Raw genomic sequence first — 111,605 nt, 5'->3', positions numbered from 1 at the left:
TCGAATATTTAAAAAAGAAAGAAGGTTGAAGCGGAAGCCCATGACAAATTTCAAAAACGCATTTCTGCGGTTTGACTGTGCGTAAAGGTTCCATCCTGTTTTGATATTTTTTTTCGCCTAAAAAATGAAAACGCATACTATATTATACATATCAGTTTTATCTTTTAGTCTTTGAATTTGAAGTTAAACGGTTCAGCTTATACTCTGAAGAATGTGAGAGCAGGATAAAGCTACATAAAACCAAAAATTTGAGTGAGTGCCACTTATATCATCCTTACAAGAATCAGAATTCGTTTCTATCTTCGAACACCAGCGAGATGCCGAGTTTCACGAAAACGGAGAAACTCGGTGTTCCCAATAAAAAGAAATCGCGTAAACATCGAAAGAATCGTCGAGCGACGGCATTTGGGGAACTCCTGCAAATTTTCTTTGAGCTTTGAAACAAGTTCCTAATCTTTCCGATCAACCAAATGAAATATTTTCCACATAAGGACTTTTGTTTCAGCGATTTCTCAACGTTAGATGTTAAACGGATGAGAAAACGATTTGGATCTATTGTTATATCTCAAAAATTTGAGCATAGGAATGCTCTGCAAAAGTGATTTCAAAAAACTTTCTGTTTCAACCCGTACTGCATAATATTTATTGAATGTGTCGATTCCGTCTTCCCGATCTCCGGATTTACTCGGGCATTCCAACGAATACCTCTTCGTATTTTTTGGGAAAATACGTTGGAATTTTTTAGAACCGGGTCAAATACACCGACGATTCCGTGTGAGTTCCTGCATGTTTTACCGACAAACTAAGGATCCTCGTCGTATACAAGGAAACTGTATGAGTTCCTACATTCCCACTCCTTACAGGAAAAAAGCCCGAATCCAAAGGGAATCCTCCGGTCTGAACATCAAAACGTGCGGGAGTTCCCGCACTTTTCCCCGAACTGAAAGCAAAATCCCAAAAAAACTCCAGTACAAGCGCTCGCCTCTATACCGTTTGTCGTAGCCGCCATAACCTTTCGAGTGAATACGCTCAATTTTAATTTCAAAACAAAACGTTTATTCAAAAATTTGAATATATTAAAATGAATTCGATTAAAATTTTCGCATAACAAGAAAATATGAACTTCAATGACGGTTAACGTTATATCGGCTCCGAGCGCCGCTTACTCATAAACCCGAATCGAAAAACTCAAAATAAGCCCCGAGCGGCATAAACGAAAAATTTTCATTATATTATCCAAAGGAAAACGAACCGCGAAACTACTTCGGTTTAAAATCCGTTAATCGGAATACCGGCGAAAATCTCGTTTTTACGGCCAGTTTCAACGAGGACACATTGAAGACATTAGATAAAAACGCAAAGACTACATTCAAAAAACGGAATTCTCTTATCAAAATCGTCATGAGCACGGCGATGCCTTTCATTTTCGTTTACTCGTGTCACAAACACGAAAAATCGCACATGGACCTGAATCTTCTTTTGGCTTCTTCCGCGATTGCCGAAGCCGTTGCAACGGCGGGAAATCCGAATTGTATTCCCGAAATCGGATGTAACACGGTAAAGGCGGCCAACGATTGGTCCGAAATCCAAGTCGGAGAATTGCCGATCATCATTACGGCTCCGCATGGAGGTTCGCTTTTACCCGCGGAAATGAAAACGCGAACCACGGGAACTCTGGGAAATGATTCGAATACAGCGGACTTGGCGATCAAGATCCGCGACGAACTTCAGAAATTTCTCGGAAAAAGACCGCATTTGATTCTCAATCACTTGGATCGTTCCAAGATCGATATGAATCGTTCCACGAATCAAGCCGTGGACGACGAAAACGATCCGGACTTTCAAACGAATCTTCGAGCCTATACGGACTTTCATCGTTTTATCAATCTTACTCGAACCCATATCGCCGGAAAATTTACGAGAGGAATTCTTGTGGACATTCACGGTCACGCGCAAGACGAGAACATCGTTCAAATCGGCCTGGATCTGACGGAGGCCGAACTGGAATCGAATGAAAATAACTGGGCTACGAACAATCTTCATCGGTCCTCCAGCTTACGTGCGTTAGTTGAAAACGGAAATATGACGTTGAAGGAAGCCATTCTCGGAAACGACGCGGTGGGAACGCTGTTGGAGGAAAAAGGTTTTCCTTCGTTTCCCAATCGTCAGCTGCGGAATTTTGCGACGACCGGCACCAATCATTATTTTACGGGCGGTTATAACACGGCCACTTACGGTTCGGGTAGCGGCGGGAGAATCGACTCGTTTCAAATGGAAACTCCCGGTCCCAATCTACGCAATACCGAAAACACGAGAGCCGATTTCGCGAAAAAGTTCGCAGAATCCTTCGTGCAGTTTTTAAGAAGAGCAAATTATCCGGGAATTCCTCAAAGCTGAAGAAGAAATACGGCGATCGTTAACAAACGCGCACGCACGGTTCGAGTTTTAATGACGTTGCACTTTTTCATATGTTTTTTCGCGTTCCTGCGCTTCCTAAAATACGGAAAGATGATTGGTAGACAATTTACATTTACCGTCGCTTAACAATTTTGCTACTCCGACATAGACGCTGTTTCCGTCCGAAAGAATCAGTTCTATGTCCTGCGGATATTCGGACCGGTCATACGAATGCCGTAACACGAAATGGCTGTCGGAGATTTATCTCCGGTCCAATTGAACCGTTTCGATGCGGATTCGTGTCGAACAAAACCGTGAATCCGGTCGAGAAAGAGATCTATTCTTATGACAAGCGTAAATTCTTAATTGTTCCGACAAACGATTGAGGAAAACAACTTGCATTTGCAGAATACAAGTTGTCGGGCCTGTGGCAAACGAAAGGGTTCTTCTATCGTTCGATTGGATGGCGGTTTATAAAAAAGATCCACAAGAAAGAATGACGGAAAATCGAACGACTATTCTCGATCCTTGCCGATCGATTCGGCCAGAATCAAACCGCAAAATACGATCGCACAACCGATCACCCGGATCGGTCCGGAAGTTTCACCTAACAATAAATAGGCGATGATCGAAGAAAAAACGGGTTCGAGAGAAAAGATGATTCCGACCCTCGTAGGCGACACGCGATGCTGATATTTGGTTTGCAGAAACGTCGTGAGAACCGAAGCCAATAACGCGTTGTAAAGGACTCCCGGGATCAATCTCATACTCGGATTCAATTTCGCTTCTTCGATTCCGCTCACGTCTAAAACTACCACGGATAAGAGAGCGAAAAAACCGGCCACAAACGATTGATAAAAAACCGAAACTCGAATCGGAATATCGGAACCCATCCGGTCCATCTGAATGATGTAAAGCGAAAAGAAAAGCGCTCCGCCGAGCGTGATCCAATCGCCGCTCGCGATCTGCAACGAACCTTCCCGTCCGACTTCTCCCAAAAAAATCAGACTGATTCCGATAAAAACGACCAGCGCTCCCAAAAGATTTCCCTTTGCGGGCATTCTTCGTTTGAAGACCGCCTCCAAAAACGGAGTAATGACGACTAACGTTCCGATTAAAAAAGAGGACTTAGTTGCGGTGGTCGTTTTTAATCCGACCGTCTCACATGCGAATCCGAGATACAAAAACATTCCGAGAAGAAACGCCCCGGGATACCAAATTCTTCCGTTTTTAAATTCTTTCCAAGCGAACGGAAAAAAAATCAAACTCGCAATCCCGAAACGCAAACCTAAGAAGATCGAAGGCGAAGTGTCCCTGAGCCCGAAGATCGTCATCGTAAACGTTCCGCCCCAGATCAAAGTGCATAGAATCAGATACGCTTCGTTTCCGAATTGTTTCAGATTGAACATCAGGCTTTGCTCTTCTTCAATACGATTTTAAGCGGCTCCCAATTCCGATTCGGACGGGAACGGATTTCCACGGATTCATAGCCTTCTTTTGAGACTTTGATTTTGGTTTCTTTCCGATCGGGAAACAACTGAAAGAAGAATCCGTTGTTCGGATTGGAGACGCGGACTTCTTCCTGAAAATATTTCACTCGATCTATTTCCACCTTCGCTTCGAGAGGAATGCCGAATTCGTCCGTGACCTTCAAAAAGATCTTTCTTCCTTCGAGGACTTCGTTTAACAAAATGTTCCAGGATTCTCGCAGGGAAAGATTGACCTTCTCCACTTCCTTATAAACCGGATTGAGATGCGTGGTTTCGAGAAGATACGCGAGAGTTCCGTGCGCGAAATAGAAATAATCCTGATCCACTCCGTCGATCGGATAGATGTTCTTTCTCGCTTCGAATTCCTTTTCCGGATTGAGACTCGCAACCGAAGCTGCGATTTTTTTTCCCAATTCTCCCGCCATATCCGGTTCGGGGTTATTCAACGAATCGATGGAATACGGAACCAACAGACAATTCGCATACGCATGATAGCTGATGGAAGCCGCAAAACGTTCCTTATTGGCGAGTTCCATCATCGCCTTCGTTTCGGGCTCCGAGCCGGGCGACGGTCCCCTGTAAAAATAATTGGAAGGATTCGGAGAGGAATAACCTCCTCCCGTTTTTCCCCAGAAGAACGGATAGTTCCGATTGATGTCCACGCCAGGATTGAGTTTGTCGTTTACCGGTCCGACTCCGGGATAACCGTTCTTTCTTCCCATCAGATTGGAAACGTGCCAGAAATGTCTGGCTCCGTCCGGGTTGACGATCGGAACGACCCAGATCTTCAACTTATTTAGAATTTCATCATATTCCTTCGGTTTGGAAAGAACGGAATACACGATATCGTAGCAGTGTTCGATCGATATGACCTCGTTGGCGTGATGCGCACAGTTGAAAAGAACCGAGATCTTTTCCTTATCGGGAACGTTCGTGTTCGTCAAAATCAGCGCGGGAATCTCCCTTCCTCTCGCGGTTTTTCCGATCACCTGCACGCGCGCCAGTTTGGAATAACGGTTCGCAATCCCGAGTAGATAATGAATATTTAATATATTATCCTTATATCCTTTCTTTAAATCGTCCAGTCCGTTGAACCGTTCGTTGATCAGATCCTGATAGTTCCCCGAGTAATATTTAAACGGAAAGTATTGTTTGACCACGGCGATTCCAGGCGATGAAAATCCGGCCCGATCCACGTCCTCTTTACTCATCACGGAATAATAGGAATCCGATTCCTGATAACTGATGGAATATCTTCCTTTGGTTTTTTCCCGAAACTCTCCCAGACGTCCGGGTTCGATCCGAACGAGAAGCATCTTTCTTGGATCGTTTAGGGGAGAATTCGGAATCTTCTTTCGAAAAAAACCGGAACAGGAAATCGATACGAACACGCCGAGAAAGGCGATCGAGACGGCTCGGAGCGTATAGATAAAACGCGTTTTCATTCGATTCGACGACTGGAGCTACTTTGCTCGGGTCGCTTTAAGAATCCAGAGATTTTTATGTTGATTTGTCCGTTTCCTTTTTCAGTCTATCCTTCAATGAAATCGAAACTTCGGAACATTCTTCTTTTGACCGCCGCGTTTTCGGTCATCTGCATCGGATGTATGTGTAAACTTCTCGCGGATTCTTCCGCTTGCGGAGGCAAGGAAATCGCGGGTATGAAATGTATTCCTGCGGGAGAATTCATCCGCGGAAGCAACACGCACGACGCGGACGAAAGGCCGGAAGAGAAAGTGTATGTCAGCGACTTCTATATGGACACGTACGAAGTCACGAACGAAGAATTCGACAAGTGTAAGAATGCGGGTAAATGCCAGGAATGTTTAAAGACCGGTAAATGCAATTATATCGGTCCGCGTTATGGTAAACCGTATTTAGGTCCCAAACAACCGGCCGCGGGAATCAGCTGGTACACCGCAAAGGAATTCTGCGAATGGGCGGGCAAACGTCTTCCTACCGAAGCGGAATGGGAAAAAGCGGCGAGAGGAACCAACGGAAATTTATATCCTTGGGGAAACGAACCCGCGACCTGCGAACGAGCGATCATAGAAGTCGGCGACGTAAAAGGTTGTGTCGCTAAAAAAACGGACAAGCCGCATCTCATGCCGACCGCCAACGTGGGAACGAGAGCGCCCGGAGTGTACGGACTTTATGACATGGCCGGAAATTCCTGGGAATGGACTCAAGATTGGTATTCTCCCTCCTTCAAAGCGTGTGGAGAAGCCTGCCGCGGAAAGGATCCGAAAGGACCGTGCGACGGAAAAGAAGTCTGCCCCGGTCATACGAAAAAGGTTTTAAAAAGCGGTTCTTGGTGGTGGCCCGCAAGTTACGCAAGAGGTTCCAAAAGAAGATCTCATATCCCCGAAAATTTTCCGGAATACCATCACTTCGGATTCCGCTGCGCAAAGGATGCAAACAAATAACATGTTCAATATTTCTAAATTAAGAATTTATTCTACGGCTTGTTCCAAAATTAGAATTTATAATTTCGAAAAAAGCGAAAGCCGCAAGGTTCCGTCCCAAACATTACGTTTCCCAATATACGATTTAACTAAGAACTCTTTGGGACGGGTTCTTATGCTTACGTTCTTCGTTCTCGGCTTTTCCTTTTGCTCCGGTTCGGAAAAGATCAAGGAAACCCAAAACCGTTCCGCTTTGAGCGAACAGGATCTCGTTTCCAAACTTGAAATTCTCAAAGAAACCCCGCAAGAAACCCTAGTTCCCACCAAATGGGACGTAGGCGATACGACCGTTTCCAACGAAGACCGTCTGGATCTTCTGATTCCTCACGTTCAAAACGTGGGTAACGCGTATATCGGAGTCGGATCGGAACAGAATCTTACGATCGCGGCTTGGGCGAAATCGGATTTCATTTATCTCATGGACTTTACGCAGATCGTAGTTCACGCGAATACGATCACGATTCTCTTTTTGAAAAAGGGAGAAAAGAAAGAGGACTTTATCCGTCTTTGGGGAAAGGAAGGAGAAAAGGAAGCGCTTGAATTGATTCAGACTTCCTTACCCGATCCAGAAGTGTACAAGAAGGTTTACAAACAAGCTTCTCCGTTTATCCGCAAACGTCATAGAACCAACTTGATGCTTTCCAAAAAATACGATTACAAGATGTTTCAAACCGACGACGAACAGTACGCTTACATCCGCAAACTCGCCGTCGAGGGGAGAATTCTCCCGGTTCGCGGAAACCTTCTCGGAAATACCACGTTAACCGGAATCGGAAACACGCTGAAGAAAGTCGGACACAAAGTCGGAATCATTTATTTCAGCAACGCGGAAGAATACTTCGCATATCCGCAGGAATTTAAGAATTCCCTTTTGAATCTTCCGGTCAACGACAACTCCCTTGTGGTTAGAACCATCTCGGTTCGCAGAGATTTGTTTCCTTGGTCGCCCGGTTCCGAGATTTCGACGGACAGGGGATTTCATTATTGCGTTCAGAAAATTTCCAATTTTCAAAAATGGCTGGCGAGCAACAAACCGGGATTGCGATCTCTGCAAGTTATGGTGGAAGGCGGAACCGTGGATAAGAAAAACGGAATCACCGTCGTAGACAAGGAACCGGCCGTAACTCCGGCGCCTACCGCAACGACTCCGGGAAACCAAACGAAACCGACTACGACAACTACTTCCAATCCTACTGCACAATAAAATTCGAATATACCGAAGCGGGCCGCAAACCCGCTTCGGAGTTGAATCTTAAAAAAACACTTTACACTCCGCCGATCGTCGATTCACTCTAAACCGAACTTCGCGTTATGAAGAATTACGTAAAAGAAACGGTACTTTTGCTATTTTCTTTTTTCGTTTTTACGGTTTCGCTGAACGACAACCCGGAAATCCGATCTCTTGCATTCAACGCGGATACGTTGTATCCGATGGTCTTGCAACAGGATTTGATGGAGGACGAAAACTCTCCGCGCGGTTGGAGCCTGACCCCTTCTCCGTATTTCTTTCCGGACGTGGCGTTTGCGTTTTTGATTCGAACGTTCGTGAACGACGGAATCGCCAGCGTTTACCTTGCGTTTTTAGGACAAGCCTTGTTCTTATTATTCGCGCTTTTGTTCGTTTTCGATTCCGAAAACGAATCCTCGGTCGAACGGATAAAAACAAGAAGAATTATCGTTTTAGCATATTCTTCTTTTTTAATTCTCTTTTCCGTCAACGCTTTCTTTTTCCCGATTTTAGGTTTTGCCTCGCACGGGAACGCTCTTTCCTTTACTTTTATCTGTTTCGGTTTTTGGAGAAAGAATCTTCCTTTCCCGAAAAGTCCTCTTTTGCGGGAAGAACGGAAACTCGTTCTGAAGTGGATATTTTTTGGAACATTGCAAATTCTTCTGATCGCATCCGACCCTTTATTCGTGTTTTATTTTTCTTTTCCCTGCATCTTACTCGCAGCGTGGGAATGGAAAACGAAACAAAATCCGGAAACCGTTTCGCGCTTGTCGTTTATCATTTTTTTCACCGGAATCGGTTGGTTTAGTTATCGGGCCTTAACGAAATCGGACTTCGTGTTTATTCCGACCGGTTATTACACGGGAACTCCCTCCCGGAATGTTTGGGAGCCCGTCACAGCCACGATCTCGCACCAGCTCGAAACGAATCCGATTTCATTTTATTTCTGGATCGGCATACTCCCCTTGCTTTTTCTCTGGAGAATGTTTCGGAAACGAAACGAGACAAATCCGAGTCCGCTTGATCCCACAAAGAATACCGGAAATCCTCAAACTGATTCTTCAGTAAACGAACTGAAACGACGCAACACGAAGCGAATTCTTCTCTTTCTGATTATAAGTACGATCGTATCCACGATCGGAATCTTTATTTCCGGGAACCTTTCCGGAATCTTTCAGAAAGACGGTGTTCCGTTACGGTATTTCCTTCCTCTTTTGTTCGTGTGGTTTCCGATCCTGATCGCATTCCTCTCCGAATCACCAATAAATTATAATAAAGGAATATTCAGATTTCTGTATACTTTGATCTTCTGTCTGGTTTTTTTTGCTTTAGCTCGGACGAACTCGGTTCCGAAACCCTACCAAGATTCTTTGGTCGATTGTTTGGATGCGAACCAAGAACGTTTTTCCTTAAAACGAGGGATTTCCGATTTCTGGACTTCCAGAAGAATTCGAATTTTCTCGAAAAAGGAAATCAGAGCCGATAATTATTTACGGGATCTGCATCCGGAATATTGGCAGAATTCCTGGAGTTGGTTTCTAAAAATTCCCGCGCAAGAATACAACTTTGCCGTTTTACCGGGATTGGATTCGGCAAATCTAAGGAAAGAATTCGGAGAGCCGCAATCCGTCATCGCTTGTGAAAATCATGAAATTCTAATCTGGAACCGGGATTCAGAAGAGCGATTTGCCCGTTTTCGCAAAAAGAAGCGGGAAGAAATCGAACTCTGGCATAAATTGACGGGCCGAAAACCGATTTCACCTGAGACACGTTAGGTTATCCCGCGCTAAAATTCTCGCGGATTCCGAAACAAAAACAATCGTTCACAATCCCACACGACGAAATCAAACCGCAAAATTCAAAAACATACCTTCCTTTTTTCCGTTTTTTAAATCGCCTCCCTGATCCCAGAAGCGAAAGAAACATACGCATTTAGTAATTTTATTATTTACAATATTTTACAATTCTAAGAAACCTTGAACCCCGATTGTAACAGGAGCGTGCATGGCAAATTACGTTGTTCGCGGCGGCGAACAGGAACTCCCTCCACCCTATCAGATGAAACAGGTGGAATTTTATTCTTTTTGCATAGAAGGAAATCGGAATGCGATTCAATCGATCGTCGACCGGGATCTGAACGGACCCGCAAACGGAACGGCCCACTATTCGGCGTTCACCGATAAATTATTTTTAGTCTTCGCCAAACAACAATATCTCGTTCCCGGGAACGATTGCGGATGGGTGGAAGAAACCGACGTAGGCTTCTGGATTCCGTTGTTCGCAAAAGATCCGCTCCGAATCCGCTTTTATCAACCGTATCTTTTCGTTGACATTCCGACGGCGATGGCGACGGGAAGAGAGATCTACGGCTTTCACAAAATTCAAGGCGATTTTCAAATGCCTTCTCTTCAGGTTCCTCCCGAATATTTTTCCGTGGACGCGGTCACTCCGAGAGGAAAGGACCGTCAGGCGATTTCGCAAAGAATGTTCACGTTGACTTGTCCTCCCGGAGGTTCGCAAACGAAAGAATCGTACGATGAGTTCTCCAAGATAGGAAGCAAGTTTGCGGAGATTCTTTTCGGAGATCCTTCCAAGATCACGATTCCTGGAATGGGACTCGTGATCAACCTTCTGGACTTTTTATTTTCTCCCGAACTGGGAATGGTTTTTCTAAAACAATTCCGGGATGCGGCCGATCCGACCAAGGCTTGTTATCAGGCGATCGTGGAAGCAAACAGCAACGTAACCCATTTCCGCAAAGGCGGATTGTTGGAAGGGAACTACGTCCTCGATCTTTTGGACAATCCGTATTTTCCTTTTATCTCCGACTTCGGTTTAAAAGGGACTTCGGTTCCGGTTCAGTTCGGAATCTGGTGCGATTTCGATTTCGATTTTTCTCCGGGAAAAATCATTCACCAAAACACATAAACAGTTTAGAATATACGATTTTACTGAATAAGTTAGATAACGGAGATTGCGGGTAGTTTTATGGCGGATAAGAAGGAAAATATTGTAATTTTAGGAGGAGGACTCAGTTCGCTCGTCACGGCTTACGAAATCACTTCCAAGCCGGGTTGGGAAAAGAAATACGACATTACCGTGTATCAGTTGGGCTGGAGACTCGGCGGAAAATGCGCGAGCGGCAGAAATCAATCCGTTTACAATCGTATCGAAGAACACGGGCTTCATATTTGGTTCGGGTTTTACGATCACGCTTTTCAGCTCATCCAGAAATGTTACAACGAATTAGGGAGAACTCTCACGCAGCCGTTGGCGACTTGGGAGGAAGCCTTCAAACCCGCGAACTATTTCGTACTGGAGGAAAACGTAAACGGGTCGTATCAGCCTTGGCCGATTTCCTTTCCGATGAACGATCAGATCCCCGGAGAATCGGTCGAACTTCCCGATCCGAAAACGTATCCTTCCCTCATTCTCGATTACGTGAATCAATACTACAAAAACAATCAGCAATACATATTCCCCGATAACGAACATTCGGAGGATCAAAGCATCTGGAAACAAATACTCGAATGGATCGAAGATACGATCGAAGACGTAGGTCTCGATCTGATCGGAAAAACCATTCTCGTTCTAAAAAACCTTTTGGATAAACTCAGCAACGATTTCCCTCACGATCGTTTTCTCCGCATCCTGGATCTTTTTGCGAAAACGCTTTGGCAAAGAATCGAGAAAAAAATCGAATCGAACACGGAAGCGAGACGTTTCTGGATTCTGATGGATTTCAGTCTTACCAACATCAAAGGGATGATCGTCGATAAGGTTTTTGAAAAAGGTTTTGAAAGCATTGACGACTACGACTACAGGGAATGGTTAAGACATCACGGAGCAAGCGAGATCACGATCAACTCCGCGATCGTTCAAGCGATCTACGGACTCGTATTCGGGGGAGTCGATCAATATACGTTCGCCGCGGGAACGGCTCTCAAAGGCGCGCTTCGTATGGTGTTCACTTACAAAGGCGCTGTCGCGTATAGAATGCAGGCGGGAATGGGAGACACCATTCTTACTCCTATGTATGAGATCCTGAAACGAAGAGGGGTCCATATCAAATTCTTTCATCGTGTGAGGGAACTGATTCCGGGAACGGCAAACGGCAAGGCCTGCATTCAATCGGTACGCGTCGGAAAGCAGGTGAACTTAAAGAATGACGAATATTCTCCCTTGATCGACGTCAAAGGATTGGGTTGTTGGCCGAGCGAACCCCTCTACGATCAGATCGTGGAAGGAGAAATATTAAAAAAAGAGAATGTGGATCTGGAAAACTATTGGTCCGATTGGAAGGATCGAGAGGAGATCGTTCTCGAATACGGAAAGGATTTCGATCGTCTCGTGTTCGGAATTTCCATCGGAGCGATTCCCTTCGTATGTCCGCAGATTCTCGAAGAGAACTCGCAGTGGAAACAGATGACCGAAACGATCACAACTTGTTTGACGGACGCGTTTCAACTCTGGATGTTCCCCGATACGGCCGGACTCGGTTGGAAGTATTGGAAGAACGAACCTCCGATACTCGGATCGTACGTCGAACCGTTCGACACTTGGTGCGACATGAGCCATCTCATCAATCGGGAATCCTGGCCCGACGATATGTTTCCGAATCAGATCGCGTATTTCTGCGGGCCTTCTCCGTCCGGGATCGCGCCTAAAAATCCTTTAGCGAATCCGGACATCCCGGCCGAGATGGAAAAGTTGAAAGCAAGAATCGTAAAGTTTCTCGATCAGGACGCGCGCGGCCTTTGGCCGGCTTCCACTCCGACGGGAAAGACGAGCGGCTTTAATTGGAATTTGCTGATCGATCAGGACAAGACCCTCGGCGCGAAAAGAATCGACTCGCAATATGTCCGATTAAACATTCAACCAACGGAAAGATATGTCTTATCGGTGAAAGGTTCTACGAAATACAGACTTCCCGCGGGTGATAACGGATATTCCAATCTCGTAATCACCGGAGACTGGATTCAGAATTCGGTGTTAAACGCAGGTTGTGTGGAAAGCACCGTTGTGAGCGGGATCGAAGCCGCAAGTTGTTTCCTTTAATTTCAAAAACGAAATTTTTTTCTTTTTGATTTTAATCCTAGGGAGAATATCACAGTTCTTCCTAGATGGAACTTCCCGGCTTTGAAACCTTCGAATCCTTCTCCATAGATCATCAGTTTCTGATATACAGATCTCTGGATCAAAGATCGGGGAAGCACGTTCTTCTCAAAATCCTGCGTCAAAAAAATCCCACGCGCAAAGAGATTCAGAAGATCCACCACGACTTTAGAATTTCAAGTTTTGCGAAAGGACCGCGCATTCAAAATTCCCTCGAACTGATCCGTCACGAAGACGTTCCCATACTCGTCATTGAAGACTGCGGGTCCGTTCCTCTCTCCAGAATGTTTCCAAATGGTGTTAATTCTGTTGAGAAATTCTTTGAGATTGCCATGAGTATTTCTCTCGCACTGAAAGAGATTCACGAAAAGAGAATTCTTCATCAAGCGCTACGGCCCGGAAATATATGGATTCAACCCGAAACCGGAGTCGCGAGAATCACGGACTTTTCATCGGCTACGTTTTCGGGAAAGGACACTTCTCCTTCGATCACGCCCGACTTGTCCGCGGAAATTCTTTCCTATATTCCGCCCGAATTGACCGGAAGACTTTCGCGAGTGCTCGATCTGCGCACCGACTTTTATTCCTTGGGAATCATCTTTTATCAGATGATCACGGGAACCTTGCCTTTTTCCTCCAAGGATCGAAACGAAATTCTACACGCGCATCTCGCGAGAAGACCCGCACCCGTTCACACGATTCGGGAAGAATTGCCGCAGTCAGTTTCGTCCGTCATCGCGAAACTTCTCGAAAAAGATCCCGAACAACGTTATGCGTCCATTAACGGGTTGATCTACGATTTGGAACTTTGTCAACGGGAGCTTCGAAACGCGCGCAACGATTCGACGTTCGTTCCCGGTTCGAGGGACGTTCCTGAATTGACGTTCGATTCCTCTTCATTGTACGGACGCGATCGGGAAAAGGCGGTTTTGGAATCGTCATTGGATAGGGTTTTCCGCGGTGAAACCGGACTCGTTTTTATCACGGGAGAATCGGGTTCCGGAAAATCGGCGCTCGCCCGTTCTTTTTTGAAAAGTATTTCCGAACGGGGCGGAATCGTCGTTCAGGGCAAATTCGACCAATACGAAACCTCGGTCGCTTTCGGCGGTTTGATCCATTCCTTGCGGGATTTGGTTTCGATCTTTCTTTCCAAACCGGAAAAGGAAATCCGCGAATTCAAACGGCTGATCCAGCAATACACGGGCGCGAACGGAAGAATTCTTCTGAATCAAATTCCCGAATTGGAATTCATCATCGGACCTCAGCCCGAACTCGCGGAACTTCCTCCGGATGAAAATCGAAACCGATTCTACTTTACGTTACGCAACTTCATCCGGGCGATCTCCGAACTCAGCCGCCCTCTCGTTCTTTATATGGACGATTTGCAGTGGGCTGATCCCGCGAGTCTAAAACTGATCGAAACGTTTTTGATCTATTCGAAAATTAAGAATTTCTTATGTATTCTTGCGTTTCGTCCCGAAGCGATCGAAGCTTCCAGTCCGTTCTCGAAGGTCTTGGAGTCGATCGAAAGCAACAAGATTTCCAAAAATCAGATTACGATCGATCCTTTGGACGGGGACAGCATCCATCGTCTCCTACAGGATTTAGCGCCCGGACCGGAGGAACAGATTCGGTCCGTCGCATCCACGCTTCATAAAAAGACCTTGGGAAATCCGTTCGCGATCGTCCAACTTCTGCGGGCAGCCGAAAAAACGAACTCCATCGCCTACGAATTCGAATCCAAACTCTGGAAATGGGATTTGGAAAAAGTTTCCCGTCTTCCGGTTGCGGATAACGTGATCGACCTTCTTTGCCAAAGAATCCGAGAACTCTCACCGGGCGTTCAGGAACTTCTCGGAGTCTGCTCCTGTCTCGGAGAAAGATTCACTTCGGGATTTATTAGTAAATTACGTTTTTTTGATACTTCCAAACTCAATCAAATCCTTTGGGAAGCGGTTCGAGAAGGTCTTTTGACGCCTTCGCACAATCAGGATCATTCCTTGTTTGAGGAAAACGTTTCGTCCGAACAAGCCTTCGGATTTTCGCACGACCGGGTGCAACAGGCGGCCTACAGTTTATTGGAGGATTGGAAACGGAAGGATTTCCATAAGAAGGTGGGGATCGCCCTTTTAACGCTGCACGGTCCGAACCCGAAAAACCGCACGCTCTTTCAGATCACCAATCACTTGAACCAAGCAGTGGATACGATCGAAGAAAACGATCTTAAAAAAAATCTTACGATTCTGAACTATAAGGCGGGGCTTCAAGCGAAGAGTTCCGGTTCGTATGAAAGTTCCCTGCAATACCTCAACTTCGCCTTGAATTCCTTGGACGGAGAAGCTCTCATCAAGGATTTGGAACTGTATTCGAACGTGATTTTGGAAACGGCCGAAACCGAATATCTTCTGAACAATTACGAACGAACGATGCAGCTCTTGGAATCCCTGGAAACCTTGCATCTTCCGGATCTACAATACATTCGGGCGGACGCGATCCAAGTCCGGCTTTATTCCAAAATGAACAAGGTGGAGAATGCGGTTCTCGCCGGTTTACGCGCGATGAAACGGTTCAAGATCAACATCCCCTCTTCTCCGCTAAAGGTGACGTTGACTTTGTTCAAGGAACTTTTCCTTTCTCTGATTTTGTCCAAAGGAAAATCGGATTCCGAATTGGTTCACACAAAGGAAAACTCGGAACCTGAATACCAGGCGTTGATGGATCTATTCGCGGATCTCGGCCCTTCCGCGTTTACGTACAATCAGAATTTATTCGCGCTCATCGTATTAAAGATGTTTAATACGTCTTTGACCAAGGGAGTTTCCAGAAGCAGCCCGATCGCTTACAGCGGCTACGGAATGATCGTCAACCAGGCGCTCAAGGATTTAAACCAGGCGATCCGTTATTCGAGGCTTTCCATGGAATTGAACGAAAAAATTCCGTTCGATCTCGTAAAGTGGAAGGTTCAATACGTGTATTCCGCGTATCTCTGTCACTGGAAGCGGCATATCACGCTCGACATAGGATTGTTAGACGACGTTCACAACGGAGCCCTCCAGAACGGGGATATCTTTTACGCGGGCTTCAGCATCCAGGCAAAGATGCAGAAAAAGATCTTCGCTTCTTCCCCGATCGAAGAACTTCTTGCCGACGTGGAAAACGCGGGAAGATATTTCACCGCGACTCGGGACGACTTCGCATTTACGATCGCGAAAAGTTCTCACCAATTGATCAAGGCGCTCGCGGGCAAAACCTCTTCTCCCGATTCGTTAAACGACTCCGAGTTTCAAAGCGAAGAGTTCGAAAAAAGAATCGCGGCAGATAAAAATTATACCGCGCTCTCGTATTACTATCACGATCTTACAAAACTCCATTACTTTGCGGGACGATTCGACAAGGCACTCGCCGCCGGACTGGAAGGCGAAAAACTCATTCAAAACGCGTTCGGATTGATTCCTTTCGCGGAGTTTTGGTTTTTTTACGGGTTAACGATTCTCGCCAATTTTCACGAATTCTCCTTCGGAGATCGGATCAAATATTCAAAAAAACTAAAATTAGCGAAGGCCCATTTCGAAAAATGGAGCAAGGATTGTCCCGAAAACTTCATGGGACTTCTCGAACTTTTACGCGCGGAAGAGGAAAGAATCAAAGGCAAAGTCGCGGAAACGATCGCGGGTTACGAAAAGGCGATCAAACTCTTTCAGGAATCCGGTTTCGTTTCCTTTCAGGCTCTTTCCTGCGAAATCGCGGCAAAGTTTCATTATAAAATCGGAAACTTCTCCCTCGGGAACCATTATATCCAACAAGCGATCGATTTCTACTCGAGATGGGGGGCGTCCGTAAAAACGGAGGAACTGGAAAATCGTTTCGCAAACCGTTTGAATCTTTCTCTTTCGCCCGAAGCGATGGGAAGAAAAGTCCAAAACAACGCACCCGATTTGGATCAAGAAATCATATTAAAAACCTATAATCTTCTCTCCGGAGAAATTTTACTCGATAACCTCCTCAAAAAACTCATTCAGATCGCGATGGAAACCGCGGGCGCGACGCGTGCTATTTATTTTCACTTACATAATAAAAACCTAATGGTCTTTCTCGCGGGTCAAAGCGGGGAAACGGGAATCGTGGTCGAAAATCTTCCCGAGCTGGACGAAACGCAATATCCGGTTTCCTATCTGAATTACGTATTTAGAACGGGAAAAATGATCTCTACGAGCGGATTCGATTCTTCCTCGATCAAGGATTTTACGGATCAGTACATCAAAGAAAAACGTCCGCAATCCGTGATCTGTATTCCTCTCGTTCACGCGGGAAGCCTCAAAGGAGTTCTTTATCTCGAAAACCAATTGGTCAAGGGAGTGTTCACGCCGAACAGGATTCAAACCCTAGAACTCATCGCGGGACAGGCGGCGATTTCGATCGAAAATGCGAATCTCTACGCAGAACTCGAAGAGAAAGTCATAGAAAGAACTTCCGAACTAAATAACACCATCAGCTTGATTCAAAAGGACCTTCTCTACGCGCAAAAAATTCAGGATCGGATTCTTCCGAAACCCGAAGTCACGTTAGGCGGAATCTATATCCTCACGAAATACATTCCGATGAACGAGGTCGGAGGCGACATCTACGACTATGCGGAAATTTCTCCCGGCAAGGTGAGAATCTTTCTGGCGGATGCGACCGGGCACGGAGTGCAGGCGGCGTTAGTCACCATGTTGATAAAATCGGAATACGAAAGTTTAAAGTATCTTGATCTTCCTCCGGGAGAAGTCGTTTCCGAACTCAACAAGGAGATCATCGCGAAATACAGCGCGATCAAATCTTTTTTCAGTTGCCTCATCGCGGACGTCGACACGGGGGAAGGAACCCTTTCCTATTCGGCCGCGGGACATCCGGATCAATTTTTTCTTTCCGGTTCCACGATTACTCGTTTATCGAAAAGCGGACCGATCATCGGAATTTCGGACAAGGTCAAATATCATTCTCAATTTTTGGAAATCTCCCAAGGCGATAAGTTGTTTTTCTTTTCGGACGGAATCGTGGAGGAGTTCAACTCCTTCGAAGAGGAATTCGGCGAGGACCGACTGCTCGAATCGATCCTTAAGGAATCCACCAAACCCGTTCCGGAAATGGTAAAGTCCGTATTTTCGGACGTTCAATCCTTTCTTTCGGGACAACAAGCACAAGACGACATCACTTTTTTATCCGTCGAAGTTCTCTAACCGACTTAACAACTTCTTAACCGTCTTTTCCAAGGTTTAACCTCGAGCGATCTTGACTCGTTCGACGCTTCGTGATTTACTTTGAATACATCAACCGGAAACAAGCGCCGGTATTCGGGAATCACGTATCTATGAATTTTGAAACGACCATCGCCCTCGGTCTGAGCGGCATTTGTATCGCGTATCTGATCTACTCGATCTTCAAACCGGAAAAGTTTTAAGGAGAAGTTATGGCAACGGAATGGATTCAACTTTTCATCTTTCTATTTTCACTTGCGATCCTATCTCCTATGCTGGGGAGTTATCTGCATACGGTTTTTTCCGCTACCGAGACCCTCCGATTCGAGCGCGTATTGTATCGAATCTGCGGCTTTGATTTCAAAGCGGAAATGAATTGGAAAGAATATGCGACCTCTCTTCTTCTTTTCAACCTTTTCGGATTTATCGCGCTTTTTTCGATTCTGCTTTTTCAGAACGTCCTCCCTATGAATCCGCAAAATCTTGCGGGACTCGATCCTTTTCTTGCGTTCAATACGGCGGTCAGCTTTATGACCAACACGAACTGGCAGGCTTATAGCGGAGAATCGGCGCTCAGTTATTTTTCTCAATCCGTCGGACTTACGGTTCAAAACTTCGTAAGCGCGGCGACGGGATTCTGCGTATTGCTGGCCGTCTCTCGGGGATTTGCCACCAACGCAAATCCGGCGATCGGAAATTTTTGGAAGGATTTGATTCGAGGCACGTTATACGTTCTTCTCCCTTTATCGATGATCCTCGCGACGATCCTCGTCGGGACGGGCGTCGTTCAAACGTTTTCGGAATACGTAAACGCGACCACACTCGAAGGAAGCACGCAGGCGATTCCCTTAGGTCCAGCCGCGTCGCAGATCGCAATCAAACAACTCGGAACCAACGGCGGCGGTTTTTTCGGAGTCAACAGCGCACATCCGTTTGAAAATCCGACTCCGATTTCCAATTTTCTCCAAATGTTATCGATCCTGATTCTGCCCGGTGCCTGCGTTTTTTTATACGGGAGAATCGTCGGAAATCTCAAACACGCATGGGTGATTTTCGGAGCGATGTTTACGATTTTTTGCGCCGGCGTTCTCGCCGTATGGTTTTCGGAATCCTCATACAACCCTTTGTTCGGAAATTTCGGATTTTGGGAAGGGAAAGAAGTCCGTTTCGGAATTCTGAACAGCGCGATTTGGGAAACTGCGACCACGGTTGCGTCTAACGGATCCGTCAACTCGATGCACGATAGTTTTTCTCCCATCGGAGGTTTAGTGGCGATGTTGAATATGCAGCTCGGCGAAGTGATCTTCGGCGGAGTCGGAGCCGGAATGTACGGAATGGTTCTGTTTATTCTACTCACGGTTTTTTTAAGCGGGATCATGGTAGGCCGAAGCCCCGAGTATCTCGGCAAAAAAATCGAAAAGCGGGAAATCCAAATGGCGATTCTGGGAATCCTGTTGCCATCGACTGTGATTCTACTTTTTACCGCCGTAACGCTCAACGTGCCGAGCGCGTTATCCTCTTTGACGAATCGGGGACCCCACGGACTTTCCGAAATTCTATACGCCTTTTCATCCGGAGCGGGAAACAACGGGAGCGCCTTTGCCGGTTTGAATGCGAATACGCCGTATTACAATTCCATGATGGGAATCGCGATGTTGATCGGAAGATTCGGAGTCATACTTCCGATTCTCGTTATCGCGGGAACTCTCAGTCTTAAAAAAAGATCCGAAGCCGTTTCGGAAGGTTCGTTTTCGACCGAAGGCGGAACCTTCTACGCACTTCTTTTATCCGTAATCGTGATCGTGGGGGCTTTGACCTTCTTTCCGGCGCTGACGATCGGTCCGATACTTGAGCATTTTATAATGTTTCAAGGCGCTTCGTTTTAAGGAGAATCGAATGAGTCGCAAATCAAAGGTATTTTTCGAGTCCGGAGTCATAAAGGAGGCGTACGTAAATTCCTTTAAAAAATTGAGTCTTCGTTCCCAAATGAAGAATCCGGTGATGTTTATCGTTTTTTTGGGGGCGTTGTTCACTGCCTGGATCTTCTTTAAGGATCTGTTCGCAGGAAACTATTCTTCCTTTAATCTACAGATCGGGCTTTGGCTTTGGTTCACCGTTTTGTTCGCAAATTTCGCGGAAGCGATCGCGGAAGGAAGGGGAAAAGCAAGAACGGATAGCCTTAAAAAAACACGATCCAATATCGTCGCCAAAAAGATGGTAGGCGGAAACCTGCAAACGGTGCCCGGACCTACATTAAAAATCGGTGATATAGTCGTCTGCGAAGCGGGCGATTTGATTCCCGGCGACGGGGAAATCATAGAAGGGATCGCAAGCGTGGACGAATCCGCGATCACGGGAGAATCGGCCCCCGTCGTTCGCGAAAGCGGCGGAGATCGTAGCGCGGTTACCGGCGGAACCCGAGTGTTAAGCGACAGGATCGTGATGCGCGTAACTGCGGAACAGGGAAACACGTTTCTCGATAAGATGATCGCGCTCGTCGAAGGCGCCAAACGTCAAAAGACTCCGAATGAAATCGCTTTGACGATGCTCCTTTCCGGGTTGTCTTTTATTTTTCTCATCGCCGTGATGAGCCTTCCTTTTTTCGCCGAATTCGTGGCAAAGGAAGGAGGAGAAAAAGCGGATCTGTCGATTCCCGTTTTGATTTCCCTTCTTGTTTGTTTGATTCCTACCACCATCGCGGGTCTTCTTTCGGCGATCGGAATATCCGGCATGGAACGTCTCATTCGGTTTAACGTGATTTCCAAAAGCGGAAAAGCGATCGAGGCCGCGGGCGACATCGACATTCTTCTTTTGGATAAAACCGGAACGATCACGCTGGGCAACAGGGAGGCGCGGGCATTCTTCCCTGCAAAGGGAGTGGAAGAAAAATATCTCGCGGATGTGGCGCAACTATCCTCTCTCGCAGACGAAACTCCCGAAGGAAGATCCGTTGTCGTATTAGCAAAAGAGAAGTTTGGCTTTCGGGAAAGAAATCTCGGCGAGATGGAGGGAGAATTTATTCCGTTCAGCGCTTCCACAAAGATGAGCGGAGTCGATTTCAAAAAAGAAGGAGTCGTCGTGCGCAGAATCCGAAAAGGCGCGGGAGATGCGATCCGTGTCTATCTTTACAACTTTAGTCAAAAAATTTCGGAAGAGATGGAGAACGTGATTCGAATGATCGCACAACGAGGAAGCACGCCGATCCTTGTCGCGGAAAACGATAAACTTCTCGGAGTGATCGAGCTCAAGGACATCGTCAAAGGCGGTCTCAAGGAAAGATTCGCGAGCTTAAGAAAGATGGGAATCAGAACCGTGATGATCACGGGAGACAATCAACTCACTGCGGCGGCGATCGCGGCGGAAGCGGGAGTGGACGATTTTCTCGCGGAAGCGACACCCGAAACCAAACTCAAAAAAATTCGAGAACAACAAAGCAAGGGTTTTCTTGTCGCAATGATCGGCGACGGAACCAACGACGCTCCCGCTCTCGCACAATCCGACGTGGGAGTTGCGATGAATACGGGAACACAGACCGCGAGAGAAGCCGGAAACATGATCGATCTCGACAGCAATCCCAGCAAACTCATTGAGATCGTGGAAATCGGAAAACAACTTTTGATGACGAGAGGAGCGTTGACTACGTTCAGCATCGCCAACGACGTCGCAAAATACTTCGCGATCCTACCCGCTTTGTTCGGAAGTTTTTACGCGATTCAGGGAGAAGCCGGTCCCTTGTCCGCTTTAAACTTAATGCAACTCGGTTCGCAGAAGAGCGCCGTTTTAAGTGCGGTGATCTTCAACGCGCTTGTGATTCCCGCGTTAATTCCTCTCGCACTCAAAGGAGTCGCCTATCGTCCATTAGGCGCCGATACGATTTTAAAACGCAATCTTTTGATCTACGGTCTCGGCGGAATCGTAACTCCGTTTTTAGGAATCAAAGGGATCGATTTGATTTTAACGTTCCTGGGACTCGGTTAAGGAGAAACACATGTTACAGACGTCTCTCATCGCACTCAGAACTCTTCTGGTATTGACCTTTATCACCGGAGTATTTTATCCGATCGTCGTGACGGGTTTCGGCGAAAAACTATTTCCGTTTAACGCAAACGGAAGTCTCTTATATCGGGACGACAAACTCGTCGGTTCCGAACTGATCGGTCAAAAGTTTACGAAACAGGAATACTATTGGTCCCGTCCCTCCGCCGTAGATTACGAGACCGTTTCTTCGGGCGCCTCGAACCTAAGCGCGACGAGCGCGTCGCTCAAAAAAAGCGTCGAAGAACGCAGAGCATCGCTTCTTAAGGAGCACCCGGATCAAAAAGTAGTTCCGCCCGATCTGCTATTCTCATCCGGCTCCGGTCTGGATCCGCATATCAGTCCGAAAGCCGCGCGCTTTCAAACAAATCGCGTCGCCAACGCAAGAAAACTAAATGCGCAACAGCTCTCCCGATTGAACGAAATCCTTGCTTCTTCCATTGAGAAACCTTCCTTAAGTTACATCGGAGAAGAACGGATCAACGTGCTTCGATTGAACTTGAAATTGGATCAAGAGTTTGGAAGAATCAAAGAATGAGCGATTGGTCGGAAACGCCTCGACTGGACCCGGACGAAATTCTTCGTAAAATCCACGCGGAAGAACGAAAGTCCATTTCCGGAAAACTAAAGGTATTTTTCGGGATGGTCGCAGGCGTGGGAAAAACCTACGCTATGTTAAATGCCGCTCGTTCTTTGAAAAAAGAAGGAGTGGACGTCGTGGTCGGATATATCGAAACGCACGGACGTAAAGAAACGGAAGAACTTCTGGAAGGATTGGAAATTCTTCCGCGAAAAAAAATCGAACACAGAGGAATCGTTTTCGAAGAGATGGATATCGACTCCATTCTCAAACGAAAACCCGAAGTGGTTTTGGTAGACGAATTCGCACATACGAATATTCCCGGAAGCAGGCACGTCAAACGATATCAGGACGTCATCGAAATCCTGAATCATAGCATCAACGTATTCACGACTTTGAATGTTCAGCATTTGGAAAGTCAGGTGGAAGCGGTCGAAAAAACAACTACGGTAAAAATCAGGGAAACGATTCCGGATTCCGTTTTAGAGATCGCCGATGAAATCGTATTGATCGATCTTTCGCCGGACGATCTGAGAAAACGTCTTCAAGAGGGAAAGGTTTACGTTCCCGAAAAAGCGAACGTGGCGGGAGATCATTTTTTTAAAAAGGAGAACCTCTCCTTTCTCCGCGAGACGGCTCTCAATTATACGGCGAGACACGTTAACACTTCCCCCGAATCCACGCGGTTTCGGGAAAGAATTCTCGTCGCGATCAGCGCAAGTCCGAATTCCTATTCGATCTTACGTTATGCGAAACGTCTCGCATACGAAAGAAACGGTGAATTGTTCGCGCTCTACAATCAAACGAGGGAAAATCTTTCCAAAGAAAGTTTAAACCAGCTCGAAAAGAATCTGAGTTTTGCAAGGGAACTCGGTTCCGAAATTCTTCATTCCGCTGACGAGGACCCCGTGGACGCAATCCTAAGAATCGCGGAACAAAAAAACATCACGCGCGTAGTTTTGGGAAAACCTCCGATGTCTTGGTGGAAGAAATGGAATTCTCCAGCGTCGAAACTGGCGCGAACCACGGCGAACTTCGAGTTGTGTCTTGTTCCTTACGACCACACTTCCTTTTCGGGAGAAGAATCCTTATTCAATCGTTTTCTCAGAACGTCTTCCGGCGGAAAACAATACGTAGCTTCTTTGGCGCTCATCTTTCTGGCCACTTGTCTCAGTCTTTTTTTGGAACCGATTACCGGTTATTGGACCATTTCTTTTTTATATCTCTTTTTCGTTTCGGGTATAGGAGCTTTCTTTTCCAAGGGCCCCACGATTCTCGCGGGTTTGTTATCGGGACTCTTTTGGGATTATCTTTTTATTCCGCCTAAATACACTTTCTTTATAGAAAAACTCGAAGACGTGTTGATGTTCGGTTCTTTCCTTTTTATTTCGATCATCATCGGCAACGTCACTTCGCGTTTGAGACAAAAGGAGAAGGTGCTCGTAAACCGAGAACTTCGCTTAACAACTTTGTATGAACTTTCCAAAGATCTAGGACACGCAAGAGACATACGGCAGATTTCCGAAATCGGAGCGGAATATCTGAAACGGGTTTTTCAAACTCAAGTGACGATCTTTTTGGAAAATCAGGGAAACGTCGATTCCAACTCTTCACGCGCTGGAAATTTTTTTCCGGATGCGAAAGAAACGGCGGTCGCAAACTGGGTTTATAAGAACAGGATTTCGGCCGGAAAATTCACGGACACGCTTTCCCTTTCCATAGGGACGTATTTTCCTATGATAGCGCCGGGTAAAGTAATCGGTGTGTTGGGAATCATTCTTCCTTCAAAACTCAATCTGGACCAGGAAAATCTTTTGCTTACGATGGGAAATCAGATCGCGCTCGCCTTGGAACGGGAATTGTTATCCGAAGAAACGCGGACCCGCTATCTCGCCAATCAATCCGAACGATTGTACACGATCATCTTCAATTCCCTTTCTCACGAATTGAAAACGCCCTTATCGACGATTCGGGGCGCGGTGACGGCGTTATTGGAACCGGAAATCGATTCCTCTTCGGAAGCGCGCAAAGAATTGTTAAACGAAATCAACGAAAGCAGCATGATTCTGAATCTACTGCTCGGAAATCTTTTGGACATGAGCCGATACGAATCGGGCTTTTTAAAATTGAGAATGGATTGGCACGATCCGACGGATCTCGTTCACGTAGTGGTTCGTAGACTCAGACAAACCGTAAAGAACAGTCGTTGTGTGATTCATCTTCCGGAAAATCCGATTCCGATCTGGATGGACTTTACTCTTATGGAGCAGGCTCTCTTCAATATCGTGTTCAACGCGGTTCAAATTTCTCCGCCCGGTTCTCCTGTTTCCATTCGTCTCATTTCCGAAAAGGAAAAAACGATCTATCTGGTGGAAGACGAAGGGCCGGGGATTCCCGAGGAAGAACTTGAAAAAATATTCGAGAAATTTTATAGAAGTAAGAATCAATCGCACGTGGGAAGCGGCCTCGGACTTTCCATCAGCAAGTCCATCGTCGAAACGCACGGAGGAACGTTGATCGCTGAAAATCGGACCGAGGGAGGTGCCAGATTTTGTATCGAGATTCCCGTAAAACCCGCCTAATCTCATGAATCCGAAAATTCTAGTTGCGGACGACGACGATCGAATCCGTAAAATGATCCGGATCAGTCTGAACGCTTCGCATTATGATGTCGTCGAATCCGCGACGATTCAAGAAACGATTCTCAAAGCGGCAAACGAAGCTCCTGACGTGATCCTTCTCGACCTTCAGTTCCCGGACGGAAACGGAATCACCGCACTCAAAGAGATCAGAACCTGGAGCGAAACGCCCGTGATCGTGTTGTCCGTTCTTTCGTCGGATTCGGAAAAGATTTCCCTGCTCGACGAGGGTGCGGACGACTATATTACAAAACCGTTTAGTATGGGAGAATTGCTCGCGAGGATTCGAGTCGCGCTCCGAAACAAAACGCAGGAACCGGGTTCTCCGATTTTTATTTCGGGAAATTTATACGTGGATCTTGCGAATCGAATCGTCCAAGTTTCGCAGAACACGATCCATCTTACTCCGATCGAATATTCGTTTTTATCGTTTTTGATCCAACACGCGGGAAAAGTTCTGACCCAAGAGCAGATCATCCGTCACGTTTGGGGACCGTTTGCTAAGAATGAATCGGGACCGCTTCGTGTTCACGTCGCGAGTTTACGGAAAAAAATCGAAGCCGATCCGTCCAATCCGGAACTTCTTCTGACGGAACCGGGCGTAGGTTATAGACTTTCGGTAAATCCTTGATCGAAACGTATCCATCCGGGTTCAACGGGGATACTTCATTCTTCGCTTAACAAAATGATTAAAGAGAAATCCCGGCGCTTAAAAACAGCTGAACTCCGATTCCCCGCGCACGATCGTGTTCCTGTTCCTTGCCGTCCTTCCAAATTCTTTCCAAAATCGCCGGATCCGGTTTCTGATTGTAAAAGGAAACATCTTCTCGCTGCACATGCGCGGAATTATTCGCAAACAGAAGAACGTTAAAACCTCCGTTTAAAAAAATTCCCGAAGAGACCACATAACGTATACCCGCGCCGGGGGCCGCATACGCCCTCTTATTGGAAATCGAATACGTCCAACTCTTACCGTCCGCACTTCCATCCGTATAAACCCAGAACTCGTTCTTGCGATCCCTTTGGAAATAAAATTCCTGACCGATTCCAAAACTCAGATAATACGGAATGGAAAACGGAAACCATTCGAACGCGATCGTATATTGGTTCAGCGTATATTCCTTATTTTGCAAGGAGAACGCGGCGGCCCCCGGTTGATAACCGGTGCGATCCAAATCGAAGTGATCGGCGCGAAATCTTTGGTGCGCTAAAAACGAAATGGAGAATCGTTCGCCGAGATTGTAACCGACTTGAAACCAAGAGAGTTCTTTGATGCCGAACCCTCCGATGTAAAAACGTTTTTCGTTTCTACGTTCTCTCTGCGATCCGGCGATCGCGGACAATTCGGAATCGTTCGGCTCCGCGTTCAAAGCCTCGGCATGCAAAAAAAGAATCTGGATACAAAGTAAGAACGCAAGATTGCAAAACGGATATTTGAATTTCATAAAGATCTGAGGAAGAATCTTTTTTCCCGAAGAAAGAGTAAATTGGAAAATGAGAGAATTGCATATTTATGATACTGAGTTTCAGTCTCATTTATGTTGACTTTTTCACGGGCTCCCCTATCCTGGGAAAAAAAGAGGTCCCGGATGAAAGAAATTTTGGATTTGTCACCTAACATTGATTTGGTTATTTCGCGATCGATTCCGGTTTTGGACGAACGGATCGCCCGAAATCTTTTTTCTTTGAATGCGAAACACGAAACCGCACGCGAGATCCTTGCGGAGATCGGCACGGAAGAATTCCTTCCCCTTTCTTCCGAAACGGATCGAAACGATCGCCTAACCTCGGGAATGTCGCTTATCAATGCGCTTGCTGCGATTTCGGAAACCGGAAACTTCCACACGGAATATCAGCCGATTCTTTCCTTGGATACGGGGAAGATTTTCGCATACGAGGCGTTGGCCCGTTTTTATATCGAAGGCGAGCGAATCTCTCCCGAATTCGCCTTTCAGGAACTTCACAACTGGCCCGATCTGTTTTTTGAATTTGAAAAGAATCTAAAACGGTTTCAGGTCGCAAACAAACCCCAAGGGAAGAAATTGTTTTTGAATATCGATCCGCACGTTTGCAAGGATCAAACACAGGCTTCTTATTGGACCGAATTTTTAAGCAACCAAAAGAACGTAGTCTGCGAAATCATCGAAAACACGGATTCGACCCGGATCGCGGATACGAGATTCTGCCTAAACGCATTTAAAGAAGCCGATATTCGGATCGCGCTCGACGACGTGGGAGGGAAACAGAATCTTTTCTGTTTTGATTTTTTAGAATATTCCAATTTTATCAAGTTCGACAAACACTGGCTCACGCTTTTTAAAACGAAGGAATCCTATAAGAACATCGCCTGGGGACTTTTGGATTTTGCGAGAGAATCGAACATTCAGTGCATTCTCGAAGGAATCGAAACGCAAGAGGATCTTTTGATCGCTGCGGAAATGAGATTTCCTTTGGTGCAGGGATTTTTATTTCAATCCAGAAACGTTTCGGTTTGAAGCCGGATTAAACCGACTTTTCCATTCTCCAGCAGTAGTGGATCTTTTCGTTTCTGAAATCGTCGGGAACGGTCTTCTTCGTTATGTCTTTGAGATTGTCCCAAAGGATCGAAGCCTCGGATAATTCGAATTTTCTAAAGTTCGTGGAAAAATACAAAACCGCTCCGGGTAAAGCGAAATCCTTATAAAGAATATTTAATATTTCCGCGTGATCCCGTTGTATGTCTAGGACATCGGTCATCTTTTTGCTGTTGGAGAAAGTGGGGGGATCGACCACGATCAGATCGTATCGTTCCCGATCGGGTTCCTTTCTTTCACTGCGGAGCCATTCCATCACGTCCGCCCGAAGAAGTTTGTGTTTGGTCAAGGAAAACCCGTTCAACTTCAAATTTTCCTCCGCCCAAGCGAGATAAGTGTTGGATAAATCCACGCTCAGACTTTTGACCGCTCCGCCTGACGCGGCGTAGACGGTAAACGCTCCCGTATAAGAAAAAAGATTTAGGAACTTTTTTCCTTTCGATTCTTGGCGCACAAGATCCCGAGTGATTCTGTGATCCAGGAAAAGTCCCGTGTCGAGGTAATCGGATAGGTTCACGAAAAAGCGAAGTCCGTTCTCTCCCACTTCGAGCAGTTCCGCTTGTTCGGAATATTTTTCATATTGTTCCTTACCCTTTTTCGGTTCTCTCTTTTTCCAATAAATGGATTCGTTTTCGAGACCGAGAGTTTCCGCGACTACCTTGCCGATCTCGACATTCTCCCTTTCTCTTTCCTCGTCCGAAATTTCGTAGCTGTTTTTATATGCGGAGATTTGGCAATACGGTCCGTAAAGATCTACGCTTACGGGAACCTGCGGTATGTCGCGATCGTAGATACGAAAACATTCTATGTTCCGTTTGCGCGCCCACTTTTTCCAATGTTTGGACATTCTCGAAAGCCGGTTTCGAAACATCACCATCGGAGTTCCGGAATTATTAAACGAATTGGATTCCTCGGTTCGTTTTTCTGACATGAAACCAAGTTACCGGGTCCTGGAGAAAAACCAATCAGAACAAAAATGAAATTCCGTAAAAGACTGGAAAAATTGCAGACGCCGACGATGATTGCAGGACGTTTTTCCGTTTTCCGGATCGCGCACTGGAGTCGAATTCTTGAAATATACTTATCTCGAAAATCAAAAAGTAAAAATTTTTCTCAGCTATTCGGAGACGGATTCGAAAGACGTTATTCTTTTCGTTCACGGCTATCCGGATACCCATAAGACCTGGGAACCTCAAATCGATTCGTTGAAAGACAAATATCGGTTAGGCGCGGTCGATCTGAGAGGTTTCGGACGATCCTCCAAACCTTTGGAACAATCGGAATACAACTATGCGGTCATTCTTCCCGATTTAGTGGAAGCGATCCGCTTTCTTTCCAAGGAAAAGAAAGTTCACTTAGTCGGCCACGATTGGGGCGCGGCTCTCGGATGGTTATTCATTAGTGATCCCGAATATTCAAAATATATTAGATCGTTTACTGCGATCTCCGGCCCCCACCCTTGGCTCGCCGGTAAACGGATGTTGGACGATATTTTCAGCTTTAACCTCTCCAATTGGAAAAAGGTTTTGGATCAGGGTTTTCGTTCCTGGTATATCTGGTTTTTCCAGATCCCGATTCTGCCCGAATTGATCTGGCAAAACTTCGGGGAGCTGATCTACAAACTGGTGATGGATTTAGGCGGAGTTCCCAAAAAGGATTCGCTCCGCAACATCAACCGCAACGATATCTACAGCGCGACGATGGCTCCCATAAATCTTTTCCGCGAATTGTTATTCGGCAAAACGGTGATTGCGGCTCCTTCCAACATCAAGGTTCCCGTGCAGCTCATCGTTCCTCAAAAGGATTTTGTGGTTCTTCCCGAAGTGTATGAAAACGCGTACGATTACGTGGACAAATTAGAAATTCATAAACTGGATTCCAATCACTGGGTCCATCGGGAACAACCGGAAATCGTAACGGAAATGATCCGGAAATTCGTCTCCAAATATTCCGCATAACAAAGAGAAGACGAATCTCCTTGAACTTTGAAATCATTTCTCTTCTTTTAATGCCGTTTACGTACGCTTTCGTGGGTTGGGTCACGAATTGGGTCGCGTTGAAGATGACGTTTTATCCTTTGAAATTTTTCGGAATTCCTCCTTATCTCGGCTGGCAGGGAATCATTCCGAGAAAAGCGGAAAAGATGGCGGGAAGAGCGGTGGACGTCGTCACTCGTTATCTCATCGACGTAGAAGAAATGTTCTGCAAGGTTGATCCCGCATTGATTCAGGAAAATCTTCGTCCCGAAATTCAAAAGACGATTTTGGAGACGATGAAAGAAGTCGCGGACGAATTCAATCCGCTTTTATGGAACCTGATCCCGGATCTAGTGAAGAATTCCATGATGAAGGAAATCGAAAGACAGGCGATGGAAACCATCCCTACCGTCTTTCAGGATCTCCGCAAAGATTCCAAACGGATCTTCGATATACGAGGATTAGTAATTCGTAATATGACCGGGGAAAACGTTCATCTCACCGTTGAAATGTTTCAAAGAGTGGGCGCGAAAGAATTCCGTTTCATCGAGGTTTCCGGTTTTTACTTCGGCTTCGTATTGGGTTTGATTCAAATGGGAATCTGGCTCGTTTATCCTGCGCTTTGGACTCTTCCGGTGCAGGGCATCATCGTGGGTTATCTTACCAATTGGCTTGCGCTTCTTTTGATCTTTAGGCCGCTCGAACCGATTCGTCTCGGTCCTTTCAGTTTTCAAGGCTTGTTTATCAAACGTCAAAGGGAAGTTTCGGAGGAATATTCCAAAATGCTCGCGACTAAAATCCTAAGTTCGGAAAAGATTCTCGAGGAACTGTTTTTCGGAAGGGCTTCGGAAGAAGTGTTCAACCTAGTGGTTCACGCGATCGAACGACAGATGGACACGATGGCCTCCGTGATCCGCCCCACTCTTTCCCTTTCCTTCACTTCGAACAAATACAACGATACGAAAGAACGGGTGATCCGAAAGATCATGAACAACCTCAAAAACTTTACGACCCATATCGAGGATTACGTAGAAAAGGCCATCGACTTGGAAAGTACCCTTTCTCAAAAGATGAAGGCTCTTCCGCCCGTTGATTTCGAAGACGTTTTACGGACCGTTTTCAAGGAAGACGAACTCCTTTTGATTCTTGTAGGAGCCGCGTTAGGCGCAATCGTCGGTCTGGGTCAGGCGTTTTTCATGGCGATTTAAACGTTTCAATCGTCCGAAAGAAGGAAGTTCAAAGCCTGCCGGAAGCCGTATAATATTTTTGATAATACGCTTCCTCTAAAGAATTGATCGTAACTCCTCGTTTAACCGAAGCATGGACGAACTTTTTGTCTTTGAGATAAACTCCCACGTGACTGATCTTATCCCCGTAAATCGTAAAAAAGATCAGATCGCCTTCCTTCAATTCTTCTTTGGAAATCGGATTCGTCTTCGGATACATCGTGTAACTCGGTCCGCTGAGACGGGATCCGTAGACTCTGGAAAGAATCTTGCTCGTAAAACCGGAACAATCGATTCCGTTTTCGTCCGTTCCGAAATCCTTATAAGGGGTTCCGAGCCAGCGATACACTTCTTGATACAACGCAAAATTATTTTCGGAACCGATCGCAATCCCGTGCGTGTGTTTGAAAAACGTTTTGAGTTCGGCTTCGCTTAATTCTTTCTTTTCTCCGTGCAATACGGCGTAAAACACCAAACCGAGACAGAGAGAAAAGAAGGGAATCAAACGGAAAGAAAACATTCTTTCTTTAGACGATTTAAAAATTCACTCCGCCGTAGACGACCAACTCTAAAAATCCGAAATTCTGACTTGCTCTGTCTTTGGAACGTCCAGTGGTCAATATGTTCGGAAGATCGATATAACCGCCCTTGGCTCCGAACTCGAAGAACACGGATTTATAAAGATCCGTTCTTCCCGCGACGTAGCCGGAAACTCCGTACCCGGACGCGTGAAAATGGTTATTCTTCCCTTCGCCGAACAGACGGATATCGCTACGGCAAATGACCGGACCTCCGCCCACGGAAGAAACGAAACTGATCGCATGTTCTCCGTTAGACGAAACCCAAAGAGGCTGAATCATCCCCACATCCATATAAAGAAAGTTTAATCCGTCCGTATGTTCGAACTTTAAAAAATCGGGGGTGATGTTGATCGTTTCTCCGTTGTGATACCCTTCGAGCCTCTTATATGCGTCCGGAAACAGATATAGATAAACGGAAGAATCGGACGAAGTTCCGAGATGCGCCCTTTGAATCGCGAGCGGATCGATGTAACCGTAGATGTTGGACGCTTGTCCGCGACTCATCACGTATTTCATGTGATCCTGACCGAAGGCGATATAAAACTTATCCGTAAAATAATAGGTTAGACGAAAGTTGTATTGGGGAATTTCCCAAAGACTCGGATTCAAATAAACGGAAGGATTGAATTTTTCCGGTTTATCCTTCGCGACAACGTCCTTCAACGTGAAGTTATAGCCCGGACCGTGAAAGGAAATGTCGCTTTGCGTATACGAATCGCGGTTGTAACCCCACTGAAAACTCCAAGTCCCTTTGCGTTGATCGACTCTTCGTTTGGCTTCCGCCTGATTCGCCTCACTCTGAGGATCCACGGGAATCGGTTCCGCTTTCGGAACCGCATTTGTTTGCGCAAAAGGAACGACTTCCTGCATATCGACGTCTTTCGCCTTGGATTCCGCAAACATGGGAAGAGGAGAAATACAAAAGATAAGAATAGAAACTGCGTGTTTGAATGAAATCCGTAGATTTCGAATGGAATTCGGGTTCATGCGATCAGAATTGAAATATATTTCCAAGCTAGTATATCAAAATACTAAGATCGGGACGGGGCGGTTGGTGGCTATTTTTTTTTCGGGAACTTTTTCAAGCTCCATCGATTCGAATCCCTTCGAACCCGAATCGTTAGACGTTCTTGCGAACCGATTTAACCGGAGTGTAAGATTACGAAGTCTCGGATCTTATCGCTTACAAGAATCGGATGTTCCTTTTGAATCCAATGATTGGAATCCACGGAGAACAGCTCCAGAGAATCGCACACGTTCTTGAGAGAATCGTAACATTCCGGACTGATCGCCATATCACGCAGCGGAATCAACACGCGCGCGGGAACCGAGATACGTTTCGGAGTCGGATATTTTTTCCCCCGAATCAATTCCCGGTACAAATTCATCGGATAAACCGCGCTCTTTACGATCTCTTCCTCGGTAAAATTCCGCATCGGATCGTTCTTCGGAATTTCCGCGGCGGCCATAAGATAGTTCCAAATCTGCTTTGCCAAATGTCGCATTAAAAAACCGGGAAGCCAAGGGATTTGAAAGAATACGATATACCAGGATTTGACCGATTGTTTCAGAGACAACCAGACCTTTTTCGGATTGAAACTGAAGAAGTAACGAAACATTAGATTTCTCGCGAGAATCGGATGAGGACCGCCCATCGCCGTATACGAACGGATCGATTTAGAATATTCTAAATCTCCCACGAAAGCCCAAGCAAGAAGCGCTCCCCAATCGTGAGCGACGAGATGAACCGGCTTCCCGTTTCCTAAAAACCGGATGACCGCCTCGAAATCCTTAAAGATCTCCCGGGCATTGTACGCCTTTTGTTGGGAAGGTTTGCTCGAGTTTCCCGCTCCTCTCAAATCGAACGCACCCACGTTGAATTCTTCTCCGAGAGAATTCAACTGCAGATCCCAAGTGGAATGTTCGTCCGGATAACCGTGAACGAAAAGAATCGTCTCGCGATCCGGTCGCTCCTTTGCCGTTGCGTTGTATTTCAAAAAAAGATTAAAATTTCCGTTCGAAACGAATGTCGTTTTAAAACGGAGAGGAGTTTTCGTTTCCTTTGAAGTTTTCTTTTTTTCGGGATACAAAGCGATCATCGGTTTTACTTCCTGATTTTGTTAAGCGACTTTGAGCGCTGAAACAAGGTCAGCGCATTCCATTTTCCTAAAATGCTTTTCGAATCGGCAAATCAGAACCGGTCGCTCAAACTCGTAACCTTGTGTACGATGTTCGGGGTCATCCGGTTGAAAAAGCTGATCGTTTTGGATTTGATTCCCGGAAATACGTGGAGTTTTCTTTTTTCCATTCCTTTTACGATCGCCTTTACGACGTCCACCGGACTATCCACGATCGATTTCGGAACGTCTTGTTGTTTTCCGAATTGTTGCGACTTTAAGATTCCGGTGTCCGCAAAGAACGGATATACGTTCGTAACGGCGACTCCCTTCTTGCGGAGATCCGCGTCCATCGCCTCGCCCATCGCCCTGATTCCGAATTTGGAAATCGAATAGTAGATCAATTCACCCGGCGCGACTTGACCCGCAACGGAGGAAAGGTTTACGATCTGTCCTTGTTTTCTTTCGAGCATCGCGGGAACGAATAAACGGCTCAGATGAATCGGAGCGTATAAATTCACGTCGAGAATCAGATTCCAATTCTTATCGGGAACGTCCAAGAGCCCGCCCTTAAACGCAAGCCCCGCGTTGTTGATCAGAACGTCCACTCCTCTCTGAGACAACTTTAGAGTATTCTGATATACGTCCTTACAACCTTCCTGCGTTTGAAGATCGCCGGAAAAACTTCCGAGAATCTTTCCCGCGCTTTTGGATTGAAATCCGTTCTTTCCGTTTTCAAGCCATCTACGATGCAGATAAAAATCCGCGTCCGTGCCGGGAGCTTTGAGATCGGTAAGAATCACGTTCGCTCCTTTTTCCAAAAGTTGTTTGGTCAATTCCCTTCCGAAACCTCCGTTGGCTCCGGTAATCAGTATCGTTTTATCTTTCAATCGGCTCATATCGCTTCTCTATAATGGTGTTCTGGTGTTGAAAAAATTTCTTTTGCTAAGTAGAGATTGTCCTCTTCATCGGGATGAAAGGAGAATCGGAAGTATTTCAACGCGGCCTTGATCGTCAAAGGCAGGACTCTTTCCTTCGTAAAGAGAAGTTGAAAGAGTTCCTTTTGGGTTTTGAATTTGAAAAGAATCCCGTCCTGCCAAAGAAATAACAGAACAGCAACGAAGGTAAAAGCGAAAAAGATCGAAGAGGCGATTCCCATTCCGATCACTCGGATCCAGTAACTTTGTGTAATCGCTTTCAAAACGTCGAATGCGGCTGATTTGTGTTCCAATTCTTCCGCGGCGTGCCACTCAAACAATCGTCTCATTTCCGGATGAGCGGGTTTCAAAAGTCCTCTGCGCAATCCTAGATCCGCGACGAGAGACGTGTAATGTTCGAGTCCCGCGACCGCCGCCAAATTCATTTTTTTGGAAAAAAGTTTTTCCAAAAGACCGAACGCAAACCAAACCACGAAGTTCATAAAACCTTCGAACTTGTATCCCTGGTTTTTCAGATTCTGCCAGAACTTTTTATGTTCGCCCGCGTGCTGCGCTTCTTGTCCCACGAACGCGATCGCGTTTCGTTTCACTCTACCTTCTTCGAGTTCGGGAACGTATTTTTGAATCGTTCGGATAAAATATTTTTCCCCTTCCGGAAACAGAATGGTCCACGCATTCAACACGTGCGTCAAGGAAGCGTTGTCTCCGCACCAGTGTTTCGGCACCGTATCGGAAAATTGAAATTTCGGTTTTCGAACCGGATAATCCGGTTTTTCAACGTAGTCTTCGTTCGTTTTCTTTTTCTTCATAACTTCTTCAATCCCGTTTCGCACATTCGATATTTTGAATTTTATTTTCCGTTCCGATCCTAAGATCCGCGACTATATCAAATCATTTGAATCTTATTTTCTTCCGACAAAGATCACGGAGCTTACGCCGCCCCCGCCCGAACCTTTTTGGATGAATTCGATGTTTTCGTTTTAGAAGACGAGGTTTTTGTTCGTGCGGCCGATTTCGCTTTTCCGTTTGTGCGTTTTGCCGTCTCGGAGATTTTCAACCGTTTTGCCGCTTTGGTAGATTCGCTCTTTTTGTTTCCTGCGAGCAACGTAACCTCGGACTTTGACTTAAAAGTCTCCTCTTCCCAAAAGCGAACGTGCGGAAGATCCTCGTCGAGCCAACACGCATCGCTGTCGCTCACGACCAAAATTTCTTCCCACTTCACTCCGAAACTTTCTTCCGCGTCGGCGCCGGAATAGATTTTTCCGATATGAGGTTCCACGGCCCAAAGTCCTGCGTCCACGCGAGACTTGGTGAATTCTCCCCAAAGCGGAGAAGCGTTTTCGGAAGGTGCAAGAAATCCTTTTACGATTTGAGGAACGAGATACAAAAACGTCTGCGGAGGAAATCCGAGAACTCTTCCCGCGGGAACGCTCCAACCGGGAACCTTTCCCACCTTATGACCGAGAACTCCGTTGGGATATACGGTATGACAGTTTTGATAACCGAGTTCGGAAATGAGTTCGTTGCAGGCGCGGTAGATTTCACCCATCGACTTTTCCGCGCGGACGGATTCTAAAATCAAGGAACGGAATTCTTTGAGATCGCGTCGTCCCTGTTCGACGGCGGGATTTTTTCCGAAAGAAAAAGAATAACCCACGTCGGCGGTCACACCTTTCACGTTAGGCGCAACATCTAGGATCACCGCCATTCCTTCTTTCAGTTTACGGTTGGAAGGTTGAAAGGAAAAACCCCAGTGAGGAAGAATTCCTTCTCCGCTTCCGATCCGTTGAAACGTGAGAGGTCTGCGAAAACCTCGAAAGCAGGTTCTATCTCCGAACCAAGCGAATCCGTAATGAAAGAAATTTTTCCCGCCCCGTTCTCGGATATAGGAATCGATGAGAGATGCCGCGGTCTTTTCGGTCATACCGACCACGAGTCTACCACGCACCCACTCGACTGCATCGTATGCAAGTTTTTGCACGTGTTTGAAATCTTCCAGATCCGATGAAGAATAATATTCCCGAGACATTCTCCCTTTCCCCCAACTTCTTGCGCTTTGTTGGAAGGAATTGTAACGCATGTTACACAAGGCATCGTCCGATCTTATGATTTCCGACCGATTTTTAGATTTTTTTTCTCCATTCGGCGGGAGTCATCCCCGCGATTTTCAAAAATTGCGCGTTGAAGGTGGACTTCGTATTAAATCCGACCTCGAATCCGATGGAAAGAATCGTCTTTTCCGGTTCTTCCAATAGGATCTTTTTGGCCTCTTCGACTCGATAACCGTTGATGAATTCGTTGAAATTCTTTCCATACGTTTCGTTGAGAATTCGGGAAAGCTGATGCGGCGTGATGAGAAGTTTTTCCGCGAGATCCTGCATCCGAATTTCCTCGTCCCGATACGATCGTTCCTCTTCCATGAGTTCGGCAAGCCGAGATTTGATCGCATCGAGATTGATTCCTCCCAACTGCGTTTTTTCATACCGCTTTTGCTGAAACTCGGACTTTAAGGATACGAAGAAGTTCGGATAACGCGCGGTGAACACGAACACGAGCCCGTTCCCTAAAGTCATCAATACGGAAGCGAACGCGAAAAGACTCGGAACGTTCAGATAAAATCCGATTCCCGAAAGCTGGATCGCCGCAATCGTCACGAGAAGAATGGAAGAAGCGAGTCTGGAAAGATGAATGTCGATTTCGCGGAACGCCTTCCAAAACAAATACACCGAATAGACGCAATATACCGTTAGGTGAAGATATCCGATTCCGATGATAAGAGAAATCGGATTGCTTCCCCGGTTGACGAACGCGTCCTGAATGAGCTGCGATTTGGATTCGAACGGAACGCCGAAAAAAACCGCTTCTCCCGCGAGGGCGATGTATGCGGGGAAAAAATGTCGCTTGAGTGGAACTCTTTTTTCCAAAGCGAACTGCAACATTCTCCGCACGACAAGAAGAAGAGCGGGGCCCATCGCGAGCAGGGAGGAAAAAAAGAAAATCCAAAGATAGGTGTGCGAAGCAGTTCCCGGAATCTGCACCAATCCGATCCGGGATTCGGAGGAAGCCATGATGAGCGCGAGAAGAAACATCCCCGTAAAGTCTTCTCCCTTTTTCCGTTTTGCGAGTTCGGTGAAAAAGAGAAGAATACAATACCCCGGTCCAAGCTGAATGAGAATGTGGAGGCCGAGCCAGAATAGATCCGGTGTGTTCGAGGCATTCATGGAAACTGGGAGAAGGAAAGCCGACCCGGAAGTTTTGTCCAGAAGAAACGGGAAAAATCGACGCGGGCAAAATTAGAAGTATTGACGCATACCATTCTCCGAGGTTCCTTATCGGTATGAGTGAATTCATTGAAATCAAAGTTGGCGAGAAATCCTACCAGTTTCCGTTGATCTCCGGAACCGACGGAAAAAAGGGAATCGATATCCGTGAGCTTCATCAAAAGACCGGACTCATTTCCTACGATCCCGGCTTTTTTAATACCGCATACGCCGTCAGCCGCATCTCGAGAAGAGACCCGGATTCGGGAGAACTTCACTACCGAGGGTACGACGTCGCCGATCTAGTGCAGCATTCCACGTTCGTCGAAACCAGTTATCTTTTGATCTACGGGAAACTTCCCACGGAACAACAGCTCAAAGATTTTTCTCTGAAACTTTCCAAACATTCTTTGATTCACGAAGACATGATCAATCTCTTCGACGGGTTTCCGGGTAAAGGACATCCTCTCGCGGTTCTTTCGGTGATGGTCACTTCCCTTTCCAGTTATTATCCGGAAGAATACGAAGAATCTCTGGACAAAGGGATCGATCATTCGGCGAGACTTCTCGCGAAGATCAGAACGATCGCCGCGTTCAGTTACAAAAAGATCGTGGGTCAACCCTTCGTTTATCCGCTCGATAAACATCCGTATTGCACAAACTTTCTGTATATGCTGTTTTCGATTCCTTCCAAGGATTACGTTCCTTCAGAGGACATCGATCGTATTCTGAATCAGCTTTGGATCCTTTACGCGGATCACGAACAAAACGTTTCCAACACCACCGTTCAGGTCATCGGTTCCACTCAGGCGAACCTGTTCGCTTCCATCTCCTCCGCGATCAACGCGCTCTGGGGTTCGAGAGAAGGCGGTCGTCAGGTTGCAGCCGTCGGTCTGATCGAAGATATCATCAAGTCCAGAAAAACCGTTCCCGAGTATTTCGAAAAATTCAAGGGAGATTCGGAAAGACTCTTTTCCAACGGTTTCGGTCACAAAGCGTACGACTCAAAGAGCAGAAGAGCGATCATCGCCGGCAAACTCTTCCACGATTTCTATAAGAAACATCCGGTGAATCCGATCGCGGAAGTGGCGCTCAAGATCGACGAGTATATGCAAAATGATGAATATTACATCAACCAGAAGTTATATCCGAACCTGGAGTTCTACAGCGCGGTGATTTTCAATTCTTTGGGAATTCCGAAAGAACTCTTTACCGCGATGCAGGTCATCGGAAAACTTCCGGGCTGGCTCGCGCATTGGAGAGAACAGAGAGTTTCCGGCAACTACAGCAAGGCTCGTCCGAAACAAGTCTACACCGGAGAAATCGGAAGAAAATACATTCCTCTTTCGGAAAGATAATCATGCAGAACCCGAGATGGAAAGGCCGGCTCGCCCAAGCGGAAGAAGCGGTCGAATTTGCGGAAACATTGATCCGCATCGTTCACGGAAAAATTTCATGAGCGTTCTCGTATTTCCCAAGCGCGATCCCCTTGGAGGAATGAATCGGGAAGAACTGATCGATACGATTCGCTAATACCGTTTATCAACAGACCTGAATCGTATCCGGAGCTTCTTGCCTTGCCGATCGAACTCAATCTGTTTGTATATACTCCGCAGGAATGGGAAAAGGCACGGGAACAAAGTCGTTATCCAGGTTTTTGGAAATCGGTCTTTTCGGAAATGATTCAGATTTTTTGATCGTTTCATCACGACGCTGCTACGGATCGAGGTTCATAGAATGTCATAAGAAAAGGAACTCGCCATGTTTAAAAACATTCTTTTGAATTTCGTCCTATCGTCTCTTTCGATGTTCTTCTTCCGATGCGACACGCCTAAAGAAATCAGTGAAACGGAATTCAAGAATTTAATCCGTGAAGCGTCGAAATCACGAAGCTCCGACGAATTGCGTTTTGTCGAGTATCTCGGAGTTGCAGATGAAAAAGCGATTCTCAAGGTGTCCGCTTCGGCCGGTTCGAAACGGAACAAGGAGGAATTCTTTTTTACAAAGGCGACTCCTAACTTAATTTCTTGGATCGATGAAAATCTATTCGGAATCACGTCTTCCAATTTTACGAAACTTTATAAATACCTTTTTTACCAAACGGACAAACAATTCAAATTCGAACAATGGACGATTCTGACGAGAGATGATTCCGGAAAAAAAAAGGAAGACGCGGCCGGTGAAAAAACAATTCGAATCACCGTAGACGGACTGACGGTTTTTATTTTCTATCTGCGTTCGGATGAAATTACTTCTTTCTCTCTAAACATAAAACATGCTCCGAACGATAAAGAAGCGCTAAAATACAAAAAATTGTGGTCACAACTTTTGAATCACATTCAAAAAGAAGAAATCCGGTAAATCTAAATTCGCACAGTCCGTAGCCCTTTCGTTCAAGACGATCACCTCGATTTCATTTATCATCGATTCATTCTTTTGAATACGAGGATAGAATGAATTTCAAAATGCCTTCTTCATTTAAAACCGCATACTTCAAAGAGATCGAAAATTATCGAACTCATCTCAAGGCCGGACGTTTTCAAGAAGCCTGGAAATTTTTAGAACGGGCCCATCTGATCGGGCAGTATCATCCCGTTCCGCACACGGGTTCTCACGGGAGAATGTTGCTGTTTGCGGTTCGTCAAAAAGATTGGAAGGAAGTATTCGGTCAGCTTCCGCGACTTTCCTTCGGTTGGCTCGGTTCCTTGCTCAATCGGATTCCGGTCGGAAATCCGGGCGGCTCCGACGTTCCGATCTTCGCATCCTTTCCGATTCCGGAAGATTTGCGGGAACTCCTTGCGGACGCGGATTCTTCCGGGCAAGGTTTGTCGGGTTTAAAGAAAAGAATGTAGGAACTCATACGAATTGAGCAGAAATCCGATGGGAGGAGTTCCCACAACGGCGCTGAAAACGGAAGATTTTCCGAGTAGAACGAAGGAGTTCCCACATTCTCTTAAAACATCTAAGATTTTCCGGTTAGGGCCGCAGGTGCGGATTTCCCGCACTTTCAGAAATTTTTTTTTGAACCGTGGGAGTTCCCACATTCTACCCAAAAACGGCCCTTTCCCGCGAGTACAAAAAAAGACCGGCTAATCGCGTGAGCAACCGCCGGCTGAATAGGTTTCAATTCTGTAAGTCCAGTTAATTAGACCGGTTCTTATCGGTCAACGCCTTCAAGAAAGTTACGATCGACTTTGTATCGGAATCCGAAAGATCCTTTCCGAGCTGGAGACGCGCCATTTTTTTAACGGCTTCTTCCAGGGTAGCGACCTTACCGTCGTGGAAATACGGCCCGGTAATCGCTACGTTCCGCAAAGATTGAACCTTGAAAACGAAAGTGTCCGCGACGTTCTTCGTAACGCCCTGACGGCCTTTATCCGCGGTATTTTCATACGGATTGACCTGACCGAGTTTACGGAAGGAGTTCCCACCCAAAAGCGGACCGATATGACAAGCGGTGCAGCCGGTAGCTAAGAATTTTTCCAGACCTTCCTGTTCTTCCGCGGAAAGCGCCTTGTGATCCCCGTTTTGGAAATCGTCGAAACGATCGTTTGTTTTGAGAGTTCTTTCAAACGCGGCAATCGCACCCGCGAGATTGTCGTAAGTAATCGGATTTGCGTCCTTAGGATACGCCTTTGAAAAAAGCTCTTTGTATTCCGCGATCGCGGAGATTTTCTTTTCCACTTCCGCAGCAGACGGCATCGCCATTTCGACGGGATTTAAGATCGGACCTTTTGCCTGTTCTTTCAGATTGGCCGCTCTTCCGTCCCAGAATTGCGCGATATGGAAACCCGCGTTCAAAACGGTGGGAGAATTGCGATCGCCATTCTTCCCAAACGCCCCGGGAGAAGTGGGAAGATTGTCCACTCCACCCGCTTTCCCGACAACATTGTGACAGGAATTACAAGCCTGCGTGTCGTTGGCCGAGAGTCTTTTTTCAAAGTATAACTTTTCACCGAGCTGAACCAATTCGGGAGTATCGGCTTCTCCCCCGGGCATTTTGTCGGGAATGGTTCCAAAGATCTTCTTGGAATCATCGATCAACTTTTTTGTCTTTTCGGAAGGCCCGCAAGACACCATAACGATCCCCAAGAGCGCTACGAATAGAACTCCGGCTGTAGATTGTTTCATACCAGTTCCTCTCTCTATTGTATTTACGATTCTAAATTTAGAATCATTCTAAAAGTGAATTTATTTTAGAATGATTCTAAAAAACAATTCTTTTTCAAACCTTCTTTCGTTTTTTCCGTTCGATTTGAAAGACCAAACCTTGCGCGTTGATCCTGGAATCGAAGCCGAGCAACATCTCCTCCTTTTCTCCCAACGCGATTCCTTGCGTGGAAATTTCCCGTTCCAAATAAGCCCGAACCCTTCCGGTACAAAATTCCAAAAGCGGCTCCCCTTCCAAACCCGAGCGTTCTCCGGAGGAAAGAATATTCTGCATCGCGTGCAAACCCTGCTTCATCTGACGTGCGCCCAATTCGAGATCCTTCCAAACGCCGAAATGCGTCAAATACGCCTTGTCCGCGCCGGTCGCAAGAATCGTATCCACCGTATTCATCGCTTCTTCCGAATCGAAATCGGTGGGCGTCGTCGAAGGATAAAGAACCGGATTTTTTCCGAAAGCAAAATCCCGATAACCGAGTCCGAAAGAATCTCCTGTGAAGATTCCGTTACTCAGGGAATCGTATATGCAAAAATGATGATTTGCATGTCCTCTTGTATAATAAAATTTGAATATTCTTCGTCCCCACCGGATCTCCTCTCCGTCCGCCGGGCTTTTGACCCGCGCTTCGGGCACGGGAAGAATTTCTCCGTATAACTTCTTAAAGTTCTCTTCTCCGTATACTTGGATCGAACTTTGAACGAGCCTCGTCGGATTGATGAGATGAACCGCGGCTTTCGGGTGCGCGAGTATCGTGGCGTTCGGACAATGTTTTGCGAGCAATCCGGTTCCGCCCGCGTGATCGAGATGAACGTGCGTTACGATGATGTATTTCACGTCCTCGGGTTTCAAACCGGCTTGTTTCAATTCTTCCAAGAGAATGGGAACGGCCTTGTTCGTGTTGTTTTCGACGAAAGCGGCTTCCTTGCCTTCCACGACTAAATACGCGCAAGCGACTCCCGGAGAAATATAATCGCAGTCGATCGTAAATAAACCGGGAAAGACTTCCTTCTCAAAAGGCGGCATAAGAATTCTCCTCTTTCCAAAGTCGAATGGAAGCGAAATCGTCCAAGAAATCGCGCGGGGCAAAATCAGGCAAAGTTTAAACTACAAATCCCTTCCCTACATTCCGCAATAAACCTAACTTCTTCTTTCCAACGAGTCTTTCTAAACCATAGACTCGAATTCCTTTCAATGCGGAATATTCATTCAAATAAAGAATACTATTCTCTGGTCGGATGTAACTGTAAGAAGCGAGGAAAGAATACTTAATACTTCTTTGAGTTCCTTCAGCTACTTGAGTATGAATTCCATTCTCTGACCAACGATTCCGCGCCCAGACATTCCTCTTTGTATCCTTAGCTCTCTTAGAATGATTGATACTTCGAAAGTTCTTGTTGTATCTTTCCATCCAAGGAATTCCCTCATCAGCAAATAAAGGAACATCTTCCGGTAAGAAATCAAAGAGAGGTTGAAGTGTTTTTTGTTTTTGATCAGGAACAGAGGAAAGAATTACCGGACCGCCCTTAATCGCAAGAGTATGAACTAAAGTTCCGATCTGATACTTACCCTTCTCTTCAGCAACGGAATCAGTTAAATAGATACTCGCTGTTTGACCTTTGTGCTTAAACCTTTTTCGATATCCATTTGCTCTCTGAGAAGCTGAGAATAGAGCTAAAGTATCGGTATGAACAACAGGCTTACCTGCAACAGAATCCTTCAAATCGCCTGATTCAGCGAGTTTCTTACCCTTCCAAGCCTTCTTCAGATCCTTAACCATCTCATCTTTAATCAATGGAATCAAATCACTACAGAAGATCTGAAGTCTTCTTTTTAACAATGTTCCGGTGTTCTTAGAGACGGATAACTTTCTACAGATCGCTGAAGCTGAAAGACCTAATGGAAAGAGTTCAATCGATTCAATGAGTAAATAGGAGAACACCCACAGCGGTAGTTTCAAATGCTCTAATGGAGTTCCAGAAGTTCGTGAATCCAAGTGATTGCATTGAGGACAACGGATTACATTCTCTCGCGTGGAAACTTCTTTGCTAAGTGGAATCTTACAGTCAGGACATTTCTTCGGATAGAGAGTAGAAAGAAGATTCTTAGTAATCTGAGTATAATAGTCAGTGTTTAAGTGAGGAAACTTTTGGTTAAAACGATCTTTGGCTGAAAGTGATTTAGATGATTTGAGTGCTGAAGCTGAAGGACTGTGGATATATTTTAGTTTTCCGCTTCTTACATGAGCTGTGGAAATCTCGGCTCCGAGGACGTTTCGCAGAAACGGGTTGGAGCTGGGATTTGGCTTTGTGCGAAATGTAAGAAAGGAATATGCACCTGACATAGCCAAAATACTTAACAGATGTAGGACAAAACGTCAATCAGAATAATCGAAAGAAGTTTATATTTGTAAAACTAAACTTTCCTTTGGAACACAGGTCAGATTTGTGAAAGATGATTTGGTTTCTTACTTAAGTCTAAATTTTTTAAGAGCCAATCTGTTTTTGATCGTGGCATTTGGATCATCCTCTTCAATGATCTCGCCTCGTAAAACCATGGGCCCAATCGCTTGAATCAGCTTACCTCGATTGATAAACGAATCCTTCAATCCGACTCGTTTAACAAGGTCCGGTAACAGTAAAAAACCTCCAGCCTCCTCAAGTTCTTTGCGGATAAGCGGCTCCAATTTCTTTCCACGGCGCGCAACTAACATCAGCGACAAAGAAACTCCAATCCCAACTACAATATACATCATCATACTATCATCCATAACGAATCCCTTTAAGACAGATTTTATACGAAGTCAAATTCGCGCAGTTTTTCAGACAAGTCAAGAAATACTGATCTAAAACCGAACACGTAGTATAAGATAGGAACAAAAGCATTCCTGTAGGGAATATCATGCAAACTAGGGAATATCATGCAAACAAGGAGAAAGAAGCGTTCAGAATTCACGCTCAAAAAAAGATTTGATACTGATGAATTTGCCGCCTTTCTTAAGGGAGCAGAGGATATCTCAGCTCCAAGGACGTTTCGAAGAAGCGGATTGGAGAGGGATTTTACGTTGTGCGAAATGGTTGAAAGGAATATGCATCTGACAAAGTGAAAATACTGAACAGATGTAGAATACAACATCAATTAGAATAATTGAAAGAAGTTTATATTTTGTAAAATCAAATGAATCTAAAGAATGGCGTCATTTTAGATTTTTTAAGAGGGTCGCGTCGTAAGGTATTTTTACCAAGTCCTATAATATACTTATAGAGGTTGGTAGAATACATGGACTTTTACGACGCCGATTACTTACAAAAAATTTCTAAATTAAAAGTAATGAATTACTCCGTAGAGCCGCAATTTTGAAGTGGTTTCATTATTCTGAATACTAAAGAAATCACACATTAACCTAAATCTCAAGCACTCCCCTCTCTAAAATCTAAAGCATAGATCATTTTTAAAACCTAATTAGCGAATTCTTCGATATCCTCAAATACGAACGAATAGCCATTTTCTAAATCTTCCATCTTCGTCTTATATCGACCGATCAACCTTAGATAATTCTCTTTTCGACTCTTCAGTTCGTCAGCTGAAAGTGTACAAGCAATCGGAGTAGAACATTCGTATTTCGAATTCGAATGTTGATCCATCAGACAAAATCTCCCCTTCCTTCTTCCGCTTTACAAGAACAACCAACGGAACAACTTGAACTCATTTTTCGTTTCAGAAATCCGATCGACAAAAGAATAGCCGCAAAGGCGAGACTCACGATTCCAATCCATTCGAATGCGGACAACATCCAAGAAATTGCCGAAATTCCTAATAACGCGAATAGCAGAGGGGACAAACAACAAATACCGCATACGGTGATCCCAAAAAACCCGAGCCGTTTAGACCATGCAACAAGCCGATTCTCCGTTTTCATAAAATTCTATTCTCCTTCCTTTCAGTTTTGAACCCAGTCTAAACCGTGGACTATACTCCAATGTCAATAGGGTGTGATTCAAAAAAGGAGAAAAATGTTAATCGGAAAATTAACTGAGAGAACGGGGATTTCCAAAGACACGATTCGCTTTTACGAGAAGAAAGGTTTAATTGAGGGTAATATTGTGACCCGAAGAGAAAATCGTTATAAAGAGTATTCTGAAGACGTCCTTGATCAGCTAATCTTGATCAAACTCCTTCGCCGACTTTCCTTTACTTTAGAAGAAATCAAAACGATGACCGTCAATACTCCGAATTTTAAAATGAATTGCTTTTCCTTAGCGGATACGGTGAATAAAAAGTTAAATAGGATCGAAACGGAATTAAAGAATCTAAATATGATAAAGTCGAAACTTATTTCCGTAAAGAAAGAGTGTGACGGAGATTGTAGTTTCGAAAAAAAGATTCCGTCCTGTTTAAACTGTTAAGGAGAGTTCGATGATTTTAAAAACGGCGCTTATATTCGTCCTTGCCGGTCTATGCGAAATCGGTGGCGGTTATTTGGTCTGGCTTTGGTTGAAAGAAGGAAAATCGCTTTGGGTAGGAATCTTGGGATTTCTAATCTTAGGTCTTTATGGGATAGTAGCCACATTGCAACCCGCAAATTTTGCGAGAACCTACGCAACGTACGGAGGAGTTTTTATAGCCATGTCTCTTTTATGGGCTTGGAAGTTCGACGGTTATATCCCGGATAAAATAGATCTGATAGGTGCCGGGGTCGCGCTTCTGGGAGTAGCGATCATTTACTATACTCCACGTTAGGCGATCCGAAGGAAATTAGAAGTTGGTTTATTTGATTATAAAATATGGAATCACCGCAGCGTTGGTGGTATTGGTTTCCGAAATTGCAAAACGTTCGGATAAAATCGGAGCTCTCATCGCATCTCTTCCATTGGTAACGGTATTAACTTTAATCTGGTTATATTTCGAAAAACAATCTACGGAAAAAATCGGCAATCATGCCTACTATACGTTCTGGTATGTCATACCGACTTTGCCGATGTTTTTAATCTTTCCGTATCTCCTGAAAAGATTCGGATTCTGGCCTTCCATCTCCGTTTCGGTGGTGATCACGATCATCTCTTTCGGAATATTCGCTTTACTCCTGGAAAAGTTCGGAATCAATCTGTTCTAAACAATACTCGGCTCATCTTTCAACAGATGACAATCGAATCTTATGTTGCAAACTATGAATCTAAGTTATATTCTAAAAGCGATCACGATCGCACAGCTCTGTTTTTTGATTTTCAATTTTCTACTTCGAGTTCGATTCTCGGCGAGGAATCTTCTTGGAAGTCTATTCTGTGCGTCTCTAATCTTCTACTTTATCTGTCCGATGTTTGCCAGAAATCACGCCGATTTTCATCCATTGTTGATCATCGTCGTTCATATGGGTTGTTACTCGGTTTCGATTTTTTTCTATTTGTTCGTTCGGAGTTTATTCGAAGACGATTTTCATTTGAGAATTTGGCACGGCCTCTTATTCCTCTTTATCAACTGTTATAGTTTTTTCATCTTCTTTCTTTCGAGTCTACAGGATGAAACGGACGCATTCTCCAGGATTCTTTTCAGCACCCCACAACTTTTGTATTTAACTCTGATTCTTTTGACATTAGGTAAAATCTTAAAAGACAGAAGCATTGACCTTATGGAATCGAGGAGAGAATTCAGAACTCTGTTTACTTGGGTTACGGGATTATATGCGATCGGTGTGGTGTTGGTAGAAGTGATTATCAAAAATTCGGCTGCTTCGAGTCAGTTGGATCTTTTCAATTCCCTATCGATTCTGGTTCTCGTATATTTCTTCTCTTTCAAACTGTTCGAGTTCAAGGGTAATATTTTTCCCGATCCAGAGAAGAAGGTCGAAGAAGAACCGTTAGATGAAGAGCTTCTTAAAAAATTAAACCGACTTCTCGATTCAGAAAAAATCTTTTTAACCGAGAATCTTACGATTTTGATTCTTGCCCAAAAGCTGAACGTTCCCGAAAAGAAAATTCGAAAGCTCATCAATCAGGGACTCGGATACAGAAATTTTAACGAATTCCTAAATCATTTCAGAATTCAAGAAGCCCAAACAATCCTCGCCGATCCTACAAAGAACGAAATCCCCGTGTTGCGAATCGCAATGGACTTGGGCTATGGATCACTCGCACCGTTCAATCGGGCATTCAAAGAGATTGCGGGAAATACTCCCACCGAGTTTAGAAAGCAAAACATTCTCTAAAAACCTGATCGAATCCGGAATCGATTCGAATTTGGCCGGAATCGATCGGAATACAAAAGCGATTTGTGTTCTAATAGGCGCATCAACCCCGACTCGGGGAAAAAGGATCGAATATGTGCGCTCAACAACAACTCTTCCAATACATTTCGGATTTGGCTCCGATGACCCCGACCATTTTCCTAATCGATTTCCTGCGGTATCTTCTTTTCGCAAGCGTCGGATTTCTCATCTTCTACGTTTGGAAACATCCGTTCCAATCCAGAAAAATCCAAAAACGAACCGCCGACAAGTCTCAGTATAGAAGAGAATTTCTATACTCGGTTTCATCCGTTACGGTATATACGGGAGTCACCTTGATCGTGTTCTTATTGAGAAAATACGGTTACTTCCAATTTTACGATCGTATCGAAGAACACGGTTGGACGTATCTGATTTTAAGTGCGGTCGCAATCTTAGTGATCCAGGACTTTTACTTCTACTGGACTCACCGACTCATGCACACTCGTTTGTTTTACAAAACCGTTCACAAAGTTCATCACGAATCCGTTACCCCTACCCCTTGGGCCGCGTATTCTTTCAGTCCTTGGGAAGCGTTGGTTCACGCGATGATTATGCCGATCGTGGCGTTTTTGTTCCCGATCCATCCTTTGGCTCTGATGATCTTTATGACGTTTCAAATCGTAAGAAACGTATTGGGTCACAGCGGTTACGAAATTTTTCCAAGTTGGATGGGAACGAATCGGATTCTGAAATACGTGAATACGAACACCAACCACGATATGCATCACAGCACATTCCGTTACAACTTCGGACTCTATTCCACTGTATGGGATTATCTATTTGGAACGGTTCATCCAGAATACGAAAAGACGTTCCTTGAGTTAACGACCAAAAAGAACGAAGAAACAAATTTAATATCGAAGAAAGATCAAGCTGATTCCGCGACAAAAGAACCGGAGATCATCGCGAGCTAAGGTTGAACTTAACTTTTTGAATGAGACCGCATTCTATAGAATCTTCTTCTTAAGAATGCGGGTCACAAGGCTCTCATTTTTGAGCAAGAAACCCGTAGTGATACGGAGGCAAGTCGATCGGATTTGTCGATTCGATTTGAAACCCTGCTTCTTTCGCCCAAGTATAAATGCTTTCAGGCTTAGGTCGGATCTCCATTTTAGGCCCTCGGGGGGTAGAAGAATCGTAATTCCAATGTACAAGTCCCGCGTTTCCTCCGGGTTTTAAAATTCGATAAGCTTCTTTTAAAATCGAAACCGGATCATCATGGTGTAATAAATTGAAGATCATTACGTAACCTACCGAATTCTCCTCTAAACCCGTTCCCGATGCGATGATGTCTCGTTCAACGGGAAGGATATTTGCAAAATCAAATAAACTCGCCTTTTCGTGAAGATCCAACACCAATTCACCTTCGATCTCAAAAGCGAAGATTCGATTATGCGTTTTTCCGGCGAGAAAAAGCGTAAAGGTTCCATAACCGGAACCGAATTCTACGATTTCCCCTTCCGTTTCGACAACCTTCATCCGATCCAGGATCAAAGGAACGTTAAAAAGTGTATCCCAATAAGCCGCTTCTGGCATTCCGCTATCTCTGACTTTCATGCCCCCATTTTAATAAAAAGTGTTGACATTGTCAATCAAATATTCAAATATATATTTGAATATTTGAGGGAATATGAAACCAGAAAAAACCGGCCGTGAATTCAAGAACTTCATCTACTCCAATCTGGCAAAGTATGGAAAGGCGCTTTCCGATCCAAAACGGATCGAGCTACTGGATCTTTTGATCCAAGCGGAAAAAAACGTAGAACTTCTATCCAAAGAAATCGGCATGAGCGTGGCGGCAACCTCGCATCACCTTCAAATTTTAAAGGAAACCAGACTTGTGCGGGATCGAAAAGAAGGCAGGAATATCTATTACCGAATCGAACAAGCGGGGCTTGAAATCTTCAATACGATTTCATTGGCAGGAGCCGAATTCAACGCGGAAATCAAGATGGAAATGGATTCTTTCTTTGACGGAGAGAGAGAATTAAACGAACTCGATTATAAAGATTTTCTAAAACAAGTTCTCTCCAAAGACGTCATTCTCGTCGATGTGCGCCCAGAAAACGAATATAACGCAGGACATGTGCCCGGTTCGCTCTCCATTCCACTTGGCGATCTCAAATCCAAACTCGACCAACTTCCCAAACGCAAAAAGATCATTGCCTATTGCCGAGGAAAATACTGCGTTTTATCGAAAGAAGCCGTGGAAATCCTTCGAAAAAAAGGCTTGGATGCATATCGGATCGGAGACGGTCCTCTGGAATTTTTGAATCAAGGAATTCGTTTAACAAAACAAGGAGACAACTGATATGAAACGCATAGTAATTGTCGGCGCCGGAGTCGGAGGCATTGTAGTTGCAAGAGAGTTGCGAAAAAAGAACCGCAATGCAGAGATCGTAATGATCGATCGTTCCGACGTGCATACGTTCGCCCCGTCCCTAATTTGGGCCTTAGTGGGGAAACGATCCCCCGAGAACTTTCAAAAAAAGATCCGCCCTAAGGGAGTAAATCTCATTTCCGAATCGGTGCAATCTATCAACTGGGAACGAAAAATCGTAAAAACGGATTCGAAGGAAATTCATTATGATTTTCTGATACTATCACCGGGTTCTGAGTTAAATCCAGATAAAATTCCAGGCTTTCAGGAGAACGCTTTCAACCTTTATTCCTTGGAAGGTGTGATGAAGGCAAAAGAGCAACTGCTTTCTTCTCAATTCAATAAGGTAACGGTGATGATTTCCTCAACTCCGTTTAAATGTCCGGCGGCTCCTTATGAAATAGCCCTACTCGTTCGATCCATGTTCCTGAAACAAAAAAGAAAGATCACTGTGGAAATCGTAACGCCCGAAGAAATGCCGATGTCTGCAGGCGGACCGGAAGCAGGTATTCAACTGGTTGAAATGTTAAAACGAAATGGAATTGAATACCATAATCGTAAAACGGTAGGAAGGATAGATTCGCAAAGTAAAGAACTGATCTTTACCGATGGAGAATCCTTAAAGTTTGAGTTGCTTCTCGGAGTTCCTGCTCACACACCTCCTTCTTTCTTGAAGAACTCGCCGATTGTTTCCGAAATCGGTTGGGTAAAGGTAAATGCAAATACCTTACTAACGTCACTTCCGAACGTTTACGCAATTGGAGACGTTACGTCAATTCCTTTACCATCCGGGAAACCTCTCCCTAAGGCCGGAGTCTTCGCACATGCTCAAGCCGAAGTCGTTGCATCCAGAATTTCTGATGAACTGAATCATCGAACTCCGCAGAGCATTTTTCAAGGTGAAGGAAGTTGTTTTTTGGAAGTGGGAGACGGAAAAGCGGGTTTTGCTCAGGGAAAATTTTATTCCGAGACTGGGCCAGGCGTACAACTCCGCGCACCTTCTTTTCTCTGGCACTGGGGAAAGGTTCTCTTCGAGAAGTGGTGGTTGTGGCATTGGGTTTAAACAAAATATGAAGGAGAATCTTCTATGAAACTCGGCATCGTCATTTATTCCGTGGAACCGGAAACGGTATATAACGCATTTCGAATCGGCAATCACGCGTTGAAAAAGGGAGACTCCGTAAGAATCTTTCTTTTAGGCGCAGGAGTCGAAGTTGTTAAACTGAAGTCCGAAAAATTTAAAGTCGAAGAACAGATAGATTCCTTTCGAGTCGGAAACGGAGAAATTTTAGCATGCGGAACCTGTTTAGATCTCAGAGAAACAAACGGCGGAGAATCTTGTCGTTATTCCAACTTGGCGGATCTATACGAGATCATAGAATCCAGCGATAAGATACTCAGCTTTTAATACGAAGCAATTGGTTAAGCTAGGTATCCAATTCCATTCGGGTTTAAGAAAATTTTTTTCTTTGAATCCGAATGGAGTTTAAAATCGCCAAGAAAGAAACTCCTACGTCTGCAAAAACGGCCTCCCACATAGTGGCAATTCCTCCGGCTCCTAAAATCAGAACTAATAATTTTACTGAGAATGTAAGAGAAATGTTCTGCCAAACAATCTTTTGAGTCTCTTTCCCGATTTTTATAATCATCGGGATTTTGGTCGGCTTATCGTCTTGAATTACGATATCTGCAACTTCAATAGTGGCATCGCTTCCAAGACCGCCCATCGCAATTCCCGCGTCGCTCACGGCCGCAACCGGAGCATCGTTGACTCCGTCTCCGACAAAGGCCACCGATTCGTTTTTAGATTTAAACTCTTTCACCTTTTCAACCTTATCTTCGGGTAAAAGATCTCCGAAATATTCCCTTACTCCTATGGATTCGGCGACGGACCTCACTACTGAAAGTTTATCTCCGCTTAATATTATAGTTCGTATATTCAAAAAATTCAATTCTTCAATGGCTTTCCTGGAATCTTCCTTAATTTTATCGGAAATAACTACATAACCTGCAAACTTTCCATCAACGGATACGGCAATCGTGGTATTTACGAATTCCGCCGGATCGATATCATATTCGATTCCGTTTCGATTCAGAAATTTGAAATTTCCGATCAAAACTTCCTTTCCATCCACGCGCGCTTTCATTCCGAAACCGGGAACCTCCTCCACATTTTCCAGAATCAAATCCCGATCGATGTTTCCCGCGTAATTATGGATGGCGGTAGCTACTGGATGTGTGGACTTACTTTCGATTAGATTGAGATAATCCAGAATTTTCTTTCTTTCAAATTGAGGTTGAAAGCGCGCTTCCTGAACTTCGAAGATTCCTTCCGTTAAGGTTCCCGTTTTATCCATGACTACGTTCTGAACGGTCGCCATCACATCCAAGTAATTGGAACCCTTGACCAGAATCCCGTTTTTGGATGCGGCTCCGATTCCTCCGAAATATCCTAAGGGAATCGAAATTACGAGCGCGCACGGACAAGAAATCACCAAAAAAATCAAGGCTCTATAAAACCAAACATTGAACACATAATGATTCGTTACGAAATACGGAAGGATGCAGATCCCGATCGCAAGAAACACCACGATCGGAGTGTAAATTTTTGCAAACTTTCGAATGAACGTTTCGGTAGGCGCTTTCTGAGTCGTTGCCTCTTCCATAAGAGCTAAAATTTTTGAGAGCTTGCTGTTCTGATACGCGGTCGTTATCTTGACTTCGATAACTGAAGTAAGATTGATCATTCCCGCAAGTACGATCTGACCTTTACGTTTCATATCCGGTTTACTTTCACCAGTTAGAGCCGCTGTATTAAAGTTTGCGGAATCCGATAAAAGTTCTCCGTCCAAGGCCAATTTTTCACCTGGCTTCAGCTGAATGATTTCTCCGATCAAGGCGTCCGAGGCTTTTTTTTCAAAGGTTTCGTTTCGTTGTACGACGAATACCCGATCGGGCCTTTGATCCAATAAATTCTTAATATTCAATTTTGCTCTTTGAACGGATAGGTTCTGAAAAACCTCTCCGATCGAATAGAACAACATAACCGCGACACCTTCTGGATATTCCTCCAAATAGAACGCTCCAATCGTAGCGATGCTCATTAGAAAGAATTCCGTGAAAACTTCTCCTCGAATCAAATTTTCAAAAGCTTCTTTGATCACCGGAAATCCAACGGGCAAATACGCTAAAAAATAAAAACCGAGTCGAACCCATCCGCGAAAGAAGCTCTCAGAAAAATAAGCGTCAAATGTAATTCCGAGGATCAAAAGAACAAACGACACCGTTACAGGTAGAAACATCCGGAATGAACTTTCGGAGGACTTCTCCGATTCGGAAGGATTCCGGTCGTTTTTTATTTCCGATTGCAATCCCGGAGAACAACAGGAATCCGATCCACCACCACCTTGATTGTTTCTTTTATGATTCATTTTATGATCCTTACGTAGTTCTTTTTTTTGAGTGCAATACCGTTTATAACGTTCATCTTATTCTTTTTCCAACCAATAGTAAAAGACCGGCAATATCACCAATGTTAGAATCGTGGACGATATGATTCCTCCGATCACCACCGTCGCCAATGGTTTTTGAACTTCGGAACCTAGGCCTGAACCGAAGGCCATTGGCAAAAATCCGAACGATGCGACTAACGCAGTCATAATAACAGGCCGGATTCGACTCGTCGCTCCTTCCATGACCGCGTCGATCGGAACTTCCTTTAACGTAAAAAACGAATAGATAAAAAGAAATAATACGATTCCGATAGATAGAATCGAATTATTTAGAACCGTATTCAAAAGTCTGTTCAGCATTTTTTAATACTCCTATAATTTCTTTTTCGTTGGTCATGTAGAGAAGATTCAGAAAGGATTCCATGTGAGTCAGTTGCGCCTCCAAAATGGAGTGATACGTATCGTGGAGCTGATTTTCCAATTCTAAATAACTTAAAATCTGGATTTTCGATCTGGAGAATTCCGTATCCGCGAAGTTTAAATCTCTTTCGATCTCTTTTTAGTTTAGATAAGTCGAATAATCTAATATTCGTTACTGATTTTTCGTATTCCAAAACGGCCTGTTTAAGATTCATCCGTATGATGTTTTCCTGCTGAAGCAAAGCGCCGGACTTAGCGTTCAGATTTTTTTCGGCGGCCCCGACTTTATTTTGATACTGATCCCAAAGCGGAACGCGAAATTTTAAACCGACATCGAAATAGCGGTTGGCAACGCCCGATTTATCCTCTCCTACCTGACCGACGACGGAATAATCCGGATACTTTTCCAAATTTGCGATTCGTAACTCCGTCTTTGCTCTTTCCAATTCGCCGCGAGCGGCCAATATCATCGGATTTTGATCGATCGCTTTCTTTTCCAAAACGGCGGGATCGATCCGAATTCCCTCTTTGAAAAACTGTAGGGAAAGATCGGGCGGAGAATCCATTCTAAGAAAAAAATTCATGGACTCAAAATTTTTAGAAGCTCCCAACTCCAAATCGTTGAGATGTTTCTTTAATGCGAGAATCCTTCTTTCCAGAATAAAAACGTCCGCCTTGGATTGAGGCGTTATAAAGGGTCTGGATCGGATGTAGTTTTCGATCTTAGCAAGTCGGCGAAGTCTTTCTTTTACATGGCTTCTATTTATGTCGGAGACAAGATAACGATATGCGAACTTAACGGCGTTGAGGCGGACCGAATTTGTCGCTTCGGCAACCTGCACTTCCTTAATGCGCGAGTCGTTATCGACTAAAAGTCTTTTTAATTCCTTTCTTCCCGGATAATAAACGGGTTGTTCCATTTGAAGAGAATATTCGGAGCCCGATTCGTTTGCGGCCTTTCTCTGACCGTAATCGACGGTAACGAACGGATTCTGCGTCATCTCTTCCTGTTTTTTTCGGAAGTACAAAGATTCCAAATCGGAATTTAAGGAAAGAAGCATCGGAGAATTTTTCTCCGCAAGTTCGACAATACGATTGATCGTAATCTTAGAAGAATTCTCCTGTTCCGCTCCGAATGCTGGATAAGGAATCATCAAAGAAAAGCAAGTCGATATCGATAATAAATATTCGTTTAGAAAGACGATCTGGAAAGGATTAAAAAATCCTTCTTTTAAAAATGAGTACACGATAAACCTCCACGTTTTAAAGCAATGACGACTTTAAACGTGGACTAAATCAAAATACGGATTGTATTGATGATAAAAATTGAATCGGAATCAAAAGCGAACGCAAGTTGCCTTCTTCCTGTGAGGAAAGCAGTTCGAACGTTTGAATTTAATACGAAATCGATGAAGGATTGATAATAGCTTAGAATAAAAAGTGTCGCAAAGGAATGCGAAAACTTCTCTTTATAGGAAAGATTCAGACTGCCGGAATCCCACTCACAATCCGTTTCACTTTTAGGTGTGGATGTTTCGTGACATGGCGTTACGTCGAACCGATATGCAAAACCGGAAGAATCCGTTACGTCAAATTCGCAAATCGAGTTACAACTGATGGACAAAACAATGATCGAAACAAGCAAAAAGCTCATCGAAATTTTTTGTATGAATGCCATCATAAGTTAAAAGTTAGATTACCTTTTTGTTTGTAAAGATAAAAATTGTAAGTATGTTCATTCTGATTCTCGCATATTAATAGCGCTACTTTGCCGAGAAATAAAAGGATATTGATAATTCAAAATCATATTATGAAAGAATTACATATTCCTCTTCAAATCGTTTTAAAAAGAAAGATAAGCGCGATACTTACGGATATCATAAATCCCGAAATGAGAAGTCCCGCGTAAATCGGCTTAAACCCCAAACGAACAATTCGGATTAAATTGGAATTGAATCCGACTCCGATCATTCCACATAACAATAAAAATGTACCGAGTCCCGATAACTTAGTTCTCGCATCGTGAGATACGATTTCGGTCGCACTGGAAAGAACGACGAGCAAAAACAAAATCACGAATCCCGGTATTTTGATCGATTTGTAACCTTGATTCGTCGAATTTCCGTCCTTCAAAAAATAATAATTCAATAGAATCAGTACGGGAGCCAACAATAAGATTCTCGCTAATTTCGTAATCACCGCCTTATCACCTGCGTTTACGGATATCGAATATCCCGCCGTTACGACTTGACCCGTTTCTTGAATCGATGCACCGAGCAGAACGCCAATATCGTCATGATTCAACGCTCCGAATATATCGTAGTTCGCAAATACGAGCGTCAAAATCATACTGATCGTTCCGCAAACGGTAACGACACTGATCGCCGTCGAACTTTTAAAAGATTCGGTTTTTAATAGAGGTGAAGCCGCGACGATGGCCGACGCTCCGCAGATCGAAGAACCGATCGCAAGCAGACACGAAAAGTCCTTATCGAATTTAAAATATTTTATGGAAATCCAATATGAAAAACCCAACGAGAAAAAAACTACAAGAACATCCAGCAAAAAGGTAGCAAAGCCTAAGGAGATCAATTCCTCTATGCTAATGCGAAAGCCAATCAGAACTACGGACATTCGCATCAAAGAAGTCACCGAAAAGTCCACTCCTGCCTTAAACTTTTTTGAAATGCCGACGTAATTGCCAATCAATACACCGATCGACAATCCGATCAACATTGAAGAGAATCCCAAATTCAAGGTGGAGGTAATACTTTCCGAAATCAAACCGAGGAACGCGATCAAAGCGAGTCCCGGAAACGTGTCCCTTGCTTTCTTTAAATAGGAATCAATCACTTTAGTCCCGCTAAACCTCTGCTTTCCATATCCGCGTCTTTCAACAGCAAACGTAAATCCGCAGGAATCGGCATAGGCGAAAAGATCGGAACGGAAGAACTTCCGGTATTTCCGACCGGAATTCTATTTAAAAGACTTCCGATCCAACCCACACTCATTCGGATCGACTGACCTAAAATCTCTTTTGCGTTCCCCGTTTTGAAACCGAAGAGTAACATGCGAAAGTGAATCCCCGTGTGCGACACCGGGTGATACTGCCCGATGATATGCGCTCTCTCCAGATAATGCCAGGCTTGTTGAAAGTCATTCTCCAATAAAGACTCTTCGTATTTTTCAAGTTCTCGTTTATACGCCGTTTTGAATTCTTGAGGCATTTTGAAATTCATAGTTTATTCTTATCCCTTCGTTTATTTTGCGACTTCGATTATACTTCCGATCATAACTCGCTTATACTTTTCTCCGAATATTTTTTCCATCCTAGAAATCACCGCGTCACTTGAATCGTGACCGCCTAAAGCGAATAACTTTATGTTTTCTTTTTTCAAAAGTTCGATATCCGAGTTAAGATCCTCTTCCGTGATCTGATCCAGAGGACCGTTTCCGGAAGCGAATATACTCTGAAGATTCAATCCCATAAAAATCATCCGGCCGTCGGGAATAGGATAGTGTAAATCTCCGATGATCCCGTAGATGGGAGTATCAAACGACTCTTTCGTTCGTGAAATGATCTTAGACAATGTTTGATGTCCACATCCTGAAAAAATTACCAACCCCTTTCCTTTTACGTTCACGATCAACGCCTGTTCTTCTATATTGCCGATGAACAAGGCTCGCGAGATAGGTCCGAGACTTGCAATCCCCGTTCCGATTTCTTGCGGGCCATGGATTGTGGTAACGACTGCATCAGGATATTTCAAATCCACGGGAGAATAGATTTTTTTGTCCTTTAGCGAAACTTGCGTATTGCCTAAAGAAAAACTTCCTAAACGTTCGAAAGTTCTCCCTCCTACGTGATCGAAATGAGAATGCGAAAGAAAAATCGTATCGATTTTTTCAAGCGTAACCCGTAAAAGTTTCATATTCCATTCCAAAGGTGAAGGAGATTCCTGATCTTTGTTTTGTCCAAGATCGAAAAGAATCGTTTCTTGATCCGTTTGAATCAGATATGAAACACCCATTTCCGACTTGAGAGCCGAGTCGCTTTTATGCCAATTCACGAGCGGTAATACGGTTAACGTTTCCGTAAAACTGATCCGTTTCTGTTTAATGATTTCGCGTTTTTCCCATTTATTCTCGAACGCCAGAACCGATTGTTTGAGTTTATAAAGTTTGACAGCTAAAAAAGCGCCAAAAAGCAATACGGCAGATAACAAGCCGATGAATAAATATTTAATTTTCATTTAACGATTCCCAATCCCCTTCCAAAACTGAAAGAAATTTACCCGAAATCGTTAAAGAACTCTTGTATATAGGGGCTATTAGGAAAAAATTTTTAATTCGAAATGCGGATTTTTTTTCATTTCCAGAGGACTCAGTCCAAAGGACCTTTTTAAAATCCTGCTGAAATGCGGCTGATCGAAAAAACCTCCCGCATGTGCGGCATTTATGATATCTTTATTCGTAATCAGCAATCGAACCGCTTTTTGAGTTTTCAACCAGAGTTTATAACTCGAAAAGGAAATTCCCGTTTCTTCCTTGAAAAGATGTCGAAATCGGCTTGGAGATAACTGTGCGAAATTTGCCACTTCCGATAACGAAAGTTCGTCCATTTCTGTGCGCAAAGAAGGCAGGATTTTTTCGATTCTGGAATCGATCGTTTTCGCGTTATCGGTCCCTACTTTAGATCGCAATAGACCGATAATATTTTCCCTCGCATCGTTTTGCTGTGATTTCAAATTATTCTCAATCAACGTTATATCTTCCGAAGAAAATAATTCGCTTAAATCAATTGCGGGGAATCCGGAATTCAATGCATGGAGAATCGTATTAGAAATTTCGAAAACAAGCGGGTCCACTAACAATATCGTAAACTTTTTATTACCGAATGTCGTCTCGTGACTTATACCCGATGGGATAAGGGCCGCGTTTGATTCAAAATTTTCTCCGCTCTTTCCTTTTAGCAGAAAAGACTTCTCGGATGTAAAACAGAATTGATGATAAAAATGATTGTGCCTCTTGGTAGAAAAGGATATGCCGACATACGCGGCGAAATCGCTCCAAATAAAAAAACTGACTTTTTCTTCCATCGTATCCTTATCCGAATTCAAAAAATCGAATCGAACTATTGATGACTCGAAAACCCAAACTCCGTTTCTTTTGAGTCATATATCCGAATAGAATAAAAGTCTGATTCCTCTCTTCAACTCATTCTATTTGACTACGACCAAATTTTCTTTTTTTAGGAAATTCGAGATCTCCTAATATATCATACTTCTGCCCGGTTTCTCAAAAGAGGAGTGATCTGCTTGTCACAGAATTACGAATTTTGCTCGGACTTTCGTTTATTGAAACTTTCTAAACTAATCTGATTCGACCCAAGGATCAAGCTGGGAATGAATCAACTGCACCTTTCTGGTAATTTCGTGCAGTTGAAAATAACTTAGAATCCACGTCGACCGACTTCGGCATGAGCCACGCGCGGGTTTATTTCTAAAAAAGATTCAACAATAGATCCAATTTGAACAGAAACGTTTCGTGAATCTATTTCCTGTAAATTTACCGCTTTACCGTTCGCGTTAACTGAAAGATAAATTTCTTTTTTATTAGAATCAGAAAGATTAGCAAGATCCTTATAATAATTGCCAACCTTTCCTGATCTTTGAACCGCACCCAATCCATTCTCATACTTCTCAATAACTAAGCCGAAGATTTTACTCGGGAAATTGAAAGTCTCATAAGACTTTTCTTGAGATAAATCTGGAAAATTTGAAACAATAGCAATAGATGCAGAACCATTTACGTCGCCGATTATCCAATCTCCTACTCTTAAATCGACTCCGACTCTCATTATTTCAACGTCACCAGTTATTTTAAGCCTTTGTTTTAATCCAATTATTGTATCGTTATGAATCATATTATACTTTTCACTCAGAGTATGCATTTTTGATCTCCATTCATTTTCAATCTCTTCAAGTGTGAAAGAGCCATGTTTTATTTTCAGCTTAGCTCGATTAATTTTATTGATACCTTCAACTTTTAGCCATTCCAAATAATAATAGATCCAATTCTTTATATAAGGAAACGCAAAAAGCCAAGCTAAAGAAATGACAAGAGGTGGAACGTAATAACTGAAAAAACCCTTCCCCCAGCATGGAATATAGTTTAAATGATTTTTAAAGTATAGCAAATTTTCTACTGGTTCGTAATGGTTAGTTATTAAAAAGTAAAACGCTTCTTTATGAAAAAAGATGAATGAAATGATATACCGTATCGCGATTGGATCGAAGAATCGTTCTAAAAAATTCCCTAAAGAGTCAATAAGCTTATCCATATAAAGTCCCAATAATAATTTATTGAATATTCGTTTTATATTGTATTGTGTAAAGAATAAATATCCCAGGTAATCGCATTCTCACTTTTGCTTCTAAGAATACCACAATTGTAAAATCACTCTGAAAATTAGATCTGCATTTCATCCCGCTCGCTCGACTTTAATTCAGCAATTGAAAGGCATAAGAACTTAGCAAACTTACGATAAGGATTGAAAAAATAATGCTTTACGAACATTTTGAGTACTATACAAATGTATAGTACTCAAAATGAACTCAAATACAGCAAAAATCCTCAATTTCGAATCTTTAAAAAAGAAGGTTCGGAAAGATTCATCTGGATCGCCGCCATCTTCCTCTTCCGGATTCGCCAAAGGCTTATCCAATCAAACTATGAAAGCCCTACTTCAACGATTCGCAGATCCATCGAACGAAGAATCTTTCCGGAACCGCGCTATCTTCCACTTCATGTCGCAAACTGGCTTAAGAGCTAAAGAAGTGGTTAATAGTCGCTTTTCCAACCTCTTAGAAGGTCCGTCAGGCGAAATACTCCTCAAGTATATCAAGAAAGGCGGGAGCCTCGGTTACTCCGTTTTGTCGAGTGAACTCATTGCAGAAATTCGCGGCTATCACTCCCGATTCGAAATCAAATCTGATTTCTTCTTTCAATCCTTGCCTAAGAGACACCAAGTTCATCGATCTCCCCTCTCAAAGCGAGGACTCCAATACGTTGTTTCATCTTGGGGTGTTAAGACGTGTCAAGGAAGGAATATTCATTGTCATGCGCTAAGACACACAGTTGGAATTAAATTACTTGCTGAGGCTGGCTCGATCGCGGCTCAGAAGGTTCTCGGTCATTCTTCTCCAGTCACTACGAGTAAATTCTATACCCAACCCTTCTACGACGGCTCACGACACTTGAAATCTTGGGAGTAATTCTTTTTGAACTCACAAAATATATTTAAACAATGAACGAAAATGATAACATATCAAATACTGAATTCTACTCTCTTGATGAAGCCTTCGATGATGAGATCTTATACGACCTAAATGACTCTATCTATCATGAGATGTCAAAAATCATTTATAAATATCCAGTTATGATTACCGGAGAGGTTCTGGACTTCATCATTTCAATCAATCATACAAAAGATCCGAAGTTTAGTTACCACGAAATCGTCGGCGAGATTTTGACTAAGAGCTTATTCGGAAAATTAGAATTCATGGAGCCTGCAACGCAAACTTTCCTAATCCGATATGATTATAAGGGTGAGACGTTAACTAAGAAGTTAAAAATTAAGAGTCATTTTGGAACTTCAAGGGAGCCGATTATCATCATTTCACTTCCGAAGGAAGAGTTCGGGTATTAATTCAGCTCTCAAAGTATAATTCTTCTACCAAACTCTAAAAATAATTCTTTTTTGCAAAATGGTTGTCACAAGCTCTAACCTATAATGCGTAATGATTTTAAGCCTTTATAAAATCAAATTTAGACTTAAGTAACTACTGCGCGATCCTTTCCAAAACATTTAGTCTAAAAAATAAGCATCCATCGTAATAACATAATATACTGATGGATCCTTTTTTATTTTTTTACTTGACTGGTCAGGTCAATTTCCAACAATGGCAAACTCGAATATAGCACTTTAAACGCGAGAGTGCTAAATATAATTTTGGAGAGAAGCTAATGCAGACGTTCACAAGCACAAAAGACCTTGATGAGTATGTAGAAAAATTGGAAAAAGAAAATTATTCTTTAGATCAAATCAATTCAATGATTTTAGATATAGGATTTGATGATATAAAATTTACGTGGGCTGAAGCCCTTGAGGTAGAAGATGTCATTGAAATTTCAGATATCAATCCTGTGTATTCATACACTTTTATTTACTCATTTGATTTTCCGGTTTATATAACAAGCCACTTATATGAAGTCGTTAAAAATTTATCTTCTTCTAAATCAAGAGAAAATGAAATGAATAAAATATTTCATGAAATCCTTGAGAAAGGAATTAACGATAAAATTAAAGACTTGGACGGAACTCCGTATTTCTTTGAAATTAATTTTTTCAATGATGGAAACATTACTTCAAAGACTCTCAAAATAATTTCCAGATTGGATGAATCTAAGAATCCCTTTATTTTATTTTCAATCGATTTCGAAGAATACCTTTAATCTATCTCTGAAAGCCTATTTCCACTTTTCAAATGGAAGTAGGCCTTTTAAAAATTAAGCCGCTTTCTTCAGCTTAACCCCTTCCGGAAACTCATTATATTCAACTCCATTCAACAACCGTCCAGTCTCCCACTTATTCACCCCGCCCCATTGCTTAAAAAAGAAAGGTATCAACTTCTCTCGACACGCAGATAAAATTTCTTCCACCCATTCCTTCTTCATTGGTCTTGCCTTCCGTCCCGACTCACCACCGACTACAACCCAATCAATGTCTTCCAAATCGATATCTTTTACGCTTCCTAATAACGGCTCGATCGATAGCCATTTATTAAAAGAACTACATTGTCTCAATAAATCAATTCGGTCATAAACTTTATCATTCTCTACTGAAACACCCATCCAAATATTCGGTGCCCATATAAGCTCATTATCCAATTCAACGAGTCGCTCAGGCCTCTTCGTCAAAATCAAATAAGTATGCCAGGGAGTTTCCCGCATAACTCGAAAAACTTTTAGGATAAACTCCGTGGGAACGTCTTCATGGAATAAATCGCTCATAGAGTTCACAAAGTAAACCGTTGGCTCTTTTTCTTTATAAGGATAGTTTAAAGCAGAAGGTTTCGTTATAACATTCGAGAAATCTCCTAAACTCTTTTCCTTAGTCCAAGTCTCCGCGTAACAATGCGCGCATCCTGCACTCACCTTCGTGCATCCAAAAGTCGGATTCCAAGTTGCATCCGCCCATTCTATATTAGTCTTCTTATTCATTCAAGTCCTCCAATTAAGACTGAAGTTACTTTTTTATAGTATCCGTGCTAATTGGTGGATTGTGTGAATTTTTTTTGAGAGGAAGGAGAAAAAACCGGGCGAAGAATTCTACCCGGCTACGGAAAAGGAATCAGCAAGCTTCTTTAAGCGAATCGTCAGTGTTTCCCATTGACCTTATTTGATTTAGAATCAACTCAAAGTTCTTCTCAGGATTTTGCTCGAATTCGTAGAGTGGGAAATTCGAAAACAAAACTACGTTGCAATCATTCTCAAGATACCGTGCTCGTCCTACAACTTGCAATAAATGTTTCTGAGTGTGGTGGAGTTGAAGTTCCAGTATGTTTGGATCTTTCGAAAGAGGCTTTATTGGAAATTCAAAACCGTCGAATTCAATTTTTTCACTACCCACTTCGTGATAATCGGCGATGCTTTCATAATCATAACCAAGAGCGGCACTTTTCAACATTAAATGGATAACGTTCATATTCGGTGTTCCAACAACGAGTAGGTTTTGACCAGAGAGCGAGTTCTTACCCTCAGAAGAATAGAAATTACTATCTAATTTATATTCTTCTTCAAATTTCTTATATGAAATGACCTTCCAGCCTTTCTTTTTTAGAACCTCGACTATCGAATCCGCCTTCTTCTTACATTTCTCATCTGCCATCGCTGTTCTCGAAAAACTCCTACTATTAAATTGAGTTAATTTCGCTTTCGTCTTTATCTCACCAACGGAATGAAAATTAACGCGCTCCCCGAATTTCTTTTTATAAGAGTTTATCTCCGGAGTTGCCGATAAAATAATTATTTTCGCATTAGATGGAAGAGTTCTTTCTCTCACAAAATGAACTTTCTGCCGTTTATCACATACATAGAAATAATCCATGTTAAGAAAATTATAAATATTGAAATTAGGCAAATTTACCTGATTCCTTTTTCTAAATTGAATACTATTTAGAATTTTTCCGTTCAATGATCTAACTTCATCTTCTCCGAGAAAGAATCCTTCTGTCGGGATCACTTTTCCTCTTTCAGAAGAAATAATATTCATTAAATGATCCTTTAATTGAGAGAATCCGTTGCTTTTTTCGATTATACCAATAAATCGCAAAACAGAATCAATAGATACGCTCTCAATTTTATTCAGAGAATCCATAATGTCTTCATCTATGAAAATTACTGAATCATCCAACAACGCATGGATATTTGGGTCTATCAAAAGTCTTTCATGAGTTATTCGAAGAGGATTCGAATTCAAAGCCTCTTTCCTATCTTTAAAGAAATCTTTATACTTTTCCACTTCTGATTCCGTAAAAATCTCCTTCATTAATTCCGGCCGTGCTACTATCGAGGAATGGCTTATTCCGTGATCCGTATAAATTTTCACTTTCTTTTCAAGGATCGGATCAAGAACCGGATACTTAGTACCAGACTCGATTCCGTCTAAGAGTTCATTCCGAGGGCAAACAATGACTTGTCTTCGTCCAGTCTCTTGAATAGAATTAAGTAAGGTCGATTTTCCGGTCCCAGTCGGGGCTTTTATTATATGAATAGCATTAGAGAATCCAGACTGAACCGTCGTCTCGAATATTTCTTTGAGCTTCGTCCGGGCTTCTTCAAGCGTAATCAATTTTCTTTCTAATTTTAATTTCTTAATTTGAAGCCTTTCTTCATTCTCAAGAGTAATCAGATTTCCTTGATTGGTGCATTCGCCACTTTTATGAAATCTACAAAAAGAAGAACAGTTCGAGGGTTTATATTCTCTTTTTACTATATCTGAAAACATGTTCGAGCTTTTCGTAACATCTTTTTTCATAGATTCAGCTCTCTCTTTACTGATCATTGTAAATTCCGTCTTACCTCCTTCGACATGAGCTAAGTTCGTCGCAATATGAAATAATTCATCATGACTTGAATTATGAGCTATCGGTAGCAATCGACAGTTTTTATAAACAAATTCAAAGTTAAAGTTTCGAATTTTATGATACCTTTTCTTCGCCGCGTCAGAAGGTAATGGTGTTTCCTTTACTTCCTTAAGGAAATTAAGACCTTTTTTACCAACCTCTATATTAATACTATAGGAGTTGGTAGAAAGGACACTATTTCTTACGACGCCACTATAGAAGCGGTAATAAGACGGCCAGAACTTTGTTTGCTTATAAAGTTCTTTATAGAAATCAAGTTCACTCTTGAATTCTTTCCGGAGTTTAATTTCCTTTTTAATCGTTTCTCGAAAATTCCTTTGAATTTCTTTTGATTTTAGAAGTTGGCATACATCAAGCCTATTATTCGTATCGAACTTAATAATCTCCGAGTTCTCATACGTTAAATAGCCTCGCGCCAAGTCTTTACAGCTTTGGTCACACGGATATAATTCATGCAGAAGTTTTAGAATTAATCCATACACTGTTCTCGTTGCAATAAATGGTAAAACCAAAAGGACTCGATAGCGATCGCAAGCAGGAGAAATGCCTTTAGGTTTACGATGACTCTTGGTCGTATAGATCGCAATCGCATTGTTTTGGAAAGCACTGATTGCTCTTTCTAAACTCCAGCCATTATCGAAATCCAAACAGATTAAGTTTCCGCTTTCGAACGCTTCGCTTTTTTTTCGATCTTCTTTTAATTTTCCAGGAACAAAGGAATGACCTTCTTTTAAAAAGCTTAGGAAATCGCTAATGGATAATTCCTCGACGTAGGTAAGGTTTTCGGTAAAATACTTTTCCTTTGGTTCAGAAACCGGTTTGGAGGAAAAAGTTGCTTGGAGGTAGGGGGTAAATGCTTGCTCAGAAGAGCTTTCGTTATACGGCATTTTCTATTGTATCCTCGGGTTTTGCCCGGCTGTGGGAAAAAAACTTGAGGAGGGGGATTTTTTTTAATTTTTAGAAAGAATAGAAAATCCTTTCTTTGAGCGAATAATTTTCAGTAGGAATACCTGTTCCGAACCGGAATTCAGTATAGGAACAAATTTGGGAGCGCGAATCGGTAGGACAAGATCCGGACTTATTAGAATAGCGTATTAAAAACTAATCCAATGAGTCCGGATCTTAAAAAGAATAGTTTAGCGAAGAAAATTAATCACATCTTATTTGCGATCTGGATAGAAAGCTGAACCGACGTTGCCTGTTCATTCCAAACAGAATTCGCAAACTTCATCCACTTTCTTTTTCCAGGCTCCAACTTGTCGTAAACAACTTCAGAGCCAAAATCGACTTTTGTTCCACTCGGAGCAAAATACTCGATGTGGAACCGAAAATCTTTTAGAGGGATCGGACAAGGATTATAGACCAATGCTTTGAAGTAGGTTTGATTGATTTCATCCTTAATCCAGTTGAAGTTTTCAATCTTAACCATTTTCTCGGGATTCTTTTCACAACCCTCTGCAAGTTCCGCCGCATTAGCTTCTTTCAGTCCTTCTTTCGCATCCTCTTCAGCTTTCTTCTTTGAAGCCAACTGATTTGCTTTTTCTTCTGCCTTACGTCGTGCTAATTCCTCCTTAGTCACTCGTTCAACTTTAAACTCTTCCGAGAACCTGTCGAATCCACTTGGACGTTTCAGGACGACCTTGATTGCATTCTCCCCGAGGTTAAGAGGATAATTGATACTCCACTTCTTGTCCAAGCGTTCAACAGACTTTCCATTGACCAAGACCTCTCCTTCAGTATATATCTCTCCGGAAATCTTTAAAGAATCTTCAGTCGTTACAGGTGATTCATCATACCAAATGCTGTAAAAGTTTGAGTCGTTCATCTGTGGAAACATACTGAAAAGAAGAATGAAAATAAGAACTAAGTAAATTGAAATCGGACCTCTCTTCAAGGCGGCTGAAACAATCAGGAGAACTATAGCCACCGTTGAAATCAGGAATCCAAAAGCGAATGTGAACGAAGAACTACTCTCTGCAAAGGAGGTTCTGGAAGTGATATTTGCGATCAATAGGAGTAAGATTCCAATGAAAGCTGTAAAGACAGTGTTTCTGTAAAGCTTAGTTCCTGTATTAAATTGAGTGATGTATTTAATGAGCATAGATGATTCCTTTGATTGAACTAATTAAGAGAACTCAGTAAGACCTTACTTCACTTGGATCGAATTTGGAATAATCCACTTGTTGACCGGAGCCGTTAGACTTACCAGAAAAAACATCCCAGCATTCTCGACACTGACGATTGCATTCCGGAAGGATTCGGTATGTTTCGCGAGGAAATTGAATACGTGCGTATTTATTACAGGTTAAAGAACACGTTGCATCTCTGTTCAGGTCCAAGTCTGGTGAATAAGGATTGAGAGCCGCTACAATTGCCGAACACTGAGTGACTTTTCGTTCTCTTTCAGCTTTGTTCGCAATCTGAGCTTTTCGATTCTCTTCAGCGGATATTTTAGCAAGAAGTCTATCAGCATTCTTTCTTATTGCTAAAAATCGAGGACTTTCTATGACTCCGAACGGGCCGCCATCGGAAGAGTATCTTATAGAGCCTTTATCACGAAGATCATCATTTACCGATAAGCTATAAGAAATATCATAAGCCGAATTGAATTCATTACTGAGTGGAATTGATGCAACACAATTTGCAACTGAAGCCTTGTGCGTTTTACCTTCACCAATTTGATATTCGAACACTGCTTCACCACTCTTAAGCTTACATTGGTTGATCGATTTTAACTCACTAATTTCTTCTTCGGTAACGGATTCGCCGGTTTTAAATATTGCTGGAATCCATTCAAATACTAAAGCAAAGGGAATCCATATCCCAACCGTTGCAATCGTACCCATTGCTAAAGATTCATAATAGCTCCCGCATTTACCCTGAGAATCTACTGCGCAAAGTCTTCCGTCCTTGTCGCGTTTTAGTGAAACTGTTTTCTTTACTTTTGCCTTATACTTGACTTCACCCTTCTGATAAATCGTGAATTCCAATGCATTTGCACTGACATCAGGAGCCGATACTTCGAAATCCTGAATCTCTTTGATTTCACCGATTTGATTCTTTTCAATGACCTCTCTCTTCTCTTGATAAGCAAGGCAGCTCATTAAAGCGGATACCAGAGTGAGAAAAATAATTCTTCCGCCGATCCTTAGAAAATTTAAGTTAATTGTTTTCATTTTTGTTTCCTCGTAATGATGCCAGGGCATTGAATAAAGTTGCGGTTCGGATCTGATTTAGTGCGTTATTTGCATTCACGGCATCGACTTGGTCAGCAAGGGTGAAAAAGTCCAGGAAGGCTCCTACGAAGAAGAACCCTCCTGTAAAGAGCCAGAGAAGTCCAGTAATGAATTTTCCGAGATAAAAGCGGTGTAAGCCGAACATCCCGAAGCCTAAAAACCAGAAAAAGTAAGCTATTAGTTTTGATTTCATAGAAGCGCAGAAAATAAGGGTTAATTTCTCACAGCCTTGCTCTAATTAGAGTTAGTCGACCCTCTGTCCTTTTAAATCGGGATTGATGACAATCTCACGATCACATGCGGAGAATTTAGCTAAATTGGTTGGTGGGTTCGTATCACCGAATACGATAAACTGATCGCAAGCACTCAAGGTTACGCGTTCGCCTGGATTCAATTGAGTTCGAGTGACCAATTGCTCGCGACCGTTGTAAATAGAGATGTAAATGATTCGACCTGATAAATTTCCGATTTTGGGGTAAGAAAAGGTGGGCGAATTAAAGACCAAAAAGCCAATAAATATAAAAAAGCTTAAAGATTTACCAATCAATTTCATTATTTTTCTCCAAAGGCAAAATAGATTATACACATTACAATGTGCCTTTTCTTTGTCAAACAATTCCCACATCATAATGTGGGCATAAATTAACTCAAATTGAACAGGTTAGAAATGAATTATATTTTTAACTGGAAATATCTCTGTTTTTATGAATTCTCCGTATCCACATTTTAGACTGTAGGTGTAAAATCTCGAAGCCCACATAATAATGTGGGTGAACAAAAAAGACTTTTTAAATGAAGCCCAAGAGTTTAGGAAAAAGTTAGGAAATAAAATTCAACATTTTCGTAAAGAAAGAGAAATTACCCAGGAAGACATGGATGATGGAAGCGATGTTTCTATCCATTTTCGGACAATTCAGGAAATCGAATCCGGTAGAGCAAACACGACAATTAATACAATCTTGAAAATTTGCAAAAGACTAAAAATCAAACCTACAGATCTCCTTGATCTTTAAATTGGCATCAAAGATACTAAGAACAACCTCTACTTAGTTATTCTTATTTTTCATAATTAATCTCAATTTTTTGGTTTGAATATTTATTACTTCGAATATACGAAATCCGTAGATCGTAGTTTGACGAAATGCACGCTCTAAGTGAGCGAAGGAAAAACAATTGAGTCATCCATTTTATTCTGAATTATTTGAGGAGGATATGCGCCGTCTTATCGCTGATGCGCAAATCGCAAGTAACATCCCCCATCAAGGTGAAAAAGGTAGTGCACGCGAATCGGGTATCGGTCGGTTTCTCTCATTATATTTGCCCGACGGCTGGGATATTTGCTCCGGATTCATAGCTGATTCTTTCGGGAATACTTCTCAACAGACGGATTTGATTATTTATAATAAACGGATCTTACCTGCTCGTTTTTACGATGGCGCTAAGGCATACGTTCCTATTGAAGCAGTTCTTTATGCTGGGGAAGTAAAATCTGTTTCCTCGCGTACTGAACTTAACAATGCCGTTCAGAAGATGCGTCGTGTGCGCGGCCTGAAAGATCGTCAACATATTTCCAGAGTTATTCCATTCTATTTTGCTTATTCAACGGACCTTAAAGGAAAATCCGAATTAGATCGGTTGTATGAGCTGGCTCCTCAATCTGATCGTGATCCGCCAATTTACACCATGTGTATCATCAATCATGGGTATTGGGCATATCATTGGGAGAAATTACCTGGAGGAGAGAAAATAAAGACAGGTTGGATTCACTTTCCAAGTTTTTCAGGTAATGATTATCTTGCAGGTTTTGTACTGGGTTTGTTGAATACAATTGCAAGAGAAAATAGTACGTTTCGTTCTGCTCCATCTTTGGGAAACTATGTGATTGCAAAAGAAAATCCTGGCTCTCTTGAGCGTGAGATAACGCACGAAAAATAGCAAATGCGGAGTACCCAACACATAAATTCGTATTGCTACTATGCACTTTATTTAGATCTGTCTGTTCGCGAGGCAAATGTAAGCCTAAGTCATTTTGCAAAATATCTGAGGTAAATTATGAAATACGTTGGTTTTGAAATAAAGAACTTTAAGGGAATTAAATCAGTGAAAATTGATTTAACAAGACATCCACAGATAAATATTTTTACTTTAGTTGGATTAAACGAAAGTGGTAAAACGACCATACTTGAAGCAATACATTTCTTTTCTCGAACTGAACAAGATAACACTCACGAATTTATACCTAAATCGAAAAAGCATAATTTTAATGAATCGATAGAAATTACCGCTTCTTTAGTTTTTTCAGAAGAAGACAAAGTCGCATTTTCAGATTATATAGAAAAACAATATAAGTGCACTCTTAATGAAGAAGTAAAACAGTTTAGTGCGACTAAAAAACATAAATTTATAAATTCTATTCCAAGTAGTAGTACTGTTGATTGGAATTTGAAATTTGATGTTACAACGAAAACAGGGAAAATTAAAACAATCGACTTATCGAATGTTGAAGAAGAAGGTATAAAAAATTATCTTACTTCGCAAATGCCAGTTATAATATATTATCCGAACTTTCTTTTCGATATTCCGCAAAAAATATACTTGGATGATGCCCTCGACATAGGAAAAGAAAATTTACAGCAAGTTAATAAACCGCAAACAAAGGAAGAGAAGAGTCAGCCATTTTATCTTCAGGTTATACAAGACGTTTTAGATTATATGGGTGGCGATCTTCATATTGGTACGCACATAGTTGAACGGTTCAAAAAAAGAGAAACATCAATAGAAGCAAAAGAAGCCTTAGAGTCACAGATTTTAAAAATGTCTTCAAAAATGAATCAGGTAATTTTTTCGGCCTGGAAGCAAATTTTTCCTAATTCTAAATCAAAAGACATTGAACTACAAATTGGTGAGGATGCCGGGCGTAGCTACTTTGAAATAAAAATCAGAGAAGGTTCAAATAAATTTCAGATAAGAGAACGAAGTTTAGGCTTTCGATGGTTTTTTACATTCCTTTTATTTACTGAATTCAGAAAGGTCCGTAACGAAGACCCAGGTGAAACTATTTTCTTATTAGATGAACCCGCTTATAATCTTCATTCGACTGCCCAAAAAATACTTCTGAAGGTATTTGGAGATTTGGCAAATAATTGCAAATTGATTTATACTACTCATAGTCATTATCTAATTGATCCTACTTGGCTATCCGGAGCTTATATAATTAAAAACGAAGCTTTAGATTATGAAAATGAAATAGATTTTGACGAAAGTAGCACCGACGTAGCGGTTATTTCGTATAGGCAATTTGTTGCAAACAATCCGAATCAATCTACATATTTTCAACCTATTCTTGATGCATTAGATTATCAGCCAAGTAAATTGGATATCGTGCCCAGTTTAACTGTATTCGAAGGGAAATATGATTATTATTGCATGCGATATATTAATGAGATAATTTTCAATAAAAAATATTCTCTAAATCCTTATCCCGGAAATGGAGATGATATTCTCAAGATAATAAAATTATATTTGGCTTGGGGAACGAAATTTATAGTTATTCTCGATGGAGATCGAGCTGGTGGAAAAGCTAAGAAAAGATATGAATCTGAGATCGGATTACTCAGTTCGGAAGTAGTTTTCAATCTAATAGATATCAATAGCAAATGGGATGGATTTGCGACTGAAAATTTATTCACAGACGCGGAAAAGCTTAAAATAATTAATCATCTTTATCCTGAAGAAAAGGAATATTCCAAAAGGAATTTCTTCACTTCGATAGAGGATCTACTAATTTCAAAAAAAGAAATTAAATTGTCCAAAACCACAATTACTAATTTCGAAAAGATATTCTCTTTTGTAGAAAAGAAATTGAATTAGAACAATGTAATGAGGTTACAAATTTCGCTCAATTGCCGTTCAATTTCACAGCTTGAACTACCTAAGACCTCTTTTGAAATTTAATTTTGCGAAATTTTATGGAAGCAATCAAATTCTATGAAAAAGAATATCAGTACGGCTTTGATTTACACAATTAATCATTTTTCACCTTTCGTACAACAATCCAAATATTTTAAGAGTCGCGTCAAGTAAAGAAACACGCGTCGTAAAGTCTTGGTGTCCCTTCTACACCCTTAAAGCAATTAAGGCCTTTTTTTACCAAGTCCTATAATATACTTATAGGTGTTGGTAGAAAACACTGGATTTTATGACGCCAAATCTGTTCTCAGGTGATCCTTTTAAAGAATCCTTTCTATCCTCCTATTCAACTTCCTTACCAAAACATCGCAAGCCTCATCCAAGGATTTCTGATATCGTTCCGGAAATTTAAGTCTGGCTATTATCATTACTTTGTTCCAATCCAACTCACTTTGGTTCCTTGGCTTCCTTCGATAACGTTTTCTAAGTCTGTCTATTTGCTTCGTAATTTTATACTTTTCAATTTTAAGTTTCGTCCTTTGAATTTGCCTTCCATTCAACCTCTGCGCTTGCATCTGAGCCGCGTGAAGCCATAATCCATCTTTGATCTTAACAAAAATACCTTGATTCATCTTTTTCAAAATACGAGATTCAGCTTCTTGCCAAGCCGTATATAAATCGTAGCTGAATTTAAGTTTTATTTTCTGTAATCGAAGGTATCCCTTCCAAGGATCAACAGCTCGCGGACTTTTCTCTTTTAAGGATAATTGGAACAATTTGATTTTGTTACGACAATGACATTGATACCAAGTTCGCTCTTTCTCATTTTTTCGATTTCTATACCAAGACCACTTGATCCTCTGATAATGTCTGATTCGAAGACCATCGACAATATTCCGAATCCAATGCTTAGGAAATTGAATTTCAATATCCGGATGTTTCAATTCTTTACCTTCTTCGTTTTATTTTCAGAGATAGAATATCCTTTTTCAGAACCCCTAAAACGAATGATTTCCGCCGCTACTTCAATGATTTCTTCCTCGGAAATGTGTCGTGCAAGATAAGAAACAGTTTTATCTACGAGGTAGTGGTTTTCCTTTTCTGCAATTCCAACTTTCTTATAGGGTTCTCTAAGTTCGATTTCAGCAGTCAGTGGTGTTAGAATTCGACCGGTCAATGCACATTTACGATCGTATTTATCGAGAAGTTCATAAAAATCATTCGTTGTAAATTTAAACATAGCTTTTGGCTTCTTACTTTTTTCTGTCTTTGCCATTCAAATCTCCTAATAGTTCCATTCTTCTTTTCTTATTGATTCCGTATTTATTCCTTCCACCGAAGATAGGATTCTCAAAAACAATCTCCATGTTTTCTTCGACATTCTCGTTATTCTCATATTGGTTTCGATCGAACGTATACAGAACATCCGGCAGTTCCGGTATGAGTTTCTTAAGTATGAACTGTTTTCTTTCGTATTTGTTTTTTCCAACGAGTTTGATATCGGCGATTCCAAGTTTAGCCCACCTTTGAATAATTCGAAACACTGGCATGTGCGTTGTTAATTCTTTAAAGTCGTGTTGCAATAGATTATAGTCGGTTTCAAAACTCAGCTGATTCCAAATCGAATAAGCGATTGAGTTGTAGAACTTTTCTTTTTGTTTTCGAAGAATTGGACCCGATTCCATGAAATCTAAATAGTCAATATGAGCCTGTTTGAGCGAGAAGAGATGATTTTCATCGAACAAGAATCGGTATTTCTTATTGATACTCTTACGACTTCTACTGTGATCCGAATGAATTCTTGTGAATGTTGTAGGTGAGGAATAAAGAAGACTTTGACGGTTTTTAAGTAGATTTATCGGTTCCTTGGCAGTTTTACGGGTCTTGTTAGAAATCCTATATCCCTTCCCTACATTCCGCAATAAACCTAACTTCTTCTTTCCAACGAGTCTTTCTAAACCATAGACTCGAATTCCTTTCAATGCGGAATATTCATTCAAATAAAGAATACTATTCTCTGGTCGGATGTAACTGTAAGAAGCGAGGAAAGAATACTTAATACTTCTTTGAGTTCCTTCAGCTACTTGAGTATGAATTCCATTCTCTGACCAACGATTCCGCGCCCAGACATTCCTCTTTGTATCCTTAGCTCTCTTAGAATGATTGATACTTCGAAAGTTCTTGTTGTATCTTTCCATCCAAGGAATTCCCTCATCAGCAAATAAAGGAACATCTTCCGGTAAGAAATCAAAGAGAGGTTGAAGTGTTTTTTGTTTTTGATCAGGAACAGAGGAAAGAATTACCGGACCGCCCTTAATCGCAAGAGTATGAACTAAAGTTCCGATCTGATACTTACCCTTCTCTTCAGCAACGGAATCAGTTAAATAGATACTCGCTGTTTGACCTTTGTGCTTAAACCTTTTTCGATATCCATTTGCTCTCTGAGAAGCTGAGAATAGAGCTAAAGTATCGGTATGAACAACAGGCTTACCTGCAACAGAATCCTTCAAATCGCCTGATTCAGCGAGTTTCTTACCCTTCCAAGCCTTCTTCAGATCCTTAACCATCTCATCTTTAATCAATGGAATCAAATCACTACAGAAGATCTGAAGTCTTCTTTTTAACAATGTTCCGGTGTTCTTAGAGACGGATAACTTTCTACAGATCGCTGAAGCTGAAAGACCTAATGGAAAGAGTTCAATCGATTCAATGAGTAAATAGGAGAACACCCACAGCGGTAGTTTCAAATGCTCTAATGGAGTTCCAGAAGTTCGTGAATCCAAGTGATTGCATTGAGGACAACGGATTACATTCTCTCGCGTGGAAACTTCTTTGCTAAGTGGAATCTTACAGTCAGGACATTTCTTCGGATAGAGAGTAGAAAGAAGATTCTTAGTAATCTGAGTATAATAGTCAGTGTTTAAGTGAGGAAACTTTTGGTTAAAACGATCTTTGGCTGAAAGTGATTTAGATGATTTGAGTGCTGAAGCTGAAGGACTGTGGATATATTTTAGTTTTCCGCTTCTTACATGAGCTGTGGAAATCTCGGCTCCGAGGACGTTTCGCAGAAACGGGTTGGAGCTGGGATTTGGCTTTGTGCGAAATGTAAGAAAGGAATAACTACAAACTTACTCCCTACATTCCGCAATATTCCTAACTTCTTCTTACCAACGAGCCTTTCTAAACCATAGACTCGAATCCCTTTCAAAGCCGAATATTCATTCAGATAAAGAATACTATTCTCTGGTCGTATATAACTGTAAGACGCTAAAAAAGAATACTTAATCGATCGCTGAGTTCCTTCAGCCACTTGAGTATGAATTCCATTCTCAGACCAGCGATTCTTTCCCCAGACATTTCTCTTTGTATCCTTAGCTCTTTTAGAATGATTGATACTTCTAAAGTTCTTGTTGTATCGTTCCATCCAAGGAATACCTTCATCCGCGAACAAAGGAACATCTTCAGGTAAGAAATCAAACAAAGGTTGAAGTGTTTTCTGCTTTTGATCAGGGACAGAGGATAGTATTACTGGACCACCTTTAATCGCAATCGTATGACAAAGAGTTCCGATCTGATATTTACCTCTCTCTTCAGCTACTGAATCTGTTAAATAGATAGAAGCTGTCTGACCTTTATGCTTAAATCTCTTCCGATATCCATTGGCTCTTTGAGAAGCTGAGAATAAGGCAAGCGTATCTGTATGAACAACTGGCTTGCCTTCAATAAAAGGCTTTAAATCCCCTGTTTCTGGCAGTTTTTTACCCTTCCAAGCTTTCTTTAGATCCTTGACCATTTCTTCCTTAATCAAAGGAATCAAATCGCTACAGAAGATCTGAAGCCTTCTTTTCAACAACGTTCCGGTATTCTTTGAAACTGATAACCTTCTACAGATTGCTGAAGCTGATAGACCTAATGGAAAGAGTTCAATTGACTCAATCAGTAAATAGCTAAATACCCATAATGGAAGTTTCAAATGTTCTAAAGGAGTTCCAGAAGTCCTTGATTCTAAATAATTACACTTAGGACAACGAATCACATTCTCTCTGGTAGAAACTTCTTTGCTAAGTGGAATTTTACACTGTGGGCAACTTTTAGGATAGAGAGTGGATAATAGATTCTTAGTGATTTGAGTATAATAGTCAGTATTTAAGTGAGGGAACTTTTGAGAAAAGCGATCTTTGGCCGACAGTGATTTAGATGGTTTAAAAGCGGAATGCGAAGGAGACTGGATATATTGTAGTGATTCTTTTCTTACAAAAGCTGTGGAAATCTCGGCTCCGAGGACGTTTCGCAGAAACGGGTTGGAGGTGGGATTTGGTGTTGTGCGAAATGTAAGAAAAGAATATGCACCTGACATAGCCAAAATACTATACATATGTAGGATAAAACGTCAATCAGAATATTCGAAGGTAATTTCTATTTTGTAAGATCGAAATGAATTCTTTGGATTGGAGTTATTTTTGATTTCTTGATCTGTTCACGTCGCGTCGTAAGGTCTTGGTGTCCTCTTCTATCCCCTTAAAACAATTAAGACCTTTTTTACCAAGTCCTATAATATACTTATAGACAGATTTTTCATTTTGCTCATCAATTCAATGCCTGACGATTTCACTTTTACATTATTCAAACCCCAGGTCATCCCATATGAACTCATCTTCCTCCGTTCTTTCAAGAATATACATCAAAGATTGTTCAACAGAATCACAAACAAGATCATTTAATCTCTTTTGGAATTCCCTTTCTTCTAATTCCACAGGTCTATACTGAAATTCTTCCATATCTTGCTTCATTCAATCTTTTCCCTTTTTAGAAGATCCTTATAGTTGTTCGTCAATAATTTATCAATTTCATTACTCATAAAGACTCAGATCTTTAGTTATTAAATCTACCAGTCTCATTGGAAGAAAGTAATGATAACCCTGAACAAAATCCCCCCCAACTTCAATAGCAATCTTTTCGTAATCTTCATTTTCGATTCCTTCTAAGATTACCTTTTTATTCAAAGTATGCATAATTTCTATTAGTGAAGAAAGTACTTTCCGTTTCGATTTAGCATTCACGGCTCCCTCTAACATGCTCTTATCGATCTTCACGAAATCCGAATACATTTGTTCCAATCGAGAAAAATTGGAATGCCCTTTTCCGAAATCGTCAATGGCGACCCTAAATCCGTTTCGTTGGATCGCTTGAACTTGCTCAATCAACTTAATTGTATCGTAATGACACACCGATGTTTCGGTAACTTCGATCAATACTTGGTCCGGCTTAATAAAGTATTCGGACGTAATTTCCGAGATCTTTTTTGCTACATCCTGTTGACCCAACTGTATTGGCGAAATGTTGATCGACAAAATACAGTTTTTAAATGCCGCAACATTTCTTTTTAGAATTGAAAATTCCTTAACGGCTTGGCGAATAACCCAATCTCCAATGAACAAAATGCGACCTGAAACTTCCGCCATGGGTATAAAAACATCAGGACCAATCGTACCCATTTGTGGATGCGTCCATCGGACTAAGGTTTCAATAAATTCTATTTTCTTAGTGGACGTATTTAAGATCGGCTGAAATCGAAGATGAAGTTCTTCGTTGGCGATTGCATCTTTTAAGGCTTTATTGATTTGATCCTTCTTAGTGGCGACCATATTACCCGATTCACATAAAACATAATTACTAAATGGATATTGAGAGGCAATCTCCAATGAATCTGAAAGACGTGATTTCAGGTTTTCGAAGGATTCGTCGCGTCCTTCTACCCAAAGAGCGGCGATTGAAATTTTAAAATAGACTTCTTTACCGAGATAACTTATCGGATAATTCATAATTGCGATGATTTGATTCGCAAAAGTGCCGAGATCAAACTCCTTTTTATCATTGGGTACGATTACCAGAATAGAATCGATTGATTGTCGGATTATTTCCGCTCTCCCATGCGTCAACAAAAACATTTCTGAAGAAACATTGTTGAAAAGGTATCCGAAACAATGATAACCGAGTTCACGGGACAAATTTTCTGATGAGATATGAGCTCGAATTAGGAAAAGCGCTGATTTTTCGAGAAGAATATTCGGATTTATTTCCAAATCCAAAGACATTGATAGAAAATTACTAAGTTCGAATTCTGTTTGGTTCATCGATGCAGGAATATCCTTCTCAAATTCGATCGATATAATATTTCTATTTTGCAACGTATTCGTCAGAAAATGATATCGTTGTCCCTTATCTCGTAAAAAACCCGTTAGGTGGATATTCGCATCAGTCGATCGTGAGATTATATTATTATTTATTAAACTAAGCACTTCTTCCAATTCACTTCTCAAATCAGCACAGCAAGGAAATCCTTTCTGAATGAAATCGTCAGAGTTGGTATCATCTTCATTTAAACGTGACTTAATTACTTGAGGATAATCCGTATTATGTTTACTGTTCCCATTTGTTTTAATATTCATCTTTATAATCTTTGCATTCCTTGTAAATATGTTGTATCTTGCTTAAATTCCTTACGACGAGGATCTTATGAGTTATTTAGGATTTCTAAATACATGAAGACCTTTTCAATTTACAATTTCCATATAAGAGCTACTCCAAAAAAAGAGAGCGTACGGCGAGAGGGATTTACTTGCCGCACGCTCAAAATGGAAGTTCTGAATAGGAATGTTATGGCCCGGTCACACAGCGAACATAGGCTTTCGTTGTATTGTTTTTTGGAAACTCGATGACACCACCCATTCTAAAATCGACTATATAAGCCATTGATCGGTATGGTGTATTGATAGGAATTCGATATGGATTATCATTACTAGCCGTCTCATTGTATCCTTTGGGATCGGCAGTACCTACGCTTGGACTTGTTCCAGTTGACATGGCTGTAGTTGACGTCCAATAATAAGCTCCCACCGTATCCGGAAATGCAATAACATCGATGATGGGAAATGAAGTTCGACCGTAATTTACGAGACTTTGTAGCTCTTTGACATTGGGTAATCTCCAGGTTTCGCCATCTAAGTTTAACGAATTGCAATAAGCAAGCGCTCCGGCCCAATCGGTAGTTATAGCCGCAGATGAATTACAGGTTGTTATACCCTGTCCCATCGAACATTTTTGCCACCTTCGTAAGCTTCCAGTCCGAATCTTTCCGTTGCCAAGATCCGTAAAAGGACCATCTAAAGAAAAGATCGGATTGGCAAAAATAGCGATGAATACAATCAACATCGAAAGAGACCCTATTTTTTTTAAAGAAAGTGATTTCATAAAAACTCCTTATTTAATCCGAAATACATAAAGTTGTAAAATAGTAAGCAGGAGAATCCCAAGCGCTTGATTTCTGCTTGTTGTTCGGTAAGGCAACACCTCCAAAAACCGATACAGTCCATGCTGCCCAGGTTTGTAAGGAAGAAGGAGCAGCGTAATTGACGGGACCATTGGATAATGGATCGATAGCTGGCGTTAATGCATATCGATTGGTCGTATTGATTGTAATCGCGTTCGTACTGGTCCAATAGCGTTGGTAATCGTTACGCGTAATACCTGGAAAAAAGCGATTCGGAATTGTATCCGTTCCGTTACCACCGTAGTCGGCATACTCAAGAATCGTATAATACTCTGCAATCGTAGGTACTCTCCAGCCCTTTCTACCAGCATAACCGGCGCCTGCATTTCGAACATTCAGTTCAGAACAATCTTCCACTGCACGTTCGAACGTTTTTTTCGGATTTCCGGAATCGGAAACGCAAGCAGTACCATTCCATTTATTGGCCCCGGGACAAATTTTTAGGCAAGGATTCATCCCGTCTGTTTCGTAATCGGGCTCACAGGATTTCCAATATCGATTATTTTTAGTATCTTTTGTTACGAAATCACTTGGAAAACCTGCTGCTAACATCGGAAAGGTAAAGAAAGTATTCGAATTTTGGTAACCTCCTCTGGTTGTTTGTTCGGCATCTTGACCAGTTGATGTGCAGACGACATTAGCTCCATTTGAATCGGTGCAGAAATTCTGAAGTGTATCAAACTGATGCAGATATGCCGTATCATGCGTGGTTCCGTAATTTAATTTGATTTCGCCCGCAACCACAGCAACAAGAGGACTTGTTACGACATTGTTGCCTGCTAGATCTTTAAAGGATACATCCGAATAACGCCAAAAGAATTTATGCCATTCCGGTAAATTGCTCTGCGTATTTAAGGTATAGGTTCTCTTATCAGAGCTCCAGGAACCGATCGCTCCTGGCCATTTGATTTCCCTATTACCTTGAGTTTGATCATAATGCTTTAGATCAATCGAGACCGTAGTATCCATATCTTCGTCAAACGTTAGGCTAAAGGTTTTCTGGGTTACACTCAATGCAAAGGCGGTCGCATTTGGAGTCAATAGTGGCGCGACCGCAATCACCTTCGGAGCGATATCGTCTCTTGCAACGGAAGTCGAAACTGAGCCTTGATTGGTGCCCGGTGTCGTTAAACAGATTCGAATGTTATTTACTCCGGCATTCAGAGCTGAACCAGCGATTACGCTATTGACGTTGGTGCCGGCTGTGGCTGATCCGGTTAAGAGGACGGTTCCATCGCTACAATTTGTTCCGCTACTACGGATAGAATAATTTCCTCCAATGTCGGAATTCCATACCAGAGTGGAAGAACCCGAACCATTGATAATCGATTTGCTTAGAGAAACAATCGTAATCGTAGGATTCCCGAAGGAAACAGTGTATGTCGCGTTACCCGCCACACCAATATTTCCTGCATAATCGACCGCTATGGCACTCATATTGGTTGTAGTATTGTTGGCTAAAGGCAAAGCCGATGAAAACAAAGTATTTCCCGGCGCTGCAGTTCCGTTATTTGCAATCGCAGCGGTTGTTCCGTCCGTTCGATAGGCGATCTGATTACAACCGGAATTTCCCGTATCGGAGCAGGAAATTGTAATTGTCGGCGCTGAAGTACCGAATACCCCTCCAACTGGAGAATACGAAACAGTCGGAGCAGTATCATCCCTCATTGCGGTCACATTATACGAATCCCAATACGTTGAGCCTCCAGGATTAAAAATACAAATTTTGATTTGATTGGCTCCGACGATCAATGGAGCACTACCTATTAGCGCATGAATTCTTGAGGTTGTAGCAACGGAAGCTTGAACTGAACCGGAACTATCCAAGGTTCCATCCGTGCAATTCGTAGCACCTAAACGGATTTGGTAGGATGCGTCCAAAGAGCTACTCCACTGAACGTCCGCATACTCAAATGCTCCTGACTGACCGCTAACATAAACCATATTAGCCGAATAATATGTTAAACTTCCCTTCTGATTAGATGGAGGATCAGAACTCGGGAGGGAATTATCCGAATTAAAGCCAATGTTTAAAGGAAAAATTTTAAAGGGTGATTTTCCCCTTTCTCCTTGTAAGCAGCTCAGGGCCGTAAATCCTAAAATAAAAATAAAAGCTGTTCGCTTAAACCAACAACAAACATGCATATGCTGCAAAAATCTATTTTGTTTTTCCATAGTCCTCTACCAAAGAAAAGATAACTTATGATAGAGGACACTCTTGGGTTATGCTCCCAATCCTATAGGATACATGTTTCTATAATAATTCAGGAACGAAAAAACTTCCAAATAAACCAAAGTGAAGAATATAATAATACGAAATGACTAATAGAAAACATTCAATTTCTTGAATTCTTTTTTCTAAATTCCGAAGGAGTTTCTCCGGTTTCCTTCTTAAACATCGTATTAAAGACTGAAAGAGAATTAAATCCACACCCAAAGGCAATCTTAATAATTGCTGTATCTTTTTCTGCCAAAAGCTGAACCTTTGCAGCCTGAATTCTATAATGATTAATATAAGCGAAAAAACTTTTGTTTAAGTTGTTATTCAGAAGTTCGGAAAGTTGATGAGATTTAATATTCAATTTTTCAGCAAGAGCATTTAACGAAATATCTCCGTCGAGATAAACTTTATCCTGGTTCATTAGTTTCTCTAATCGATACGAAAGTTCCTCAAAATTTATATTTTGAAGTGTACTTTTCTTATAACTCATCTTTTTAAATGTATCAGAAACTAAGTTAAAGGTAATCGGATAAATTTGGCTAACTACAAAGGCGTAAAGGACGGCGATCGTAAGAACGCATAAGCTAAAAACGTATAACTCGATAAAATAATCAAATAAGCCGAACAAGAAACGGAAATCAATAACAAGATTAACCAATATCCCAAACACACCTACACTTAATATCCCAAAAATATGTTTAGCCCAAGGAATGTCGGAAACACCTCCGCGAAAAAGACGAAAGCATTTAATTAGAATGATAATCATATATGCTAAAGTTATAAGAGTCGAGATTCCGTAGAAAAGATCGTACCTACCCTGAAATTTAGAGTTTAAATCCTTAAACGAATGTTTTTCCACCAAGAACAACAAAGTATCCAATACAAATAAAAAAAGAAATAGAACTGAAGGTACGAAATGGAGGAAAATTTTACGTATCCCAAGCCCTTCGTTAAGAAGAAGTAAATTAAAATATATGTATAAAGAAGGGCCAATGAGAAAAATGAAAAGTATTTCGATTGAAAAAAAATGGGAATACTCCATCCCGAGCCCAATCAATAAAACGATTCCTTTGACAAGAAAAAACCCCATGGATATAAATATAGTGAATATAATTGAATTTTTTAAACTCTTCCCCTTCGATATATGAATGAATGCGAAAAAAATGGAAAGGACGCCAGCAAATCCAACCATGTGGTTAAAAATAAATCTAAGAACTTCGTACATATTTAGAGGGAGATATATTAATAGAAATTGTAATGAAACGAAAGAAGTTTTCTGAATCTAAAATATAAAAAATGAGCGTTTCTATGTAATTTCATTACATAGAAACATTAAGTTACTTGGGATTTATTCTAGGTCAAGATATTTTGACACTTAAAATGTAGTAAAGCCGGGAAAGGATCAATAAATGGAATATCCGCTTTTTTGTCTCTCATGATTTCTTCGCGAAAAGCACTAGGAGTCATCCCAGTTACATAGTGAAAACATCTTAAAAACGTAGAGTTTGAGTTAAAACCAACTGCGTAACCAATGGACAACGCAGTTCTCCTTGGCTCATCCCTAAGCAAAATTATTGCTTCTTTAATTCGATATGAGTTTATGAGATGATTAAAATTTGTCCCTAAGTAATGATTAATAAATGCTGAAAGAAGGTGTGGAGATATTCCGATTGCTTCAGCAACATCCGGCATTCGCACATCCTCGTCATAATATATCCTTTCAATCTCCATCAATTCAAGCAGTTTAGACCCGATCATCTTAATGGTCTCTGAAGTGACGCCTTTTAGCGCCTTGGGTGCAATAATCTCCTGAACTTTATGAGCAGTTTTTTGCAAATCGACGGATTCAATATTTTTAATCTCATGTAATGTTGCAGGTAAATAAATAAGATTCCCGAATAATAGTATGGGTGAAACGAGATAAAAAATACCACCCACAAGGACTGATAAATCCTTGTAATCATTGAAAAACAAATCGTCTATTCTATGAAATGTCATTAAAATCACGAGCAAGTATATCAATCTAATCCCTTTAATGTTCCGGGCAAATCCTTTCGGAGCAGGAAATTGAATAAGCAAGCAATACAAAATCAAAATCAGAATTGAGACTTCATTTACATTTGAAAATAAATTTGGTAAAGATATCATCCTTCCTGTATCCCAAAAAAGAAATATCAAAAGTCCCGAAAAAAAGGCTGAACTCGCGAACATTACAATCAAATTATTATCAAATATCGTTTTCTGAAGATTTGAAGATTTTTTTCTTAAAAAAGTATTAAACATTGAGCCATAAAGGATTACCGAGGAAATATTTAAAAAGAAATAAACAAACGGACCCATAAAACGAAAGAAGATATTTTCGTAAGTAAAACTTCCCTGGGAATAGTAATAAATAAATAGATTTAAACCAATAAACATCAATATCAAAGCCTGTTTCTTATGCAGCACCTCCTTTCTGTTTAAAAAATAAATTATACCGAATGAGACATACTCAATCGAACTTGCAAAATAAATATCAAAGCACATTGAAAACTAAATTTCTCCCTTACCTATGAAACATAGTATAACGGTTTTTTAATAGCGGCTATCGATCTTATAAACTCGATAGGATTTTTGTGAATAATTGTTAAAAATAATCGCTGTCGAAGGCGGAGACTTTTGCCGATCTACAACCATATAATTCATTAATAACTACTTTCGCAGTGTACATATCTTAAAATATAAGTCAAATATACAAAACCAACATTCACAAATAATGCTTTATATAATATTTACAAATAACTTCTTAACGTCTTATTGTAGGTGCTGTATAGAATGTATATTATATGAAAACCTTAGTTTTTTATATGTGGGAATGATCAGATATTTGGAGGAGTTCGCGCTTGAACAAAATGAATAGTCTAAATATAATCAAAAAGGAAAACGCGACGCTTTTTTTCATCCTAGTTTTAGTGCTCAGCTTCGCGACTCTAACTTATGAAATTCATAGGACTCTATTTTATGTACAACAATTACTAAAACTTCGAGCAAATCATATTAGTAGCTACTTCTTCGGGATCGAAAGTCAGCTCCAAACATTCGAAGATAAATTATCCAATAATACTTTCTTGAAAGAAACTAAATTAAGAAATCACGATTTTTCATTAGAAAAAGAGCAAAACACGGATACATTTTCATTGTATCAACTTCGTAACAACAAACACAATTCTATTCAAAACGGAAGCCTAATTGCAAATTCAAAAATCGGTCTCATAGGTAATTTCGAACAGGAATTCGCGTTAGCTCTCCTTTTCAGTGAACAAATTTATACGTTAGCAAAAAGGAAGGCGGAAAATAGAGTTGTAATTTATTCATCCAAAAAAGGATTCACTTTTATATTTCCTAAAATTTCACAATTAAATTCAAATCTATTAGATTCATTAAATGAGCATCGCTTGTCACTGGAACCTTCAAAATTTAAAGATTCATCCAATATTTTAATCATATCTAACCGACCTTCAGGAGAAATCAGTGGAAAACCAATGATCAATTTTTCCAGATCGGTTTTTAAAGAAAATAGATACGTAGGGATTCTTTCTATCCAGGTAGATTTAGACGAAATTCAAAATATGCTAAATTTAGGGAGGAGCATCGGGGAAAGCTATTTGATTGACGCCGATGGAAACATACTCGTTAAAGGCCCCGAGTCTCATGTATCAAAAATACCATTGCAACTGAACCCCAATTCGTTCGATTCTTTAAACCGAACGACTCAATATTTTTGGACTGCCTATGAAATAAAGGAAGGAAGCATTGCACTAATACATAGAATTACCATCTTGGACTTTGCACTATTTACTCTCAAAAGCCTACTTCCGTATTGGCTTTTAATTTTATCACTTTTCGCAATAGCGATTATGTATCAAAAGTTAAAATCTTCAATGAATCTAATTTTAAAACTTACCAATTCCGATCATTTGACGGGAATTGCAAATCGAAGAGCCTTTTTAACTTGGACAAAAACAGATATTGAAATATGTAAAAAACAAAACATTCCATGGTCGCTTATGATAATAGATATCGATCATTTCAAAAAAATAAATGACCGATTTGGTCATGATGTAGGAGATACAGTTCTCACGAATGTCGCTAAAGTATTAGATTCAATCGTTTCAAAACCACACCACCTCTGCAGATGGGGAGGAGAAGAATTTGCCGTTTTTGTAATTAATTCAAATGCGAAATCTTCGGTTAACTTTGCCGATAAGATTCGATCTACTGTGGAAAACAACGTTCTATTGGAAGACAACTCTCCAGTGACCCTTAGCATAGGAATTGCAAAGGAAAGAATAGCAGACACGATCGAAGATGTTTATCGATCAGCTGATCAAGCACTCTACCGTGCCAAGGCGATGGGGAGGAATCGCGTTTGCCGCGAGGATGAGCTAAATGATATTTAAACAAAAAGTCATTATCGAAAAGTTTAAGGAGACCAACCCTAAATTATAGAAGCGCAAAAAACATCTTTTCATTCTTCTGCCTCCTTCTCGAATTTTTCACAATTATCCTTTGTAACGACTATAGTCAGCAAAATCTTTAAGTCTCGGAAAGATTTTAAAGTTAGTCACCTACTGGCACAAAACATCATCAATCCGCACTGCCCGCACGCAACAGAAAATTGGACACCTCATTTCAGAGACACCAAGCAAGTCATTTCGTAATTTCCGATCTATCCTATAGCTAAAATAACAAACCGAACAAACCACATATACAATAGGAGTCTTTCAATACTATAAAATAGAAATAGCGACGATCGAACCGAACCTCTCAAATTAAAATGATTATTCTGCATTCTATATTAAAGAAACATATCTTACTAAATAGAATATGCAAAATAACGAATAAAGATTGACAATCGTTAATAAGTTAAAACCAAATTACCCGCAACCATATAAGCCAGACAGATCAAATCTTAAAACACCCATGGTTAAAATGGTTATATAATATTATAGAGGAGTCTATACAATGTTGTTAATTGCTTTAATTTTAAATAAGGGAATCCTTCCCATATTTAAAAGATTCACGTTCCTTCCGCTTTTAATCCTATTTTCTTTATCATGTAATGAAAAACAAAGCGAAGAAGATATTCATAGCCTGTTGCCTGCGTTAAGCGGTAGCACAAAGGCAATAGATCCGACTTCTGAAATTACTGGACAGGGAATCCCACCGATCCTAAATACACCAACAATCGAGACTGCCCTTATAACCGTTAATAGTGTAAATAAGCAAAGGATTTACGCCAACTTTACATACCAAAATAATCCGACCGGAACTGTCTCTACTCGAGCTTATTTAGGAAGACCGTCCGTCATATCTCTCGATGCGGATGGCGAAACGGTTCACAATTCTATTCAAGAAATGACTCTATCTGCAAATCCATTTACACCAAATCAATTCCAAGCTCATTCCCCTGAATTAACTCAGTCCTACAAAATTATCATCGTAGCTAAGAACTCATTCGGGAAATCATCAAAGAATATTTTAACTACGCCACCAGCTTCACAGGCGGGACCTTGCGACGATGCGGTTTCCGCTCCTGTCACAATCGGCAATTGCAATACTCATTGCATTCAGGTTACCAAAAACGGATCATTTATAGAGTTAGCCGCAAGCGCAACTCTTACAACAGTTCAAGACTATTTGTATCTGGATATAAGTACTTCTTCGCCATATGGAGGGCCTGGACCAACTCAATTTACATACATAGAACGCGGCATTGAAGAGCCCCCTGTACCGGTAGCTGTAGGGACTTATACCCCCCCTATGCAACAAACTATAAATACGACTACATACGGACATGCTTGTGTCGGAGTAAGCTCCTATCACGCATTGGATGGAGTTGGTGGTTTTACAGATGCGAATCTATACAAGAAGATCCGCGTTCCATAAAATTTTCATTACCGATATCAGTTAAGGCATCGCTTCAATTATTGACCTTGAGGATCAAATGATAAACTTCAGTCAATTTATATCTAACGTAGAAACCGTATTCTTCCAATACGTCATCTACGTTAGCGTCCTCATAATCGTTTTACTCGGTATACTTTTTTATTTTGTTAAAACAATTAAACAAGATATTCAAGCACCTACCGAGAAAACTCCCAAAGAGATACGAATGCCTTTATGCGAAAATTTTGAAATGCTTCCAAAACGACACAACGAAGAAATTTAACTAATGCCTGCAATGATGTACAACTTATATAAATCTATATTTATACGGTCTCTTCTTATCGCAATATCGCTTATTTTTTCTTCCTGTGTACCAAAGCCTGTTGGGTTGTCTTCCATAGAAAACGCTTTATTCTCAAAATATTTTGTTTCAAACTTTAATCTCCCTTTAAAGATTCGAGTTAAGGGACTGGCAAATGCGGGATCTTTCGTAATCTCAAATCAAAGTTCTGAAATACTGCGGATTTCAACCAATGGTGATTTCGAATTTACCAATAAACTTCAAATTTTTTCCAATTTTACGGTCTCAATTCTATCGCAACCTACTGTGTCTCCAAATCAAACTTGCATAATTACGAATCCTTCGGGAATTGTCTCTGCAACTTCGAACCTTGTTGAAATTAATTGTGGAACAAGTTTTTTTAACGTTAACCTCAATGTCTATGGAATTGCCACTTCCGCAACAGGAAGTTTGTTAGTCCGAAACGGAAATGTGGATAGTCTAAGTATAGTCGGAGATGGAAATTATACTTTTAGCAGCAAGGTGCCCGACACCGGTATATATTCGGTCACACTTCTTTCCAGCCCCAATCAACATAACTGCGTCATCGAGACGGTACCTCCTGCTACGGGAACAATTAATAATGCTTCTGTAACACTAAATGTGAATTGTTTAAGTTTAACAAACGCCATGCCTGTAAATCAAACCGCAGTAAATGACGGAAGTTCAATTCAGTTTACGTTTTCGAAACCGGTTACACCTTTAAGTTGTAGCTTTACCGCTCCCACTCCGACGCCTACATCTGGTATTTGTTCCTCTAATCTTGGACCTTCAGCTGCTCCACTAAATGCACTTAGTTATTCCGGTAATACGGTCACGATTAATCCGAATCCAGCTTGGCCAGGAGGACTCAATCGTTGTATTCAATTTTCAGGATGTACGGAATTGGGAACCAATCGTCCATTTCAAATAGCCTCTCCAATTCGTTACGGAGTGGCAGCTGTAAATCAAATAAAGTATGTGCACCCTGGAGGAATGAGTGGCGTAGGAACTTGTAGCACAATTGCGACTGCCTGTAGCGATATTCAATACGCAATAACTCAGTGTAGCACTGCAACCCCTTGCTTCGTATTAGTTTCGCAAGGCACCTATTCGATTACAACAGTGGGACAAACAATCCGCTTAATCGATAAACTCCAACTTATAGGTGGATTCAAAAGCGATTTTTTAGATAGGAACCCGGCAGCCTTTCCGTCAATTATTCGTGATGATGTGCCTTCTACAAATTGCGGCGCTAGCGACGCCGGGACTTGTACGCCGATTATGGGAAGCATGTTTGCAATGACTTCAGATATTCTTGTACAAGGTCTTACTGTTATCACGAATGCGAATAACCGCTGGTCTACAGGAATTTGGTTAAATAATTTAAATACTGGCGGATTTTCTCTCACACTTAGCGGAAACTCTATCTTGGGTTCAACAGAGTTAGCTAGTAACTACGGCTTAGGAATCAATCGATCCGCAATTTATGCATCAAATGTAAGTCCTAACTTTGTCGTAGTGGGAAATTATATTCTTGGAGGAAGCGGAAATTCTCTTTCATCCGGTATGAGGATTTTGGAGGGAACTCAAGGCGTAATTAACAGTAACTTCATTAGCGGCGGTTCTCACATAAACATTAACGATGGTTTGGATTTTTCTATCGGTGTGATGATTAACAATACAGTCTCGAATACGACCCAATCACTACAATTTGTGAATAATATCTTCAACTCTTACCATATTACCGCTCCCACACCTGTTACAGTCACCTCTACGTCGGCCGTACAAGCATTGCGAATTAATTCACCAAACCTCATATTCATAAACAATACTATCTACGGAGGTAGCGGAAGCACCCGTTCTTACGGAATTCATCAACAAAGTCCTGTAGACCCGTTGAACTTAATTATTATCAACAATCAAATTTTTACAAATCTTAACGCAACGACAAGTACTTGCCTCAATTTCGATACTAATAATGTGAACGTCATGACATCGAAAATCACCCGAAATAATTTTAATGGTTGCAGTGTTCTCGTCCAAGCTACTTTAAATCAATATCGTCTTTGCTGGCCTGAGCCAGACCCGCTATTCAACTCAGTAAATTGTGCAACACCTTTGACATCGATACTTCAAAAAAATTATTCTCACGACCCGATTTTCGACAACCCTACGAGTCTCATAGACGTCTACAAACTAAATACGGCTTCTCGATGTAAATCCGTGTACGGAGGAAACGATCCTGCTGGCTATGGATTTCCACAGCAGCTCTATCTATCTGATCTCTTTGGATTTGCAAGAACAAACAACGTACCACCAACGCCTGTTCCTCCTGCTGCTTTCGGTTATTCTATCGGAGCAATAGAATTTAATGGGGATTGTGTACCATAAAACGATGAATCGGCCAAAATCGTTTAGAATCGGAGATCGGTTTATTTTTCCAAACACGAATTGATTTTTTCTCTAACGGCATTATTGATTTTGTTAAGAATCATCGCCCAATTTCATGATCGAGTTTGTAAAGATGTATTAGTTGAAACAAATTCAAAATTCGCTATATAACGGTATAATTGCCCAATAATCCAAGTAAACATGCATCTTTTTTCAATGTTCCTTGGCTGTAACATTAATTGATGATAACGCTCTTAGGAGTTTCTTTTCTTATTAATGATACTTACTGCTTACTTCGATTCCGTGCCTCCTGAAAATAAAACTGAAATTTCATTTAAGCTGCCTTCGTTGTCAATAAATTATAGCTATTGTTTATTTGGTCATAGTAGATCTTAAATTAATTTCTTGATTAAACATCTTAAATGTTGTTCACTATTTACTAATGAGGTTTTGAGAATGGAACACAAACATATGCACCATCATTCAGCAACGTCGGTTAAAAATAATCCCTCGGATTTTTCGAAAGTAAGTACGAATATTTACACCTGCACTATGCATCCGGAAATAAAGCAGAATGCACCCGGCGATTGTCCCATCTGTGGGATGACGTTAGTATTGCAGAAAGGAAATCACACTGAAGAAGATGAGATCTTTGTTCGCTCCATAGGCAGGAAACTATATATTTCCATAATTTTTTCCATTCCAGTTTTCATATTGGCAATGGGTGAAATGTTTTTAACATCCGCAATTTTTACGCATTATAGTGGATGGATACAATTGATTCTAGGATCGATTATTTTCTTCGGTCCTGGCTTTTTCTTAATTAAGAAAGGTTTTTCTTCCTTTATATCATTGAATCTTAATATGTATACTTTGATAGCTTTGGGTGTCAGCGCCGCTTATAGCTATTCACTGATTGCATTTTTATTCCCGAATTTATTTCCAGAGGCAGCCAAGACACATGGGAAAATTGGCCTGTATTTTGAAGCTTCTTCGGTAATTCTCACGTTAGTGATATTGGGTGAGTATCTGCAAGCACTTGCGCAACGTAGAACAGGAGATGCTATTCAAGCTTTGTTAGGTTTAGTGCCCAAAAGGGCTCATAAATTGATAGGTGAAATGGAAGTCGATATTGAGGTAGGCGAAGTTAAGGTTGGAGATCGATTGAGAATTAAACCGGGAGAAAAGATACCGACTGATGGAGTTATTTTGGAAGGCGTTAGCTTTATTGATGAATCTATGATTACGGGAGAACCTATTCCAGTTGAAAAACATACGAAGGATAAAGTATTTGGAGCAAGTACGAATCAGACTGGCAGCTTTATTATTCAAGCGGAACGCGTAGGAGAGGAAACTGTCCTTGCTCAAATCATTCATATGGTAGAGGAGGCTCAAAGATCGAAGGCTCCGGTTCAAGCGGTAGCGGATAGAGTTGCAGGTTTCTTCGTTCCAATCGTACTTCTCATTTCCGTAATTACTTTTTTCCTTTGGTACTTTTTCGGACCGGAACCGACCATTGCAAATGGTATTGTGAATTCTCTATCCGTTTTAGTAATTGCATGTCCATGCGCTTTGGGACTGGCTACTCCAATTTCCATCATGGTCGGCGTTGGTATTGGTGCTCAAAATGGAATTCTTATAAGAAACGCAGAAGCTTTAGAAAAAATGGGAAAGGCTACAATGCTTTTTACGGATAAGACCGGAACTCTGACTGAGGGTAAACCTAGAGTTACCGATTTGATTCCTGTAAATGGTGTCAGTGAAGAATACCTCTTACAATTGGCGTATTCTTTGGAACAAATGAGTGAACATCCGATTGCAAGAGCAATTGTTCGTAAAGCGGAAGAATTAAATTTAAAGACTATTCCAAGCCAAAAATTTTCCTCTTTAACTGGTAGAGGCGTGAGTGCGGAAATAAAAGATCTCTTAGTATTTGCAGGTAAAAAAACAGGTTGGGACATTAAAGTTGAATCGATCCCTAATCAGTTACAAGATAAAGAAGCGGAATTTCTTTCTAAAGGAAAGACAGTTGTCTGGATCGCGGATCAGGAGCGTTGGTTAGGAATTATAGCCGTTACTGATCCGATTAAATCGACTTCCAATGATGCTGTATCTCGGTTGATATCCTTTGGAATTCGGATTTTAATGTTAACGGGGGACTCAATTTCTACGGGAAAAATAGTCGGAGATCAAATTGGTATATCAGAAATTTATGCAGGTCTTAGCCCCCAAGATAAGAAGGAAATTATAAAGAAATTTAAATCTTCGAATGAAATATTACTTGTCGCTGGAGATGGGATCAACGATGCACCGGCACTCACGGAGGCCGATGTTGGGATTGCAATGGGCTCAGGAACGGAAATCGCGATTCAGAGCGCTGGAGTTACTTTAGTGAAAGGCGATTTATTAGGTATTTCTAAAGCAATCCACTTAAGCCGGGCTACTATGCGAAATATTAAACAAAATCTTTTTTTTGCCTTTGTGTTTAATTTCTTGGGAATCCCGATAGCCGCCGGTCTCTTTTATCCATTCTTTCATATTCTGTTATCCCCAATGATTGCAGGTGCAGCTATGAGTTTAAGCTCGGTTTCTGTCGTGATCAACGCCTTGCGACTTTATAAAGAAAAAATTTAAAGTATAGGATTAGGCTTAGTTGTTCGTGGGAAATAAATATTTGCTATAGAGTCTGATTTCTATGAAGTTTCCGAATTCATGAATATACTTTCTCTGATTCCTAAAAATATACGGTTCTACATCAACTGGAATTTTGAATCCAAGTTGATGTAGAAAATTTTAAAAAGCCATTTACAAATGAGTAACGTATTACTTTTTTACAATTGGTAAGTCGTAAATCGCATCGATTCCTTCCATCTTTTCACGCGTGGCTTTTATAATAATCTTACCGGATGAAGGAATATTAGAAACCGGACAGAAAAAATGATCCGGATGGGCTTGACATTCCAGCTTTTGATCTGATTTACCGTGGACAATTTTTGCCTGCAGATTGCCGTTCTTGGTGGAAGGATTCTTAAAATTGATATCTAAAAGATAAATCTTTAAGCCTTCTTTTAAAAGAACTAACTCGGTATGAAAACCACCTGGCATCCGAATTATCCCTCCATTTGGGCCCGCTTCGTGTTCTCCGTGCGCGAGCATACCGTAACTTGCGAATATAAGAATAATGGATATCGCCACCTTTGCAATTTCAGTTTTTAAAAAGAATGTCTTTGCAAAGACAGATTTGATTTCAGAATTTGGATTTGATTGTTGCATTAGATTGTTTTTCCTATTTTTATTCAACGATCGTACTTGTAGAAACGGGGTAACCACATTTTTCGATTAGGCTCGCGAGTTCATATTCAGGGAGTCTGCTCTTAACCAGAACCGTTTGCTTCGCAATATCCACGCTAACTTGAACATCCTGGTCAATTGTCTTGATCGCTTTGCCGATTACATTTGCGCAACTTCCACAAGTCATATTCTCTACTTGAAATTCTAACATAATATTCTCCTTGGACGACTTCTTAAGTCAATCTTGAAATAGAGCTTAAACCTTCCCACAAGGGAAAGGTCAATAGTCGATTTCGAGTTTTTTACGTATTTTAAATTTTTTTTAAGACCAGGGCCTTGACCTTCCTATAATGGGAAGGTGTAAGATTGGAGCATGAAACATCAGATTTATTTTCCCAATTGGAATCGCAGCATAGAGGCTTTGGAAGAGGAAAACATTTTGGATTCTTCTCTAAGGTCAGGGGTCGATTTATCGTATTCTTGCCGTGCCGGACGCTGTGGTGCGTGTAAGATCATACTTTTAGAGGGACAAGTAGAACATTTATCTCACAATCAGTTTGCTCTTACTGAGGAGGAAAAGGAAAAGGGATACATTTTGGCATGCAGATCCATTCCAAAATCGGATCTTTCTTTGCGCAGAATCGATACGCAGTCGAACTAAAAATAAAAGAGGATGGTGAAGAATTATGAATATCGGAAACCTTTCAAAGGAATCGGGAGTTAGTACGAAACAGATTCGTCATTACGAATCCATTGGCTTAATTCCCAAGGCGAAAAGAAAAGAATCAGGTTATAGAACGTATTCGTCCGATGACATTCATATTTTAAGATTTGTAAAGCGGACTCGGAGTATGGGTTTTAATTTATCAGAAACTCAAAAGTTAGTTAGTCTTTGGAGAAATAAGAGCCGCGCAAGCGCTGATGTCAAAAAACTTGCACTAGTTCATTTGAAAGAGGTAGAAACCAAAATTAGTGAATTGCAAGAAATGGTAGCTGCGCTTAAACATCTTGCTCATAATTGCCAAGGGGATCATCGACCAAATTGTCCAATTCTAAGGTCACTTTCAAATGAAAATGATACAGAATAACAATGAACTTTTTGCTTCATTCGGATTGCGGTATTATGTTAAACTCGATAAAGACTTACTTTGATACAGGGATCACAGAAAATTACTGTAATGTTTTCCAAGCTTATCTGATATCGGAACAACTAAATAATCTACAATAGTTAGAACTTGATCTTACACTCCTTGAAATTAACAAGGAGAAAAAGATGACAACAGCACAAAAGATAATCAAAAACAAGATGGGTCTCTTGAAGTTAGCAGAGACTCTGGGAAACGTATCCAAAGCTTGTAACGTGATGGGCTATTCACGCGATAGCTTCTATCGTTTTCAAGAGTTATACGAGAAGGGAGGAGAACTCGCACTCCAGGATCTGAGTAGACGCAAACCGAATCCTAAAAATCGTATCGAGCCAGAAAAAGAAGAAGCGGTAAAGAAGATGGCGATCGACTTTCCTGCCTATGGACAGCAGAGAGCATCCAATGAATTGAAAAAGCAAGTGATCATAGTTGCTCCTGCGACTGTTCGAAGTGTGTGGGTTCGTCACGATTTGGAAACTTTTCAAAAAAGACTGAAGGCTTTAGAGGCTGCAATGGCTCAAGGCAATTCCCCCGTATCAACCGAATCACAAGTTCAGGCCTTAGAAAGGAGGAAATTAGAAAAACAAGTTGAAGGTGAAATAGAAACAGAACATCCCGGATACTTGGGATGCCAAGATACGTATTACGTTGGCACAATCAAGGGTGTAGGAAGGATTGATCAACAAACCTTTATCGATTCCTATTCTAAAGTAGCGATGGTAAAACTTTACGACCGAAAGAACACATTAGTCGCCTCTGATATGTTAAACGACAAAGCGACCCCTGGTTTGAGGAAGAAGGCGTTCGCTTGTTGAGGATTCTAACTGATAGAGGAACCGAGTATTGTGGAAATAGGGAACATCATGAATTCCAATTATTCCTTGCTGTGGAAAATATAGACCATTCGAAAACAAAAGCAAGACATCCTCAATCGAACGGCATTTGTGAAAGATTTCATAGAACCATTCAAGATGAATTCTATGCAGTTGCTTTCAGAAAGAAGGTATACAATTCGATTGAGGATTTGCAAAAGGATTTGGATCAGTGGATCGAGTCGTATAACTATGAACGAACACATCAAGGCAAGTATTGTTTTGGCAAAACTCCGATACAGACTTTCCTTGACGCAAAAGAATTAGCTAAGAAAAAGTATCTCGACAACTTACAGTTTCCGTTATAAACAGGAACGGAGTGTAAGATCTTATCTTGGCTATTACATCTTATTATTTATTAAATACTCACGTGTTTCCTTAGAACAATAATTTGATCCACGATCTGGATGAAAGATCAACCCTTCAGTGGATTTCAATTTTCAATCGCCTTGAAGGTGTTCTGCAAACTAATTTAGAGTCATTCGAAATCGAAAAAGACCAGCCAACGGCTTTCCGTGAATACAAATCCAAAATCACGCAAAAGTAAATTCAGCCAGAGAGTGATTTTATATACCTGACATCCGAAACTCAAACTTCATTTTTACGAGTAACTTGAAACTTGCGTTGGACTAAGTCGCGAGAAATCCGATCTGCATGCCTGGAATTAGTTGTAGATATCTTAAAATGTTTCTCTTATTTTCCGCGAATTTCACAAAGTTTCATTACTTTCCGAACCGTTCCGCCTGTAGTTACCCCACTTAAAACCGTACAGCTGAGTTAGCTCCTAAATAATAGGAGTAATGCTATGAATAATACTATTATTAATGACCCGGTTACTGTAATCACATCGGTTCAACGAAGAAGAAGATGGTCTTCAAAGGACAAAGAACAGATAGTAAAAGAGACCTTTGAACCAGGAAATTCAGTTTCTTTAGTGGCGAGAAAGTATAATATAGCCGCCAGTCAGCTTTTTCAGTGGAGGCGGTTTATGGAAAACGGCGCAAGCAAAGGAATCGAGAATGAAGAGAACTTGGTCCCAGAATCAGAGTATAAAAAGCTCGAACAGAGAATTAAGAATTTGGAACGCCTTCTCGGAAGAAAGACCGAAGAGAACGAGATTCTCAAAGAAGCTGTCATTCTTGCTCGTAAAAAAAAACTGATCTCGCAAAAGCCATTGGAAGGAATCGAAGGTTTCCAATGAGTAGAATTGCTACCGCACTAGGCGTTTCTCGGTCGATTTTTAACTACAAGAATCGCGTGCGCGAGAAAAAACATTCGATCAGCGAATTCAAAGAACATATCTTGCAAACGATTAAAGATGTCTGCCATGATAGACCTACCTACGGATATCCAAGAATTACAGCGATCGTCAATCGGATCAATAGAAACAAGGATTTACCACGAGTGAATCACAAGCGGATTTACCGAATCATGAAGGAACAAAATCTACTTTTACAAAGGAATGTTCCAAGGTTAAAACGGACCCATGAAGGGAAAATCATCACATTAAAAAGCAATGTAAGATGGTGTTCCGATATTTTAGGAATACGCTGTTGGGACGGTAGGCTTATTTGGTTGGCCTTTGTTATGGATTGCCATGACAGAGAAATTATAAGTTATATTTCCTCAACGATTGGCATTGACGGTCAGATGATTCGAGATATGCTTCTTGAGGCAAAGGAGCAACGATTCGGCGATTCCAAAGTTTCTTCGACGCAGTTCCTATCCGACAACGGTCCTCAATATACTTCTTTTGCCACTATGGCTTTTATTGAAACCTTGGGATTTGAAGTCTGTCATACCCCTGCTTATTCTCCAGAGAGCAACGGAATGGCCGAAGCCTTTGTGAAAACATTCAAAAGAGATTATGCTTATGTGAATCGCCTAAACTATGCTGAAGAAGTTATGCTGAAAATACACAATTGGATTGACGACTACAATTCCTTTGCACCACATAAAGGATTGAAAATGATGTCGCCAAAAGAATTTATCGAAAAAGAGCTAACATTGGCTGTATGATTTTTGGGGGTAACTCCAAATACACCCTTTAATCAATTCTTTAAAAACTTCCATTGAGGAATATATTTTAATTACTTTAAGTTTTTCTTCGCTATTAAGATTAAAATAGGAAAATCTAGACTGAAAGCGACTCTCTAGTTTAAGAAGTGATTTCAAAACTGTCTCATTAACTTTCCTTTTGCGTTCAAAATTATCAATCCCAAGATTTCGGATAAAAGTATTGAAACTATCATGAAACAATGAAGTTCTGTTAAGCATTCTCTCAAATAAATAAGGAAAATCCTCAATGAATTCAGTAACAATGGCAGCCAATTCGTTATCTAAAAACATTGTTATCTCAGAGTTCATAAAGAACGATCGGGATGAGATAAATAGGGAGAGCGCATTTTTAACTTTTACATTGACTAAAAGACTTTCATAGTAAGACTCAATACTTTCAATTTGGTGTGTAGTGATAGTATTCACCTGACAGTCGGGTAAAAATCAGTGGTCCCGGCTTCTTCTGAAAGAAAAAATGATTTTACCACAAATTATTTAAACTCAGGAGAAACCGATGACCACCAACACCAATGCAGTAGAAAAAGCAAAAAGAAGGAAGCTAAATTTATTAGAGCTTGCTAACGAATTAGAAAATGTAAGCAAAGCTTGTAAGATCATAGGATATTCCCGTCAGCAGTTCTATGAGATTAGAAGAAACTTCCAAACATACGGAGCAGAAGGACTCTTAGATAGAATCCCAGGAGCAACTGGCCCTCACCCTAACCGAGTCAGTGAAGAAATCGAAAAAGAAGTCTTAGAATATTCTCTACTTCGTCCTACCCATGGGTGTTTAAAAGTCGCACAACAACTCAGTCTCAAGGGAATCAAAGTGAGCTCCGGAGGCGTTAGAGGAGTCTGGGCGAGAAATAAACTCGTAACCAAACATCAAAGACTTCTAAGACTCGAAGAACATCATAAAGATCAAATCATACCTCTCAGCGAGGAGCAGATCAAGCTCCTCGAAAGATTCGATCCAGAATACAGAGAAAGGCACATACAAGCCGATTCTACCGGAGAATTAGTTTCCATGGATACATTCATGGTGGGTTCCTTAAAAGGTGTTGGGAGAGTCTATTTACAAACCGTTATCGATTGCCACAGTCGATTTGCTTGGGGAAGACTTTTCAACACAAAGATTCCTGTCACTGCCGTCCAAACTCTCAATAACGATGTTCTTCCATTCTTTGAAAAACATAATATTAAAGTTCAAACCGTTCTTACCGATAATGGTCGTGAGTATTGTGGAAGAGAAGATCAACATCCTTTCGAATTATTTCTTCAATTAGAAGACATCGAACATCGAACTACAAAGGTCCGAAGACCTCAAAGCAATGGATACGTCGAGCGTCTTCACAGAACATTACTCGATGAGCATTTTAGAATAGCAGGAAGAACTAAATTCTACGAGTCCATTGACGAAATGCAAATCGATTTGGAAATCTTCTTTGAGGAATACAATTACAAACGAGCTCATCAGGGAAGAAACATGAACGGAAGAACTCCTTCTCAAGTTTTCATCGAAGGAATCAAATTCAAGCAGGAGGAGGATACAATTTTAGAAAATTAGGAAATTTCTTTCAGAAGAAGTGTAAGGGGAATACTGTCATTGTACAAATTTGGCCTATATCCGGAAGTGAACCGAATTTTTTAAAGTGTTCTGAAATATATCGTACTAATATTGGATATCCATTCGTTATAGTAAAGACCTTCTTTCGAACAGTATAATCGGAAATATGATACAGTTCTTCCAGAACTCTAAAAGTATCTACTTCAGACCAATTATTTAAGTTTACAGTATGCCAAGGAAGCTTGTTTTGTAGAGGTCGTGTAAGTACGATAACCTTACACATGCTACCTACTTTTTGAATAAACTCTTTGTATTTATTAATTTCAGTAACATTATAGTTCTCTACATGATCAAAACCGTCAACGATGAATATCTTATTCTCTTTAAGAAGTCTATCAATGATATCACTTTCTGAACGGTAAGCATAATCGCGAAATATTTCCTTTGAAATATTAAAAATAAAATTGTCATACTTTAATCTTTCGCTATAAGACTTGTCTTGATTAGAAATCCAAAATCTATACAAAATATTATTTTTGTAATCATCAACAATTGAATTAACAAAATGACTTTTCCCAATACCCGGCCGACCTTCTACAACAAGAATATTATCAAAATTTAGCTGGACTCTACTAATTGTTATCGTTTCTTCGATTAACTTTGTTTCGAATATTTCAATTAGAGGTAAATCTTTTTGCTCAATTTTATTAATTCTGCTGTCAAGACACCTTTCATAAAAACTAATTATTTGATATATTCTTGCTTTATCTCGCTTATACGCATTTTCAATTCTTTCAAATATTTGTTCTCGTGAAAGAGAAAGGATATATAGGCCTTTCTCTTGAAAGGAAGGGAATCCAAGAATTTCAGAATTACAATTCAAATGTATTTTTTTAAAAGAAAGAATGCTTACGCCTTCAGGAAGTGAATGAATATTCCCATTAATTGCAACTTTTCCATCTTCTATTTTTAGATTACTCAATGTAATATTATCCAAATCTTTCATTTGGAAAAAGAAAAATGAATCATTAATCTGAACTTTAAGATCATCAAAATTTCCAGCATCATTAGGTTCAATTTCAATAGATTTAATTTTTCGTTCGATATCCATTAAAACCAACAACATTAAAGACATTTGTTGTTGATACGAATAACCATAAATAGCATTTAGCGAAGGTTTCATTCTCTACCCTATCCAATTAGCTCTATTAAGTTAAAATAAAAATTGAGGCAATCCGAATCTCTAAATTCCGTTATCCGCAATCAAGTATCTCTTCGAGTAGCAAAAACAACGCTTTTAGTATTAAACTCGTTCTTTTCCGATTCATCGACTACATCAACAATTCTTCTTTTTGAAATATATGCCAATTTTCTGCAATAATATAAGCCCGCTTCGACACCCTCTTATCAGGGAACACACGCCAATTGTGACTTAATCGATGCAGGATAAAATACAAATCCCAATACAAACAAAAACTATATTTCATAAATTAATCTTCTTCAAAGAACTTTTTTCAGATAAAAATCATGAACTCAAACCCTTAAACGGGATAAGAGCTATTGTTATCATCTTCATTCCTTAAAGCTATTTCAAAAGTTAAGAAAAAATATGGATCTTATCCGAGAAAATACTCTTACCGTTTTAAAGATTCCAAAGGAATCCAACATCAATACTCAAAACTCATACGAACTTCAGATAAATCAATTCAACACTTGGAATCAAGGTGAAATGATTACTCCTGACCGGATTCAATCTTATCTGGGGTATTTAAAATCTAAGGGAGTTCGTTCGGCGACAATTCGTATAGCAAAGTCAGCTTTAAAGAAAGGTATCAAGGAGTCGCTTCCGGGAAAAGCCAATAATGTAGCTTTCTTAAGTATGTTGGATACTGCTTTCAAAAAACTGAAAGTTACCTCTACAAAATATTCATTAAAAGAATCTTCAGTTTTATCAAGAAAGGAAGTAAATCTCTTATGCAAAAAAACACCGAAGAAACTTTCTTTAATAATTAAAGCTTTTTACAATTCTGGGTTCCGAGTTTCAGAGCTTACCCAAATACGAATCAAAGATTGTTCGGTGACTAACGGTTCACTATCAATAACGATCATTAGGAAACGAGGAAAGGAAGTCACTATATCGAACTCATTTCCAATAAAGTTATTTCAAGATATTCTAAAGACTTTTCATGATAAATCCGGGAGACCCCAAGAATATTTATTCTTTAATAAGCGTTCGTCCTCGGGGAGATACTCAAGACAGTATATTTGGCAAGAAATCAACAAGTACTCTCAAAGAGTCTTGAATCGAAGATTTAATGTTCACGGTCTTCGTCATTCCCATTCTACTAGCCTCCTTTTAGCCGGAGCAACAATTCCAGCCATTGCAGAACGTCTCTCCCATGAAGATTTCAGTACCACAGCTAAGTATTATTTACATGGAAAACTTAACCCAAACACTTTAAAAAAGATTTTTATCAATTAGATGAATATTCGCCTCATTTACTCATTTAATATGCTTATTCTTCCTTTCCCGTGCTCGTTCATTCTTAATTCTATTAGCTAATTTATTCCTCTCGAAAATCTCAGCAGTTATAATTCTGCGAGCTGCGTCTCTTCTCCTACCGCTTTCGAATATTTCATCAATAGTTCTGGAGTCTGATATAGAAGCATAATAATCTTTACCATCTCCAAAAAGAGTAAATGAATTATCTATATATTTAATATCAAGACTAAACTCGCTTTCGCTTTGTTCCGACTCTAAATTAGCCTTCCTTTGTATCTCTCGTAATTTTTTATAGAACTTAAAGCCAAAATAAAGAAGTATAAGATTCAATAAAACGGAACAGAAAAGAATCAGAGTTATATAGCTCATTATTAAACATTTTCCTTAAATTAAATATTTTGGCAATTACTTGTTCCCGTTTCTAACAATATCATTTTCCAATAAAGATCAACCTAAACCATTTATAATAAAATTCTGTACTCATATTTATTTAACATTTCCCTTTTTACTTTTTACATTCTTCACGCTAATAGATTTTACCTTACTTCGATTTCCTTTCTCACTTCGTTGATTCCTTTTCGTTTTCTTTTGCGATCCATATTTTACAAAAGCGGTTACATCTGACCAGGCTTCCAAGACATATATCTCACAACTTTTTACCCAACGTCTAAATTTAGGATTCTGTTTGTCTAATTCTTCTATTAAAGATTCCTTAAGAATCTCTGGATTACTAAATAAACCCGTTCGATAAACGCTACCTTGCATATGTTTTTCGAAGCCAAGTTCCGACAAAAATGCTGGAATTTCATACATATACATTTTTGATCGTTCCGAGTCCGTAACTCCGGAATCTGTCATCCTAACAGTATCTAAATCAAAGCTAAATCCAAAAACCTTATTCATATCCAATTCCTACCGTAAAATTAATTTAATTAATTAGTAGGTGAAATTGTTACTAAATTTCTTTGATTGGACCATGAGTAATTTAATGCTTACGAGTAAAGGAATCATACTTGATAAAGAAGAAATGGTTTGATTACCAGTTCTTGAAAGGATTTTTAATCAAACTGGAGTTAAAGTATTTAGGGTCATATGATACCTCATCTCCAATCCATTCTGGCTTATTAAAAAGCGCTTCAGGAGATTCCAACTCGATTTCGGCTACTATCAATCCTGTATTCTCACCTAAAAATTCATCAACTTCCCAGATCGATCCTTGATAGTTTATCGTATAACGATTCTTCTCTATAATAGGCTTTTCACATAAATCATAGAGCATTATTTTAGCGTCATCAAATGGAATGTCATACTCGAACTCTTCACGTGAAATACCGACGGTTGCAGATTTAATTGTTATCTTTGCGCGAGAACCCTGGATTCTCACCCTTACAGTTCTATTCTTGTCGGAATTTAGATATCCTTGAACAATTGCTTCTGGCGAACCTAACTTCTTATATTCTTGATTTAAAACTAGAAACTTTCTTTCTATTTCCATAAATACAATATACCAAAGAAGCAACTTCGATGTAATAACTTCATCCAAACTTAAAAAAACAACACATCAAAAAAAATATCAGGTTCCGTTTCCTTGAATATCAATAAGGACCTAATATTTTTTCTAACCAATATTCAGAATAAACCGGTTTCATTATACATTTCGACTTAGGTTTCATAAGCTCGATCTTCTCTATATCATTTTGATCAAACCTTTCCAAATCGGGAATATATTTAGATCGTAATGTCATAATAAAATCTAAGATAATTAGAAAATCATCAAATCTATAAAAGATCTTTTTTAACTTAAATAAAAAAGCTCCTAAATCTCGAAATTGCTTTAATAAGGAATTAACATCTAAATATTGAGTTTCCTTAGAGGCCCACATCAATCCTTTTTCCATAGTGAGAAAGGCTTGAGATGGACCTGCAAGTGTTAAAGAACCATGAACTTCTACAAAAGCATTATTAATTAATTCAAAAAAGGATGCGGAAACGGATTCTTTCAATCTAAATACAGCAACCGTGGAATATTCATTTATCTTCCCTAATTTTGGACTGAGAAAAACTGCTGTTAATTGATCTCCAAAGCGACTTATAATTTCATCAATTTCCAAATCAAAGCTAACAAATATCAACTCTGCCTTTTTGAAATGATCGCCTTTACGTTTCCACTTACCTTTTTTCTTTTTAACTGCCCAGATCGCTCCTTCTTGATTTAAACAATTTAAAAGCTCTGATATAGGTACGAATCTTAATTCTTTAAAAATATTAAAAGATCGCTCAGTGTATTCATTTATCTTTCCGGCATTCCAGCAAAAATGAACTTTTTCCTCTTTAACCGTCTTAGCTTTTACTTGTTTTTGAGGTTTAATAAAATTCGTAATTGGTGATATCACCTCTTGATCTCTCAATTCATCTATTTTATATTCGAAACTATTTTCAATTTTATAATTCTCTTTCGCCATATGCTGCAGTCCTTTATTGCGCTTCTAAATGTCTAAAATCTCTATAAGACAACGCCCAACCCGCTTCTACCAATGCTCGAATTAAGTCCCTATTTTCTTTAGTCGGATCATTAAAATATTCATAGGCTTGAAATGTGGCTTTCTGTAATTTTCTAAAGCTCTTTGTCATATCGAATTGTCCACGCAAAACTTGATAATTATCCCCTACCCCTTGAAGCCCGGCCTTTTTCCATGTATAAAGAGCTTTCGATAATAAGACACTTCGAAGAATCCAAGGATCTATATTCCTATACAATAAATCGTTCGCCAATTTATCAGATAGTTTTTTTAGAATACGATTGGCTCTTTTCGGATCTAAAGCATCCGCCCTACCAATATATTTACTGAATTCAGATACTAACAACGAAACATCATCGGTAATATCTTTAACATTCGAAATTCCAGCATTCGCAAGACTCGCACAAATCCCTTGTGTATAGCCTGCATAAGTAATTGATAACGAATCCCATACGTAACTATAAAGAGACAAAACTGCATTTATTGCACTTCGTTGATTAATTGAATTCTGAAAAAGAATATCGATTGATGGAAGTTTCTTTAGAAATCTGGGTTTAACCCTTGGTTGAGGATTGGATTTACCGAATCCTTTTTTTGATTGTTTGACTTGTGTTTTTAAAAATCTGTTTTTCATGTTTACATCCTTATAATACTTCATTATCCGACCTTGAAATGAGATTGGTAAAATCTCAAAAGTTATCCTTGATTCGGAGCAAAGATACTTTCTATTTTTGTAAATGGTTTTATTTTATTTAGTCTACTGGAGGATAAATCTTCTTGCGCAGAAAAGAAATACCCTTACAGTCACATTTTATTATTTTTCTAAATTTTTTACTTTTATTATTCTTAATATATTCTATTTAATCTTAAAATTTATTGGTCTTCCCAATCTGTTATGTTAATTTTTATTATTCATTAATTTATGAGATTTTCTGTTAGTTTAACGAGGGTCCTCATATCCCATGTTGCTACAAATTCTGAAATTTTTGTTTCTTTTACTTAGACTACTTCGAGCAAATTTTATCGTAGCTACCAATAAAATTCGAAGCTATCTCGAAGTTAAAATCATGATATTTAAAACCCTATATTCTTCCCTGAATACTTCTGTTTTAAAATATTATAATCTCAATTAAACCTTGTAATTGCTGAATGAATTAGTGTATTTATACTCCCAAGACATTCTATTTTTCAGATTTTCCAATCTATTCTGTTATCTGTTTCTATACCTTATCCAGTTAGTCTATTCTCAGCATATCGTAGTACAGATCGTATTTTACTTCTATCTGATATATAGTTAAATAGATGTGCCTTTAATTCTCCTATAACTAGTTTAATCTCTGTTATGATGTTAGACTGTTCTACAGTACTACTTCGATATTTCTGTATAGATAATTTAAACTTATCTATCTGTTTAAAGATTGATACTTTTAATATCTTCTTAGGTATTTCTTGACCTTTATATTCTCTTAGATCTATTACTGATAGATCTCCATACTTCGATAAAGTTTCGTACAATATATTAGAGAACTTCTGACATTTATCTATGATTCTCCTTTCATTTGGAATTACCCTATAGGTATTATTTTCTTTTTTAATAGTAAATCCGAGGAAATGAACTTCTTCTTTATCTAAATCAAATAAGTATTGATGGATCTTATTAGATATATCCAGTTTATACTCATTCAATCGCGAAATTATGAATCTATGCAGCTTCAGTGCATCTTCTTTAGTTTTAGTGAAGAACACTATATCATCAGCGAACCGAACAAAGTCGACCTCTGGATATTCTTCTGAAATTGGCTTATCTAATACGTAGTGTAAGTATATATTGGATAATTCAGGACCTAATACCGAACCCTGAGGAGTTCCTCTTGAATTTTCTATATACTCATCTCTATCAAGCTTAGAGGACTTTAAATACTCTTCTATATACCGGATAATTTCTGGACTTTTAACTTTCTCAGAGAGGATTCTAACAATGTTATCATGATCAATAGAATCAAAATATTTCTTTATATCTATCTTTACACAGAATCGAAACTTATCTAAAGAAAGACTCTTTGAAATATACTCTGTCGCAAGAAATGTTGATTTCGCAGGTCGATAAGCAAAACTGTTAGATAGGAATAATGGCTCGTAGATAGGAGTTAGAATGTCTTTTAATAGTCTTTGTATAACCTTCTCAGTCGTTGAAAATATGCCTATTCTACGCAGATTAGAGGGTTCTGAAGGGTCTTTTACGAATTCGACCACCTTATACGCCCCAGGGTGATAAAACCCCTTCTCTATTCGTTTGGAGATTGCTTTACACACCCTTACGCCTTGTTTTAATCGATTGTATATATCGACTCCATCTAAACCTCGAACTGATTTTCGGTTCAGTTTTAGTAAAGCCTGTCCTATTACATAAGGTGAAACATGATCTGAAATGTTAAAATCAATAAAACCTTGGTTTTGTATCTGAGATACTACTAATTCTTGAATGCTCTCTAAGCATTTTTCGGTATCTTTAATCTCTTCAAGTTTTTCCCGAAACTTTTTTACTATTTCAGTTTTTTCTTTAAGTGTATATTCTTTACATCTTTTTATTTTGTTTTCCATTCACTCTCAACGATTAGCTTTACGACAAATTTTTCGCTTATTTATTTCCTGAGAATTTTATCATGAATAAATGTGTCAAGTACTTTAAGTCTTTATCAACGGATTTTTTGCTTTTGATTCTACTCGCAAAAAGATTAACTTTTACAAAATTAATCTTCGTGTTGGCACGTTTTAGAATATTACCGAATTATTATATCACAACTTATCCTTAAAATCTGCTTGACTGTTTTTTTATCAGTCTTGATCCGTTGAATTTTTACTATTCAATGAATGCATCTTTCAACTCGAAATACTCTTTAAAATTCATATTTAAATTAGTATCGAATTTCAATTGATTCTTTACTTAAATTTCCATTTAAAGCAGTAATGAGAAAACTTTTAATTGGAGTATTTTAATGAAACTAAGCAAATATCTAAAAGAAAAATATTGGGAAACTCTCTATTTTAATTTGCGCGCAATTAGGAAAAGACATAAAGAAATTATACAACTTTCTTCATTTATTCGAATCAAGAGAGGGAATTCTCTATTTACTGCAAATTTCTTTAGTGAGTCGTTAATTAAGAACTATATTGAACTAGAAATGTTAAAAGATCACCATAATAGATTCTTAAACTATCTTCGGGCTGAATATTCTTATATGGAAAAAGTTCATAACAAAAATTATTTTCCTCTATCCTTAAGAGATCATATTTTTGAGAGGGATAACTATTGTTGCCAATTTTGTGGAATTTCTAAAGAGGTAGCAATAACGAATGGTCATTACTTAGAAGTCGTACATGTAAAAGAACTAAGTGAAGGCGGTAAGACCTGTTTTTCCAATGGTCAAACTATTTGTTCGAAATGTAACAAAGGAAGAGTCTCGGCGAAGAAACAGAAATCGAATTTGAAAAATAAAAGAAATTTAGTAAGAACCTAATTCAAGATCAATAGGCTGTTACGGTTCAAAAGGAAACGACGTTACAGCCTATCAAGTAAAAACTCTTTCATATTCCGCCAACCAAGCATCCCAAGAATATATTTTGAGCTTATAATCTTTCAATTCTTCCTCGCTGATTTTGAAATAATCTTCTGGATGATCCATCCAGCGACCGGCGATTATGATTTTATTAAATTTTGTAAGATCAATATTCCCCTCTGAGGAATTCTTAATTTCAGCTTCCCAGTAGCCAAAAACTTGAAGTATTGCCTTATATAATTTTTTTGGGATTCGAAATTTATCTCTTTTCAATGCTAATGTAAATTTAGCGTTCTTTAATTCGAAGATTGTCCCCTCTTCGTTAGAATATTTAAAGTAAGATAAATTATCAATTCTTCCTTTTAAACCATTCTTCTTTTTAACATAAACTTCTTGACGTATCTCATATTTATCACTGACAGCTAATAGCATTTCTCTAAATTTATTTTGTAGATCCTTCTCCAGACTTTTTCTATTTAATAAAACTCGCATTTCAAAAATTAATGTTCGTATCTTAAAAATTTTAGTTAACTCCGTAATCGGTTTAGCATCCTTTTCTCCAGATACGTTTTCTCCTAAAAATTTATCCAAGACATAATTACGAATTTCATTAGAATTTCTAAAGGAAACTCGATTGATAATAAGACCTAATTTATTTTTAAGCCAAAGATATATTCCAGTATGTGCTTTTTTCACACTATGCTCGGAAACGTGGTCTCGAACATTTTCTTCAAATGCTGCTTTTTTAGAGGTCATCTTTTCATAAATTTGGTCGTTAATATTTTTCATTGCTATACGCCTGTTTTTATTCAATGCTACTAAACCTTAATCAACTGATTGGAGAAACAATTTTGAAACTAAATAAATTTCTAAAAGAAAAATATAAAGAAGCAATTCTTTTTAATATCAACCAAATTAGAAAAAAGAACGCATCTATATTAGACGAAGCATCAATGATTTGCAGAGAAGTAAACGATCCGGGTTCTAAAAATATTTTTATGCTGAATTTTTATAGTGAATACATAACAAAATTCTACATAGAAAGGGAAGTATTAAAGAAGCATCACTATAAATTTCTGAAGTCCTTACGCGAAGAATACTCCTATATGGAGAAAGTGTATAAACAAAGAAACTTTCCGCCTTCGTTAAGAGATCATATTTTTCTTAGAGACCGATTTTGCTGTCAGCAATGCGGCATCTCTAAAGAAGGTGCGATTGCAAATGGCTTCCATTTAGAAGTAGATCACATAAAAGAATGGGCAGATGGAGGTCTAACTTGTTTTTCAAATGGACAAACCATTTGCTCTAAGTGTAACATAGGGAAACATCATGCTAAGAACCAGAGGAACGCAAAAAAGAAACGAAATTTAGCGAGAGTCTAAATCTAATGCTGTTACGATTTTAAAGAGTCGTAACAGCATTCTCAGATAGAGTAATCATCAAACTGTCTAATTGTAAAATAAACCTATAAATAGTATCACTATACTTTTCACTTTCCTTAGAATGTAATTCTTTTCCTTTTGCAGAATGGATACGATCAAAACAAAATTCTTTTTCGAAGCTTCGCAGCGGTAATAGAAACCCGATAGGTTTATTTCCTTGATGCTGGATTGCCAATCCCATTTTGTATTTATCGCCATCGGTAAATCTTAAGCTATTGAATGATACTCTAAGATGATTATGGTCTTCATGATTTTCAGAGGGAAGTGACTCATAATACCCTTTTAGAAGTTCCCCATTCTTTAATGACAATAACAAGAAAATGGCTTCCGAATCATCGTCTAAATCTAAACCTATCCAATTTTGACTTTTTACAAAAATGCCATTGTGTTCATGATAACCATAAATTTTCATTTTTTATACCGATACCCGATTTACCTTTAGGTATTCTTTATAATTCTGAAAGTTCTCCTCAGAAATTCGTTCAAAAACATCATCCATTTTCTGAAATAATAGCTCATCTTTTTGATTTAATAGAACGGCGATTTTGTGGTAAAAGCATAGCTCCTTAGAAAGATCACGACTTCCTTTCCATAAATTATCAGCGATTCCAACCAACAACTCTTCTAAATACAACGTCTCCATCGTTAAAGAATGTATCATACAAAACCTCGCAATTTTATGAGATACCCCTAAGGATAGCAGGAGCTTTTTACCCGACAACTCATGAGCCTTTCCGGATTTAACTTCCTCCAATGGTTTGGTAATCTTTCCACAATCATGAAGACTTGAGCCAATCAAAACTATATTCCTATCAATTAAACGTTTAACTACTGTCGGCAATTGATCTAAGAGCTTTTCAGCTGTTTCAACGACTGTTTCATGATGATCGATAATGGATTTGGAAGCTTTAAGACTTTTAAGAAGCTCGATTCCGTCTTTCCAAGAATCTATGATTACTTTATTCATAGTCTAAAAGTTCGCACTTCGTTTTGTAAAAATTTTTTTATATGCTTATCCAATTATTCAAAAGATTCTTAATCTAAACTGCTTTCAGAAATTAAAGTAACATTATGATATCTATTACCATATTCTTGTTTAATAGTGTTCACGACCTCCATCCAAGAACCTGCGATCACTTCTTTCTTTATTGTCTTGATTAACTGACGATCCCTCTCGTCTCTTAATCCAACACTAACAAGATATCTTTTATCATTAAAAAATCCCAATTTATTTACTCCTTGTTATCAATAAATCTGCATCACCTAAATTTTTTCTAAAAACGAATATAGTGAAATTTAAGACTAAAACCATACTTTACATTTTGGTAATAATCTTCGTATTTTTTCCTTTTCCTTTGTCGAGACAGAGATTATTGAATGATCAAGATGAAGATTTTTCAAATTTTGAAGATGTCTAATTTCTTCTGGAAAATGCGTAATATTATTACCGCCTAAACTCAAAGATTTTAGATTTCTTAAATGAATGATTTCTACTGGAAAGACATCAAGATTGTTGCGCATAAACTTTAGTTCTTGTAAGTTTTTCAGATGCGCTATTTCTTTTGGGA

97 protein-coding genes and 5 pseudogenes (2 of these 102 only partly in view) are annotated in these 111,605 nt (G+C 40.6%); 45 read left to right on the top strand and 57 right to left on the bottom strand.

Going from position 1 to position 111,605, the window contains the following annotated elements:
* Positions 1-42, bottom strand: a pseudogene (locus LFX25_RS03970) (Lcl C-terminal domain-containing protein) (it extends 1,187 nt beyond the left edge of the window).
* Between the two features lie 1,293 nt (positions 43-1,335).
* Between LFX25_RS03970 and LFX25_RS03965 the strand changes: the two are divergent.
* A complete protein-coding gene (locus LFX25_RS03965) occupies positions 1,336-2,397 on the top strand; it encodes a hypothetical protein (protein WP_238729043.1) in 1,062 nt (353 codons plus the stop codon).
* 96 nt (positions 2,398-2,493) lie between these two features.
* Here LFX25_RS03965 and LFX25_RS03960 read toward each other — a convergent pair whose 3' ends face one another.
* From LFX25_RS03960 to LFX25_RS03950, 3 genes are all read right to left on the bottom strand, one after another.
* Positions 2,494-2,640, bottom strand: a complete 147-nt coding sequence (locus tag LFX25_RS03960; RefSeq protein ID WP_238729041.1) for a hypothetical protein — start codon at positions 2,638-2,640, stop codon at positions 2,494-2,496.
* A 272-nt stretch (positions 2,641-2,912) separates the two neighbouring features.
* Entirely contained in the window at positions 2,913-3,806 is an 894-nt protein-coding gene (locus tag LFX25_RS03955; protein ID WP_238729040.1) for a DMT family transporter, read from the bottom strand.
* Positions 3,806-5,332: a M14 family zinc carboxypeptidase gene (locus LFX25_RS03950; protein ID WP_238729038.1), complete on the bottom strand. Its 1,527-nt coding sequence runs from the start codon at positions 5,330-5,332 to the stop codon at positions 3,806-3,808. The genes LFX25_RS03955 and LFX25_RS03950 overlap by 1 nt, the downstream gene beginning before the upstream one ends.
* A gap of 96 nt (positions 5,333-5,428) precedes the next feature.
* Here LFX25_RS03950 and LFX25_RS03945 point away from each other — a divergent pair, with 96 nt between their 5' ends.
* The 12 genes from LFX25_RS03945 (at position 5,429) to LFX25_RS03890 (ending at position 25,817) form a co-directional block, all read left to right on the top strand.
* Positions 5,429-6,313 (top strand): formylglycine-generating enzyme family protein, encoded by an 885-nt coding sequence (locus LFX25_RS03945; protein ID WP_238729036.1) that lies wholly within the window; start codon positions 5,429-5,431, stop codon positions 6,311-6,313.
* Between the two features lie 154 nt (positions 6,314-6,467).
* The gene (locus LFX25_RS03940; protein ID WP_240009032.1) at positions 6,468-7,556 is read left to right on the top strand and encodes an LIC_10091 family lipoprotein; all 1,089 of its coding nucleotides are present in this window, start codon (positions 6,468-6,470) and stop codon (positions 7,554-7,556) included.
* 107 nt (positions 7,557-7,663) lie between these two features.
* Positions 7,664-9,355 (top strand): hypothetical protein, encoded by a 1,692-nt coding sequence (locus LFX25_RS03935; protein WP_238729033.1) that lies wholly within the window; start codon positions 7,664-7,666, stop codon positions 9,353-9,355.
* A gap of 229 nt (positions 9,356-9,584) precedes the next feature.
* Positions 9,585-10,508 (top strand): acetoacetate decarboxylase family protein, encoded by a 924-nt coding sequence (locus LFX25_RS03930; RefSeq protein ID WP_238729030.1) that lies wholly within the window; start codon positions 9,585-9,587, stop codon positions 10,506-10,508.
* Between the two features lie 60 nt (positions 10,509-10,568).
* On the top strand, positions 10,569-12,638 hold the full coding sequence (locus tag LFX25_RS03925; protein WP_238729027.1) for an NAD(P)-binding protein: 2,070 nt from the start codon (positions 10,569-10,571) through the stop codon (positions 12,636-12,638).
* Between the two features lie 65 nt (positions 12,639-12,703).
* Positions 12,704-17,914, top strand: a complete 5,211-nt coding sequence (locus tag LFX25_RS03920) for a trifunctional serine/threonine-protein kinase/ATP-binding protein/SpoIIE family protein phosphatase (protein ID WP_238729026.1) — start codon at positions 12,704-12,706, stop codon at positions 17,912-17,914.
* A 131-nt stretch (positions 17,915-18,045) separates the two neighbouring features.
* Positions 18,046-18,135, top strand: coding sequence for a potassium-transporting ATPase subunit F (locus LFX25_RS03915; protein WP_238729025.1), 90 nt, complete (start codon positions 18,046-18,048; stop codon positions 18,133-18,135).
* A 9-nt stretch (positions 18,136-18,144) separates the two neighbouring features.
* Positions 18,145-19,818 (top strand): potassium-transporting ATPase subunit KdpA, encoded by a 1,674-nt coding sequence (gene kdpA / locus LFX25_RS03910; RefSeq protein WP_238729023.1) that lies wholly within the window; start codon positions 18,145-18,147, stop codon positions 19,816-19,818.
* Between the two features lie 10 nt (positions 19,819-19,828).
* Positions 19,829-21,910 carry a potassium-transporting ATPase subunit KdpB gene (kdpB, locus tag LFX25_RS03905; protein WP_238729021.1) on the top strand — a complete coding sequence of 694 codons (2,082 nt, stop codon included), beginning with the start codon at positions 19,829-19,831 and terminating at the stop codon, positions 21,908-21,910.
* Positions 21,911-21,920: 10 nt separating this feature from the next.
* A complete protein-coding gene (kdpC, locus tag LFX25_RS03900; protein WP_238729020.1) occupies positions 21,921-22,505 on the top strand; it encodes a potassium-transporting ATPase subunit KdpC in 585 nt (194 codons plus the stop codon).
* Positions 22,502-25,129 carry a sensor histidine kinase gene (locus LFX25_RS03895; protein WP_238729018.1) on the top strand — a complete coding sequence of 876 codons (2,628 nt, stop codon included), beginning with the start codon at positions 22,502-22,504 and terminating at the stop codon, positions 25,127-25,129. Before kdpC ends, LFX25_RS03895 begins: the two co-directional genes overlap by 4 nt.
* Before the next feature lie 4 nt (positions 25,130-25,133).
* Positions 25,134-25,817 carry a response regulator gene (locus tag LFX25_RS03890; RefSeq protein WP_238729015.1) on the top strand — a complete coding sequence of 228 codons (684 nt, stop codon included), beginning with the start codon at positions 25,134-25,136 and terminating at the stop codon, positions 25,815-25,817.
* Between the two features lie 58 nt (positions 25,818-25,875).
* Here the strand turns inward: LFX25_RS03890 and LFX25_RS03885 are convergent, their stop codons facing one another.
* Entirely contained in the window at positions 25,876-26,631 is a 756-nt protein-coding gene (locus LFX25_RS03885; protein ID WP_238729013.1) for a hypothetical protein, read from the bottom strand.
* Positions 26,632-26,775: 144 nt separating this feature from the next.
* Between LFX25_RS03885 and LFX25_RS03880 the strand changes: the two genes are divergently transcribed.
* A complete protein-coding gene (locus tag LFX25_RS03880) occupies positions 26,776-27,681 on the top strand; it encodes an EAL domain-containing protein (RefSeq protein WP_238729012.1) in 906 nt (301 codons plus the stop codon).
* Positions 27,682-27,688: 7 nt separating this feature from the next.
* On the opposite strand, the gene LFX25_RS03875 is transcribed toward LFX25_RS03880, so the two are convergent.
* Positions 27,689-28,690, bottom strand: coding sequence for a class I SAM-dependent methyltransferase (locus tag LFX25_RS03875; RefSeq protein WP_238729011.1), 1,002 nt, complete (start codon positions 28,688-28,690; stop codon positions 27,689-27,691).
* A gap of 139 nt (positions 28,691-28,829) precedes the next feature.
* Here LFX25_RS03875 and LFX25_RS03870 point away from each other — a divergent pair, with 139 nt between their 5' ends.
* A complete protein-coding gene (locus tag LFX25_RS03870; protein ID WP_238729009.1) occupies positions 28,830-29,717 on the top strand; it encodes an alpha/beta fold hydrolase in 888 nt (295 codons plus the stop codon).
* A gap of 20 nt (positions 29,718-29,737) precedes the next feature.
* On the top strand, positions 29,738-30,943 hold the full coding sequence (locus tag LFX25_RS03865; RefSeq protein ID WP_238729008.1) for a DUF445 domain-containing protein: 1,206 nt from the start codon (positions 29,738-29,740) through the stop codon (positions 30,941-30,943).
* A gap of 28 nt (positions 30,944-30,971) precedes the next feature.
* On the opposite strand, the gene LFX25_RS03860 is transcribed toward LFX25_RS03865, so the two are convergent.
* The 7 genes from LFX25_RS03860 to LFX25_RS03830 all read right to left on the bottom strand — a co-directional run bounded on the left by LFX25_RS03860 (position 30,972) and on the right by LFX25_RS03830 (position 37,818).
* Positions 30,972-31,481: a C40 family peptidase gene (locus LFX25_RS03860; RefSeq protein WP_238729006.1), complete on the bottom strand. Its 510-nt coding sequence runs from the start codon at positions 31,479-31,481 to the stop codon at positions 30,972-30,974.
* A gap of 16 nt (positions 31,482-31,497) precedes the next feature.
* Positions 31,498-32,529, bottom strand: a complete 1,032-nt coding sequence (locus tag LFX25_RS03855; protein WP_238729004.1) for a hypothetical protein — start codon at positions 32,527-32,529, stop codon at positions 31,498-31,500.
* A gap of 155 nt (positions 32,530-32,684) precedes the next feature.
* Positions 32,685-33,641: an alpha/beta fold hydrolase gene (locus LFX25_RS03850; RefSeq protein WP_238729003.1), complete on the bottom strand. Its 957-nt coding sequence runs from the start codon at positions 33,639-33,641 to the stop codon at positions 32,685-32,687.
* 92 nt (positions 33,642-33,733) lie between these two features.
* On the bottom strand, positions 33,734-34,558 hold the full coding sequence (locus LFX25_RS03845) for an SDR family NAD(P)-dependent oxidoreductase (protein ID WP_238729002.1): 825 nt from the start codon (positions 34,556-34,558) through the stop codon (positions 33,734-33,736).
* Positions 34,555-35,406, bottom strand: a complete 852-nt coding sequence (locus LFX25_RS03840) for a metal-dependent hydrolase (protein WP_238729001.1) — start codon at positions 35,404-35,406, stop codon at positions 34,555-34,557. Before LFX25_RS03840 ends, LFX25_RS03845 begins: the two co-directional genes overlap by 4 nt.
* A gap of 122 nt (positions 35,407-35,528) precedes the next feature.
* Positions 35,529-36,626: a M24 family metallopeptidase gene (locus LFX25_RS03835; protein WP_238729000.1), complete on the bottom strand. Its 1,098-nt coding sequence runs from the start codon at positions 36,624-36,626 to the stop codon at positions 35,529-35,531.
* Between the two features lie 94 nt (positions 36,627-36,720).
* A complete protein-coding gene (locus tag LFX25_RS03830; RefSeq protein ID WP_238728999.1) occupies positions 36,721-37,818 on the bottom strand; it encodes an AraC family transcriptional regulator in 1,098 nt (365 codons plus the stop codon).
* A 116-nt stretch (positions 37,819-37,934) separates the two neighbouring features.
* Between LFX25_RS03830 and LFX25_RS03825 the strand changes: the two genes are divergently transcribed.
* The 4 genes and pseudogenes from LFX25_RS03825 to LFX25_RS03810 all read left to right on the top strand — a co-directional run bounded on the left by LFX25_RS03825 (position 37,935) and on the right by LFX25_RS03810 (position 40,709).
* Positions 37,935-39,215, top strand: a complete 1,281-nt coding sequence (locus LFX25_RS03825; RefSeq protein ID WP_238728998.1) for a citrate/2-methylcitrate synthase — start codon at positions 37,935-37,937, stop codon at positions 39,213-39,215.
* A gap of 97 nt (positions 39,216-39,312) precedes the next feature.
* A pseudogene (locus LFX25_RS20905) lies at positions 39,313-39,387 on the top strand (nucleotidyltransferase domain-containing protein); the annotation flags it as partial.
* Positions 39,388-39,618: 231 nt separating this feature from the next.
* Complete coding sequence (locus tag LFX25_RS03815) at positions 39,619-40,218, top strand: hypothetical protein (RefSeq protein ID WP_238728997.1); 600 nt, start codon at positions 39,619-39,621, stop codon at positions 40,216-40,218.
* Between the two features lie 92 nt (positions 40,219-40,310).
* Positions 40,311-40,709 carry a DUF3703 domain-containing protein gene (locus LFX25_RS03810; protein WP_238728996.1) on the top strand — a complete coding sequence of 133 codons (399 nt, stop codon included), beginning with the start codon at positions 40,311-40,313 and terminating at the stop codon, positions 40,707-40,709.
* A gap of 289 nt (positions 40,710-40,998) precedes the next feature.
* On the opposite strand, the gene LFX25_RS03805 is transcribed toward LFX25_RS03810, so the two are convergent.
* The 4 genes from LFX25_RS03805 to LFX25_RS03790 form a co-directional block, all read right to left on the bottom strand.
* Positions 40,999-41,988 (bottom strand): cytochrome-c peroxidase, encoded by a 990-nt coding sequence (locus tag LFX25_RS03805; RefSeq protein WP_238728994.1) that lies wholly within the window; start codon positions 41,986-41,988, stop codon positions 40,999-41,001.
* 94 nt (positions 41,989-42,082) lie between these two features.
* The gene (locus LFX25_RS03800) at positions 42,083-43,048 is read right to left on the bottom strand and encodes an MBL fold metallo-hydrolase (protein WP_238728992.1); all 966 of its coding nucleotides are present in this window, start codon (positions 43,046-43,048) and stop codon (positions 42,083-42,085) included.
* Between the two features lie 76 nt (positions 43,049-43,124).
* A complete protein-coding gene (locus LFX25_RS03795; protein WP_238728991.1) occupies positions 43,125-43,982 on the bottom strand; it encodes a hypothetical protein in 858 nt (285 codons plus the stop codon).
* A 507-nt stretch (positions 43,983-44,489) separates the two neighbouring features.
* Positions 44,490-44,780 (bottom strand): hypothetical protein, encoded by a 291-nt coding sequence (locus LFX25_RS03790; protein ID WP_238731495.1) that lies wholly within the window; start codon positions 44,778-44,780, stop codon positions 44,490-44,492.
* Positions 44,781-46,035: 1,255 nt separating this feature from the next.
* Here LFX25_RS03790 and LFX25_RS03785 point away from each other — a divergent pair.
* The 5 genes from LFX25_RS03785 (at position 46,036) to LFX25_RS03765 (ending at position 49,198) form a co-directional block, all read left to right on the top strand.
* On the top strand, positions 46,036-46,428 hold the full coding sequence (locus LFX25_RS03785; RefSeq protein WP_238728990.1) for a MerR family transcriptional regulator: 393 nt from the start codon (positions 46,036-46,038) through the stop codon (positions 46,426-46,428).
* A 10-nt stretch (positions 46,429-46,438) separates the two neighbouring features.
* A complete protein-coding gene (locus tag LFX25_RS03780) occupies positions 46,439-46,762 on the top strand; it encodes a YnfA family protein (protein WP_238728989.1) in 324 nt (107 codons plus the stop codon).
* A 22-nt stretch (positions 46,763-46,784) separates the two neighbouring features.
* Positions 46,785-47,135: a DUF3147 family protein gene (locus LFX25_RS03775; RefSeq protein WP_238728988.1), complete on the top strand. Its 351-nt coding sequence runs from the start codon at positions 46,785-46,787 to the stop codon at positions 47,133-47,135.
* A 54-nt stretch (positions 47,136-47,189) separates the two neighbouring features.
* Positions 47,190-48,224, top strand: coding sequence for a helix-turn-helix domain-containing protein (locus LFX25_RS03770; protein WP_238728986.1), 1,035 nt, complete (start codon positions 47,190-47,192; stop codon positions 48,222-48,224).
* A gap of 113 nt (positions 48,225-48,337) precedes the next feature.
* On the top strand, positions 48,338-49,198 hold the full coding sequence (locus tag LFX25_RS03765) for a sterol desaturase family protein (RefSeq protein WP_238728985.1): 861 nt from the start codon (positions 48,338-48,340) through the stop codon (positions 49,196-49,198).
* A gap of 73 nt (positions 49,199-49,271) precedes the next feature.
* Here LFX25_RS03765 and LFX25_RS03760 read toward each other — a convergent pair whose 3' ends face one another.
* Positions 49,272-49,841: a class I SAM-dependent methyltransferase gene (locus tag LFX25_RS03760; RefSeq protein ID WP_238728983.1), complete on the bottom strand. Its 570-nt coding sequence runs from the start codon at positions 49,839-49,841 to the stop codon at positions 49,272-49,274.
* Positions 49,842-49,914: 73 nt separating this feature from the next.
* On the opposite strand from LFX25_RS03760, the gene LFX25_RS03755 reads away from it, so the two are divergent.
* Genes LFX25_RS03755 through LFX25_RS03745 form a run of 3 tightly spaced genes read left to right on the top strand, consistent with a single transcriptional unit; the run spans position 49,915 to position 52,072 of the window.
* Positions 49,915-50,595, top strand: coding sequence for a metalloregulator ArsR/SmtB family transcription factor (locus tag LFX25_RS03755; protein ID WP_238728982.1), 681 nt, complete (start codon positions 49,915-49,917; stop codon positions 50,593-50,595).
* Between the two features lies 1 nt (position 50,596).
* Entirely contained in the window at positions 50,597-51,727 is a 1,131-nt protein-coding gene (locus tag LFX25_RS03750; RefSeq protein ID WP_238728981.1) for an NAD(P)/FAD-dependent oxidoreductase, read from the top strand.
* Between the two features lie 24 nt (positions 51,728-51,751).
* On the top strand, positions 51,752-52,072 hold the full coding sequence (locus LFX25_RS03745) for a DsrE family protein (protein WP_238728980.1): 321 nt from the start codon (positions 51,752-51,754) through the stop codon (positions 52,070-52,072).
* Between the two features lie 43 nt (positions 52,073-52,115).
* Here the strand turns inward: LFX25_RS03745 and LFX25_RS03740 are convergent, their stop codons facing one another.
* From LFX25_RS03740 to LFX25_RS03705, 8 genes and pseudogenes are all read right to left on the bottom strand, one after another.
* Positions 52,116-54,095, bottom strand: coding sequence for a heavy metal translocating P-type ATPase (locus tag LFX25_RS03740; protein ID WP_238728979.1), 1,980 nt, complete (start codon positions 54,093-54,095; stop codon positions 52,116-52,118).
* A gap of 57 nt (positions 54,096-54,152) precedes the next feature.
* Positions 54,153-54,476 (bottom strand): efflux RND transporter permease subunit, encoded by a 324-nt coding sequence (locus LFX25_RS03735; protein WP_255717750.1) that lies wholly within the window; start codon positions 54,474-54,476, stop codon positions 54,153-54,155.
* A pseudogene (locus LFX25_RS03730) lies at positions 54,442-55,690 on the bottom strand (TolC family protein). The gene LFX25_RS03735 and the pseudogene LFX25_RS03730 overlap by 35 nt, the downstream one beginning before the upstream one ends.
* Positions 55,691-56,369: 679 nt before the next feature.
* Entirely contained in the window at positions 56,370-57,389 is a 1,020-nt protein-coding gene (locus LFX25_RS03725) for a YeiH family protein (RefSeq protein ID WP_238728978.1), read from the bottom strand.
* A complete protein-coding gene (locus tag LFX25_RS03720; RefSeq protein ID WP_238728977.1) occupies positions 57,386-57,775 on the bottom strand; it encodes a DUF3703 domain-containing protein in 390 nt (129 codons plus the stop codon). The genes LFX25_RS03725 and LFX25_RS03720 overlap by 4 nt, the downstream gene beginning before the upstream one ends.
* 21 nt (positions 57,776-57,796) lie before the next feature.
* Positions 57,797-58,789 (bottom strand): MBL fold metallo-hydrolase, encoded by a 993-nt coding sequence (locus LFX25_RS03715; RefSeq protein WP_238728976.1) that lies wholly within the window; start codon positions 58,787-58,789, stop codon positions 57,797-57,799.
* A gap of 78 nt (positions 58,790-58,867) precedes the next feature.
* Positions 58,868-59,299, bottom strand: coding sequence for a helix-turn-helix transcriptional regulator (locus LFX25_RS03710; RefSeq protein WP_238728975.1), 432 nt, complete (start codon positions 59,297-59,299; stop codon positions 58,868-58,870).
* A 689-nt stretch (positions 59,300-59,988) separates the two neighbouring features.
* The gene (locus tag LFX25_RS03705; protein ID WP_238728974.1) at positions 59,989-60,879 is read right to left on the bottom strand and encodes a hypothetical protein; all 891 of its coding nucleotides are present in this window, start codon (positions 60,877-60,879) and stop codon (positions 59,989-59,991) included.
* Positions 60,880-61,147: 268 nt separating this feature from the next.
* On the opposite strand from LFX25_RS03705, the gene LFX25_RS03700 reads away from it, so the two are divergent.
* Positions 61,148-61,813: a tyrosine-type recombinase/integrase gene (locus tag LFX25_RS03700; RefSeq protein WP_238728973.1), complete on the top strand. Its 666-nt coding sequence runs from the start codon at positions 61,148-61,150 to the stop codon at positions 61,811-61,813.
* Between the two features lie 751 nt (positions 61,814-62,564).
* Entirely contained in the window at positions 62,565-63,053 is a 489-nt protein-coding gene (locus LFX25_RS03695; protein WP_238728972.1) for a hypothetical protein, read from the top strand.
* A 54-nt stretch (positions 63,054-63,107) separates the two neighbouring features.
* Here the strand turns inward: LFX25_RS03695 and LFX25_RS03690 are convergent, their stop codons facing one another.
* The 6 genes from LFX25_RS03690 to LFX25_RS03665 form a co-directional block, all read right to left on the bottom strand.
* Complete coding sequence (locus LFX25_RS03690; protein WP_238728971.1) at positions 63,108-63,821, bottom strand: DUF5131 family protein; 714 nt, start codon at positions 63,819-63,821, stop codon at positions 63,108-63,110.
* Positions 63,822-63,951: 130 nt separating this feature from the next.
* Positions 63,952-66,633, bottom strand: a complete 2,682-nt coding sequence (locus LFX25_RS03685) for a hypothetical protein (protein ID WP_238728970.1) — start codon at positions 66,631-66,633, stop codon at positions 63,952-63,954.
* Between the two features lie 266 nt (positions 66,634-66,899).
* Positions 66,900-67,847: a cell envelope integrity protein TolA gene (locus LFX25_RS03680; RefSeq protein ID WP_238728969.1), complete on the bottom strand. Its 948-nt coding sequence runs from the start codon at positions 67,845-67,847 to the stop codon at positions 66,900-66,902.
* A gap of 34 nt (positions 67,848-67,881) precedes the next feature.
* On the bottom strand, positions 67,882-68,922 hold the full coding sequence (locus LFX25_RS03675) for a hypothetical protein (protein WP_238728968.1): 1,041 nt from the start codon (positions 68,920-68,922) through the stop codon (positions 67,882-67,884).
* Positions 68,909-69,175, bottom strand: coding sequence for an NINE protein (locus LFX25_RS03670; RefSeq protein ID WP_238728967.1), 267 nt, complete (start codon positions 69,173-69,175; stop codon positions 68,909-68,911). The genes LFX25_RS03675 and LFX25_RS03670 overlap by 14 nt, the downstream gene beginning before the upstream one ends.
* A 51-nt stretch (positions 69,176-69,226) precedes the next feature.
* Positions 69,227-69,535 carry a hypothetical protein gene (locus LFX25_RS03665; protein ID WP_238728966.1) on the bottom strand — a complete coding sequence of 103 codons (309 nt, stop codon included), beginning with the start codon at positions 69,533-69,535 and terminating at the stop codon, positions 69,227-69,229.
* 211 nt (positions 69,536-69,746) lie between these two features.
* Here LFX25_RS03665 and LFX25_RS03660 point away from each other — a divergent pair, with 211 nt between their 5' ends.
* The 3 genes from LFX25_RS03660 (at position 69,747) to LFX25_RS03650 (ending at position 72,852) form a co-directional block, all read left to right on the top strand.
* The gene (locus LFX25_RS03660; RefSeq protein WP_238728965.1) at positions 69,747-69,995 is read left to right on the top strand and encodes a helix-turn-helix domain-containing protein; all 249 of its coding nucleotides are present in this window, start codon (positions 69,747-69,749) and stop codon (positions 69,993-69,995) included.
* Positions 69,996-70,155: 160 nt separating this feature from the next.
* Positions 70,156-70,917, top strand: coding sequence for a DUF6602 domain-containing protein (locus LFX25_RS03655; RefSeq protein WP_238728964.1), 762 nt, complete (start codon positions 70,156-70,158; stop codon positions 70,915-70,917).
* Between the two features lie 117 nt (positions 70,918-71,034).
* Complete coding sequence (locus LFX25_RS03650; RefSeq protein ID WP_238728963.1) at positions 71,035-72,852, top strand: ATP-dependent nuclease; 1,818 nt, start codon at positions 71,035-71,037, stop codon at positions 72,850-72,852.
* A 359-nt stretch (positions 72,853-73,211) separates the two neighbouring features.
* On the opposite strand, the gene LFX25_RS03645 is transcribed toward LFX25_RS03650, so the two are convergent.
* The 10 genes from LFX25_RS03645 to LFX25_RS03600 form a co-directional block, all read right to left on the bottom strand.
* Positions 73,212-73,835: a hypothetical protein gene (locus tag LFX25_RS03645; protein WP_238728962.1), complete on the bottom strand. Its 624-nt coding sequence runs from the start codon at positions 73,833-73,835 to the stop codon at positions 73,212-73,214.
* On the bottom strand, positions 73,832-74,167 hold the full coding sequence (locus LFX25_RS03640; RefSeq protein ID WP_238728961.1) for a hypothetical protein: 336 nt from the start codon (positions 74,165-74,167) through the stop codon (positions 73,832-73,834). Before LFX25_RS03640 ends, LFX25_RS03645 begins: the two co-directional genes overlap by 4 nt.
* The gene (locus LFX25_RS03635) at positions 74,145-75,638 is read right to left on the bottom strand and encodes a hypothetical protein (RefSeq protein WP_238728960.1); all 1,494 of its coding nucleotides are present in this window, start codon (positions 75,636-75,638) and stop codon (positions 74,145-74,147) included. Before LFX25_RS03635 ends, LFX25_RS03640 begins: the two co-directional genes overlap by 23 nt.
* 278 nt (positions 75,639-75,916) lie before the next feature.
* Positions 75,917-77,248 (bottom strand): transposase, encoded by a 1,332-nt coding sequence (locus LFX25_RS03630; RefSeq protein WP_238728959.1) that lies wholly within the window; start codon positions 77,246-77,248, stop codon positions 75,917-75,919.
* A gap of 262 nt (positions 77,249-77,510) precedes the next feature.
* Positions 77,511-77,681, bottom strand: coding sequence for a hypothetical protein (locus LFX25_RS03625; RefSeq protein WP_238728958.1), 171 nt, complete (start codon positions 77,679-77,681; stop codon positions 77,511-77,513).
* A gap of 60 nt (positions 77,682-77,741) precedes the next feature.
* Positions 77,742-79,340 (bottom strand): EAL domain-containing protein, encoded by a 1,599-nt coding sequence (locus LFX25_RS03620; protein ID WP_238728957.1) that lies wholly within the window; start codon positions 79,338-79,340, stop codon positions 77,742-77,744.
* Positions 79,341-79,548: 208 nt separating this feature from the next.
* Positions 79,549-80,142, bottom strand: coding sequence for an Lcl C-terminal domain-containing protein (locus LFX25_RS03615; protein WP_238728956.1), 594 nt, complete (start codon positions 80,140-80,142; stop codon positions 79,549-79,551).
* A gap of 13 nt (positions 80,143-80,155) precedes the next feature.
* On the bottom strand, positions 80,156-82,396 hold the full coding sequence (locus LFX25_RS03610) for an Lcl domain-containing protein (protein ID WP_238728955.1): 2,241 nt from the start codon (positions 82,394-82,396) through the stop codon (positions 80,156-80,158).
* 161 nt (positions 82,397-82,557) lie between these two features.
* A complete protein-coding gene (locus LFX25_RS03605; RefSeq protein WP_238728954.1) occupies positions 82,558-83,208 on the bottom strand; it encodes a helix-turn-helix domain-containing protein in 651 nt (216 codons plus the stop codon).
* A 587-nt stretch (positions 83,209-83,795) separates the two neighbouring features.
* Positions 83,796-84,890 (bottom strand): AraC family transcriptional regulator, encoded by a 1,095-nt coding sequence (locus LFX25_RS03600; RefSeq protein ID WP_238728953.1) that lies wholly within the window; start codon positions 84,888-84,890, stop codon positions 83,796-83,798.
* Between the two features lie 659 nt (positions 84,891-85,549).
* Here LFX25_RS03600 and LFX25_RS03595 point away from each other — a divergent pair.
* The 4 genes from LFX25_RS03595 to LFX25_RS03580 all read left to right on the top strand — a co-directional run bounded on the left by LFX25_RS03595 (position 85,550) and on the right by LFX25_RS03580 (position 93,717).
* Positions 85,550-86,881, top strand: coding sequence for a sensor domain-containing diguanylate cyclase (locus LFX25_RS03595; RefSeq protein ID WP_238728952.1), 1,332 nt, complete (start codon positions 85,550-85,552; stop codon positions 86,879-86,881).
* A gap of 565 nt (positions 86,882-87,446) precedes the next feature.
* On the top strand, positions 87,447-88,370 hold the full coding sequence (locus tag LFX25_RS03590; RefSeq protein WP_238728951.1) for a hypothetical protein: 924 nt from the start codon (positions 87,447-87,449) through the stop codon (positions 88,368-88,370).
* Positions 88,371-88,656: 286 nt separating this feature from the next.
* Positions 88,657-91,083, top strand: coding sequence for a hypothetical protein (locus LFX25_RS03585; protein WP_238728950.1), 2,427 nt, complete (start codon positions 88,657-88,659; stop codon positions 91,081-91,083).
* 456 nt (positions 91,084-91,539) lie between these two features.
* Positions 91,540-93,717: a copper-transporting P-type ATPase gene (locus LFX25_RS03580; protein WP_238728949.1), complete on the top strand. Its 2,178-nt coding sequence runs from the start codon at positions 91,540-91,542 to the stop codon at positions 93,715-93,717.
* A 189-nt stretch (positions 93,718-93,906) separates the two neighbouring features.
* Here the strand turns inward: LFX25_RS03580 and LFX25_RS03575 are convergent, their stop codons facing one another.
* Both LFX25_RS03575 and LFX25_RS03570 read right to left on the bottom strand, forming a co-directional pair.
* On the bottom strand, positions 93,907-94,356 hold the full coding sequence (locus LFX25_RS03575) for a hypothetical protein (RefSeq protein ID WP_238728948.1): 450 nt from the start codon (positions 94,354-94,356) through the stop codon (positions 93,907-93,909).
* Between the two features lie 19 nt (positions 94,357-94,375).
* Positions 94,376-94,585 carry a heavy-metal-associated domain-containing protein gene (locus LFX25_RS03570; RefSeq protein WP_238728947.1) on the bottom strand — a complete coding sequence of 70 codons (210 nt, stop codon included), beginning with the start codon at positions 94,583-94,585 and terminating at the stop codon, positions 94,376-94,378.
* A 162-nt stretch (positions 94,586-94,747) separates the two neighbouring features.
* On the opposite strand from LFX25_RS03570, the gene LFX25_RS03565 reads away from it, so the two are divergent.
* The 3 genes and pseudogenes from LFX25_RS03565 (at position 94,748) to LFX25_RS03555 (ending at position 96,699) form a co-directional block, all read left to right on the top strand.
* Positions 94,748-95,035 carry a 2Fe-2S iron-sulfur cluster-binding protein gene (locus LFX25_RS03565; RefSeq protein ID WP_238728946.1) on the top strand — a complete coding sequence of 96 codons (288 nt, stop codon included), beginning with the start codon at positions 94,748-94,750 and terminating at the stop codon, positions 95,033-95,035.
* Between the two features lie 25 nt (positions 95,036-95,060).
* Entirely contained in the window at positions 95,061-95,462 is a 402-nt protein-coding gene (gene cueR, locus LFX25_RS03560) for a Cu(I)-responsive transcriptional regulator (protein ID WP_238728945.1), read from the top strand.
* 185 nt (positions 95,463-95,647) lie between these two features.
* Positions 95,648-96,699 (top strand): annotated as a pseudogene (locus LFX25_RS03555) (IS481 family transposase).
* Between the two features lie 36 nt (positions 96,700-96,735).
* On the opposite strand, the pseudogene LFX25_RS03550 reads toward LFX25_RS03555, so the two are convergent.
* Positions 96,736-97,129 (bottom strand): annotated as a pseudogene (locus LFX25_RS03550) (DDE-type integrase/transposase/recombinase); the annotation flags it as partial.
* A 67-nt stretch (positions 97,130-97,196) separates the two neighbouring features.
* On the opposite strand from LFX25_RS03550, the gene LFX25_RS03545 reads away from it, so the two are divergent.
* A protein-coding gene (locus LFX25_RS03545; RefSeq protein ID WP_238728944.1) for an IS3 family transposase occupies positions 97,197-98,410 on the top strand; the annotation gives its coding sequence in 2 pieces (ribosomal slippage) (positions 97,197-97,539 and positions 97,539-98,410; 1,215 coding nt in all).
* On the opposite strand, the gene LFX25_RS03540 is transcribed toward LFX25_RS03545, so the two are convergent.
* Positions 98,393-98,875 carry a hypothetical protein gene (locus LFX25_RS03540; protein WP_238728943.1) on the bottom strand — a complete coding sequence of 161 codons (483 nt, stop codon included), beginning with the start codon at positions 98,873-98,875 and terminating at the stop codon, positions 98,393-98,395. The two genes, LFX25_RS03545 and LFX25_RS03540, sit on opposite strands and share 18 nt — an antisense overlap.
* An 88-nt stretch (positions 98,876-98,963) precedes the next feature.
* Between LFX25_RS03540 and LFX25_RS03535 the strand changes: the two genes are divergently transcribed.
* On the top strand, positions 98,964-100,016 hold the full coding sequence (locus tag LFX25_RS03535; RefSeq protein WP_238728942.1) for an IS481 family transposase: 1,053 nt from the start codon (positions 98,964-98,966) through the stop codon (positions 100,014-100,016).
* Positions 100,017-100,026: 10 nt separating this feature from the next.
* On the opposite strand, the gene LFX25_RS03530 is transcribed toward LFX25_RS03535, so the two are convergent.
* Positions 100,027-101,199: an NACHT domain-containing protein gene (locus LFX25_RS03530; RefSeq protein ID WP_238728941.1), complete on the bottom strand. Its 1,173-nt coding sequence runs from the start codon at positions 101,197-101,199 to the stop codon at positions 100,027-100,029.
* A 426-nt stretch (positions 101,200-101,625) separates the two neighbouring features.
* Between LFX25_RS03530 and LFX25_RS03525 the strand changes: the two genes are divergently transcribed.
* A complete protein-coding gene (locus LFX25_RS03525; protein ID WP_238728940.1) occupies positions 101,626-102,498 on the top strand; it encodes a tyrosine-type recombinase/integrase in 873 nt (290 codons plus the stop codon).
* A 21-nt stretch (positions 102,499-102,519) separates the two neighbouring features.
* Here LFX25_RS03525 and LFX25_RS03520 read toward each other — a convergent pair whose 3' ends face one another.
* From LFX25_RS03520 to LFX25_RS03495, 6 genes are all read right to left on the bottom strand, one after another.
* Positions 102,520-102,888, bottom strand: coding sequence for a hypothetical protein (locus LFX25_RS03520; protein WP_238728939.1), 369 nt, complete (start codon positions 102,886-102,888; stop codon positions 102,520-102,522).
* A gap of 117 nt (positions 102,889-103,005) precedes the next feature.
* Positions 103,006-103,422 (bottom strand): hypothetical protein, encoded by a 417-nt coding sequence (locus tag LFX25_RS03515; protein WP_238728938.1) that lies wholly within the window; start codon positions 103,420-103,422, stop codon positions 103,006-103,008.
* Between the two features lie 133 nt (positions 103,423-103,555).
* Complete coding sequence (locus tag LFX25_RS03510) at positions 103,556-104,014, bottom strand: CYTH domain-containing protein (protein ID WP_238728937.1); 459 nt, start codon at positions 104,012-104,014, stop codon at positions 103,556-103,558.
* 100 nt (positions 104,015-104,114) lie between these two features.
* Complete coding sequence (locus LFX25_RS03505) at positions 104,115-104,981, bottom strand: hypothetical protein (protein ID WP_238728936.1); 867 nt, start codon at positions 104,979-104,981, stop codon at positions 104,115-104,117.
* A 13-nt stretch (positions 104,982-104,994) separates the two neighbouring features.
* Positions 104,995-105,672, bottom strand: coding sequence for a hypothetical protein (locus tag LFX25_RS03500; protein WP_238728935.1), 678 nt, complete (start codon positions 105,670-105,672; stop codon positions 104,995-104,997).
* 593 nt (positions 105,673-106,265) lie between these two features.
* Entirely contained in the window at positions 106,266-107,639 is a 1,374-nt protein-coding gene (locus LFX25_RS03495; protein WP_238728934.1) for a reverse transcriptase domain-containing protein, read from the bottom strand.
* A gap of 395 nt (positions 107,640-108,034) precedes the next feature.
* Here LFX25_RS03495 and LFX25_RS03490 point away from each other — a divergent pair, with 395 nt between their 5' ends.
* Complete coding sequence (locus LFX25_RS03490) at positions 108,035-108,556, top strand: HNH endonuclease (RefSeq protein WP_238728933.1); 522 nt, start codon at positions 108,035-108,037, stop codon at positions 108,554-108,556.
* A gap of 51 nt (positions 108,557-108,607) precedes the next feature.
* Here the strand turns inward: LFX25_RS03490 and LFX25_RS03485 are convergent, their stop codons facing one another.
* On the bottom strand, positions 108,608-109,384 hold the full coding sequence (locus tag LFX25_RS03485) for a hypothetical protein (RefSeq protein ID WP_238728932.1): 777 nt from the start codon (positions 109,382-109,384) through the stop codon (positions 108,608-108,610).
* 62 nt (positions 109,385-109,446) lie between these two features.
* On the opposite strand from LFX25_RS03485, the gene LFX25_RS03480 reads away from it, so the two are divergent.
* The gene (locus LFX25_RS03480) at positions 109,447-109,977 is read left to right on the top strand and encodes an HNH endonuclease (protein WP_238728931.1); all 531 of its coding nucleotides are present in this window, start codon (positions 109,447-109,449) and stop codon (positions 109,975-109,977) included.
* Positions 109,978-109,996: 19 nt separating this feature from the next.
* On the opposite strand, the gene LFX25_RS03475 is transcribed toward LFX25_RS03480, so the two are convergent.
* The 3 genes from LFX25_RS03475 to LFX25_RS03465 all read right to left on the bottom strand — a co-directional run.
* Positions 109,997-110,449 carry a hypothetical protein gene (locus LFX25_RS03475; protein ID WP_238728930.1) on the bottom strand — a complete coding sequence of 151 codons (453 nt, stop codon included), beginning with the start codon at positions 110,447-110,449 and terminating at the stop codon, positions 109,997-109,999.
* 3 nt (positions 110,450-110,452) lie between these two features.
* The gene (locus tag LFX25_RS03470; RefSeq protein ID WP_238728929.1) at positions 110,453-111,004 is read right to left on the bottom strand and encodes an HD domain-containing protein; all 552 of its coding nucleotides are present in this window, start codon (positions 111,002-111,004) and stop codon (positions 110,453-110,455) included.
* Positions 111,005-111,339: 335 nt separating this feature from the next.
* Positions 111,340-111,605 carry the end of a leucine-rich repeat domain-containing protein gene (locus LFX25_RS03465; protein ID WP_319936822.1) on the bottom strand. Its footprint extends 769 nt past the window's final position, so the window shows 266 of its 1,035 coding nt (coding positions 770-1,035); its start codon lies off the right edge, out of view; the stop codon is at positions 111,340-111,342.

It is taken from the genome of Leptospira sanjuanensis, from assembly GCF_022267325.1.
In the GTDB taxonomy this organism is placed as follows: domain Bacteria; phylum Spirochaetota; class Leptospiria; order Leptospirales; family Leptospiraceae; genus Leptospira; species Leptospira sanjuanensis.
The sequence above is the reverse complement of the archived record's forward strand: the minus strand, read 5'-3'. Positions and strand labels throughout refer to the sequence as shown.

Bases quoted from the DNA above. Each gene is read 5' to 3' on its own strand.
- LFX25_RS03955 (WP_238729040.1), bottom strand. From the start codon at position 3,806: ATGTTCAATCTGAAACAATTCGGAAACGAAGCGTATCTGATTCTATGC.
- LFX25_RS03950 (WP_238729038.1), bottom strand. From the start codon at position 5,332: ATGAAAACGCGTTTTATCTATACGCTCCGAGCCGTCTCGATCGCCTTT.
- LFX25_RS03945 (WP_238729036.1), top strand. From the start codon at position 5,429: ATGAAATCGAAACTTCGGAACATTCTTCTTTTGACCGCCGCGTTTTCG.
- LFX25_RS03940 (WP_240009032.1), top strand. From the start codon at position 6,468: ATGCTTACGTTCTTCGTTCTCGGCTTTTCCTTTTGCTCCGGTTCGGAA.
- LFX25_RS03935 (WP_238729033.1), top strand. From the start codon at position 7,664: ATGAAGAATTACGTAAAAGAAACGGTACTTTTGCTATTTTCTTTTTTC.
- LFX25_RS03930 (WP_238729030.1), top strand. From the start codon at position 9,585: ATGGCAAATTACGTTGTTCGCGGCGGCGAACAGGAACTCCCTCCACCC.
- LFX25_RS03925 (WP_238729027.1), top strand. From the start codon at position 10,569: ATGGCGGATAAGAAGGAAAATATTGTAATTTTAGGAGGAGGACTCAGT.
- LFX25_RS03920 (WP_238729026.1), top strand. From the start codon at position 12,704: ATGGAACTTCCCGGCTTTGAAACCTTCGAATCCTTCTCCATAGATCAT.
- LFX25_RS03915 (WP_238729025.1), top strand. From the start codon at position 18,046: ATGAATTTTGAAACGACCATCGCCCTCGGTCTGAGCGGCATTTGTATC.
- kdpA (WP_238729023.1), top strand. From the start codon at position 18,145: ATGGCAACGGAATGGATTCAACTTTTCATCTTTCTATTTTCACTTGCG.
- kdpB (WP_238729021.1), top strand. From the start codon at position 19,829: ATGAGTCGCAAATCAAAGGTATTTTTCGAGTCCGGAGTCATAAAGGAG.
- kdpC (WP_238729020.1), top strand. From the start codon at position 21,921: ATGTTACAGACGTCTCTCATCGCACTCAGAACTCTTCTGGTATTGACC.
- LFX25_RS03895 (WP_238729018.1), top strand. From the start codon at position 22,502: ATGAGCGATTGGTCGGAAACGCCTCGACTGGACCCGGACGAAATTCTT.
- LFX25_RS03890 (WP_238729015.1), top strand. From the start codon at position 25,134: ATGAATCCGAAAATTCTAGTTGCGGACGACGACGATCGAATCCGTAAA.
- LFX25_RS03885 (WP_238729013.1), bottom strand. From the start codon at position 26,631: ATGAAATTCAAATATCCGTTTTGCAATCTTGCGTTCTTACTTTGTATC.
- LFX25_RS03880 (WP_238729012.1), top strand. From the start codon at position 26,776: ATGAAAGAAATTTTGGATTTGTCACCTAACATTGATTTGGTTATTTCG.
- LFX25_RS03875 (WP_238729011.1), bottom strand. From the start codon at position 28,690: ATGTCAGAAAAACGAACCGAGGAATCCAATTCGTTTAATAATTCCGGA.
- LFX25_RS03860 (WP_238729006.1), bottom strand. From the start codon at position 31,481: ATGTTTTCTTTCCGTTTGATTCCCTTCTTTTCTCTCTGTCTCGGTTTG.
- LFX25_RS03855 (WP_238729004.1), bottom strand. From the start codon at position 32,529: ATGAACCCGAATTCCATTCGAAATCTACGGATTTCATTCAAACACGCA.
- LFX25_RS03850 (WP_238729003.1), bottom strand. From the start codon at position 33,641: ATGATCGCTTTGTATCCCGAAAAAAAGAAAACTTCAAAGGAAACGAAA.
- LFX25_RS03845 (WP_238729002.1), bottom strand. From the start codon at position 34,558: ATGAGCCGATTGAAAGATAAAACGATACTGATTACCGGAGCCAACGGA.
- LFX25_RS03840 (WP_238729001.1), bottom strand. From the start codon at position 35,406: ATGAAGAAAAAGAAAACGAACGAAGACTACGTTGAAAAACCGGATTAT.
- LFX25_RS03835 (WP_238729000.1), bottom strand. From the start codon at position 36,626: ATGTCTCGGGAATATTATTCTTCATCGGATCTGGAAGATTTCAAACAC.
- LFX25_RS03830 (WP_238728999.1), bottom strand. From the start codon at position 37,818: ATGAATGCCTCGAACACACCGGATCTATTCTGGCTCGGCCTCCACATT.
- LFX25_RS03825 (WP_238728998.1), top strand. From the start codon at position 37,935: ATGAGTGAATTCATTGAAATCAAAGTTGGCGAGAAATCCTACCAGTTT.
- LFX25_RS03815 (WP_238728997.1), top strand. From the start codon at position 39,619: ATGTTTAAAAACATTCTTTTGAATTTCGTCCTATCGTCTCTTTCGATG.
- LFX25_RS03810 (WP_238728996.1), top strand. From the start codon at position 40,311: ATGAATTTCAAAATGCCTTCTTCATTTAAAACCGCATACTTCAAAGAG.
- LFX25_RS03805 (WP_238728994.1), bottom strand. From the start codon at position 41,988: ATGAAACAATCTACAGCCGGAGTTCTATTCGTAGCGCTCTTGGGGATC.
- LFX25_RS03800 (WP_238728992.1), bottom strand. From the start codon at position 43,048: ATGCCGCCTTTTGAGAAGGAAGTCTTTCCCGGTTTATTTACGATCGAC.
- LFX25_RS03790 (WP_238731495.1), bottom strand. From the start codon at position 44,780: ATGATGATGTATATTGTAGTTGGGATTGGAGTTTCTTTGTCGCTGATG.
- LFX25_RS03785 (WP_238728990.1), top strand. From the start codon at position 46,036: ATGTTAATCGGAAAATTAACTGAGAGAACGGGGATTTCCAAAGACACG.
- LFX25_RS03780 (WP_238728989.1), top strand. From the start codon at position 46,439: ATGATTTTAAAAACGGCGCTTATATTCGTCCTTGCCGGTCTATGCGAA.
- LFX25_RS03770 (WP_238728986.1), top strand. From the start codon at position 47,190: ATGAATCTAAGTTATATTCTAAAAGCGATCACGATCGCACAGCTCTGT.
- LFX25_RS03765 (WP_238728985.1), top strand. From the start codon at position 48,338: ATGTGCGCTCAACAACAACTCTTCCAATACATTTCGGATTTGGCTCCG.
- LFX25_RS03760 (WP_238728983.1), bottom strand. From the start codon at position 49,841: ATGAAAGTCAGAGATAGCGGAATGCCAGAAGCGGCTTATTGGGATACA.
- LFX25_RS03755 (WP_238728982.1), top strand. From the start codon at position 49,915: ATGAAACCAGAAAAAACCGGCCGTGAATTCAAGAACTTCATCTACTCC.
- LFX25_RS03750 (WP_238728981.1), top strand. From the start codon at position 50,597: ATGAAACGCATAGTAATTGTCGGCGCCGGAGTCGGAGGCATTGTAGTT.
- LFX25_RS03745 (WP_238728980.1), top strand. From the start codon at position 51,752: ATGAAACTCGGCATCGTCATTTATTCCGTGGAACCGGAAACGGTATAT.
- LFX25_RS03740 (WP_238728979.1), bottom strand. From the start codon at position 54,095: ATGAATCATAAAAGAAACAATCAAGGTGGTGGTGGATCGGATTCCTGT.
- LFX25_RS03735 (WP_255717750.1), bottom strand. From the start codon at position 54,476: ATGCTGAACAGACTTTTGAATACGGTTCTAAATAATTCGATTCTATCT.
- LFX25_RS03720 (WP_238728977.1), bottom strand. From the start codon at position 57,775: ATGAATTTCAAAATGCCTCAAGAATTCAAAACGGCGTATAAACGAGAA.
- LFX25_RS03715 (WP_238728976.1), bottom strand. From the start codon at position 58,789: ATGAAAATTAAATATTTATTCATCGGCTTGTTATCTGCCGTATTGCTT.
- LFX25_RS03705 (WP_238728974.1), bottom strand. From the start codon at position 60,879: ATGGATAAGCTTATTGACTCTTTAGGGAATTTTTTAGAACGATTCTTC.
- LFX25_RS03700 (WP_238728973.1), top strand. From the start codon at position 61,148: ATGAACTCAAATACAGCAAAAATCCTCAATTTCGAATCTTTAAAAAAG.
- LFX25_RS03695 (WP_238728972.1), top strand. From the start codon at position 62,565: ATGCAGACGTTCACAAGCACAAAAGACCTTGATGAGTATGTAGAAAAA.
- LFX25_RS03690 (WP_238728971.1), bottom strand. From the start codon at position 63,821: ATGAATAAGAAGACTAATATAGAATGGGCGGATGCAACTTGGAATCCG.
- LFX25_RS03685 (WP_238728970.1), bottom strand. From the start codon at position 66,633: ATGCCGTATAACGAAAGCTCTTCTGAGCAAGCATTTACCCCCTACCTC.
- LFX25_RS03680 (WP_238728969.1), bottom strand. From the start codon at position 67,847: ATGCTCATTAAATACATCACTCAATTTAATACAGGAACTAAGCTTTAC.
- LFX25_RS03675 (WP_238728968.1), bottom strand. From the start codon at position 68,922: ATGAAAACAATTAACTTAAATTTTCTAAGGATCGGCGGAAGAATTATT.
- LFX25_RS03670 (WP_238728967.1), bottom strand. From the start codon at position 69,175: ATGAAATCAAAACTAATAGCTTACTTTTTCTGGTTTTTAGGCTTCGGG.
- LFX25_RS03665 (WP_238728966.1), bottom strand. From the start codon at position 69,535: ATGAAATTGATTGGTAAATCTTTAAGCTTTTTTATATTTATTGGCTTT.
- LFX25_RS03660 (WP_238728965.1), top strand. From the start codon at position 69,747: ATGTGGGTGAACAAAAAAGACTTTTTAAATGAAGCCCAAGAGTTTAGG.
- LFX25_RS03650 (WP_238728963.1), top strand. From the start codon at position 71,035: ATGAAATACGTTGGTTTTGAAATAAAGAACTTTAAGGGAATTAAATCA.
- LFX25_RS03640 (WP_238728961.1), bottom strand. From the start codon at position 74,167: ATGGCAAAGACAGAAAAAAGTAAGAAGCCAAAAGCTATGTTTAAATTT.
- LFX25_RS03630 (WP_238728959.1), bottom strand. From the start codon at position 77,248: ATGTCAGGTGCATATTCTTTTCTTACATTTCGCACAACACCAAATCCC.
- LFX25_RS03625 (WP_238728958.1), bottom strand. From the start codon at position 77,681: ATGAAGCAAGATATGGAAGAATTTCAGTATAGACCTGTGGAATTAGAA.
- LFX25_RS03620 (WP_238728957.1), bottom strand. From the start codon at position 79,340: ATGAATATTAAAACAAATGGGAACAGTAAACATAATACGGATTATCCT.
- LFX25_RS03615 (WP_238728956.1), bottom strand. From the start codon at position 80,142: ATGAAATCACTTTCTTTAAAAAAAATAGGGTCTCTTTCGATGTTGATT.
- LFX25_RS03610 (WP_238728955.1), bottom strand. From the start codon at position 82,396: ATGGAAAAACAAAATAGATTTTTGCAGCATATGCATGTTTGTTGTTGG.
- LFX25_RS03605 (WP_238728954.1), bottom strand. From the start codon at position 83,208: ATGATTATCATTCTAATTAAATGCTTTCGTCTTTTTCGCGGAGGTGTT.
- LFX25_RS03590 (WP_238728951.1), top strand. From the start codon at position 87,447: ATGTTGTTAATTGCTTTAATTTTAAATAAGGGAATCCTTCCCATATTT.
- LFX25_RS03585 (WP_238728950.1), top strand. From the start codon at position 88,657: ATGCCTGCAATGATGTACAACTTATATAAATCTATATTTATACGGTCT.
- LFX25_RS03580 (WP_238728949.1), top strand. From the start codon at position 91,540: ATGGAACACAAACATATGCACCATCATTCAGCAACGTCGGTTAAAAAT.
- LFX25_RS03575 (WP_238728948.1), bottom strand. From the start codon at position 94,356: ATGCAACAATCAAATCCAAATTCTGAAATCAAATCTGTCTTTGCAAAG.
- LFX25_RS03570 (WP_238728947.1), bottom strand. From the start codon at position 94,585: ATGTTAGAATTTCAAGTAGAGAATATGACTTGTGGAAGTTGCGCAAAT.
- LFX25_RS03565 (WP_238728946.1), top strand. From the start codon at position 94,748: ATGAAACATCAGATTTATTTTCCCAATTGGAATCGCAGCATAGAGGCT.
- cueR (WP_238728945.1), top strand. From the start codon at position 95,061: ATGAATATCGGAAACCTTTCAAAGGAATCGGGAGTTAGTACGAAACAG.
- LFX25_RS03535 (WP_238728942.1), top strand. From the start codon at position 98,964: ATGACCACCAACACCAATGCAGTAGAAAAAGCAAAAAGAAGGAAGCTA.
- LFX25_RS03530 (WP_238728941.1), bottom strand. From the start codon at position 101,199: ATGAAACCTTCGCTAAATGCTATTTATGGTTATTCGTATCAACAACAA.
- LFX25_RS03525 (WP_238728940.1), top strand. From the start codon at position 101,626: ATGGATCTTATCCGAGAAAATACTCTTACCGTTTTAAAGATTCCAAAG.
- LFX25_RS03520 (WP_238728939.1), bottom strand. From the start codon at position 102,888: ATGAGCTATATAACTCTGATTCTTTTCTGTTCCGTTTTATTGAATCTT.
- LFX25_RS03515 (WP_238728938.1), bottom strand. From the start codon at position 103,422: ATGAATAAGGTTTTTGGATTTAGCTTTGATTTAGATACTGTTAGGATG.
- LFX25_RS03510 (WP_238728937.1), bottom strand. From the start codon at position 104,014: ATGGAAATAGAAAGAAAGTTTCTAGTTTTAAATCAAGAATATAAGAAG.
- LFX25_RS03505 (WP_238728936.1), bottom strand. From the start codon at position 104,981: ATGGCGAAAGAGAATTATAAAATTGAAAATAGTTTCGAATATAAAATA.
- LFX25_RS03500 (WP_238728935.1), bottom strand. From the start codon at position 105,672: ATGAAAAACAGATTTTTAAAAACACAAGTCAAACAATCAAAAAAAGGA.
- LFX25_RS03495 (WP_238728934.1), bottom strand. From the start codon at position 107,639: ATGGAAAACAAAATAAAAAGATGTAAAGAATATACACTTAAAGAAAAA.
- LFX25_RS03490 (WP_238728933.1), top strand. From the start codon at position 108,035: ATGAAACTAAGCAAATATCTAAAAGAAAAATATTGGGAAACTCTCTAT.
- LFX25_RS03485 (WP_238728932.1), bottom strand. From the start codon at position 109,384: ATGAAAAATATTAACGACCAAATTTATGAAAAGATGACCTCTAAAAAA.
- LFX25_RS03475 (WP_238728930.1), bottom strand. From the start codon at position 110,449: ATGAAAATTTATGGTTATCATGAACACAATGGCATTTTTGTAAAAAGT.
- LFX25_RS03470 (WP_238728929.1), bottom strand. From the start codon at position 111,004: ATGAATAAAGTAATCATAGATTCTTGGAAAGACGGAATCGAGCTTCTT.